The following is a 107,017-nucleotide window of genomic DNA, read 5'->3' on the forward strand; positions in this document are numbered from 1 at the left end:
AATGTATTACGGGGAAGCATTGTGCTCATTTGAGGAATTACAAAAGAAAATTGAAGAATATATCAATTATTATAATAACAAGCGTATAAAGCAAAAATTGGCAGGTATGAGTCCGGTTCAATATCGAAACCATACCAGCCAATTAGCCGCTTAATATAATACTCTAACTTTTAGTGGTCACCTCATATTTTCTTACTTAAGAGTAGGCTTTTTTGCATGTCCTATTATAAATTATTCATTATAAAGACGTTGAAAAGTACCAACTTTATAAAAATTGCTTTGATTTTATAATTAAAAGTTTACTTACAATTTGTTTATTTGTTATATTTTTGGGAGTTTTTTAAGTGCAGCTGCTTTACCACCGTTTAATGCGTGGTTAATAGACCAAGTGGGTTGGCAGATGTCTTGGTTAGTATGGGCAGTACTGTTAATTGCAATTTTTGTACCGCTAGCATTTATCTTTATTCGTAATAAACCAGAGGATGTTGGTTTATTCCCAGATAACTTAACGGAAAAAGAAATCTCTCAATATAGCTCTAAACATTCTACGATTTTTGAGGAAACCTGGACTGTTAAAGAAGCGATGAGAACGAAGGAATTTTATCTATTATTGTTTTGTGTTGCAACAGCATCAATGGTAAATACCGGCATCATTTTTCATTTCGTACCGATCCTATCCGAAAGTGGAATCGGACGTACTCAAGCTGCTTTTATTTTGAGTATTATGGCGATGGTCTCTTTTCCAATTACCTTTTTAGCAGGCTTTGTCGTTGAACGAATAAAAGTAAATTATGTTTTAGCCTTTGTTTTTTTGGGTCAAATAGGAATTATGATGATGTTGATTTTTACTGAGTCCTACGGTGCAGCCATTTTATTTGGTATAGCACGAGGCATTGTTGGTGGATTTGAAGTAATTAGCTTAGGGATTATATGGCCAAATTATTTCGGTCGTGCAAATATCGGAAGTATTAAAGGTGTTTCTGCAACGATTATGGTTATCGGATCAGCACTCGGACCATTACCATTTGCATTAGCTTATGATCGCTTCGCTAGTTATCATGAAATCCTTTATATCATGATGATATTCCCTTTACTTGCTATGTTTTTTGCAATCATCTCAAAAAAACCGGTAAAAGATAACAGTAAATTAAACGAACAGGCATCATAAACTCGATACAAAGATCGAGTTTAAGTAGAAAAACGAAAAAGAATATGCTTGTTGATAATTGTAGAACAACGTCCCAAATGATGGTGAATCACTTGGGACGTTGTTTGTCATGTAGTTGATTTTATTGGTTTTGATTAAATTGAGGTTCCTCTTGAAGAACTTGATCGTAACGGGTTTGTAATTGTTGTACAATATTTTTTTGTTGTTGAGCGAGTTGTTGAAACGTTTGTTTGGCCTGTTGGTTTTGAGTTTCAAGAGAAAATTGTGTTAAACTTGCTTCTACACTTTGTGCTGATGCTAATGCTTGTTGAAGTTGTGTTTGTACCGTCAAGAAAAATCCCCCTTTAATTTTAAGAACTACAGATTATAGTATGTAAAAAAAAATGGACTTTATTCTAGGTGAATTCTACAAAGTTCTGTTGGATTATTATAATTTTGTTTTTAATTTGGGGGTATCACTAATTATTGTCAGGTAATACTCCAATTCTTAATGTTGGATACGTTGGTATCGATCATCTTTTTTTGTGTATGCGAGGTGCAATTGTCCCTCATCGTTCAATGTACATAGAAATATACTGTTAATTCTTGAAACGCCTTCACTTTGTAATCGTTGATATAGAGATTCTGGAGTTAATTTAAGTTCTTTTAAAATTTCTTGCTGTATAACGCCTTCAATTATGACTGGATAGGATATTCCACTGCTTTTCTTATGAACCCCTAAATCTTCAAGACTCGGAGTTGATTTCTCTGCTTTTTTTTGCACACTAATCGCACCGTTCGCTTCAATAATAGCTAGCTGTACATCATTGATGTCAAATACGTTATTCTGTCGAAGTAACTGAAGAATATTATCGATAGTAAATTGAATTTTCTTTAGGTTGTCAATTAATAATTTCCCATCCTTGACAACAACTGTTGGCTCAAAAGTAATTAACTTACCAAATTTTCTTTTTTTTATTGCGATTTTTGCTACTAATTTTTGAAGAAGGCCGATTGTAATTATGGCAAAAGCTGTAGGAAGATGTTTAACTGAAGGATCAGCTAAATCAGCACCAGTGACACTTGCAAGCGTTACTATTATTAAAAAGTCAAAAATAGGGACTTGTCCAATCGATCTTTTACCCATCAGTAAAGTAATAGCAAGTAATAATGGGAAAATCGTTAGGATCCGACCTAATATATTTGCAAGTTCGTATACCATATCTGCATTCCTCTTTCTTACAAAATCGTACATTTATTTTTCGCATTTTATTTAATTTATATATTATGATTACTTATTCTTTGCCAGATGGAGTAAAATATAACAACAGAAATATCAAAAAAGTAAATAATAGACCATAAATAGCTAAGTAAGTTGAACAGCATATTATTAAATAAATTTGGAATTGTATACAAATATGACTGATTGTAAAGAAATAACAAAATACTTGTTACATTAATGTTTAAGTTACTATCAATTAATAACCAAATAAAATGAATACTTATATAAGCAAAAGTATGTATATAAAACAATTGCTTTTTGTAATAAATATAGTCATATAAATCATCATTAAAAATTTGCCTTTTCTTCTTTATTTTATGTTGAAGATATTGATCTAACCGTTGAATATCAGAACTTCCTAAAGTACTTGCATAAATGATAAAAAGGATAATAATGACTTGAAATAATGAAATTGTCCCAGTAAAGTAAAAATCTATACCTACCAATAAAGCTTGAAATAATGTACATAATATAATAATGGCTAAAAATAATTGACTCAACCTATCAACAGTAAACTTGTAACGAGTAATTAATAACATTATTATTGAAAACCACGTCAGAGCTTCTGAAAAGATAAATAGTATCCATTCGTTCTCATATAACATTGACACAGATTATCACCTCCCATTGGTACAAGTGTATGAGCGATGAATATACAATATGTTTAAGTTAAATACTCATAATATTATTCAAATATTACTGAATATAAAGGAGAGGTGGTAAGGGGATTATGACGGTAAACTCTCAAGTAAAGCAAGCATTGGCTACTGCTAAAAGTGTACAAGCTAATTTTGAAACATTTGCCTTGCAAACAAAGGATGAAACTGCAAGGCGAAAGTATGATCATGCTGCTCAGCAAATTCAAAGCTTAATCTCAGAATTAGAAATGAGGGTAGCGGAAATTGAACAAGAAGAACCAGAATTTCGTGGGTGAAAAATACAATGGACGTTACAAGTAATAAGAAAAGCGGAAGCGCCCGTTTAGCGGCGTATATCCTTGCACCCCTCCGTATGAGATAAAGGAAACACGGCGAGTGCTAGCGTGGCGATGTTGACTTATCGTAAGGAGAGGGAGCGAAGTCCACTAGACGCTGGGCGCTGCAACTAGACATCATCTGAAAAGTTATAATTTCTTACCTCTTCAAAAAGGAGAAGGGGGACTCAAATGCTAGGTATCCCCTTTTATAGATCATATATAAAAAGTATCCTATGCTTTAATTGCCGTAATCCTACCTTACTTTCTAATTTTTCGTTTTCTTTAATCGTTTCTTTCAATTTTTCTATTTCCAATTCAAGTTCCCTATAATCATCAAGTCCACCTAAAAATTGCATTTTCCACTTTCGATTTCTATAATCGATCTGGAAGTCATTGATAACGCTTAAGGCTTGTTCCCAATCTTCCTTTTCGACGTAATCTTGAAGTAATTCGATTTTGTTAAAAAGAATTTCATCTTTTTCCATTATCGTTAAATTACTACAACCCGTTATAAGTGAACCCAACATTATTAAAAAAACTACAAAGTTTATGTGTTTACTCACATTACCACTCCTCAAATAATATCTTTTTCCAAATCTCGTATGATAGTCCTTAGTTTGCCCAATAATGTTAAAAAAGTACGTTTTTTGGCTTAGGAGTGAACTCGATGAATGAATTGACTACCGTTTTGATCCGTGGAATCGTTGGATTCCTCTTGATGCTCATATTAGCTCGAATAATGGGTAAAAAACATATAACAGATATGACGTATTATGAATACATTGTAGGTATTTCAATTGGTAGTATAGCAGCGGAATTAACGTTTGGTACGCAAGTAAGGATATCTAATTTTATATTGGGAATGGTCATTTGGGCGCTGTTACCGATTGCTATTTCAAAATTAGAATTGAAATCATTTCGATTTCGAACAATCACGGAAGGAAAACCAACAATTTTAATTGAAAATGGACAAATCCTTGAAAAAAACTTAAAAAAGGAAAACCTAACAATCGATGAACTAATGATTCATCTTCGTCAACAAAATGCATTTAAACTATCAGAGATTGAAACAGCGATTATGGAAAAAAACGGACAAGTTAGCGTTATGAAAAAGAGTAATCTTCAACCGGTAACACCAAAGGATGTAGGCTTATTAATTGAACAGGAGAACCAGCCACGAATCGTTATTATCGATGGAAATGTTATGGAAAAAAGTTTAACCGATTACGGATATACAAAAGAGTGGTTATTAGGAGAAATCTTGAAACAAGGCGCAAAAGATTTTTCAGATGTTTTTTTAGCACAAATTGATTCAATGGGAAATGTTTATGTTGACTTATATAATGATCAAATTAAAATGCCACAAATTAAACAAAAGCTATTAGTGGCAGCTAACATAAAGCAGCTACAGTCAAATTTAGTGAACTTTTCTCTGCAAACAGACAATAAAGAAGCAAAGGAAATGTACAAAACGTATGCGAAGCAAATGGATCAATTGATGAATGATATGTCGGTATACTTAAAAGAGTGATGAAAGTACACCATTTACATTAAGAAAGGGTGTCCAAAAAGTGCTAATGGACATCCTTTCTAAAAGTGATCATAAATGATTTTTTAATAGTAAATTCGATTATCCTTTCACAATCATTTACGTTGTATATGATAAATGTAAATAATTACGTATAATTATGTAGAGCTTTAGAAGCCATTAATGTAGAAAATGGCTTATTGGATAAAATAAATTCATCAATATAATATTGATTAGTATTAGAGATGTGATCTTCATCTAGAATTTCAACGATAGTATAGACATCTACGTTTGCCTTTTTTGCTAAATGTTTTATAGTTGAAGCAACTAATAATATTTTTCCATCTTCAGCTGCTTTATCTAATACTTGATCAGGAGCAAAAATACAAATAGAAGCTGCAAATAAAGCATTTGCTTTTTGAAGGATGTCTAATTTTGTAGCATCTCCTTGAACATAATGAATATTTTTATGATTGATTGGCGAAGTATTGGCTTGGTCTATTAAAACGATATCAACCTTTTGATTTTCAGATAAAACCTCTTCAATGGTGATTTTAGTTTTTTGTGACCAATTAATCATTACAATATGGTTTGTTCCTGTATACCCCAATATTTCCTTCTCCTTAAGTTCTTCATAATTATTTAATAAATCAATCCATTTCGCTATCATAATTGCGAAAAAACCAATGCCAACAAAATACAAAAATATAGAATACAATTTTCCTATGATCGTTTTCGGAATATAATCACCAAACCCAACCTGTGAAATCGTAGTCATTACATACCAAAAGCCATTAAAAGGTGATTTAAATTCTTTTGGTTCTAATAAATACACGATAAAAGAACTAATAATAATAAATAAAACCCCACCTAAAATCAGTTTCCAATGCTCTATATTTATGGTTTTATCTATTACCTTTTTTATAAGGCTAAATATCATAGTTACGACTCCTAATAAATGTATCTCATTATTTAAAAATTAGTAAATTATGGCCTATTTTACATAACTATTATTTACTTAAACGTTGGATTCTATTCAATACGCTAAGGTGCATAAGAATAAAAAGCTTGGATATAGGAGCGATAATCGTCCTGGTCATTCTTCTACTTTTTTAGGAACTGCATATAATTTATATAAAACTATAAAAAAGGGAGAAGGCTTTTTATATGTTTTATCGGATTCAAAAAAGAGAAACCACCTATAAACTTTTTATTTTTTTATTGTTATATATAAATATTTGGCTAACCTTTACCTTCATATATTTCCTGCTAGACATGATAAACGTAGGACCCGTTGTTGACCATTACGCTTCACCAGCTCATCAAGCTAGTGGCCTTGACAGAATAACAAGGTCACTCTATTTGAGTTCAATTACATTATTATCCGTAGGTTATGGGGATGTTACTCCATTCGGGTGGTCAAGAGCAGTTGCAACTGTACAAGCACTCATTGGTTATTTATTACCAGTTGTTATTGTTATCCAATTTATTTCACCTAACCGAAATGTAATAAGGAGAAAAAATCTAGACAGAAGATAATAGCTCGTAAAATTTTTTTCTAAATGTATTTTTAAAATTTTGAAAAACGACTATTTATGTTGCATTTGGTTTGTGTTAAAATATTGAAAGAATATTCTGTTAATATATTCATTCAATATAATAATAAAAATAAGATTTGAGTGAGAAAGTAGGGGATGAGATGTTTCAACAAATACTTTTAGCAGCAGATGGTTCTAAACACTCCATTCGCGCTGCCGAAAAAGCTGTTCAATTAGTCAAAAATCAAGCCAATAGTTTAGTTGAAATTATCTACGTCATCAATGGGTCAACCTCTAAGGCAGATGTATTACGTAATATTAACTCACACCAAATTGAAGAAAGACGTCGTGAAAAGTTAAAAGAAATTATAAATATTTTCACAACTGAAGGCATAAAACATCAAATTAATTTTCTACGTGGTGAACCAGGTCCAACAGTCGTTGAGTATGCAAATGGGAAAAATTTTGATTGTTTAGTCATAGGTAGTAGAGGCCTAAATGCTCTACAAAGCATGGTGTTAGGAAGTGTAAGTCACAAAGTGGCAAAACGAGTAAAATGTCCAGTAATGATTGTTAAGTGAAACAAATTGTAAGCGCTTACCATAATACAAGTGAAAACTTTCCACTAAAAGTATATGTTGAAATAGAGGGGACTCAAAAGTAATATATCAGACACCTCAATCCCAAAATATAGTTGGTATTATCACTATATTTTGGGTTAAATCGAGAAGTGCAGATACTAATGAGTACCCATTACTTTCGACAAACAGCAACACCTAATGGGTAATATACATCCTTTCTTGGTGGTTCAATCGTAACCCCGCGCTGAAAGAAAATTTCCTTTTCTTTAAATTCATGAAATAATTTTTCAAACTCACTAGGTGTAAATTGATGAACGTGAAAAGGGTAATTACAAGGCATGCCTTTTCCTTCTCCAAAAGGAGTTGATAGAACGAGCGTGCCACCAGGGTTTAACAAATTATACATATTTCTCATGAACTGATCGTCGTCTTGAACATGTTCAATCGTTTCGAAGCTTAAGATCGTATCGAATGTCCCTAGTTTTTCTAGTAATTGTTTATCTATTACGTTTGCTTGTACAAATTTTATAAGTGGATGGTAATGATTTCCCTTCGCATAAGCTAGCGTATCTTCACAAATGTCAGCGGCAATGATTTCATCAATCTCTTTTTTTCTAACTTTAGCTACCATTTGACTTCCGTACCCAGTTCCGCAAGCAATATCTAAAACTCTTCCCCTAACATAAGGGGTTGAAAAATAATACCTTGCTGTGTGTTCCAATAACATCATATTCGTTGGCTTCATTAATTTAGGGATTACTCGTTCACCCGTATCTTTTAACATACTTTATTCACCGCTTTAATTAAATTCTTTCTCCATTTTTAAGCTTCTCTATTAGATCAGATAAATCCGATTTCTTTACTCGCCAATGGCGTCCTATTTTAAAAGCAGGAATTCTACCTTCTTGTACTAATTTATATGTTGTCATTTCACTGATTTGTAAATACTTAGCCACTTGGGAAACAGTCAAAATTTCAGGTTCCAATTCTCAAAACCACCTTCCAATAAAAATGAATATGTTATTTTATAATACAATATAAATAATTATTAATAAATGAAAATCAATTTAATTTGTTACAATTTTGTGTTATAGTACAATAGTAGAACCTCTAAATCCTCATTGTTTACCCACAAACAATATTCCCAGATCGTGCGAAAAAGAAAAACAAAATAAAGAAAGGTGGATAGAATGAAAAATGAAGATTATTTAAATTTAGAAGAACGAAGAAAAATTGAAGAACTAACTGACCGGATGGTAAGTAAAGCTACTGAAGGAGAAATAAAACGCTGTATCACCGAAATTACAATGATAAAAGAACGGGCAAGACTTCGTCAGCTTGATAGTTCAAAAAAAGTAAATAGAAGAGGCTGACGACAAATACGTCAGCCTCTTTCGATTCCCTTCCTACAAGGAATCTGCATATGAAACTAATTTAATTTTACATTTGATTTTCGATAGTGACAAGCAATTAGTACAAGATTAATTGACCAGTTAAAATAAAAAGCTGTTTTCGTAAACTTTGTTGCTATTGGACCGTTTTTTGAACATAAATCAGCCAGATGGACAAATTCATTTGTCCATCTGGCTGATTTATGTTCAAAGGCTTCACGCCAAAGCGTGAAGAACCAAGCTTTTGCTTGGTTAACGGTCCAATAGCTAAAAGCAACAATCTTTTTAGAAAAGAGCCAAATAAAAAGATCCTATTTATATTAAATATAATTAATTTATAAATGATTATAAATAAAATAGTTATCTTCAATTAAAAAATCATTGATAGCATTTAGTTATTAAATAATGTCGTTTTTGTGAAAACAATAATAATTAGATGATTTTAGGAGTATTTAAGAGAAAACAAGCTATGTTTTACGCTTACATAGGGATTTTCAATTTAAGTTAAACATGATATTATTTCTTTTGTTAACAACGGTCCTGATTTTCGTGAGAGTCGAAAATCAAACTACACAAAAAATTTAGGAAGAGGTGCTAGATTGAATTTACAAACAATTAAACAAGAATGGTTTAGTAATGTAAAAGGAGATACACTTGCAGGTATGGTTGTTGCCCTTGCATTAATACCAGAAGCAATCGCATTCTCAATTATTGCTGGGGTAGATCCAATGGTAGGCTTATATGCATCGTTCTGTATTGCAGTTGTTATTGCCTTTGTCGGTGGTAGACCAGGGATGATTTCAGCCGCGACAGGCGCGATGGCCTTGCTAATGATTACATTAGTTGCTGATCACGGGTTACAGTATTTATTAGCGGCAACAATTCTAACAGGTATTCTCCAAATTCTTTTCGGGGTATTTAAGCTTGCTAGATTCATGAAGTTTGTTCCTCGATCAGTAATGGTAGGCTTCGTTAATGCACTAGCTATTTTAATTTTCACATCTCAGCTGCAACATTTTGTCGGTGAGACATGGATTATGTATGCGTTAGTTGCTTTAACACTTGCAATTATTTATATTTTACCGAGATTTACAAATGCAGTTCCATCAACATTAGTAGCGATCATTGTCGTTACGGTAATCGCGATCTTTGCTAACTTTGGTGTTAGAACCGTTGGTGATATGGGAGCTTTGACACAATCTTTACCCGCGTTTATGATCCCGCAAATCCCATTAAACTTTGAAACTCTTATGATCATTTTCCCATATTCGTTGGCACTTGCTATTGTCGGTATTCTAGAGTCGTTATTAACAGCTTCAATCGTTGATGATATGACAGATACTGAAAGTGACAAGAATAAAGAAAGTCGCGGACAAGGAATTGCAAACATCGTAACTGGTTTCTTTGGTGGTATGGCTGGTTGTGCTATGATTGGTCAATCTGTTATTAATGTAAAATCTGGAGGGAGAGGGCGTCTGTCTGCCTTAATAGCTGGTGTTTTCCTTATGTTCTTAATTGTAATGTTAGGAAATCTTGTTGTTCAAATTCCAATGGCAGCCCTTGCTGGTGTTATGATTATGGTTTCGATCGGAACATTCGACTGGAATTCATTAAAAACACTGCACAAAATTCCAAGAACTGATGCAACAGTTATGGTTGTTACAGTGGTCACAGTTGTTGTTACTCATGACCTTGCTAAAGGAGTATTAGCTGGAGTTGTTTTAAGTGCAATTTTCTTTGCTGCAAAAATTTCAAAAGTTCATGTTACAAGTATGATGGCTACAGGTGGTAAAAAGCGAGTATACCGCGTTCGCGGTCAAATCTTTTTTGCTTCTGTCACTGACTTTATGACGAATTTTAATTTTAAAGAAGAAATTGATACAGTAGAAATTGATTTATCTGAAGCTCATTTGTGGGATGATTCTGCAATTGGTGCACTTGATAAAATCGAAATGAAATTTGAACAAAGTAATATTAAAGTAGAATTTACTGGCTTAAATAAAGAAAGTTCTCAATTAATGGATAAAATCGGTGGCGCATCAAAAGCTTCCGGCCATTAAAGTATTTGAAAGGCGAAAAGCTATATCCTGTATGATATAGCTTTTCATTATATAGAGATATAAATTTGAATTTTGGGGAGTCGTGATGAAATGTTTCAACGAATTCTTTTAGCAGCAGATGGATCAGAACATTCTTTAAGAGCAGCTGAAAAGGCCATTGCACTAGTAAAAGGAAAGAAAGATGCTATAATTGAAATTATTTATGTTGTGGACGGGGCAACATCGAAAGCAGATGTCCTTCATAATAGAGGTTCCATAGAGATTGCAAATAAAAGGAAAGAAAGACTCAAGGGGATCGTCGAGAAGATAGAAATAGCAAGAATCAAGTACGAAATAAAAACACTTCATGGTGATCCTGGTCCGACTGTTGTTGACTATGCAAATGAACATGAATTTGATTGCGTATTACTAGGAAGCAGAGGTTTAAACCGCCTGCAAAGTATGGTACTTGGAAGTGTAAGTCACAAAGTAGCAAAACGTGTTAAAAGTCCTGTAATGATTATTAAATAATTTGTAAAAAGGTTGCTTCCGTTTTACCGGTAGTAACCTTTTTCACTTGGCAAAATAAGTTGACCATACATAAGTACACCAATTATTGAAAAAACTGAAGATGAACAATAGTAAAGGGGGTTTTAGAATAATGGCACGTGGCAAAAGTTTAAATCATAAGAAAAAAAGTCATCCTGGTGAATTTCCGAAAAATAGTGAAATGAAAAAATCAAAAGTTGAATCGTCTGGAGATGATGGATACTTAGTAACAAAAGAAGCTTTTAAAAACCGTTTTCCGGAAGAATAACAGCTCAGGTACTTCATTAATTGGTAAACTTGAGTTTACAAACTTTAACTATTCCGGTAAGAGACTGACCGTTTGTCAGTCTCTTTGCTTTTTTGTAAAATGAACTGATGAATATAATTGATACAGAAAAGGTGTATAAAATGCAAAAATACGTTGTAATCGGTGGAGGAATTCTTGGCTCATCTACTGCTTATCATCTTGCAAAAACAGGTGGAAAGGTTACATTAGTCGATCGCAAAGATCTAGGACAGGCTACGGATGCTGCAGCAGGAATTGTGTGTCCATGGCTTACCCAGCGAAGAAATAAAGCATGGTATAAACTCGTTAAAGGAGGAGCGAAATTTTATCCTGCATTGATTCGCGAATTAGAAGAAATTGGGGAAACAAATACAGGGTATACAAAGGTTGGAGCACTCAGTTTACATACAGATGAACTAAAGCTAGACAAAATAGTTGAACGTGCACATAAAAGAAGAGAAGAAGCACCAGAGATCGGTGAAATTACAAAACTAACGCCGACAGAAGCTAAAGCGTTATTTCCGCCGCTAGCAGAAGAGTATGGTGCAGTTCATATTAGTGGAGGTGCGCGTGTAAACGGACGAGCACTACGGGATGCGATGATCAATGGCGCTAAAAAGCACGGAGGTGCTTTGTTATACGGCAATGCGACTTTAGTCTTCAATGGGAATCAGGTGACCGGCGTAAAGGTTGGTGGGAATTTTCTCGATGTTGATCAAGTAATCATAGTTGGAGGAGCATGGACAAAGGAATTGCTAGAACCACTCGGTATTAGATTCTTAGTTACACCACAAAAAGCGCAAATAGTTCACCTAGAAATACCAAATACAGATACAAGTGATTGGCCTGTCATTATGCCTCCTAATAATCAATATTTACTTGCATTTGAGGACGGCCGTGTTGTTGTAGGTGCGACGCATGAAGATAAAATGGGATTTGATACCCGTGTGACACCTGGAGGACTTCATGAAATTTTCGATAAAGCATTAACGGTAGCCCCCGGATTAGCAAATAGTACATTGCTTGAAACAAGAGTTGGGTTTCGGCCATTTACCCCAGGTTTTCTTCCTATCATTGGTCGCTTACCAAAGTTCAACGGAATTTTCGTTGCTAATGGTTTAGGGGCATCAGGTTTAACCGCTGGACCTTATTTAGGGGCAGAACTGGCAAAGCTTGTATTAGGACAACCGACCGAGATTGATATAAATCAGTATGATGTGGCTGGAGCAATAAATAATGATTGATTTTAATATGGATTAGATCAACTAGTTTATCATTAGACAATTGCTAGCATTTTGATATCAGATATCTATTATATAACTATCATTTCGTAAATAGAAAATATTATTGATTGAAATAACAGTGGAGAACTATTATTCCACTGTTATTTCGAATTTCTTTATTTTACAAATAAAATGAATATGCTGATTTCTTCTCTATTTTCGATCAACTTCAGTTGGTGAATAGCCTGGCCTTGCTTTTAAATCATAGCGGTCATCAAGTTCTTTTGCCAATTCCAAATCTTGGTCATCCGTTTTGATATCTTTTTTAGGTGTTTGCGGTAATCCAGCTTTGTTCTTATCTCTTGCTTTTTGATTTCTAGCTCGTCCCATTTTTTAATCGTCTCCTTCTTGTTAGCAATTTAATCTCATCTTAATATTCAATGTCTTCATAATCTTTCGGTTGGGGGACAGGTTGCTTGTCTTCTCTTTTTGAAACAACATCCAAGTTTTGCAATTGATCTTGTTGCTCATTTCTATGCTGAGTTTTTTGTTTTTTTTGTTTTTCCATCAGTAAAACCCCTTTCTCAAGTTCTACGTTTAATCTGTTCTAATCATTTGTTATCTATACTTTGAAAAAGCTTAGTTAACTGTAGAAGAATATGGAACAATATACTAAAATAGATAAAAGATAGAAGATAAAGAGTCGGAGGGTGAGAATGACAAATGACGCAAAGAAATGTCCAATTTGTAATCAGGAAAATCAATGTGGGAATGAACGAGAAGAGCATAACTGTTGGTGTAGTTAGAAAGTTATGAATCCATTCAACAAATCAACTTATGATTATACTTTACAGATCAATAATAATTTAGGAGGAGAACCAATGAATTCGAATCATCCTTGGTATATTTTAAGTTATGCTTTAAGTAATGAAGCTGCTATTTTAGAGGATTGCCTGGAGCAATTACAGAACGTCCCTGAAGATGGGATTGCCGTGTTACCTGAATACTTGGCAAACTCCGTTAAGTTTTCTGAAATCGCTTTTTCGAAACTAAAAAAATTTAGTATTGAACAAAAAATTAATATCATTACAACTTTAAACATTATTCCTCAGAATTTACCACATGCACAATTAGGTAGAAACTACAATACATTAACGATCTTCACAAAAGATGGCAAAGTACATACTCCGCAAGCTAAAATTACAGCTCAATCGTTTGAACGGATCCAGTATGATGAAAAGTTTCCTGCTATTAATGTAGGAGATTATGAGTATTTAAACAAAGTAGAAATGGTCATAAACGGGCAGCAAAAAACTGCATTATTTATCATTTGTTCTGATGTTTATACGTTATTGGCTGGAGTAAAAGATATTGAGGATTTAAAAGCTGACATATGGATAATTCCTGGAAACTTTGGCAACGGGGCAGAGCAAGCAGTTTATCGGTTAACAAAAAAATTCAAAGAAGCAGGCATGTTTGACACTTTGATTTTTTCAAACCCTTATCAAAACTTAAAAAAACCAACTCATAAACCATTAGTGCAAAAAGCAACGGACTACATCACACGTGATAAAACAGAAGAAATAAAAATACTAACTGATTGGGACCGAATTCAATTAATCAAAGAAAATGTTTGTATTTATCCTGATGAACAAATACCAAGCTTTGTTCATATGGCTAGCATGACTACCATGGACAAAGGTAGGTTAACGATAGGTATGAGCCGATTTGCTGTTGATGTTAAAGTAGAGAAGTATGCTGAAATTATATATTTATAATGATCTTTTTGCTTTGGTTTCTACAAAAGACGCTGATTATAACAGTGTCTTATTTTTTTCATACAATATTTTGCTTTAGCAATTGAACTGTGATTTAAATCACAGAATATTCATAGAAAGTATAGTTTAATTAAATAAAGTGTGGGTAATATACCGGAAATTAAAGTTCTCTAATAGTTTAATCTTCAATAATAAAGGAGTGAATCGAATTGTATGATTTTAGTCCATCCACCGAGCAAAAAGACCTCCTACGCAAAGCGACAGCATTTATGAATAATTATGTTTACCCTAATGAAAAGTATATGCTTCCTCATCGTGGAATTCCTGAAAACATACTAAAACCACTACAAGAAAAGGTAAAAGAGTTAGGAATGTGGGCAGCGCACCTCCCAAAAGAGGCTGGAGGAACAGACATGGGATTTGTTTCTCTTGGTCTCCTTTCTGAAATCATTGGCAGAAGTCCAATCGCTCCATATATTTTTGGCTCAATGGCGCCAGATTCAGGGAATTCGGAAATTTTATGGCACGCTGCAACACAAGAACAAAAAGAAAAGTACTTAAAACCATTAGTTAATGGAGATATTCGGTCATATTTTGCCATGACTGAACCTGAAGTTTCAGGCTCTGATCCGCGAATGCTTCGCGGAAAAGCGGAATTAGAAAATGGAGAATGGGTGATTAACGCATCTAAGTGGTTTTCAACAGGTGCATCTGGTGCTGCTTTTTCAATCGTAATGGTAGTCACAGATCCATCGGCACCACCACATAAAAGAATGAGCTTATTCCTTGTAGATTCGAATACACCGGGGTGTGAGATCATTAGAGAAGTTGATGTTATGGGGGATCATATGGTGGGAGGACATTGTGAGGTTCGCTTTACGAATTGCCGAATTCCACTCGAAAACATGTTAGGTAATCGAGGGGATGGCTTTAAGTTAGCACAATTACGGCTTGGACCTGGGAGAATTACTCATGCCATGCGGTGGTTAGGTGTGGCTAAACGTAGCCTTGAAATTTTGATTGAATATGCAAGTACATCAAAGAAAAACGGAACTCCCCTTAGTAAGGATCAAACTATTCAGAATTTCATCGCTGATTCAATGACTGAAATTCAAGCTGCACGTTTATTAACATTACAAGCCGCATGGAAGATGGATCAGTGTGATGAAGCAAGAACAGATATTTCTATGATCAAATTATACGGAGCACAAATGGTCAACAATGTATTGGATCGTGCGATTCAAGTACTTGGAATGTATGGTTTATCTAGAGATACACCGCTTGAGGGTTTATTTCGTGAAGCGCGGGCAGCAAGAATTTATGATGGACCTGACGAGATCCATCGAATGGTTATTGCTAAACAGGCTATCAAAGAGTACGAGGAAGACCAATTGCTTCCCTTTAATTAAAGGGAAGAACTTTCGTATATGAAGGGGGAAAACGATGAAAGAAGAAATATTAATAGAGGATGATTTACGATTACTACAGAAAAACATTCAATCATTTATCCAGAATGATGTAGTTCTTGAGGAACAAAAGGTAAAATCTAGTTTAGAAAAATTACCAGAAAATATAATAAATAAACTCCAAACGACTATGAAAGAAATAGGATTATGGTTTATGAACGCCAAAAGAGAATGGGGAGGAGCAGAATTATCCATTTATGATCAAGTCCATTTGAATGAAATAGCGGCTCAACATCATCGTGGAATTTATCATCCTGGCGGAGGTGCTTTTGGGAGTGATATCCCGAGCTTTTTAGAAAATTGTACAAAAAAACAACTTAACAATTATGTGATCCCATCTATTCAATCTGGGCGTGGTTGTTACGTTGCGATAAGTGGGAAACATGAAGGAGATCATCCTGAGTATTTAGATGTCCAAACTACTTCATTACAAAACGGGTGGCTAATAAATGGACATAAATCATATGTAAGTAACGTAGATCAAGCTTTTTTTGGGATCGTTTTAGCAAATGTTATAGAAAACGGAAATAAAAAACCTACTTTATTTATTATTGATCGTGAAGATTTTATACAAAAAGATCACAAAAAACTCCTCGATGTAAGAACCCTAAGTGATATTGCTTTTAATGACTTATTTATACACAAAGATCGTATAGTAGGAAAAGTGGGAGAGGGCGATACACTTTTACAATCTTGGGTTACAGAATCTCAGTTATTATTGGCAAGCCGTTGTATTGGAGTTGGTAAACTGGCCCTTCAGCTAATGTTAGAATACGGGCAAATGAGAATTACTAGAGGACAACCGCTCACACAATTTCCTTCAATCCGAACAATGATTGCAAGTTCAGCAACAGAACTTGAGGCAGCCAGATTATTAGTAAAGCAAGCTGCAAAATATGTTGCTACTAGTCTTGATGAAGGCTCATACTTTGCAAAAATGGCAAAGCTATATACTACAGAAGTCGTATTTAAAATTGTCGACCATGGATTACAAATTCATGGGGGAGCTGGCTTTACAAAAGATTTGCCATTTGAACGATGGTATAAAGAATTACGGATGGCGCGTGTCGACTTCATGAGTTCAGAAATTATTCACGATCATATCGCAAAGACGATGTTAGATAAGCAAAGCTAATGTATAGAAAAAATGTAAAATAGTGCACACCAGCTGCTGGAGTGCACTATTTTTTATCTTATGTGGCTAGAAATAGTGTTAAGAGGTCACAAAAGTGCACCTTATTAGTCAATACAGTTACTATTCTATCTTTGATAATCTCACTATAATGTGATTAAGAAAGCGGTTACAAAAATTTAATGATAGGGTGGTGAGAACATACATGAGTATGCCGGAATTAAAAACGACTTTAGAACCGGATAAAATGAAAGCGGTAACAAAAACTAAATTGAATTCATCTAAAAAGAAAACGAGGCTTAAAAGATTTTTAACGTATGCGGCATTTGTTGGACCGGCCCTTATCTTCTTTTTAGTCATACAACTCATTCCTTTTTACTTGGGAATCTATTATTCATTCACATCATGGAATGGGATAAGCTCAGCTACTGAGTGGGTAGGTATTGACAATTACAAACGTATTTTTACAAACGACCAAAGATTTTTTGACTCATTTCTATTTACAACAAAATTTATGCTTGCTGCCGTAATCATTAGTAATATTATAGGTTTTTCACTAGCTTTACTATTGAACGCAGCCTTAAAAACAAAAAATATTTTACGAACTGCCTTTTTCATCCCGAATGTCATTGGGGGATTATTACTAGGCTTTATCTGGCAGTTTATCTTTGTTCGAGGGTTCTCAGCAATTGGAGAACTGACAAACCTAGCTTTTTTTCAACAGCCATGGCTAGGTGATGAAAAAACAGCATTTTGGGGCATCGTCATCGTATTTGCATGGCAAATCAGTGGTTATATGATGGTCATTTACATTGCTGCTTTACAAAGCGTTGATAACTCTTTACTTGAAGCTGCAAGAATTGATGGAGCTAATTCTATTACTATCTTAACGAAAATTATCATCCCATTAATTTTACCAGCATTTACGATCTGCTTCTTCTTAACCATTTCAATGGCTTTTAAGATTTTTGACTTGAATATTTCATTAACAGGTGGAGGGCCATTTAACTCTACACAATCTGTTGCGATTAATATTTATCAAGAAGCTTTTACAAATAACAACTACGGTTTAGGAACAGCAAAATCTATTGTATTCTTTCTTGTCGTCGCACTATTCACAACAATCCAAGTTATGATTACGAAAAAAAGGGAGGTCGAGGCATAATGAATAATAAATATACGAAAAGGACGTTTGTTCTTGAAATATTTGCTCTTATATTAGGTCTCATCTTTCTTGTCCCTTTTTACTTCGTCATTGTTAACTCTTTAAAAGGTTTTTCTGAAATACTAATCGATGCTGCAGCATTGCCAAGAGAATGGTTGTTTTCCAATTACGTAAAGGTTTGGGACATCCTAAGCTTCCCAAAAGCCTTTTGGAACTCACTTGTTATAACGGTTCTAAGTAATATTGGTATTGTTATTATTAGTTCCATGGCCGCTTGGAAAATGGTACGAACACCAGGAAAGTTTAGTAAAATTTTATTTATCATCTTCGTTTCAGCGATGGTTATTCCCTTCCAAGCCGTTATGATCCCGCTAGTCAAACTAGGTGGAACGCTTGGCATTATGAATAGTATTCATGGAATTGTCATTATGTATTTAGGATTTGGTGTACCGTTATCTTTATTCCTTTATCATGGATTTATGAAAACGATACCAGTTGAAATTGAAGAAGCTGCTCGTATAGACGGATGTTCACCGTTCGGAGTATTTTGGAGAATTGTTTTTCCACTATTAAAACCGATCACTGTCACAGTTGTTATTTTAAATACACTTTGGATATGGAACGATTATTTACTACCACTTCTTGTTTTACAAGATGCATCATTACGTACCATTCCGCTTGCGACAAGTTCCTTCTTTGCTCAATATACAAAGCAATGGGATATGGGGCTAGCCGCACTTGTGATGGGTATTACGCCAGTAATCGCCTTTTTCCTTATTTTACAAAAACATATTATTAAAGGAATTGCGTCAGGATCAATTAAATAGTTTTCAAGTTTTGTAGTTTCTACTACAAAAATCTATTATATTAAAAAACAAGGGGTTTGAAGGAGGTCATTGCGAATGAAACGACTATTTTCAGTTTGTATGTCGTTAATGTTAATCGCTGGAGTTGCAGCAGGTTGTTCATCGAATGAGGAAAGCAATACGACTGAGGAGAACAACGAATCGACGACAGAAGAAGTAGTAACATTAAACATGTTCCAATTTAAAGTCGAAATTGCTGATCAATTGCAAGAAATGTTAAAGGAGTTTGAAGCTGAGCATCCAAATATTAAGGTAAAACTTGAAACGGTTGGTGGCGGTGCTGACTACGGTGCAGCTCTTAAAGCAAAATTTGCATCAGGAGAAGCTCCAGATATCTTTAACAATGGTGGATTTACAGAATTAGGACTTTGGAAGGAGCATTTAGAAGATCTAAGCGACCAACCTTGGGTAGAACATGTTCTACCAATTGGAAAAGTACCAATGACGGATGAAGATGGAAAGTTATATGGTATGCCAGTAAACTTAGAGGGTTATGGCTTTATTTATAACAAAGATCTATTCGAACAAGCAGGAATTACAGAACCGCCTTCTAAATTTTCTGAATTATTGGCTGCTGCTGAAAAATTAGAGGCAAATGGAATTACAGCATTTTCTGCCGGATATGCTGAGTGGTGGGTTATTGGACAACATTTGTTAAACATCGGCTTTGCTCAGCAAGAAGATCCTGTAGCTTTTATTGAAGGATTATCTGATGGCTCTGATTCGTTTATTGGAAACGAGCGATTTAAAGAATTCCAACAAGTTGTTGATATGGAACTAAAATATGGAAATGCTAATCCGCTAACAACAGATTACAATACACAAGTTACATTATTTGCAACGGGTGAAGCAGCAATGCTCCAACAAGGGAACTGGACTGAGAATATGATTTATGAGATTAATCCAGACATGAACATGGCATTCCTACCAATAGCAATTAATGATGATGCTAGTGTTGATCGTCTAGCTGTAGGTGTACCAAATAACTGGGCAATCAACAAAAATTCAGAGCACATAGAAGAAGCAAAACTTTTATTAGATTGGATGGTTTCTTCTGAAACAGGTCAACGTTACATGACAGAAGAATTTGCGTTCATCCCAGCATTTGATAACATTGAACCAGCAGGCTTAGGTGCATTAGGAGAATCTATTTTAGAATATTCTGTTGCAAATAAAACAATTCCTTGGACTTGGTTCAGGTGGCCAGATGGAGCAAATAAAGATTTCGCTGCAGCTATTCAAGAATATGCAGCAGGTCAAATTACGTATGATCAAGTGCTAGAAAAATTCCAAGCAACATGGGATAATTTAAAAAAATAACTAATTAACTTTTACTAGGATTATATTATTTCAAAAGCATGTCTATACGTAGATGTGCTTTTTCTCTATACTTTGATTATGGTATTGTTCAGTTCAAGTCAGGAGGAAAAGCATTGTTAAAAAGTAGCATTAGAAATAAACTGATTGTTTTATTATTATTAATTACAATCATTCCTTTTGGAACATCAATTATCGTTACGTTTTTCTACACGAAGGAATCTTTAAAAAATCAGTCGGTTCAAGAAAATGTTAATCTATTATTTCAAGGAAAAATTAATATCGAAACGTATATAAGGGAACTAAATAATTTCACACTTTCCTTTTATAATAACGCAGAGTTCTTGAACTATTTGAAAAAGCAAAATGATGTTAGTAATTATATGTCAACGGGTGTTGTTCATTATGTACTCAATTCATTATTATATAGTGATCAAAATATAAATAAAGTTTCCATTTTGATGGAAAAAGATCCAAAGCTAATCTCTGTTTCGAAACGATCTACCATTGTTTATTCCGAACATGTGGATGATAGATTAGTAAAAGCGTATTTAAAAGCACAAGAAGACCCAACTAACCTCTATATCGAATCGACGAATGGATCAAAGGAAGTTACACTTCACCGAGTATTTAGAGATGTACCAGCAGATGATATTTTAGCTTATATTTCAATCCAAATCAGAACCGATAAAGTTGATGAACTTAGTAAAAACCTATATCACCATGGATTGGAAGACTTTTATGTTCTTACTAGAGAAGGTCAATTTATCTACCAATCTCGTAAATTAGTGAATAAAGATGAAAATCAATGGATGCATGAAATTCTTGAATCTGGTACAGAAAGTGGAACGATTGAATGGAAGGATGAATCTTTTCACGGTGTAATGATATACGATACAACGTCTGATTCAACAGGGGGATTGATACTTGTTAAACGAATTCCATTTACATCACTTTATGAAAGTGCTTACGGGGTTGCTATAATTAATATAATCTTTGGGATTATTGGTTTAACACTCGTTATATTCGCTACATTTTTTGTTTCCTATAAAATTACTTCACCAATTACTGTCCTGATGCAAAATATACGTGAAATTGAAAAGGGAAATATGAAAGCACAGTTCCAATCACTCGGTAATGACGAAATTGGTATTTTAGGTGATCGTTTTAAGCAGATGATAAATAAAATTAATCAATTAATTAATCGAGAATATAAACTGCAATTAGAAAATAAAACAAATCAATTAAAGGTGTTGTATTCTCAAATCAACCCTCATTTCCTATATAACACGTTGCAATCGATCGGTACATTGGCACTAAAACGACAAGTGCCTGAGATCTATACATCTCTTACCGACCTCTCACAAATTATGAGATATAGCATGAATATGGATGAAGATATCGTACCACTCCATAAAGAGATCAATTATACGAAGTCTTATTTATTACTACAAAAACAACGTTTTGGAGAAGAGTTAGATTATTGTCTTGACATTGAGGAAAGTGCTCTTGATATTAGCGTACCAAAGATGCTTTTACAACCAATTATTGAAAATTATTTTAAACATGGCTTTGATGTTCGAGAAGGAATCGGACAAATAAGAATTAAGTGTAAAAAGATCGATTCAATGTTACTCATTCAAATAAGGGATAATGGGAAAGGTGTTACAGAGCAAAAGCTTCATGAGATCCTACAGCATTTAAATGCAGATCACAATAACGGGAAAGGTGAGTCAAGTATCGGCTTAAAAAATGTTTACACTCGTTTAAAACTCTATTATTCGGATAAATCAACGTTGGAGCTTAAAAATCTAGAACAAGGAGGCTTCCTTGTTATTATAAAAATACCAATAGAGATGGAGGTAAACCATGAAAGCAATTTTAGTTGATGATGAAATGCATGTTCGTGAAGGACTACGCCTTTTAGCCGATTGGGAAAGCTTTGGGATTACTACGATATTAGAAGCATCTGACGGGGCTGAAGCGATGCAATTAATAACGAAATATGAACCGGAGATTATATTTACTGACATGAATATGCCTAGATGCGATGGGATAGATTTGTTAAAATGGATAGCTTCAGTCGAGCTAAATTCAAAGACGATTGTTATTAGTGGATATGACGACTTCAAATACACAAAGAATGCTATTACCTACGGGAGTTTTGATTATTTATTAAAACCGATCAACCCGACAGATTTAAATGATACGTTGTCACGTGCAATGAAACAGTGGCATCAAGAAAATGACCAACGAATATCTCATAAAGAAAATGATCAAGTGATTTGGGATCACCTTTTATCTAGTTGTTTAAATCAACCAAGATTATCAAAGCGAGCGATTAAACAAATCGAAAAAGAATATCAAATTGATGTTTCCTTTGAAATGTTTACGTTTGCTTTACTACCTATGAATGGAATTATTAATAAAAAATATGAAGGAAATACTAATCATGCATTTTCTACATTAATTTCTATTTGTAACGATGTACTACAAACTCCTGGATGCCAAAAAGGGGTAGCTTTTCGCAACATTAACAAAGAGGATGAACTGACGATTCTTTTTTGGCATTGTGAAAATGAAAAAAAAGAACTCCAACTATTAACAAGGCAGCTGTTGGAAACAACCGGTTTTCAATGTATGATAGCAATGGGCCAATCTTCACATCAGTTTCTTCAAGCCTACGAATTTGCAACCACCGAACTCCTGAAGCAAAACCTTTTGCAAATGAATATGGGTCAATCTATATTGTCTAAAAAAGACCACTTAGATTGTTTAGTCCATCTATTTGATTATTCTGAGAGAATTAAATGGGCTATACAAAGTGGAAGTACTGAACAAATAGATCGTATGTTAGATGAAGTCTTTCAAACTTTTGAAAATAATAAATATTTCCCTTTCGAACAACTTCAACTTTGGGAGACACAATTTGAAATGTTAAAAGAACATTGGTTAAAAGAATATGAAATTAATAATAAAAGTAATCTATATAAAGGTATTCAATATTGGAATACACAAGGTTGTTTTTCGATAGAAGACTTCAAAAAAGAAAAGCAACGTGAATTTCACGAGCTAATTCATCTAGTCTACGAAGCTAAGTTTCAAAAGGAAAAAAATACTATGCAGATGATCGAGGATTATATTAAGAGTAACTACCAAAAAGATTTAAAGCTTCAAGATATTGCCGATCGTTTTTTCTTAAGCAGAGAATACATCTCAAGAAAGTTTAAACAAGAGAAGAAAGAAACGATTACTGACTTCATAACTACTACACGAATCAAAAGAGCAAAGGAATTATTAGAAAACCCGTACTTGAAAATTTATGAAGTGGCTGAAGCGGTAGGCTATCAAAATGACAAATATTTTGTTAAAGTTTTTAAGAAATTAGAGGGGTTAACACCAAGTGAATATCGAAATTCTAAAGTTAAACAAATTGGCCCTATAAATGGGGAATATTCTAATTAACATGTATAAGGGAGTATAACTAAATATCGAACAAAGACAAAAGCACCTCTACTTATCGTCATGATGTAGTAAGAGTGCTTTTGTCTTGCATTAACTATCTTTTATAGCTAAAGGAATGTTCAGTTTTACTTCTGTGCCTTGTCCAACGGTACTTTGAATTTTTATTTTCCCACCGTACGCTTCTACAATTCGTTTACAAACGACTAGTCCTAAACCTGTACCTGTTTCCTTCATTGTGAAAAATGGATTAAATACTTTCTTTAATACGTCTTGAGACATTCCTATACCATTATCAATAACTTTAATTATACATTCGTTTTGATGCTGTTCTAAGTAAATGATAACTTTTCCACCACTATTTACAGCCTCTAAAGCGTTTTTTAGTAAATTCAGAATGACCTGTTTAAGATGATCCTTGACACAAAGGATAGGTAGTTCTTCATTAGAATAATGGATACATAAATGAACACTTTTAAAATTGGCTTCGGACTTTATAATTGGTTCTATTTCTTTAATAATGTCATTTACACAGCACTTTTTTAATGTATGAGCTGTTGGTTTTCCTAATAACAATAGTTCACTCACAATCGAGTTAATACGTTTGACTTCTTCTTGTATGATCGTAAAATAAAGTTGATCTTTTTGATCAGTATATTTCTCACTTAGAAGTTGAATTAACCCTTTAATTCCAGTTAGGGGATTTCTAATTTCGTGTGCTGTACTTGCTGCTAGGTTTTCAACTAATTCTAGCTTTTGTAATTCATTTTGTTTTTTCTCCATTTTAACCTGTTTTTTAAGTAAAAAATATTGGATGACAAGAAATAAAATATGAGTAAGTATAAGTAAAAGACCAAAGTTTGTTAGAAACACTTGAAAGAAAAGGTTATTTTCTTGCGGTTGAACGTGAGCGTGAATGGACCAAGGTACACTTTCAATATCATACGAATAATGATACGAACTTTCATCAATAGGTGAAGAATGTGTTTGCATAATCGTTTGTCCAGTATCATCCATTACAATTATAGTTTCATCTTCGACCTGATTGAGTACAAATTCTTCTATTTTGTCTATTCTCAAACTAGCTAGTAATACTCCATTAACTTCACTACTTTTATTGACAGGAGTTGCTATTGTAACAATAAATCTCCCGGTAACCCGACCGATATGTGCTGGTGAAATCGTATAGCTTCCTGATTTTATCGCTTTTTGGAAGTAATCACGATCAAAGACATTTACTGGTGAGGTAAGTTCATTCGTACCTATTAATAAGTCACCTTGTGGATTGGCCCAATAAAAGCCAGAGAACCTTACATCTTTTTCATGTGTCCTCTTGAGAACTTCCTCTACACTACTTAAGTCATAAGGGTTAATTTCAATTAGTGTAGCTAACATATCGAGCCTACTAACGGTTTCACGGATAAATCCATCAATATGGTTTGCGTGATAATTTGCGTATGTTTGGGCCGTACTCATATATGTATTATCGTATTTTTCTATTTTCTCTATAGATAAGCTATAACTGATAACAATTGCTGGTAATAAAGTAACCATTAAATATAAGAGTACATTCTTTTTTGACTTGATCATCGAGTTCAACAAAGTATTTGTCCCCTTTAGAGCTTTTATTGATATTTTATCATTAATAAAATCGATATGATAGATAAACTCAGGTGAATGAATGATAAGCAACCATTACTATAATTATCAAAATTTGTTAAATTTTTTCTTTATACTATTTAAAAGAAGGGTATAATTAGGCTATTCATAATCAAATAGACGAAGTAAAACTATCGATCTTTTTTAGAGAGAAGAGGGGGATGATTTATTTAATGGGAGGAAAAAGATTCAAACGTAACGAAGCGTTTCGTTATGATTTTGGTAAACCGCTAGATTGTGAATATCGTGTAATTAAAAAGGAAAAGGGAATCGAAACAAAATCTGTAGTAATCGCTGGAAAGATTATCAATATTAGCCCAAACGGATTGCAACTAAGTGATGGAGCGTATACATATGAAATAAAAATCGGAGAAGCGTTAGAATTTACTTTTACACTAACATCTGATTTATTAATTTTAGTTGGAGAAGTGGTTTGGAAAAAAACAGAATTTCAAGGAAATTTATATGGGATACGGTTTTTATCATTAGGAATGGAACAAGTGATTATTGATGAATTAAAGAAATATGCTAAAGAGCGACTTTAAAAATGATATTGATGTGTGAAGTAATCTTGATAATATAATTTGTAAATTAGAGAAGTGGTTACTATGAAAGTATTCAATCTAGAATTGAACAAATTAAACTAACAGGAATCACAGCAGAAAAACTAGTATTGCTTTCAAATTATAAAACTACTCTTTTACCTATCATCTATGATAATATAAGGTAGAATCGTTCCATCAATATCAAAAGAGTTTGTCTTTTTTTGTCGAACATCTATAAAGAATATACTTCTTTTGACATAATAAATAAGGTCAACTAAAAATTAGGGGTGTTTTTTCAAAATGAACTCATATACAACAACTGGAATAGAAGGGCTAGACTTTATTTTATCTGGCGGCTTTCCTGTTGGCTCTTCTATATTATTAGATGGTGCACCAGGTACAGGTAAAACAATTTTAGGTATGCAATTTTTATATAATGGTGCAATAAATAACATCGAATCTGGAATTTATATTACCTTTGAAGAATTTCCAGATCAAATTTATAAAGAATTGACTACATTTGGCTGGGATTTGAAACAACTAGAGAAAGAAAATAAATTACGTGTCATTTGCATGTCACCCGAAGTACTTCTTGAACAAATGAAACAACCTAATGGACTATTTGAACAAATCATTAAAGAACTCAATTGTAAGCGAGTTGTGATCGATAGTTTGAATTTGTTGCATTTTGGTATTGAAGACCAAGTAGAAAAAAGAAAAGCAGTTTATACATTAAGAAATATTTTACGGAAATATTCATTAACTTCCTTGTTAATTCATGAACAAACATCTATCATTCGAGAAGAAATTCCTTTCGTTAGTTATGTTGTTGATGGTGTTATTAAACTTTCTCTTCAAGACCATCAAACAATTTATCGTAAAAGAACGTTAGAAGTTTTAAAAATGCGTGGGTGTAAAATAAAGGAAGGGGAACATATTTATCGAATTACTAATGAAGGGATACACTTAGTTCCTGCCCTTTCCATGTTTGAAGATACGGTCGTCACTGAAAATCAAACAAATATCTCAACAGGAATTTCATCCTTAGACCGATTATTATTAGGCGGCATTCCAAGCGGCACGGCATTTATTCTTGATACGAATAGTAAAGCTAATTATAAATATTTTGTTGCTTCTATCATAACCAGTCGAATTAAATCTGGTGAAAAAGTCGTTCTTATTTTATCAAATTTAATGAATCTCTTGGAACTAGAACATATATATCATTTATACGGTGTTGACCTTGAAAAAGTTGTAAAGCAAGAAAAGATATATTTTATTGAACATTATGATCGTCCCATACCCGAAGCATATGAATCTGCTGTAATAAAAGTGAACCAAATGGGTAATGAAGAATATAAACAAACGATACGTGAAAAAGTGGATGCCATTGTATTACGAGGTGCTGAGCGAGGGGAAAAATGGTTTGTTTTTCATGACCTAAATACGATTGTATCGCAAAGAGGAAAAGACTTTGTAAAAACGTATTTTACGGAAGAAGTTGCTTTTATCACATCCGCAGGAGCTAGTTTGCTTGCTTTAAGTAATTTTACAGAAATTGGGGCAGAAACAGCAAGTTTCCTTGAAAGAACTTGTAATGGTGTATTCCAAACATGGGTAGATGGTAACTATCAATATTTCCAATTGAAGAAGTCCCCGCAAGGAAATATGTCTCAACCTTTACTTGTGGAGAACATCCAATCGAACCCTTTCATTCGGTTAATATAGGAGGAGCGTTATTAAATGGAATCTATTCATTTTAGTCCATTGCAAGTGGAATTAACAATGTTCTTTCAAGAAAATCCGTATACATTTGAAACCGTTAATGGTCTCGCGATTCGACTCGGAAGAAATATTGAAGACTTAAATTCAGTTTTAAACCAATTAGTAGAAAATATGATCTTAGAAGTCATTGGTACAGGAGATCAAGCCATTTATCGTTATATTCAGCCAGAACTTATGGACTTACACGAGGAGGAAAAATGGAAGGAAATTTAACATTTCTTCAAGATGTACAAGATGCATATGCTACATTGTCTGAATTAACAATTGTCATCACAGATTTAGAAGGAAATGAAGTAACAAACCCATCTGGTATTACCCCTTTAACGAAAATCGCTTTCGAAAAATGGATCACAAAAGAATTGTACCAAAGTCGTATACAGCCTCTTGCTGCCATACGAAATCCGTCAGTTTATGTTAATCATATTGGGCTTAAGGTAATTGTTTCCCCAATTCAAGTAAATGGACAAACGACTTACTATGTCTTTGCAGGGGCATTAATTCGAGATTCAACAAGGACTCTTGTAAGACAATATATAAAGAATAACTATAAAAACGCAGATGAAATTTTTGAAGCGCTTGAATTAACACCTGAACTTTCAGAAACAGAAATAAAAGCTAAGATGGACATCATTCAAAAATTATCTCAAGTCGTTAGAACCTACTTAACACACCAAACCGAAAAGCAATACAATAATCAAAAAGCATCTTTTATACATCAAAGTTTAGAATCTGTTCGGACTGGTACAGCCACTACATGTTCATTTATAGAAGAATTATTTAAGTTACATCGTGATATCGATTTTATTGGATTAGCGATCGAAGATAAAAGTGACCAATATGTAATTGAAACGATTCACGGAGATCATACTGACAAATTAAAAGGGCATGCCTTCTTAATAGGAGAAGGCTTTCTCGGTCATACCATCGCGACCGAGCAATTTCAATTTTGGCAAAATGTCCAAAATGACCCACGTACACACTTTTTTAAAAGTAACGATCTTGACCCGAAAAGCTTATTTTGTGTACCGATATATGGAGGAGATCGTGTAACAGGGATATTATTCGGGGGAAGTTCGAACGTTGAAATTAAGAATGAAAACGTTTTAGAATCTTTTAAAGTTTATTCATCTATATTAAATACATTATTAACGTCTAATAATATAAAACATGATTTACAAAACCACTTAATGGAATTATCAACATTTAATGAGATTTTCCGTGTAATTACAACGGTCAAAGATATGAAAAGGGTACTTTACATCCTTGTTGATATTAGTATTAATATTACTAGAGGCCCATTTACTTGTATCGTTTTTAAACCTAATATTAATCAATCTAAAGTCGATATAGTGTCGAGAGGGCTAGTAAAAAATGAAATCAATGATTATTGTTATGATGTAGCCATTCGAGCATTTTCAAATTCGACTAATGAGACCAATTTAAAGCAGCCATTTCAAAATAAAACGAACTGGGGAACGGATGTGATGGAATTTCCGTTACTATATAAAAATCGTTTATATGGTATGTTATGTGTTGGTTTATATCCGAAAAATGACCCAGATAAATATAAAGCTTTCCTATCCACATTGTCAGTAGCAGGTAGTATCTCATTTCATCTTTGTCAAAATAATAACAAAGAAAATTCTGATGAAGATGCTATTCAGTTATTGCAAGATGTTATGAACCACCTTAATAAAGAAAAACATATGGAATCCATTAAAATTGAAAGCCTTGTTAAAGACTTTACAGGCTTCATAAATGAAGAGGAATATACATCGTTAAAGAAAGTATGCCGTTTAGTTTGTTATAATATTGAATTTATAGAAAAATATATAAATGATCAAGAAATGCTATCGATCTTAGTTGAATGTCAAAACGTCTTACAAAATCAAAAGGCAAATAGAAGAGATAGTGAAATTTTAGGACTGCTTTATCATTATGTAACTCAAAACGAAAATATAGATACTATAAAAGTAATGTCAAATGTGAATGAGGATCTAAGAACAAAATTTGTTTCCTATATCAACCAACATTCCATTGTCGAAACAGAAATATCATTCGATAATGGTCAATTAATAACGAGTCAAAAACAAAAAAATCAAAATAGTGAAGGTCTATTAAAAAAAGAACTGAATTTATCTTCTAGAGAAGTTGACGTATTAAACCATATCTTAAAAGGCTACAACAACCGCGAAATTGCCGCTAATTTATTTATTAGTGAGCATACAGTTAAAAATCACATCACTAAGATTTTGCAAAAGTTAGAAGTTTCTGACCGTGCTCAGGCAATTGCAAAAGTTTATCAACTCGGATATTCTCCTCCTAATTAATAAGACACATTTTTATATTAATAAATTATGACTTTAAATAGGAATACACTCCTATTATATTTAGATGACTAGTACCTGATCATTATTAATATAGACATTAAGTTAACCTTATTTTTTACACTATTTTTCCTATATTAACAGTGTTTAAGTGTTTATAAATTAATTCGAAGATACCTAAATCCTTAGGTATCTTTTTTTGTCGTTTTTCGTTGTAAGGAGTATTGTCCTATATCATTATTACTGTGCAAATAAAAATAAGAGCTCGTGGTGATATACGTAATTACCATATTATTAGAAAATACATATATCAAAACAACTAGAAAATATTTTTCAAAAAACAATACTAATTTTGAAATTAATAAATGGAAAGGTAATCAAAAAATGATGAACAATGAAAGTTTACATTATCTCCAACCTTATATCGTATTACTCTTAAGAAATACTGATCTGACTAAAGGCAGGTGGATCCTCCTTAATATAGAGGAAAAATGGAATCTTGAACTGGAAATGTTGATACAAGTAAACATAGTAGATAAACGTATGGTGAAAGGTGGCTTGACCTACCATTATATAAAACCAACTGAAACACAGATCTATTTAACTGGTCGCCACTAAGAACAACTACCGAAAGAATCCAATAATAGGAATTAATTCTAAATATAAGGCTGTTTTCGTAAACTTTGTTGCTTTTGGACCGTTTTTTGAAAATAAAATAGGCTTTTCAAGACAAATTCATTTGTCTGAACGGCTATTTTATTTTCAAAACCTTCACGCTATGCGTGAAGAGCCAAGCATCCGCTTGGCTTACGGTCCAAAAGCTAAAAGCAACAATCTTTGAGAAAAGAGTCAAATATAAAAAACATTAGGGGTGATCATATGAAAAGGTTATTATCCAAAAGAAAAAATAACAAATTAGAATACATGAATAAAAATGAACTGTACAAAGATTTATATGCAAACTTTCCAGATGGTCTCTTTCTTATAAATTTAAGTGGTGAATTTATGGATTGTAACGAAGGATTAGAAACATTAACGGGTATTTCAAAAGATCATCTTTTATATTCTCACTTTAGAAATTTTATACACTCAGAAGACCTATTTGATGTCAATAAGTATTTTCAGCATGCACTGAAAGGTAAAATCCAAGATAAAGAATTCCGTGTTTTACATAAAAGTGGAAATATTCGTTATGTTAATGCAACGTTCGTACCAGCAAATGTTAACGGAAAAATATTAGGGGTATATGGAGCAGCTAAGGATATCACAGATAAAAAACATCTTGAAATGGCCTTAAAAGATAGTGAGATCTGGTTTGAATCTCTAATCCAACATTCATCAGACGTTATTGGTGTATTAGACGATAAAGGAATCATTAAATATCAAAGTTCTTCCGTTAAGAAATTATTAGGGTATGAACCAAATACTTTAATGGGTACTAACGGTTTCGATATTGTATATAAAAACGACTTAAAAAAAGCCCAAGATATATTTGATAAAGTATTAAAATCTGGAAACCTGACAGAAAAAACAGAATTAAGAATTAAAAAAGCTGATGGAAATTTAATATTTTGCGAAGTCTATGTTACGAATTTATTAATGGATGACAGGGTTAATAGAATCGTTGTTAACTATCGTGATATTTCCGAAAGAAAATCTTATGAGCAAGAAATTTATCGCATGGCATATCATGATTACTTAACAGGATTACCGAACCGGTTCATGCTAGAAACTAGTTTGTCAGAAGAAATCGAAAAATCGATGGACTTAAATAACAATCTAGCAGTTCTCCTCATTGACCTTGACCGATTTAAAGTAGTTAATGACAGTATAGGACATCATGCAGGTGATCTTTTATTAAAAGCAGTATCGAATCGTTTGAAAGAGACTATTGATGGCAAAGGGACTTTATTTCGTCAAGGCGGAGATGAATTTATTATCATTCTAACCGATGCCAACAGAGAAGTCGCTTCCATCGTTTCTGAGCGTATATTATCTTCCTTAGCTCAACCATTTACGATGAATCATATTGAAATCTTTACTTCGCCTAGTATCGGAATTACGATGGTTCCTGAAGATGGAAACTCTGTAGATCAAATTTTACGTAATGCTGACTTTGCGATGTACCAAGCAAAGAGAAATGGAAAAAATAGATACCATTTTTACTCGCCATCAAAAAGCAGTAACCTCCTTAATCCATTAAAAATGGAAATGGAACTTCATCGTGCGGTGGAGCGGGATGAGTTAACATTACACTACCAACCAAAGATTAATTTACAAACAGGTGAAATCGTAGGTGTTGAAGCGTTAATTCGGTGGAACCACCCTGAATGGGGGATGGTTTCTCCTGGCAATTTTATACCTCTTGCTGAAGAAACAGGGTTAATCATTCCGATTGGAGTATGGGCCGTCAAAACGGCTTGTCAGCAAAATAAAATATGGCATTCAAAAGGGTTTACAACCGTAGTTTCAGTCAATTTATCAGCGAGGCAGTTTACTCAATTAAGTTTGGTTCAATCGATACAATCAGCTCTTGAAGAGTCAGGACTAAAGCCACAATTTTTAGAGTTAGAAATTACAGAAAGTATGACGGCCAATATAGAACAATCGATCAAAACATTAAATGATCTTAAAGAGCTTGGTGTAAAAATTAGTATTGACGACTTTGGAACAGGGTTTAGCTCTCTTAATTATTTAAAAGAATTCCCTGTAGATACATTAAAGATTGACCAATCTTTTGTACGAGAGCTTTCCAATAATTCCAGTGACAAAACGATTGTAAAAACAATTATATCTATGGCGCATAACTTAAATCTAAACGTCGTTGCAGAAGGAATAGAAACAAAAGAACAACTCGTATTTCTACAACAGCATCTTTGCAATGAAGGACAAGGCTTTCTTTTTAGTAAACCAGTACCAGCTAACGAGTTAGAAAAGTCAATACATGAAATTAAACAAACCGTAAAAACCATCGGGATATCACACGAAGTTAGTGAGCGTCTATGGGCGGATGAATTATTACTAATGGCAAGAAAAGAACTTGAAAATACGGTTCGTCTACAGCAAGGGCTGACACTTCAACATTCAGATGAACCAATAAATGAAATGGAAGACCATTTCCAATTAATTGCAAAAAACATGACTGAATTAATAAGAGTTTTAGATGTAAACGGAAATACAAGGTATGTATCGCCATCCCATACTAATGTTTTAGGACATAAACTTCGATACTTTGAGGAAAATAGTGTTTTCGAACATATTCACCCTGATGATCAACCTTTGATAAAAGAAACATTCAAGCTTGTCGTTCAAAACAAAAAAGCAAGCTCACTTGAGTTCCGTTATTTACATGAAAAAGGGCATTGGGTCCTACTTGAATGTTCATTATCACCTATAACGAGTAAGGATGGGGATATAAAAAGAATAGTCATTATCGGAAGAGATATTACAGAAAAAAGGCGAACTGATGAAATGATCAGAAAGGCAGAAAAGTTAGAAGTAGTAAGTGAATTAGCTGCAGGGATAGCTCATGAAATAAGAAATCCTATTACTTCGATTAAAGGGTATGTCCATCTGTTAGAACAAGGGATAATAAAACCAGAATATTTTGATGTAATTCATTCTTCTTGCAATGATATGGAAGGGATAATTAATGGGTTTCTCGACATTGCTAAACCACAAATTATTCAACAAAAACGAGTCAACATACCTAAATTATTAGAAAATGTGGTTACATTAATACAAACGAATCTATATTCAAAAAGTATAGAAATCCACCTAGAAGTTGATGAAGATATTCCACTAATTAATTGTGATCCTGTTCAAATGAAACAAGTTTTTATGAATTTACTTACGAATAGTATAGAAGCAATTTCAAATCAAGGAACTATAAAACTTTATGTGAATATAAAAGATTCCAACTTAAAAATAAAAGTTATTGATAATGGCATTGGTATGAGTGAAGATCGCTTAAAAAAACTAGGGGAACCTTTTTACTGTATAAAAGAAAAGGGGATTGGCTTAGGTTTAATGTTGAGTTACCGGATAATATGGCAACATAACGGGACGATTTGTGTGCAAAGTGCAGAAAACATAGGTACGACCGTTGAAGTGACTTTACCTATCGTAGTGAAACAAAACAGTTTGGATAATAGCGGTGTAGACTGCTCAAAATCGATGATGATATATTAAATATTTTCATAATACGAATTTTTATAAAAAATTCTATAATTATATAAATGGATTATGACCTTCGATAACGGCAAACCTTTGTAAAAGCTGGGGACGCAAAACCATTGGCCTAAGGAGTTTACTCTATGGTCGTCAGGTTACCGAAAAGGTTGGTATGACCAGGTTGATTTTGTTACAAAACCAAATGTCCACCAATCTTTTTGGTGGGCATTTTTGTATATATTAAAGTTTATACTATTACATTAAATTACGGGTGGTTATTATGAAGCGAAAAAATTGGACGGAAGAAGAAATTTATTTTTTGTTGGAAAATGTAGGAACAATTAAACTTACTACGATCGCTCAAAAGTTAAACAGAAGCGAACACTCCATTCTTTGTAAGATGAAAAGACTTGGAATATCTAATACGAAAGAGCAAACGGGGTTACTGACAACGTGTGAGTTAGAAGATTTGCTTCAAGTGGATCGATCAACCATTAGACGTTGGATTACTGAACACGGTCTAAAATCCATCAAAAAAACAACAAGATCTAAAAAGAAATTTCACCTTATAAACACTAGTGATTTCTGGAGTTGGGCGTATCAAAACCGTGAAAAAGTAGATTTTTCAAAAATAGAATATCAGTCGATTGTTCCTGAACCAGACTGGGTGATGGATGAAAGAAAAAATGTGAAAAAAATAAACTATAAACAGTGGAGTACAATTGAAGAAATTAAATTACAGAATTTGATTTCAAAAGGTATTTCAATGCATGAAATAGCAAAAAAGTTAGGTCGCTCCCTCACTAGTGTAAAAAGAAAGTATGACCGATTAAAGCTTAGACAAATCATTTAAACCATAAAATGATAGGGATAACTTACCACTTAATACTATAATGAAATTTACGATATAAAATTAAGAAAAAATTAACCTAACGATAATAGCAAACTTATTGAAAAATAAGGACGCAAAACTACGGGCCTAAAGTACTAACTATGGTAGCCGGGTTACCGAAAAGGATTGGATATTGAAAGGTATAGGAGCGAGCGATTCTGAATGCCATTCATTTATCACAAGAGAAAAAGTTTATACTTAAACTTCAAGGGATCAATGAGCTAACACACCAAGTTTTTGAAACGATTGGAATCTACCAGATTCTAGAGACGGTACAAGGGGAGGTAGTTTGATGTACTACGGTGGATTAACTGTTACTCATTTTAAAAAATTCTGAAAACATAGATAAAACATTACAGAGGGAAATCAATCTAGCAAAAAACATTCAATCAAAATTATTAAACGGCTCAACACCAAAAAGATACAGACTTTTCAAGAGGAGGATTAAAACCTTTAATTTCTATTTTGTTAGAGAAAAAGTTTAAAAATTTTCCACCTCTTGCAAAAAAGTATGTCATTGGTGTAAGAAAAAGTGAAGATTATCTAAATGACAATGATTGATAAGACATCAATTATTGGCATCCTATTAGGTATCACTTCTATTTTATTAGGTTTAATTTTTAAAGGACCAAGTTTACTAGTATTATTAAATCCTGCAGCATTATTTATTATATTTTTTGGTACAGTTGCTACGATCCTAATTGGTTTTACTGATGACGAAGAGACTTACTCCACGTTTAGTATTTCCATATTTACTTAAAATTTACGTACCAAATCGTTTACGGTACCCACACTTTCTACATAATTCTTCTACTGCTTCTCGTCTAGAAAAACCATCATATAATTGATTAGCACGTTCTCCTTCAATAATTTCTGAGAAAGGCTTGTCATTAATATTACCTAAATTTATAATCCCTTCACCATCAAGACAGCAAGGAATAACCGTTCCATTTGCTAATATCCCTGCTTGATTTCTGAGCCCGTGACAAAAACCTTTTCCGTCATCTTCTTCTTCATGCAAGCTCGGCCATTTAAACTCAATATCCTGGTTTAAGTAAATTCGCTCTGCAATTTTCACTCCGGTGCCAGGCACCACTTTTTCTTCGATCTTATAATCAAGGTTAAATTCTTGCTCTATGATTTGGAGCACTTCACGATTACGCATCTTTTGCAAATTAGAAAGATTGTCCTCGGTTAAATTCCACAGCCTAAGGGAGACGATTAGGCTCGATTGGCTCGTTGCTTCCTTAATAAAGTCTAAGATGGTTCCTACGTATCCTTCTTTATCAGTAGAGCCTTCGTGTCCATCAAAGCTATGCAGTGAAAAATTCATTTGCCTTAATGCAGGCTTGTTCATAATTTTATGCTTTGCTTTTCGAAGTAATGTCCCATTCGTTGTAATATTAACTTTAAAGCCTTTTTCATGACTGATGTCTAATAACTGGTCTATTTTAGGGTGAAGTAGCGGCTCTCCTTTTACATGTAAATATATATAGTCGGTATAAGGCTTAATTTGATCCAACCGTTTTGAAAAATCTTCTACTGAAATAAACTGTTTTTGTCTTTCAGTGGGAGGGCAAAAGCTGCATGCGAGGTTACAAACACTCGTAATTTCCAAATAAAATTTTTTGAACTTTTTCAATCGTATTTTCCTCTTTTCTTTACCAAATCAACAAGCAAATCTGTCATAAGGATTAGTCTAAATGACGATTTTGACCTCTTTTATTATAACAAATCCCTGCAAGAGAGGAATATTGTTTCCTAGTGGGAATTTTTAAATTACATCAAATTAAGGTAAAAATAAAAGGCTGTTTTCGTAAACTTTGTTGCTTTTGGACCGTTTTTTGAAAATAAAATAGCCTTTTCAAGACAAATTCATTTGTCTGAACGGCTATTTTATTTTCAAAACCTTCACGCTATGCGTGAAGAGCCAAGCATCCGCTTGGCTTACGGTCCAAAAGCTAAAAGCAACAATCTCTGAGAAAAGAGCCAAATAAAAAGAAACCAACTCGAATTAAAAGTTAGCTTCTATATGTAAGTAAATATATCATTTGTATAGAGGACTTTAATTTAGTGGAGTTGTTGTTGAATTCGATCGTGTGTTGTTTCAATTTTCAATGGTAGAATATATAAATATTCGATTAGTCCTTCCAATAGTTCGATTAACAATCTTGCCATATCTTCATCAAGGTCTCGTTCTAATTCAAGAATTTGATGAAATTGGCTTTCAGGATGGATGAGATTTGTTAAGGATAAAATCGGCTTATTTAGGTCAAGGTGCTTTGGTAAATGCTCTAGTTGTTCTGAAAGAGATTGACCTTTGACCTTTTCACCAAGAAAACTTTTCACAACACTTTCAAGAACTCGTTTCGATAATACAGCTGTTGCTGATGGATCTTTTGACTGATAAACATTTAACGCAGAACGATAGGCACGAATAAGATCTTCAGGAATGTTTGAGTGGTTTTCTACTTGAGCAAATGGAGTTTTCGGATCATAAATATAAACTTCAACTTCCTCATTCGTTTTCTCTAAGTAATCAGATAGCATAATCACGAAAGAAGACAGTGATTTACACTCTGGGCAATTTCCTTTAGAGAACAAACCTGTTCGGTTCGCTTGATAGTCCGCTTTCAATGAGAAACGTGCGGTTTTACTGCATTCTGGACATTTGCATTTCACCTCTTTAGGAATTTTCACATGACCATACTGACTATAAGACAATATTGAACCTGGCAATATCCTTCTCATAATAAAATCCTCCTAAATGAAAACACAGCAAATCATAACTGGTGAATGAGTAAACTGCCGTCTTTTTATTATCATACCCAAAGTTCTATAATTGCTTATACGAAACGTTGAAAGTAAATTATTCCAAAAAAATCTGTTAGAATAGAAATAAATCAAAATATGCTTGGAGATGATAGGATGGAAATGAAAAAACAAAATAAAAAAAACATTAAATTAATAGCGATTGACATGGATGGGACATTACTAAATGATCGTAATGAAATTTCAGCGGAAAATCGTAAAGCGATAAAAGAAGCGGAGGAACGAGGAATTCATGTTGTCATTAGTACTGGACGTACGAGAATGACTTGTGATGACCTTGTAAAATCTCTTTCCCTTCGATCTTATTTAATTACTGTAAATGGAAGTGAAATTTGGGATGAAAATGGAAATTTAATTGAAAGACAATTACTTGAAGTAGAGCATATTAAACAAATGTGGGGGTTAAAACAACAACATAATACGTTCTGTTGGGCTGCTTCAGTAGGGAATGTATGGAAAGAAGAGTTTCCGGATGATTTTTCTGCACATGAATGGATGAAATTCGGTTTTGATGTTAAAGATGATGAAGTGCGACAATTGATTTTAGATGAATTAACAGAGAACGAAGCACTTGAAATTAGTAATTCAAGTCCTACAAATATTGAAATCAATGCTTCAGGTGTAAATAAAGCAAGAGCGATTGAAAAAGTGTGCATTCGATTAGGAATTACGATGGACAATGTTTTAGCGATGGGAGACAGTCTAAATGATTTAGCGATGATCAAGGAAGCAGGAGTTGGCGTTGCGATGGGAAATGCCCAGAACCATGTAAAAGAATGCGCGGATTGGGTAACAACTTCAAATTTAGAGGACGGCGTAGCTGTTGCCATTCGAAAATGGGGATTAAATAATTAATAGTTAATAAGAAAAGTTTGATGGACCGAAGCGACCTCGAGCCGATGACACCTGAAACTAGACAAGAAAAGCGGAAGCGCCCGTTCAGCGGCGTATGGACTGGAGCCCTCCGTATGAGATAAAGGCAACACAGAGAGTGTAAGCGATCTGATGTTAACTTATCGTAATGAGGAGAGCGAAGTCCACTAGACGCTGGGCGCTGTAGCTAGACATCCTCGAAATTTATAAATCTTATCTTCAATTAAAACAAGCCGGACCTCTTAATACTTTGAGGTTCGGCTTAGATTTATTTGTTAGAATTATTGTCACATCAATTCTGCTCATATTAGGGTAAAACGACTCTTGAACAAGGAAACTAGTCATTAATTAAAAACATATATACACAATGTTTTATTGTTAAACTAAGGATTTTTTTAGAGAATACCTATATAATTAAACTATAAATGTTCTGTAAGATGTATGAACATTTTTAGGTAAGGATGGAGGAGTTATTCTTATGAATCATCTAGAAGTAGTGCATCACAATATAAAATACATTTGTAGTCAGAGTCCAATTCCTATGATTGCTTTATCTAAAGATGGGATAATTGTATATAGCAATGAAGTAATTAATAGCTTAATACATAAGGATGAGAGCTTAATAGGAGCTTCTTTTTTTGATATAGTTGACGATAATTATCAGGATTATCTATATAATTCTTTAAAGTATTTAAGACAATCCATTGATTCTACTACACTTATGCTTGAATTGATGACCGTACATAAACATTGGTTAAAATTGCATTGTCGATTATTTTCAGATAAAAATGATACGTATTTTTTAATTAGTGTAGAAGATATTACGAAGCAAATTCAACGGGATTCATTACTAAAGCTAAATCAAGAATTGCTTAATATGATTGTTAAGCCTAAATCTATACATAAAGTATTACACCGAATATCTAAAATGGTTGAAGACCATTTTGTTAGAGAAGCGTATTGCTCTATTTTCTTATTAGATAATAATAATAGAACCAAAAATATAATTGCCCCAAGTCTTCCTAAAGAATATTATCAACGTTATTATGGTGTTGAAATTACTGAAAAAGGGTCTTGTGGGGCAGCGATGTATCGTAAAGAACTAGTAATTGTTTCAGATATTTCTACTGACAGACTATGGGAGGACTTAGCAGAGCATACTTTATCATTCGGACTTCGTTCGTGTTGGTCTATCCCTATTTTAATAGATAATAAGGTTGTTGGATCTTTCGCTATTTATCATCCTTATCCATCAACGCCAACAACTCTTGAATTGGAAATGATTGAGACGTGCGCTAATTTGATAGGACTAGCCATCGAACGAAGAAATACTGAAAATAGGTTAATACGTGAAACAGAAGAGCGATTTAAATTTGTCATGGATTTAATACCAGACCTTATTGTATTTAAAGATGATCAAGGTCGCTGGATAGAAGGAAATCAAACCGCTAGAGAAAAAATTTCATATTTTAAAGACAATCATTTCAATGAAACAGATCCAATATATCAACAATATAATGATTTTCTTTTCCAAGTCGATGAAACTGATCAATTAGCGCTACAATTTGGTACACCTATCCGAAGAGAATTAATTCTTCCGCAACTAAACGGCGAAGAAGAAGTATTTGATATTATTAAAGTTCCTTTTTCGGATGATCATATATTGCCTAAGGGATTAGTAGTAATCGGGCGAGAGATAACCGAAAGAAAGAAAACAGAACAATTATTAGAGCGGAATGAACAAAAATTCAAATCTTTATTTGACCATAATCCAAACGGCATTTGCATTATGGGTTTGACAGGAAAGGTGACAAGCTGTAATCGTGCTCTTGAAAAGTTACTAGGTTATTCGTTCAGTGAGCTCGCACAAAAATGTCACCAATTTGTTGCACCAGAAGATATAGATCGTGTAAGAAATTACTTCGAGAAATCATTGAATGGTGACTCTCAAAGTTATGAAATTAATGTCAAACATAAAACAGGTAATAAAGTTTATTTAAAAGTTACAAATGTACCAATTATTGTACAAGGAAGTGTTATTGGAGTTTACGGAATTATCGAGGATATAACTGAAAAAACAAAATCAGAAGAAAAACTTAAACAGACAAAGGAATTTCTAGAATCTTTAATTCATAATAGTGCAGACTGTATTGGTACATTTTCATTAGAGGGAAAACTTCTACATGTGAACCCTGCGATTGAAAATATCTATGGTTGGAAAATAGAAGAAATAGTCGATAAAAAGTTCCCTGTCCTCCCAGAAGAATTAACTGAGGAAATGAAGCAGATTATTTCCGAAATAAAAGAAGGTAAAGATATTATCGGTCTTGAGACGAAAAGACAGAAAAAAGATGGGACGCTTATTGATGTTAGTATTACTTATTCACCTTTACAAGATGAAACAGGTCAAGTTATTGGATTTATATCTGTTTCTCGTGATATAAGCGATCGAAAACGAACAGACGAACTATTAAAAAGATCGGATAAACTGTCTGTTATTGGTCAGCTTTCTGCAGCAGTTGCCCATGAAATTCGTAACCCATTAACATCAATCAAAGGATTTATTCAATTATTTAGAGATCGGATCGAAAAAGAATACACCGATTTAATGTTATCTGAATTAGAGCGAATTGAAGTGATCGTAACAGAATTTTTATCCTTAGCTAAACCACAAGCAAATTATTTTTTAGAAAAAGACCCAACTCTTATATTAAAAAATACACTGGCAATCATTGAAACTGAAGCATTACTAAATCAAATAGAAATCAAAAGTACAATTGATGAAAACACACCTTCAATCTTCTGTAATGAGCATAAGATTAAACAGGTGTTAATCAATGTATTAAAAAATGCCATTGAGGCAATGCCCAATGGCGGAACACTTCAAATTAAAATGAAAAATGAAAATCCTTATGTCATTATTGAAATTAGTGACCAAGGTTACGGAATTCCTAAAAATAAAATCCAAAAATTAGGTGAACCTTTTTATTCTAGTAAAGAACATGGTACGGGTTTAGGACTAATGGTTTGTTTCAAAATTATTGAAGAGCATAAAGGTACTATTACGATTGATAGTGAAGAAGGCGCAGGGACAACAGTAAGTATTAGATTGCCTGTGTAAGGTGATAAAAATATATATACAAATATGAAATAAAGCTTAACCGTAATAGTAGATGCTCCTAAATATGATACGAAAACCGTAACAGTATGTTCGGTACATAATATTACACAGATAGAACGGAGAATTAGAATGACACAATCCCTTCCTTTTACAGTTTCAAAAACTGAACGATTTTTTGATCGTCTAGGAGATTATGTTGGTGATGTATTTTATGATATCTTACCTGGTCATGGGTATGAGTTACGTGATGAACAAATTTATATGGCCTTTCAAGTTGAACAAGCATTTAAGAACAAAAGTGTAAGTTTTGCTGAAGCGGGGGTAGGGACAGGGAAAACATTCGTCTATTTATTATATTCGATTTGCTACGCACGTTATATGAGAAAGCCAGCTATCATTTCTTGTGCAGATGAAACACTAATCGAACAGTTAGTTAAAAAGGGGGGCGATATAGAAAAGCTTGAAAAAGCTCTCGGCCTTACAGTCGATGTTCGTTTAGCTAAAGCACGTGAGCAGTACGTCTGTATAAAGAAATTAGATATTCTTGCAAATCAAACAGAAGATGAAGACTTATTGCGTGTCCATGAAGACATACCAAGCTTCGTTTATGATACGAGCTCTTCAATGACTGTATTTGAGCGTTACGGCGATCGCAAACAATATCCTTGGGTATCGAATCAAAAATGGGAACAGGTTGCATGGGATCCGTTACAACAATGTTCAACCTGTGAGTGGCGTCATCGTTGCGGTCAAACACTTCAACGTAATCATTATCGTGAAGCAACCGATTTAATTATTTGCTCACATGATTTTTACATGGAGCATGTATGGACAAAAGAATCTAGAAAGCGTGAAGGACAGCTTCCTTTATTACCTGAAGCAAGTTGTGTTGTTTTTGATGAGGGACACTTACTCGAATTCGCTGCTCAAAAAGCTTTAACTTACCGTTTCCACTCTGAAACTTTAACAACGGTATTAACGGCATACATGAATCAAAATGTTCGGGAAGAATCACTTGTTTTAATCGAAGAGATATTAGCATTACATGACGAATGGTTTGACATTTTAAGAGCTTCGGCTAATTTAGTTGAAGGATCTACCCGACTTGATGTCCCTCGTTCAAAAATGATGCTGGACTTAGCACGGAGAATAGATCATTATGTACAAGAATTATTAGAACAACTTGTGTTTGACTCTGAATTATTTACACTTGAAGATTATCACGTGAAAATAATTGAAGAATATTTAGAGTTTTTCTCATACGGACTAAATATATTATTAAAAGAAGACGAAGGTATATTCTGGCTAGAGGAAAATAAACTTGAAACATCATTTGTAATTATGCCTCGTCTAGTCGAAGATGTTTTGAAGAAAGATGTGTTTTCACAAGGTATCCCATTTATATTTTCATCAGCAACGTTGTCAAAGAATGGTGATTTTTCGTACATTACTAATAGTCTCGGTATAACGAACTATACTTCATTTACTGTTGCATCACCATTTGATTATGATGTACAAATGAAATTGAAAGGTCATATTGAACTCAATGAACACATGAAGTGGAAGCATATCGGGAATTCTTTAGAAAATAACGCCGGACACTCTCTTATACTGTTTACATCAGTGGAGGAAATGAATCGTTTTCGCAAATGGGCAGATCAACGAACATGGGATTTTGAGATCGTCTATGAAGGAGATCAAGAAATCAGTCTTTCAGTGCAACATTTCCAGCAAAATCAATCTACAGTGCTTTGTGCATATCACTTATGGGAAGGTCTGGATGTGCCAGGTGAGGCGCTAACACAAGTAATTATTTCATCTTTACCATTTCCACCTCATGATCCAGTATTTCAAGCGAAACGAAAACATGTCGTAAATCCATTAAAAGAAATTGATACCCCTTATATGCTCCTCCGTTTACGGCAAGGATTAGGTCGATTAATTCGAAGTCGTGAAGATCGTGGGATTGCCCATATTTGGATGACAGAAAACCAAAAAGTGGCATATTTTGAAGAAATCAAAAAAATCCTGCCAACTGACCTAAAGTGGGAATGATTTATAGTAGGCTGACTCATATTGAAGTGTCAGCCTACTATTTTTTTTATAAAATATTTCTAAATTAAATAATTAAATACCAAATAGGATGGTGCCTTTCATTGTAAGGGTTTTCAGATTTAGAGTTTTTTAATTTTTGTAGGATTTTTAGTTTTTAAAAATATTTATATAATTCATACTATACAAGTATTCATCCCTTATTGTATAATGTGTGTATACAAAAGTTTATGCTTTATACAATGAATTTTGTATAAAGGGAATTAAGGTGGAACACATAGTCATAGCTGTTCCACTAGACTTCAGAGAGGGGATTTTTTTATGAAAAAGTTTAAGAAAGTATCAATTATTGGAGTACCCATGGATTTAGGACAAAAACGTCGTGGGGTAGATATGGGACCAAGTGCAATGAGATATGCTGGACTAATTGAAGAAATTGAAGAGATTGGCTATGAAGTTAGAGATTATGGAGATCTGAAAATTGATCGTTCACAGGTAACTAATCAAGCACCTGAAAATTTAACAAATTTACATGAAGTCATTCGAGTTAGTGAAGAATTGCAAAGTGAAGTAGAAAAAATTCAAGAAGAAGGTAGTTTCCCTTTAGTTCTTGGTGGAGATCATAGTATGAGTATCGGATCGATTGCCGGATTAAGTAAGCGCTATCAAAACTTAGGTGTCATTTGGTATGATGCGCATGTAGACTTAAATACTGCAGAAACTTCTCCATCTGGAAATATACATGGGATGCCCCTAGCTGTGAATTTAGGAATTGGACATCCATCATTAGTAAATATTGGTGGATATTGTCCGAAAATTAAACCAGAAAATATTGTCATTATTGGGGCTAGATCGATAGATGAAGGAGAAAGAGAGTTAATTAAAGAGCAGGGAATCAAAGTATATACGATGCATGAAATTGATCGTCTTGGAATGACTAAAGTAATTGAAGAAACGATTGAATACTTAGCAGCTAGAACGGATGGCGTACACTTAAGTCTAGACCTAGATGGAATAGACCCAACAGATGCTCCTGGGGTAGGGACGCCTGTTATTGGTGGAATTTCCTATCGAGAAAGCCATCTTGCCCTCGAGATGTTAGCAGAATCGAACGTTATTACTTCTGCAGAATTCGTAGAGGTAAATCCAATCTTAGATATAAAAAATAAAACAGGGGATGTTGCAGTAGCATTAATAACTTCCCTTCTAGGAAAAAGACTATTATAATGATATATTGTTTGTATTTTAATTTTTTACATAAAGGGGGAGCTAGTATTGGCTTCAAATAATATTGAGAAGCAAAAACAAGTTGAAAATAACTCAGCTTTAAATAGTTATTTACTTTTCGTTATACCATCACTTCTCGGGATAATTTTATTTATGACTCCATTACAATTTGATGATGGCATTACGATTCCTGTTGCTTTTTTAGCAAAGCAGCTTGAAGGCCTATTAAGCGGTATTCTTCCATGGTTAGTTACAGTAATTTTATTCTTCGTATCTATTTTGACAGGATGGTTGTCGTTATTAAAGCCAAAAAAACTGTTAAAAAGTGAGGTTATTAAAGCCTTATTTTTAGTTCACCCTGCATGGTTTATAACTCGAGTATTTGGATTTATTTTTGCTGCGGTAACATTACTAGAGATAGGTCCAGAATGGATTTGGTCTGAATATACAGGTGGTTTACTACTCTATGAACTCATTCCATTGTTATTTACGATCTTTTTATTTGCTGGCTTATTCTTACCGCTATTATTAAATTTTGGTTTACTAGAATTATGTGGTGTTTTACTAAACAAAGTAATGAGACCTATTTTTACCCTTCCAGGACGATCTTCTATTGATTGTATGGCGTCATGGATGGGAGATGGGACAATCGGTGTATTATTAACAAATAAGCAATATGAAGAAGGATTTTATACAAAACGAGAGGCAGCTGTTATTGGTACGACATTTTCAGTTGTATCTATAACGTTTAGTATCGTAATTTTAACGTATATGAATTTAGAGCATATGTTTATTCCGTATTATTTAACGATCTTACTAGCTGGATTTGTCGCAGCTATCATTATGCCTCGTATCCCGCCGTTATCGCGTAAAGCTGATACGTATTTTGTTGAAAATCAACAGCGCTTTGACGAAAAAGAGTTGAAAGGGAAAGCATTATTTACACTTGGAATTGAAAAAGCTTTAGAGCGTGCCACGTCAAGCAATAATAGTTTTTCTGCTTCCTTTAAAGGTGGTATGAAAAATGTCTTCGATATGTGGTTTGGTGTTATTCCTGTCGTCATGGCTTTTGGAACAATTGCTTTAATAATTGCAGAACATACGTCTTTCTTCGCCATTTTAGGAGCGCCATTTGTCCCATTATTAAACATAATGCAAGTTCCAGAAGCGGCTCAAGCGGCTCAAACGATGGTGATAGGTTTTGCTGATATGTTCTTACCAGCTGTTATCGGAAGTGGAATCGAAAGTGAGTTTACACGCTTTGTCATTGCTTGTGTGTCAGTAACTCAACTAATCTACATGTCAGAGGTTGGTGGATTATTACTTGCTTCGAAATTACCTGTAAAGTTTAGTGATCTAGTTATCATTTTCTTTGAACGTACGTTAATTACACTTCCTGTTATTGTAGTCATCGCTCATTTTATTTTTTAATATGTGTAAAGTACCGATTATAAAATGAAATAACGGTCTTTTCATAAAACGAGGACCCCTTAATGGAGTCCTCGTTAACTTATTTTTGAACGTTAGCAGCTTGTGGTCCACGTGCGCCTTGTTCAATATCAAACGTTACAGTTTGACCTTCGTCAAGTGATTTAAATCCATCACCTTGAATTGCTGAAAAGTGTACGAATACATCTTCTCCACCTTCTACCTCAATGAATCCAAAACCTTTTTCTGAATTAAACCATTTTACTTTTCCTTGTGCCATGTTTAAGCCTCCAAAGTGGTTATCCCACGATAGTATTACTATTCTTGTCCAATCAACACTGTGAAAACTGAAATTACTTATTATGTAAGTATTTGTTCTTTATGTTATCGGAGCAAAAATAATTGTACTCATCATAGCAGTTTGTCGTAGATAAAAGCAAGTTTTTTCCAAAGGAAAATTATAACAAAATACCATTTAACATTTTTTTACATATTTTACAGAATGTCTTTTAGAAAATTGCATTTTTTATGTAAATCAGTTTATGCTAATTTATATATAATTTTACTAAAAGGTGGAATAAATGTGGCTTATTTACTACTTACCGTCGGTTTTACTCTTCTTATAATAGGTGCAAATTTATTTGTAGATGGTTCATCAAAAATTGCAGCGATACTCCGCGTCCCCCCGATTTTAATTGGATTGACGATCGTTGCATTTGGAACGAGTTCACCTGAGGCTACAGTAAGTATTATTGCAGCGATAGAAGATAATGCTGATGTAGCTTTAGGGAATGTTATTGGTAGTAATATTTTTAACATTACTCTTGTGGTCGGAATTACGGCATTATTAAACCCGTTAAAAGTTGAAAGTGAAACACTTCGCAAGGAGATTCCTTTTACATTTTTAGCGAGTATTGCTTTGTTAATTCTTATGAGTGATATTACACTTCAAACATTGAACAATAACTATATTAATCGCAGTGATGGGTTTATTTTTCTTTTATTCTTTAGTGTTTTCATTTATTACATCTTTGAAGTTGCAAGAAATAGTCGAGAAAAAATTACAGAAGAGAAAATACCGAAAAGTTCATTAGGCAAAAATGTATTAATAACATTAATTGGTTTAGCAGCAATCATTTTTGGTGGAGATCTTGTTGTTAAAAACAGTACAAACATAGCCTTTACTTTAGGGATGAGTGAAACGTTAGTCGGATTAACGATTGTTGGCGTTGGAACTTCTTTACCTGAGTTAGTCACTTCGATTACAGCTGCTATAAAAAAACAAAGTGAACTCGCATTAGGTAACATCGTAGGGAGCAATATATTTAATATATTATTTATTCTAGGATTATCTTCAGTAATAACACCGCTACCAGTAAACAGTAAAGTATTTACTGATGTCATTTTGATGATTGTATTAACAGTATTGTTATTTATATTTTCAAGGACCAAATATAAAGTTGCTAAATCAGAAGGGATAACCCTTGTATTAGCCTATATCCTCTATACAATTTATATCGTACTTAGAAATTAATATTTAACTTCTATTTTATTAAAAGTTGTGCAGTGTAGAAGAATGTTATGTTTTGTCGAAAATAAAATTTGCAAAATTCTTATTTTTGAATATAAAGTTTGATACACTTAAATAGAAAAATTATCTTTAATTATAAGAGGAGGAATACATATGGAAAATCAAAGTGTTGTATTATCCGTTGAAAACAATGTCGGCATCGTAACATTAAATCGGCTAGAAGTTGGAAATGCTATAGACTTACAAATGGCTAAAGCATTATTGGACGTTGCTATAAGCTGTTCAGAAAATGATGATATTCGAGCCGTTGTCATTACTGGAGCGGGAAATAAATTTTCAGTTGGTGGAGATTTAAAAAGCTTTGCCAAAGAAGGGGAAGAGATAGCTTCTCACTTGAAACATGTTACCGCTTACTTACATCAAGCGATTTCTTATTTTGCAAGAATGAATAAACCGTTCATCGGTGCTGTGAACGGCATTGCAGCAGGGGCAGGAATGAGCCTTGCGTGTGCATGTGACCTCGTTTATGCATCTGATCATGCTAAATTTGTCATGGCTTATAACAAAATTGGTTTAACACCTGATGGGTCAGGCAGTTACTTTTTACCTCGTATCGTTGGCATGAAAAGAGCATTGGAGCTAATGTATACGAATCGTATCTTAAATGCCCATGAAGCGAATGAATGGGGAATTGTTAACCATGTCATTGCTGAAGAACAGTTAATGAACGTTGTAATTGAATTGGCAGAATCGCTTGCAAAAGGTCCAATGAATGCATTTGGAGCAACGAAAAAATTATTCGCGCACTCCTTACAAGAAACACTTGAATCTCAAATGGCTATAGAATCAACGCAATTGGCCGAACGATCAATCAGTCAGGAAGGGCAAGAAGGAATTTCGGCATTTCTTGAAAAAAGAGAGCCTAATTATTTTAATAAATAGGGGGAGATAGAATGAATAAGGAATTCGTAATTAAACAAGCACAATATGCAGCAGAAAAAACTGAATTAGCTCCAGAAAAAGCTTTTCTATTTCAATTTTTTGATTTTCAATTTTCTTATGATGATGAAAAAAGGGAATGTACGATTGAATGTCCGGTGAGTGAAACAATGTTCAACCCAATCGGAACGGTTCATGGTGGAATTTATACATATCTTGCTGACACTGCAATTGGTCATTTGAATTTCCGCTTCAAAGAAGATCCTTATGTATCGTTAGAATTAAAAACGAATCATTTAAAAGCCATTACAAGTGGAAAACTAATTGCTAAAGCAAGATATACTAAAGATGGATATAATGTTCTTTTCACAGAATGTGACATTTATAATGAACTAGGAGACATTGTAAGCAAAACATCAGGCACATTTTACAGAGTCAAAAAACGCTAAAATTTATATGCGAATAAAAAGCTAGGGCGAGGCCCCAGCTTTCAAAAAGGGTGATTTCTCATTCATCCTCAAAATATTGACGAAATTCCTTAGAGTGTTTTTGACTTTTTTCAGTAAAATAAGGATTTTCTTCTGTTGAACTTTTTGGGTCTAAATTTGTTTTCATTACAATGGTTGGGCTATTTGTCGGTTCCGCTATTATTCGATCTGACAGTTTATCAAAGTCCGGTATGTTTTGGTTACCTAACTTATTTTTCTTCATTTCGTACACCTCCTTAATTTTTATGGTGCATACTTCTGTAAGAAAATATGTAGAAAAATAAATAGTGAATAGCTCAATTGTACAATAATCTCTCAGTTTTTATAAAAAAATGATTGCTAATTCTACAGCTTTTAATATATATTAGAAGTAATACGAATCGGGAGAGTGATGGAATTTTGGACAGTATACCCTATGACTCGATTATCTTATTAGGGGCATTGTTATTGTTATCAGGATATTTTTCTGCATCGGAAACTGCGATTACGAGTGTCAATAAAATAAGGCTCCGTAATCAAGCCGAGAACAATAATGTAAAAGCAAAACGTTCACTAGATATGGCGGAAAATTTCGACCAAAGCCTTTCAACCATTTTAATTGGTAACAACATTGTAAACATTGCGATGGCTACAATTGCTACTAAAATTGCGACTGATCTGTTTGGTAGCAATGGAAGCACTCTGCTTATTACAACATTTGTTATTACCTTGTTAGTTCTAGTCTTTGGTGAAATTCTACCGAAATCTTTAGCGAAACAATATGCAGAAAAATATTTACTTGCAATCTCTGCAACTTTAAAGACGGTCATGAATATCTTCTATCCAATAACATGGCTTTTTGTTAAACTCAAATTAGGAATCGATAAACTAATGGGAGCAAAAGATGAAGAGCCTAGTGTAACTGAGGAGGATGTTAAAGCCTTAGTGGAAATTGGAGAAGAGGAAGGGACATTTCACACTCAAGAACGGGAACTCCTTCATAATGCAATCGAATTTGACGACATTGTGGTTAAGGATATTTTAACTCCTCGACCAGATGTAATAGCGGTATCGGTTGATACACCTATTGAAGAAATAAAAGATGTGTTTATTAACGAAAAGTATTCACGCGTTCCTGTATATAATGGCTCAATCGATAACATTGTAGGAATTATTTCACACCGGGACTTTTTTACAATGTACGTGCAAGATAATAATTTTGTTTTAAACAACATTATTCGAAAACCACACTTTGTAATTGGCTCGGTTAAAATTTCTCACCTTTTAAAGGAGTTACAAAAAAACAAAGTCCACTTGGCAATTGTCCTAGATGAATATGGTGGTACTGCGGGTATCATTTCAATTGAAGATATACTCGAGGAAATTGTCGGTGAAATTTGGGATGAACATGATGAAAGTGAACAATTAATTGAAGTACTAGATAACGGAAAATTACGGTTAGATGGACGAATTTCAGTTGAAGAATTTTGTGAATCCATCAATGTTGCAATTCCAGAAACAAGCTCCAATACATTGGGGGGCTGGATTTCAGATACACTTGGTTACCTCCCCAAAAAAGGCGAGACCATGGTATATGAAAATATAAAAATATATATTGAAGAAGTTCGTAATCGTAGAATTCAAAAAGCAACTATTGAAATCAATACTGAAGTTCAAACTGCATAATCTCTAAGAATATAAAGAAAAGCAAAGGATCCTCCTTTGCTTTTCTTTTAAATTTAAATAGTCCTTCACTCTTATAGTCTGTTTTATTAAATGCTACTAGGTCTTTGAAGGTAAAATTATTTACTAGCCTACCTTTCTACCGAAGAGATACCTAATGCCAAATTAGCCCGAAGTATATCCTCCTCCGAATGTCTATCTGACCTTCATATTAATGGTACTATCATAACTTTATCAATTTTCGAATAAAATCTCTTAATCATCTTTTTTTATTACAAGCCTGCAAAAGGGGGTGTACTACATTTAAAATTATAGAGGCATTAGACTTTGTATTCGAACCTGCTGAGGTTATAAGGAAGCAGTATAAAATTTCTAAAAAGCATGTCATCCAAGCGTTATCAGGGATTCGAGCTACTATTGAATGGTTGGAAACTTCGATTTACCAATCCATCATTGCCGATGTTACGTTTTATATATCTGATGCACCGATTAATTATCCTGGACAACTAGAAATCGACGATGAAGGAGATTTTAAACCAGTTATTTATATGAATATTATGGCAATTGCAGAAGACTATAAAAATAAAGAATTTATCCTCGATATGAAAAAAAAGCAAGTGTGTTGTTATGAATATGCTGCATTTATTTGTTTACATGAAGTCGGACATCTTTGTCACGGATTGATTGGCGGAAAAGGCATGGATAAACGTGACCGTTTGTTTGATTATTTTAATCGAGGAGAATACTATTATGAGCGGTTTATTGCAGACATGAAGTATGGCCATACGTATGAAGAGAAGAAAAAATACAGAAATATACCTCACGAAAAAGCAGCAGACCAATTTGCATCCCACAACTTAAACCTGATGTTATCCAAGTTTCCCATAAAAAATGAGACATGTAATTTGCAGGACTATAAATAAGAAAAGCGGAAGGTGTCTGCTTATCGGCGACAAGCGCTGGAGGGCCAGCAATTAGTGTCTTGACTTTTAGACACGTTTGATGGACCGAAGCGACCTCGAGCCGATGACACCTGTAGCTAGACAAGAAAAGCGGAAGCGCCCGTACAGCGGCGTATGGACTGGAGCCCTCCGTATGAGATAAAGGCAACACAGAGAGCGTAAGCGATCTGATGTTAACTTATCGTAAAGAGGTGAGGGAAGTCTCGCTAGACGCTGGGTGCTGTAGCTAGACATCCTCGAAATTGAAACTGTCTTATTCTTTAAAAAATAAGCTGACCCATAGGTTATGATCCTATAAACCTCAATCATTTAATTACTCAATTCAAAAGCATTCCTACTTAGCAAATAGGGCATTAACTGTTGAGTCAGCTATGGTATTTTATTTTTAAATACATACTATTTAATTAAGTTTATGTCTTTAAGTCAAAGTGAACTGAAATATATCATTCCTTTGGTGGTGTCTCTGCGGCTAATTGTTTTAACGACTTAATTTTCCCATGAGGATTTTGCGCTTCTTTCCGCTTTCTAAATTGGCGGTCTGCTTGACCTTTGGATTGTGACATATAATTTCCCACCTTGTTTTAAAGTATTGTTCTATACAAGCTTTCTATCCTAGTTTACCAATACAAAATCGAGTTATACTGCTCATTAAGCAGAGATTTCTGGAAAACATTTAAAAGTCTCTATTCATTTTTTTTACAAGTATAATTTTGATGGAAATTTGGAATTTTACAATGTAAATTCCATGGTTTTAGTTAAGAAAAGCGCAAGCGCCCGTTCAGCGGCGTATGGACTGGAGCCCTCCGTATGAGATAAAGGCAACACAGAGAGCGAAGTCCACTAGACGCTGGGCGCTGTAGCTAGACAAGAAAGCGAAAGGTGTCTGCTTATCGGCGACAAGCGCTGGAGGGCCAGTAATTAGTGTCTTGACTTTTAGACACGTTTGATGGACCGAAGCGACCTCGAGCCGATGACACCTGCAGCTAGACATCCTCGAAATTGAAACTTTCTTATTCTTTTAAAAAAAACACCCAATGTTTTTACTTAAACAGTAAAGGGGAGCAGGACTTGCTTTATATATATAATTGTTTTGCTGGGACACATTCATCAGCATTAGCTGCAGCATATCATCTCGATAAATTGCCAAAAGATCGTGAACCGACAAAAGAGGAAATATTAGGAATTGATATTTTTAATAAATTAACGCCAAGAGATTTTGGAAGGATTATTTATCACGGAAAAGACGTGGACGGAAATAAGGTGTATACAGTAGGAAGAGGAAAATCAACAGCTGTAATACCCGCTCTTCTTTCTTTTATATCTTTGTTAGAGGAAGACGGGAAAGCAATTGAAAAAATCATTTTTTCCAATTGCTCACCAACAGTCCCGATTTCGATGACATTTGGTGGGTTATTTTCAAGACGATTTGGAATTGATTTTATCGGTGTTCCTCTATTAATAAGAGGGGCAAAACAAGCGCACCGTACAATCATCCAATTAGTTGAACATACGAAAGCAGTCGCATCCACTACACAGAAAAACATCGAAGTGCTCGAGAACGAAAAATACAAAGTAAGCGAAATCAAACCCGATGTAAAATAGGCTGATTTTCTATGTGAGCACTCGCAGAGAACTCTTTGATTTTACTAAAACAGTAATACATTTTTAGAAGTAGGGTACTTCGTTTTGTAAGTACTTTTTTTTGATAGGCAGGGGCCTACGTTTTTCAATTGCTAACTGGAGGCCCTAGTTCCTCAAAGTAATTGTTTACCTAACAATAGCTCGACTATGCTGTTTTGCCACTGAAATTTCATAATAAGTTTGGTCATCCTCGTAAATTCGGTCAATCATAATCAAAACATCCTCAAATGCTTTCGAATAGTTTTCTGTTCCGTTTTTACTCATATAATTAATCATGTTTTTAATTTCAATATTTATTTTCTTATCTAATTCCTCTTCTGATAATCGCTTACTACGATCACATTCATCGAAACCGTCTGGGTATTTTGGTATATTCATATTAAATCCTCCAATACTTTTATCGATAATATTTGTTTAGTTCAATTGATAATTATGTATTTTAATATTATCATAATTCTTTTTATGGTTATTGTTCAAGTTAAATGGATGTAAGAAAAGCGCAAGTGACCGTTTAGCGGTGTATGGACTGAAGTCCCTCCGTATGAGATAAAGGAAACACGGCGAGTGCTAGCGAGGCGATGTTGACTTTTCGTACGGAGGTAAAGGAAGTCTCGCTAGTCGGTGGGCGCTGCAGCTAGACATCCTCGAAATTTCTTATTTGTTGAAAAAAAAAACAGCCTACCGTAGATAGGCTGTTCTTTGGCGAGAGACTATTCACGAACTTGTCTCATGGCTCTACCGACAGTTTCCATCATATTGTTATTATTGATGTTATTGTTATTGTTACGACCTCGCATCATACCATAAGCAGCAGCCCCAACTCCTAGGCCTACTAAAGACAACATTAAGCCGTTACGATTATTGTTCCTTCTTCTTCCAAACAAATTGTTCATGATTTCAAATCCCTCCTCATTTTTGTTCGATGATTGTATCAAACATTAATTATGATCAGTCAATTTAGCTGTATGTATGCGAGGGTAACCTTACCATGATTATAAAATATTTGGTTATAATTTTGATGAGAACATTGGAGATAATATATATATGGATAAATAAGTGCTGTGGATAAACATTCGGTATCATATTTAAATTCAAATACATATGATATGTTATTTCTTCTAAGGATGGGTTTATAGAGGTTATTTAATCATTTATGTAGGAAGCAAGATGCTTAGCATCCTCGCTTCAGGGAAAGCTCGTTCATTGGTAGCACAATACTTTCCGGTAAAATCATTATTTTTGAGGCATGATTAGTATGTTCCTCATATGATAATTGGAGCTCATGAGAAAAATCAACTAACAGCCGAATGTCAGCCATTAAATTTTGATCAAACATACTTGAACGATTAATTAAAATATTTTCATACTTTTCAGCAAGTCTCCTTGCCCTTTTAGTTACTTTTGTTGCATCTTTTATTTTATAAATATCTCTAAGATCCATTATAAAAGAATGTACATCACTTATTAACTTTTCACGAAGCTTCTTATTTAATCCTTTTATATTGGTTGAAATGAATTCAACGTCATTAAAAATAAACTGGTTAAGCATAATAAAATCGCTTTTAACCGGATCATTTACAAAGCTTAAATAAACCCGAAGTGTATTATAGGCATCGTGCATAGGATTATGCTGCTGACCATGAAAAGATAGTCCATAAAAGCCAAGAGCTCGTTCCACAGAAACATTCTCTTTCGTTACACGTTTTGTAAAAATCGCCTGAAAATCGACATAACGTTGATCAATCTTTTTAATCGTTCTAGGTGAGATCTCATGTCTTTCTGCATCTAATTTCAAGCGAAAAATATCACTTGGTGACCAAGAGAAAAAACGTGAACGCTTTATTCCACCAACCCACATTAAAAAGTCATCAAAAACTGTCCTAAAACCATCTGCACCAACTAAGTCCTGATCGTGAATTCCAGTTAACTTTTTACAAAATGAAGAAAGTGGTCGAAGGTTTGTTGGACGAATATACCGATCAAAATAAGCAATTTCTTCAGTTTCTATATTATACTTTACAGCCCCTAAGCGAATACCTTCCATATCTTCAAATGGCATTCCGCGATTGGAACAAAGCATTTCAAAATCAAAGAAGACATATTGTTGTACAGTTGTCAAATGATTACCTCCTTCCCAACAAGTAATTATAAGCCAATTCTTCTAAATAAGATAGTGCCAGTTCTTTCCTAGTAGACAATATGGATGGCAAGTTCCAAGAGAATATTATGAAATGTATAATGTTTACGGACAATAAATGAGGTACAATAGATACACTAAATTTTTAAAGGAAGAGATGAATGACAAGTACATTAACTTATATAAAAGAATGGCAAAAAGCGATTCAAATCGAAATTCAGCATTTAAAAAGGTATGGCAGTAATAAATTTAGAGTGAAAAAAGGACATCTATTATCCAAGGATCATTCCTATATATATTATTTTGAAACAACATCTTCAATACGGATTCCTGTTGGCTCAATTGTTCGCTTAGAATGGGGCCCATTAAAACAGGATGGAAAGCTTTTATCCTCCGAAGGAAATAGCATACTTTTATCGGTTCAACAATCAATCGGTGACCTTATTTCTGAAGCAGTAATTTATCATGACCCTTGGGAATTACTTGATGAGTTATCGGAACGATTAGAAGAATTAAAAACAAGTAAGAAAAGACGGTCCCGTATCAAAAAACTGATGGATCCATCGATGGAAGTAAAACAGCCCACTGAAAAAGCAAAAAACCCTACTCATGAATTGTATTTACGATGCAAATCTAACCCTATCACATTTGTTTGGGGACCACCAGGAACAGGAAAGACATACGCTTTAGCACGTGTAGCTGCGAATATGTACTTTAACGGAAGAAGTGTCCTTATTATGTCGCATAGTAACCAAGCGGTCGATGTGTTAGTGAATGAAATTGCAGCTTTTATCACTAAGAAAAAACGATTTAAAGAAGGTGAACTACTACGATACGGAACACAAGTAGGAGAAAGGCTACGAGTGTATGAAGCAATAACGACAAGTCAACTTTTAGAAAAACGCGAGCCTCATTTAGCTGAAGAGCAAGAAACACTTCTAAAAGAGAGACGGCATTTAAAACAAGATTTAGCAAGGTCATTTAGTATGAGAGATACAGATCACCTAATCGAAATTGAAACGAAGATTTCGAAAGTACTTGAAAAAATACGCCAAAAAGAAATTCAATACGTGAAACAAGCGACCATCGTTTGTACGACATTAGCAAAGGCTGCTACTGATTCGGCAATTTATAAAAAAGACTTTGATGTGGTAATTGTAGATGAAGCGAGCATGGCTTATGTCCCTCAAGCTGCTTTTGCAGCATCTCTAGGAAAGCGAGCGATTATTTGTGGAGATTTTAAACAATTGCCGCCGATTGCAGTAGCTAGACACAAGTTAGTTGAAAAATGGTTAAAAGAAGACATATTTCACCGCGCAGGCATTGTAGATGTAGTCAATGAAGGAAAGCTTCATCCTCATTTATTCTTATTAAAAGAGCAAAGACGAATGCATCCTCAAATATCTGCTTTTTCAAATCGGTATATTTATCAAGGGCTTGTAGGTGATCATCCGAGTGTTCAAAAAAAGCAAAAGAAAATCGTGAGTCAACAGCCATTTCCCAACCGTGCTTCTATTTTAGTCGATACGAGTTATACTGGTGAGTATTGTGCAAAAGAGAGAAGCTCAAAGTCACGTTTTAATCTATGGCAGCTATTATTATCTTTTCAACTCATTCATGAAGCCTATATTGGTAACGCAAAGTCCATTGGGTATGTAACCCCATATCGAGCCCAAGCACAAATGATGGATATTTTACTAGATGATCTCTATAAACAAGAAAAACAAAAAGCGGATATAATAGCTGCCACAGTCCATCGATTCCAAGGCAGCGAACGAGACGTTATGATCTTTGATACGGTCGATAGCTTTCCTGAAGAACGTGCTGGAATGTTATTAACCGGGAAAGACAGTGAGCGACTCATTAATGTCGCAATAACGAGAACAAAAGGAAAATTTATTCACATAAGTAACACAGCATTTGTCAAACAAAATGTCTACCGTGGAAAAACGTTTCGGCAACTCGTAGAACATCAAATGATAAATAAACAAATCGTTCCCCCTAGAGAAATAGGTACATGGATTAAAAATCAGCATCAGCAATTACAATGGATACATGCCCTAAAATTAGAGCGTGTGTTTCAAGATATACAAGAAGCGAGCCATTCCATTATTTTATCCTTACCAAATCATTCAACCTTACCGAAAGTATGGTTGGAGCATTTACAAAACAGCAGAAAAAATACCAAGCTTACGATTATATCAACAAATCATCAAGACACAATAAAATGTGATCAATGGCTAAAAAATGAAGTGCCATTTCCATTTGCAATTATTGATCAGCGGTATTTATGGTTAGGTCTTCCGCTCGAAGCGATGAAACAAGTGCAACCTCCACATGTTGCCTTACGTCTTGATTCTGAACCATTTGTACAACATTTTTTATCTCAATTGCCAGTGATAGCAGGGGACATTTAATGAGTGTACTGAAGAAAGGATTATCTTGACTAACGGTCATGAGTACTCGTTTAGTAGTTAGTCCAAACTAGTAATGAAGTAAGAAATTAGCCATTGACAAAAATACCCTTGAGGAGTAAATTAACGATATTACATCTAACAGTTTTGACCCTTCTTTGATGTGGTCTTTTTAGTGTGTTTTAAGGGAGAGAAAAATGAAGAAACAATTTGCTGTTATTGGTTTAGGACGTTTTGGGGGATCGGTTTGTAAAGAATTATATCAAATGGGTCATGATGTTTTAGCAATTGACTCAAGCGAAGAAAAAGTGAATGAATTTATGAATTATTCCACACATACTGTTATCGCAAACGGGACAGAAGAGAGCATGCTACAAAGTTTAGGTATTCGAAATTTTGACTTTGTCATCGTTGCAATAGGCGAAAACATTCAATCTAGTATTCTATGTACGCTATTATTAAAAGAGATCGGCGTTAAGAACGTTTGGGTAAAAGCACAAAACAATTATCATCATAAAGTGTTAGAAAAAATTGGTGCAGACCGAATCGTTCATCCTGAACAAGATATGGGCATTCGTATAGCTCAACATCTCGTTTCTGAAAAAATCATTGACTATATTGAGTTATCTGATGAATATAGTATTGTGGAATTGTTAGCAACTGAGAAAGTCGCAAACAAATCCTTAATTCAACTAGACATTCGAGCAAAATATGGTTGTACAATTCTAGCATTTAAGAGAAATGAGCAAGTCATCGTTTCTCCATTACCTGATGACCTTATTCATCTAAATGATATACTTATCGTCATCGGTCATAAAAATGATTTAAAACGATTTGAGGAAGAAGGACTTTAATGGAAATGGACAAAGCTTCTACATTTTATTTCCAACTTAACGAAAATAATCATAAGCAAAGCTTCTAATACTTTCGTTTTAAAAGTTGTTATACAAATACGATGGATGCCACATACTAACAGCATATTGCAAAGAGGAGTGAAGCAATTGTTTAATAACAACACGAATTTAAACTTTCCTTTCTTTCAAACGGCGAATGCTGAAGCATCTGTAAAAAATGCGCATGACACATATGATATTTTTGTCAATCGTCATTTCGTTGGGCAAAAAGTGTTATTAACAGACAACGAAAGTCTCGACGACGTCCTTGACTTTCTTCAGAAACAAGGTGTTGATAACGTTACTGCTCACTTAGACGGTGACCATTATGTCATTCAATCTCAGTCAGAAAAAGACATTGAACATATTACAAATGTGTTATCTACATATTTAGATAATCACTAACACTAAAAAATCATTCTATAACATAAAGAACTATTGAAATGTAAAAGAATGATTGTATATAACAAATATAGATAGAGAACACAGTCTAGAGAAGGAGAAACAATGAAACTCATTTCTTGGAATGTAAATGGAATTAGAGCATGTGTGACAAAAGGTTTTTTTGATTATTTTAAAGAAGTAGATGCAGATATTTTTTGTCTTCAAGAAATAAAGTGTCAAGCAGGACAAATCAAACTTGAATTAGAAGGTTACGATCAGTATTGGAATTATGCACAAAAGAAAGGGTATGCAGGAACGGCAGTATTTACAAAGAAAAAACCAATATCGGTTTTATACGGGGTAGGAAACAATAGTGATGAAAGAGAAGGACGAATTATTACGTTAGAATTCGATTCTTTTTTTCTCGTAAATGTATATACTCCGAATTCAAAACGTGACCTTACGAGACTTGAAGAACGACTTAAATGGGAGGATGATCTCAAAGATCACCTAAAAGAGCTCAATGGGACAAAACCTATCATCTATTGTGGAGATTTAAATGTAGCCCATCAAGAAATTGATTTAAAAAATCCGAAACCGAACTATGGTAATTCTGGATTTACAGAAGAAGAGCGTCAGAAAATGACGGATTTATTAAAGAGTGGATTTATAGATACGTTCAGACACCTCTATCCTAATCAGCAAGGTGCCTACACGTGGTGGTCTTATATGAATAAAGTTCGTGAACGTAATATTGGTTGGAGAATTGATTATTTCATCATATCAGAACGATTGCAAAATAAAATAACGGACGCACAAATTCATAACCACATTTTAGGTAGTGATCACTGTCCTATATTGTTAGAATTAGATTCTACACTTTTAAATTAGTATCTTAAACGTATTAAAAATAATAAAACATGTTAACTCAAGTTAACATGTTTTATTATTTTAGTCCTATTTTTAAAATTACGAGAAGGTTTTTTAACATCTGTGTTGAATTGAAGTTATGGGAAATTAATAATTCAAAGCATTATCGCTGTAATTATCAGAATAGTTTTAATCCTTGAATGGTAATACAAACTTACACTTACCTTAAAACAAAAGTTAGCTTTAACGGGCAGGTATCTCCTAGCTGGACATAATAAGAAAACTATTAGTCTAAAAGCAGGAGTTGCACTGCCCCTTAGTCTGAAAAATAGAGCAAAAAAAGAAAGGAATCAAAATATGAACGAGGTTGAACTAAAAGCAAGGAGATTAGATACCTTTATTGATGATTTAAGTGACCCCTTTTTTATTTTAGATGATCATGGTATTTTTACCTACTTAAACAAAGAAACAGAACATCTTTTTTTGAAATCCAAACAAATATTGGAAGGAAAAGTGATTTGGGATGAAGTAGAAACGCTTAAAAATACATTATTATATAATCAATTTAAGGAAGTTGTAAACACAGATCGTAGCGCAAGCTTTGAACTTTTATTAAACAAAAGCTGGTATGATGTAAAAATATATTGTTCTAACAACCATTACGCTATTCAACTCCATAATATCACCTCACGAAAAAAAGCAATTGAAGAGACGAAACAAAATTATAAATCACTATTTGAATATCATCCTGATGCTGTTTATTTATTAGATTTAAAAGGAAATTTTATAACGACGAATAAAAGTTTTGAAACCATTTTTGAATTTTCAATAGATGAAGCTTTACAAATGAATTTTGATTTAATTGTACATCCTAATGATTTAAGACGTACAATATACCATTTTGAAAATGCTAAAACCGGTATATCGCAAAATTATGAAGTAACAGGAATAACGAAATATGGAAAGAATATTCGTGTAAATATTACAAATATCCCTGTCATTGTAAAAGATAACGTCACTGCGGTTTTCGCTATAGCAAAAGATATAAGTGATCAGGTAGAAGCCCAAAAACTACATATTAAAACCGAAAAATTATCATTAATTGGAGACCTTGCAGCAGGGATTGCTCATGAAATCAATAATCCATTAACTACAATCAAGGGTTTCCTTCAATTATGGAAAGAGGGAGCGCTCAATCACACAGACCATTATTCGATAATTGAAAGTGAAATTGATCGCATAACTCTCATCTCTAATGAACTATTAACATTAGGAAAGCCAATATCTCAAGAGGTTAAAGTTCATGATATTGCGACGTTTTTACATTCTATATCTACACTACTTCAAAAAGAAGCAACTAAGAAAAATATTAGAATAAGCTGTAATATAAAAGAAAAGACATGTTGGGTAAGTTGTAATGAAGCTCAAATTAAACAAGTATTTTTTAATTTAATTGAAAATGCCATTGATGCTATGGATAACGGTGGAAAAATGAACGTTAATGCATTAGCTACAAATGAGCACGTCTGGGTTGAAATTATTGATGAAGGAAAAGGTATACCTCCAGAATTATTAAATAAGATTGGAGAACCTTTCTACACAACAAAAGAGAAAGGTACAGGGCTTGGTTTAATGGTATGCTACGGGATTGTTGAACAATACAAAGGGGAAATTTTTGTGAACTCAAAACTTGATCATGGAACGACGTTTTCAATTAAATTACCGCTGGCAAAAGCATAAAAAGGCCAAACTATTTTATTATAAAAGTAAAATTATTTATCCCTTTTTAACTGGTGCTAAGACTCCCACTTCAACCTATAGATTTGATGCACCCGTATAAAATTACAAAATGAACAAAAGCTAAAATTGTATTGTACAAATAGTTATCAAGGGAGCATGAAGATGAACAAAAGAAAACAACGTGTCAATCGTATTGTAATCAGCATTACTCTAGTCATTACTTTTCTAACTATAGGGTTTCATCCAACAGGTACCGCCTTAGCTTATGAAAGGGTTCCTGAAGCTGGATTAGCTATTAACGGAACAATGGTTGATGGAATTCATCCTATTCGAATCAATGGGCACTATTACTTACCATTTATTCATATTTCAAAAATTTTAGGTTACAATTATATTATTTTTGTAGATGATACGATGACGTATGAAACAACTGATGGTTCGACTACCGTTCGAATGACAATAGGTGGGGCGATGGCGAAAAGAGGCGATGAATACATTAACATTGACGCCCCAAGGTGGATTAACGAAACAGCCTATATATCATTAGGTGCTGCTGGTGCTTTGTATAATGCATTTTTTTATTTCAAACCAGAGAACGGTTCCATACAAGTTGAAAAGCCTGCTACAAGATACCGAGTTCAAAAAGGAGACTCCTTATGGGAAATTGCAGAAGCACATCATACTACAGTTAGTGCGTTGAAATCTATAAATAATCTGCATACTAACATCATCTATAGAGGAGACATCTTAAAACTCACACCCAAAGAACAAGTAAAAGAGACGGAACCTATTCGAGAAAAGGAACCCATTAAAAAGCGACACACAACAACAGTAGCGCAAGTGAGAACCGGTATTATAGAACAGGCAAAAAAGTATATTGGAGCTGGTTACAAATTCGGTGCAACACTTGACGAAGCACCTAACTTATTCGATTGTTCTTCATACACTCAATTGGTTTTCCAAGAAAACGGGATCGATATACCTCGAACTTCTAGACAGCAAGCCAGTATGGGCGTAAGTGTCTTAAATTTTAAGGTTGGAGATTTAATTTTCTTTACAGATCAAGACCTATATTCAGACGGAAGAGTAGGTCACGTAGGAATTTATATGGGGAATGGGGATATGATCCATGCCTCTTCATCAAGAGGAGTTCATATCGCTGAAGATTTTATGAACATCGGATATTGGCAACAAAATTACTTATTTGCCAAACGAATAATTGAATAAATACGAGAATAATCGGCTGTTACAATCCCAATGTCAGCCGATTTTCTTATTTTAAAGAAATTACAAAAAATTATAAAAACACTGTTGACTTCTCGATTAACTGTTATATAATAATAATCAAATAAATAATTGTTGTAATACAGAAAGGGGAATTTACTATGAGTAGAAAAGAACGTGAAAATATGATCCGCTATATTGAAATGGTTAGAGGAATGGAAAAACATACGTTGTCACATATGACAGATCAAGATATTGAACATATTTATGAAACTACTTATATGTATCACGAAAACGAATAGAATACTTGGTTAACAAAGAGGCGACTCATAGCTGTATGTGCTCCTTATTCTTACACATGAAGCCACGCTTTGAGTCGACCTTTTTGAACCTATTTAATCACGTTTACGAAGCTGTTTTAATGAATAAAACGTTCCTCTCCAAACAATACCACCACGAATCGTTGTGAGGAGAGTTGCCCGAATGATACAGTAAATGAAAAGCATCGTTGATATTGGAAAAACAAAAAAATATCGTAATGCATTTTTAGACATCATATTAGCAGTTTGTTTATACACTAAATACAGTAGCAAAATAGAGAATATATACCAAATACGTGTTGGCCCTTCCAAAAGAATAATCGCTAGAAAGGGGAACAACTGAGAAATAAAGAGTCCAGAGACCGCAACCAAAACCATACTATAGCGAAAGTCCAAGCCCGCAAATGTATTTTTCTCAAGGCCAATCAATGCTTCTTTTAAAGTCGTGTACCATTCCACCTCTAAATACTCCAATGCAGAAACAAGCCGTTGTTTTTTTCCCGTATTTTTTATTTGAATACCGAGCATTAAATCATCATCAGGCCGTTCTCGGATTGTAGCATGTGTTCCAATCTCTTCATAAGCATTTCTTTTTAAGAAGTTAAAAGCTCCAATCCCAATTGCCACTTTACTTTTATCATCATTTGCTTTCCAAGGTCGTTTATAATACGAAAATCCGAAAAGAAAAAACGTCACAAAGGCTTTTGTCCAAAAACGCTTAACATTCATATTAGGGGCAAGTGTCAAATGGTCCACATTGTTTGTCCTCATATAAAAAAGCGCTTTTTCTACGGTGTCTTCTTTAAAGTAAACATCTGCATCCGTAAAAAGTATATATTCTCCTTTGGATGATAAATATCCCTTAAATAATGCATGGTTTTTGCCAAGCCAACCTTCATCTAATTCCTCGATATGAATTACACGAATACGCTCATCTTCATCTCTTATTTCATTTATTAAATCACCTGTTCTATCAGAAGATCGGTCATTTACAACAATCCATTCGATGTTCTTATAGGTTTGTTGAAGTTGACTACGAAGGCTTCCTCCAATATTTTTTTCTTCATTTCGAGCTGCAACGACAATAGAAACAAGCGGGGGATCATTCCAAAAATAGTGATCCATTTTTACATCTTCAAGTTTTTCAAGTCTCCGCATTCCAATGGTTGCATCGACTAGTACTACAAACCAAAAAAAGCAAGTGATTATAGCAAGAAAAAGCACCTTTCTTCACCACTTTTAATTTCATTTATTCTTTTATTATACGTAATAATGTTCTTATTGCCATTTTTTAAGCAACAAGCAATTAGAAAAAAACTTATAAATAAAAATTGCAGACTGAAAATTTCGGATACCGAGATAATCAATCGTAATAAAAAATTTGTAAATTAATTTCACAAAATCCCACTATGCAGGAAAACATTCTATATTTTATTATCTGAATATTCCATACTTATGTGGGGGTTGCCCCTAATATTTCATTAGGATGGTGAAGTGATAATGAGTAAATTGACATTAGAATTAGCTAAGCAAATCGTAGAAGGTGCGGAAAAAGAATCAAAGAACCTAGGGGTAGCAATGGTCATTTCTATCGTTGATGAAGGGGGAAATCTAATTCTTTCTCATCGAATGGACGATGCATGGATCGCTAGTATCGATATTGCATTTAACAAAGCATGGACGTCTGTTGCATTAAAAACAGCTACTGAAAACTTAGCTGCAGCAACTGTACCTAATGCCGAACTTCACGGTTTAACTACGACAAACAATGGAAAACTTGTCGTTTTTGGTGGAGGTATCCCTTTAGTAAAAGATAATAAAGTCATTGGAGCAGTCGGTGTTAGTGGAAGTTCAGTGTCTAACGATATTCAAGTCGCTCAAGCTGCCGTAAAGGTATTTGAAGAAGTGAATTCCGTGATAGCTTAATTGTCAGCTATATTACTTAAGGTAGGACCGAATTCAACCTCGGTTCTACTTTTTTATTTTAGAGTTTTCATTATTTTGTAAAGTTATCTCTCATAGAAAAACAAAAATTAAGGGTTTTTTCCCATATGATGGTATGTTGCAATATTTTTACGTTAAAGAATGTGTAATTATTAGTTTATCAAAGCTAACTAATATGGTTAGTGTTGAAATAAGAGAGAGGAGTGGTAGATTGAACCATGCGCTAGAATCACTGCATCAGAAAAAACAAAAAACAAAGGTGATTGACTTTACCCGTCCGCTTGAAGATGGAATGCCGATTTATCCAGGTGAACCTGAAGTTTCAATTGAGTATCAGCAAGTCGGACCATACGCTACGGTTGCTTTATCATTAAGCAGTCATTCTGGTACAAGCGCTGATACACCAAAGCATGTCTTTTCTGGTGGAGCAACGTTAGACTCTTATCCGATAGAAAAGTGGATTTCTCATGGAGGGATTATCTATTTCGATCAATTGACCTCTCAACAAGTGATTGACCAGACATTATTAGAAGGTTTACTGTCTGACATAACATTACACGGTAGTTTTTTATTCATTCGAACTGGGTGGGAACATTATTGGGGGACGAAAGAATATTTCTATCATCCTTCTTTAAGTGAAGATGCTGCGAGCTGGTTAGTTGAAAAAGGTGTTGCTCTCGTTGGGATCGACGCTCCTAATACAGATGCATCGTTAGGTGATGCCGATGAAGTTCATAAGATTTTACTAGAAAATAATGTTCTTGTTGTTGAGAACTTAGTCGGTTTTAACCAACTGCAACCCACGAATGATAGTGCTTATATTGCGTTAGATGAAATTTTCGTCATCCCCCTTTCCATAGCTGGAGGAGACGGTGCGCCCGTACGAGCGTTTGCAAGAATAAGAGATGCCGAATTTGACATGAACTAATTTTCTAGTATAAACACCAATAATGTAAAGGACGTGAGTGAATGAGTTTTACTAAAGAAATGGTTGACGAAGGTGTAATGAAAGTGCCCGAATGGTGGCTTTGCCCACCTGGGCTAGAAGAGTTTCGAAAAAAAGCCCACCAAGTAGGAAGAGATGTATTATTAATACATTCTATGACTGTCGATGAACAGAAAATGTTCCCAAAAGAAAGTTTAAAAGCGATGGCTGAGGCAGGCTTTGGTGCGTTACCACTTCCGAAAGAATATGGTGGACTCGGTGCAGGCTATAAAGGCTTTGCAGTTGCCGCAGAAACGTTCGCTCAATACTGTGCATCCGCTACGATGGTTTGGGTAATGCATACTGTTGCTGTTCAAGCAATGTTTACGATTGGTACTGAAGAACAACGAAATCGATTCATTCCTGGTGTACTAAAAGGTGATATTGGTGCACTGGCATTTAGTGAGCCAGCAACTGGAAGTCACTTCTGGAACGTTGTAAGTGAAGCTCCTAAATTAGATGGTGGATATTTATTAGATGCCCATAAATCGTGGGTCACGAGTGGCGGGGAGGCCGATTGGTATATCGTTTGTACAAATTATCCTGATCCAACACCTGATAAAGGTGATACGCTCATGTTTGTGATCGTACCAAAAGACGCTGAAGGTATAGAGTCATTTCCATTCTCTGCGATGGGTTTAAGAGGAAATTCAAGTGGTCCAATGAAGTTTAATCACATTTTTATTCCAACTGAAAATCGACTTGGAACTGAAGGAGGGATGAATCAATACAACGACCAAATTATTGATCCATTATTTTTACTAGGAACTTCTGGTTGTTGGATTGGTGTTGCACAAGGGGCTTTAAATGAAGCAATTGAAGGGGCGAAGATGAAAGTTCATAAAGATACAGGGAAATCGGTATCAGGCTACCAAGTTATTCGCCACGAAATTGCGAAAGCACAAATCATTATTGATAGTGCGAGAAGTATGCTGTTTCGGGTAGCTGAAGCGATGGATAAAGCAATTAGTGAAGGAAAAACATTAGATGAATGCTTATATACATTATGGCAATTGAAGACTTATGCCGCTGACATCGTGATCCAAGTGACGAATATGGCGTTACAAATTTCAGGTGGTAGGGGGTATTTGACAGGTCGAATCGAAAAATTTGTTCGCGATGGGCGTGCCGGTGCATTAATGGGACCAACCAACGAAATCTTACGAGAGTGGATTGGAAAATCGTTGATTGGTGTACCGTGGTTTGAGACTTGGGATTATCGCCAAGCGAAATAATTTGAGATCAGTGAGGTAAGTACGACAAATAATATCTGAATATTTAAAATATTAGGAGGGATGTAAGATGAGCGTAAAAAACAAAGTGGAGTATAATTTCATTAGTCAAAAACCAGGAATGCAACTAATTAAAAAAGGATCACCAGAAATGAAAGAATTAAATGGATTACTCGGAATTCCGGCATTAAAAAGTCAAATTATGGATGTTCCTGTCACCGATAAATTAGATGCACTTTCAATGGGCCGTTTTGCCATGCAACCATCAGAAGACTTCGAATTCGAATATACGTTTTTAGAAATCAAAATCGTTATCAGTGGAAAAATTATCGTTCGAGATGACCAGGGAGTAAAGTATGTAGCCGAACCTGGCGATGTATATATCTTCACTCCTACAACAACTGTTGTATTTGATGGAGAAAGTGACGGTGAAGCCGTCTATGTCGGCCATCGCTTCCCAGAACCAGCCTTTATGTAATTAGCGCGCAAAAAGCAAAGGTCAGGCACCTTTAATTCATTAAAGGTGCCTGACACCATCTACACTTTATAGGGGTGAAAGGTATGAAAACCATTTATTTAAGTCATTCTGAGTCATTCCATTATCCGTCTTTCTCACAGGTTATGGCTCTTGGCTTCTTTGATGGCGTCCATTTAGGTCATCAATGTGTCATCCAAACAGCAATAGAGAAGGCCCGTGAATATAACAAAAAAGTTTCGGTAATGACATTTGATGTTCATCCATCAGTAGTTTTAGGGCGATCAAACCAACGTACGTCGTTCATCACTCCATTGAAAGAAAAAGAGGAAGCTATCCGCCAGTTAGGCGTTGATTTTTTCTATATTCTAGAATTTGACCGAAATCTTGCTCAATTATCACCAGAAGATTTTGTGCATGACTTTTTACTAAAGTTAGGCGTTGATCATGTAGTAGCAGGATTCGATTATACTTATGGACATTATGGCAAAGGGACAATGGCAACGATCCGTCAACACTCTAGAGGAAAATTACGAGTAACGACGGTTAAGAAAGTTGAAAAACAGAAAGAAAAAATCAGTTCTACCCTTATTCGAGACTTAATTTCCAATGGTTACATGGCTAAAGTAACTTCTTATTTGGGGCGTTATTATAAAACAACAGCAATCATCGAACAACAGATTATCCATTTTCGTAGTTCACGTCCACGGACGTATATCATACGAAATATGCATGCGTATCTTCTCCCAAATCAAGGGGTGTATGAGGTGAAAATAAAAGTTGGTAAAACGTGGCATCGTGGTCTTTGCCGTATATCAAATCACTCTATATCTAGTGACCCAACTCTATTGATTGAGTTCTACGATGAACGAATTAAATTGAATCAAAATAAGATTACTATTCAATGGCTTTATGGAATACGAGAAATTAGGAAATTAAATGTAGCTACAAACTAAAGTATGATCTGACTAAAGCTAAAGGAGTGGGTTGATATGTTTAAAAAAATCGTTTTTCTAATACTTATAAGCTTTTTGGTAAGCACTGTAGGTTATGCCGCTGAAGAGACAGCAACACAACGTTCATTAGATGCTACTTGGGTAATGACAGCAACTATTATCGTTTTTCTCATGCATGCTGGATTTGTTGCACTTGAAATTGGATTTACTAGGTCAAAAAATGCCCTTAGTATATTAATGAAAAATGTGCTGACAATTTCAATTTTGCCTATATTATACCTATTTTTCGGATTTGCACTTATGTATGGAAGTTCAGCTTTTGGATTGATCGGAACTGACGGTTTCTTTCTACTTGGATACGATACAGATTTATCATTTTTCATCTTCCAAGCCGTTTTTGCAGCCACCTGTGCATCTATTTTATCTGGCGCTGTAGCTGAAAGGATCAAATTATCCAGTTACCTTATCGCTGCAATCGCAATGGGAATTTTTATTTACCCGGTGATTGGACACTGGACGTGGGGTGGTGGCTGGTTGGCTGAACTTGGATTTATAGACTTTGCTGGATCCTCGGTTCTCCATCTAGCAGCAGCAATTGGTGCCGCTATAATGGCAATGGCTTTAGGTGGTAGAATTGGCAAATATTCGAAAGGGAAAGTAAATGCAATCCCAGCTCATAATATTCCTCTTGGCGCTATTGGAGTATTCATTTTGTGGTGGGGCTGGTTTGGGTTTAATGGAGGAAGTGCTTTAGCTGCTGACCCTGACCTTGTCCCATTAATTATTACAAATACGTTTATGGCCTCTTGTGCAGGAGTCATCGCAGCAGCCCTTTATTGCATGTACCGTTTTAAACGAATTGATGCGACACTAACTTTAAACGGTGCATTAGGCGGTCTCGTCGGTATTACAGCTGGAGCTGATTCGTTTACAATGTTTGGTTCTTTATTTACAGGCTTTATTGCCGGAATCATTTTAGTAGAGTCCGTACAAATTATTGATCAACGCTTAAAAATTGATGATCCTGTTGGTGCGATTGCTGTTCACGGAGTGTGCGGTGTGTGGGGAACGATGGCCATCGCTTTTTTCTCTACAGACGTAGGGCTGTTACACGGTGGCGCACTTGCACAAGTATGGATTCAACTGCTAGGTGTCATCATCATTACACTTTGGGTAACGATCACTATGGGAGGCCTCGTAATTGCTATGAAAGCATTCGGGTCTATCCGCGTCCCTCGTGAAGTTGAAATTGAAGGCTTAGATATTGCTGAGCACGGAGGTATGGCGTACAACCTTCATGGAGATATAATGGAACCCACAGGACCTGTACAAATGGATATAAAAGGTTCTTTTAATTTAGCAGATCGCCTCAATTCTTTAGGAAAAACAGTACCAGGTGAACAAAGACAAACGTAATTAGTGATACATTATTTAACAAATCTCAATCCGAAATTCGGAAAAATGAGTATTATTAGAAATATAAATAACCAAATTAAAGATCGTCTATCACTAACGGTAAAAAGGAGGACAGGTCATGTCAGAGGTAATTCGTAAATCTATTACTCTTTTAATGACGATTAAGCCAAATGAACAAAAAGAAGAATGGAGTGCGACCGAAATAAGCCGACAACTTAACCTTCCAGTACAAACCGTGCACCGTCTACTAACTAGTTTATCTGAATATGGTTTTGTTCTTCAGAATAAAGAAACGAAAAAATTTAAATTAGGTTTAGCTTTAATGGAGCTGGGTTTATCAATTATCAATAATTTATCGGTCCGTAACATCGCTTTGCCCGTTATGGAAAGGCTAGCTACAAAAACGAAAGAAAGTGTATATTTAACAATCGCAGAAGGAACCGATGGCATTTTTATTGACTGTATTGATTCTCCACAATTATTAAAAATTGTAGAACCGATTGGTATGAGAATTCCTTTATGTGTAGGTGCCTCGAAAAAAGTTATATTAGCCAACTTAAATCCAAAAGAAAGTCAACAAGTTATGCGTGAATTAAGAGATTTGAAGAAAATTGATAATTTCAATCAGTTAGAAACGGACCTTAAAAGAATACGAGAACAGGGCTTTGCTGTATCATATGGAGAAACAACAGAAGGAACCGTCAGTGTAGCTGCTCCTATTTTTTCATGGGAAGATGAAGTTATTGCCTCGATTAGTGTCGCTGGTCCTGAAAGCCGCTTTAAAGAAACTCGCTTACGAGAGCTTGTCATGCTCACATACAAAGCAGCACTTGAAATATCAGAAGACTTAGGCTGGATCAACCAAAGGAAAGGTGCTGTTTCCTACTTAAAATAAAACTCTAGGAAAGAATAGTTTTAACGTTTTTCACTGGTTTAGTTACCAGTGATTTTTTTATTTAATAGAATAATATCTCCTCTAATCGTAAACTACATCTTCAATCTTCAATGTTGAACCGTACACCTTACAAATAATCCTATCACATTTAATAGGCAAGAGATTATCTAACGAATTATCTTCAATTTTCCCATTATGTGTGAAAACTAAGTAGGATTTTGATATATGATATGTGATTATAAAACTATCCTTTTATCAAGAAAAAGAGATTGTGTAAAAAAATCTAACAATAAGGAGGCAAATTAATTCGCTTAAACTTAATGAAATGACTTTCACCTAAAACAAAGGAGGAAAAGTACATGAAAAGTAGTGTTGGTGTATCTAGTAAGCAAAGTCTAATCAAAGCCACACCTTTAATCAATAGGTTCCCATTTCCTTTCAATGAGGATAGTTATCGCTATTCCAATAATTCACGATCTCTCGAGCCACCTGTGATCCTTGATATTACACCTGAATATTTTGATGAAATTCATTTGAAACGACAACTATTACAAAACCGACATGACCATGCATATCAAGCCTTTTCACATTCACTTGAAGCCCAGTGGGAAATTTTCGAGATGATTATTAATGAAATGGCAACTATATACCCTGATTTTTTTCATTTAATCAAAGAAGGCAATAGCTGGACCTTTATAAACCACTTACTCAATGAAAAACAAACCTTTACTTTCGGAGATCATGATAGTTTACCTTATGAACCGTTAGATTTTATTGGACGTCACATACAAGAAGACTTAATTTATATCAGCCAGCGAGATGGAGATTTGTACATGGATGCAGGTCAGCTTTGTTTTCCAGCGAACTGGTCAATTGCTTTTAATCTTGGAATGACCTATACAGAATTTCATTCACCCGTTCCGCAGTTTTCTGACAGTGGGTTAGCGGAAAGAGTAAGGAACTTTCTTATGCGAATGGAAGCTGGTAAACCGTGGACAAGATATAATTGGACGCTTACTGTCGAGCCAATCTTAGACACGTTCCCAGAAACGTATGATCAATGGGGGAAGAAAAAATATAACATCACCCAAGAAAATATCGGTCAGTTAGTACACCTTAGAGTCGAAGACCAACGCCTTTTCAGACTTCCTCGCAGTAATGGAATTTTGTTTAGTATTCATACACATCTCATTTCACTTGATGAATTAAATGCGAATGACGAGTGGGCCAACCGATTTGATAAAGTGATACAGGACTTACCTGATTACATGGCAGATTATAAAGGAATTCTTTCTTATAAAGACGAGATCACGGCTTATTATCAATCGAAAAAATAAAAGAAGGCGGGAGAAAGATGGCGCATATTCAATTTAACATCATTACTATCGCTAAGTTATTTCAAGAAATCATCGGAATAGATATTCAAGTTACGAACACTAATATCGAACAGCTTTACGGAAAGGTGGATCGATTATATTGTGATCACCAAACATTTAAAGTTGATGCCTCGTTTGTAAACTTAAGACCAGAAATTCAAGAGTTCCGTCTCTTTATAGACGTAAAAAAAGACGATGGAAAGATATTTATTGATTACATTTTAAAACACTCTGTTAAACAATTTTCATTTAATACTAAGGCAAGTAAAGGAGTTACTTTACCTGAAAATATGTCAAAAATCGTATTCTTTTTAGAAAAAGTATCGCTATTAGACAGTTTACCTGTTTTTGATTTAATTGTTACTAAAAATATAAAATGTCATTTAATTATGACCAAAACTTCACTACCAGAAGATGCTTTTTATTATATTCAAGCAAAATTACGTGACAAGATCTCACTTAAACGGTCTTTAACTGCGTATCAAATTAACGATATATTACGTCAACAACAGATTGGAACGATTGTTTTTATTTTTGGGAGTTGGGCATTTATTGACCGTGTAAAAGCTGCTGCAATGGAACAAGGCTTTTCAACAAATGAAATGTTTTATGAAGGAAACGGAAAAAAACTTGATACCGTATTTTGTGTAAAATGTTATAGAAAAATGAAATTACACAATAGTGAACAAACATGTGTACATTGCCACACTAAGTTGGTAGTTTCTAATCACTTCTCAAAAAGATTAGATGCTTACCTTGGATATATAGATTTATAAGTTAGGAGGTTTATAAATGGAGGTGAACACCCTCAATGTCGCCATTGATGAAATCAAACAAATCACTCCTGTTGTAAAAAGCTTTTCATTCGCTTCGCTTGATGGACTTCCATTACCAAAATTTAGTGGAGGATCACATATTACAACCTATGTACAAAATGAAAAGGATACGTATGTTAGACACTATTCTCTCATTAATTCCCCCGATAAGACAGGCCGATACCACATTGCGATTCGGCGAAATGATCAATCAAAAGGTGGATCGATGTATTGGCACGATCAAATGAAAATTGGTGACGAATTGCAAATTAGCTATCCAAAAAATCATTTTATGTTAAGTTTTTCTGCTAAACATCATGTTTTTTTTGCAGCGGGGATTGGAATTACTCCTTTTTTATCAATGATGTCGGACTTGAAGTCGAAGAGAAAGTCATTCGAATTACATTACGCCGCACCTTCAAAAGAGCTCTGTGCCTTTTATGAATATCTCAATCTACATTTTCTAGAAGAAACGAAATTCTATTTTTCTAAACATAATCAACGTTTAAATACTCAGTTCATGAAGTTTCAACAGGTCGGTACTCATGTTTATTTTTGCGGACCAGAACGGTTTATTCAACAGTTTGCTAACGATGCTAGACGGTACGGATATCCTGAACACAATATACACTATGAATTATTCTCAGAGCCTGATTTCGGGCCTAAACATTCATTCCGCGTTACATTAAACAAAAGTAAGAAAGAGCTTATCGTTCCTGAAGAAAAGAGTTTGCTAGATACTCTTTTAGATAACGGAATTAAAGCCCCTTACTCTTGTAGGATTGGAGGATGCGGTAGCTGTCTCTTAAACGTCGTTCGTGGAGAAATTGATCACCGCGATCTATTTTTAACAAAGAACGAAAAGAAAGAGCAAAATGTCATATTATCTTGCGTTTCGAGGGGAAAATCGAATGATCTTGTCTTGGACTTATAAATGAGTTCATAAAGCCGCCGTATACCTATTAACGGCGGCTTTAACCTTTTAAAGCTGACGTAACAAAACAAATGGAATCGAAATATATCCAATATATATGTTAGTTTACTTAACAAATTATTGTTAGTTTTCTCAACATATGGGAGAGTCGCCTTTTTTATGAGAAAAAATTATGCGAATATTAAGACAACAAAGATAAGGAGGTATTGTTATGTGTGGGATAGGTGGAATTATTTATAAAAATGACATTCACAAAAAGAAAACAGGAGAGGTCATCCTCAAGATGTTAGATAGTTTATACAGAAGGGGTCCAGATTCAACTGGAGTAGCATTACTTCATCCAAAGGAAGAAAACAAATTGTATGTTGACATAAATTACGAAAAGCCTGGAAACGGTCAAAAGATCATCGCCTATTTAGAAGAAGTAGCTGAAATCGAGAAGGTCACAGACCACAAAAATTACATTCGTGCAAAAATTAAATATGAAGGCAATGAAACGATTTTAGTAGCTTCTATTAATCAAATTGACAAAGATGTTTCTGTTGCTAACATCGGTGAGCATATTGAAGTTTTAAAGCACTTAGGAGGGGCTGGACATTTAGAAACAGAGTTTCAACTCTCAACGTACGATGGACAACTAGCCATAGGACATACGAGAATGGCGACTGAGAGTAAAGTAGATATATCCCATTCTCAACCTCTTTGTTCTCATGCAGGCAAAGATATTACGATCATCCATAACGGTCACGTAACGAACTATATTAAGTTGAGAAGCTACTTCGAGAAAAAAGGGTATTTATTCAATACTGGCAATGACTCTGAAGTAATTGCAGTTTATCTCGTAGATAAAATGAATTACGGCCTAACTTTAAAAGAAGCAATGGAGACTTCTCTACAAGAATTAGATGGGTCGTTCAGTTACATTGCTGTAACCCCCGAAGCCGTAGGACTTGCCAAGGAACCGTTTGGGATGAAGCCCATGGTTATCACTGAAACGGATGATTTTATTGCATTTGCATCAGAAAGTTTAGCCATTACAAGTGGATTAGAAGAAGATTTAAATGTATGGGAACCAGGTGCAGAGGAGGTCCTATTATGGAATCTATAAAAACAAATATGGTCATTGATTGCGCTGAAACACCTCTTACGCTCTTAAATCAGACAATCCGTAAAGCAGCAGATGAAAAAATAGAGAAAGTAACGATCAACAACCCAAAAGCAAAACATAATCTCGGTGTTCGAATCACACGACCTATTCATATTGAATATAACGGCGACGTTGGCTATTACGCCTTGAGCCTTTGCGATCATATCACTGCAAAGGTAAATGGAAATGCAGGCTGGGCCATTGGTGAAAATTTAATGAGTGGTGAAATTATCGTTGAAGGGAACACTGCCTCTGCCTGTGCAGCATCGATGCGTGGAGGAACAATTGTCGTTAAAGGAAGTGTAGGAGCTCGTGCTGGTATTGGATTAAAAGGAGGAACGCTCATTGTCGGTGGAGGCGTCGGGTATATGACTGGGTTTATGATGCAAAAAGGAACGATGATTATTTGTGGAGATGCTGGAAAGGCCCTGGGAGACTCGATGTATGACGGGGTGATCTATGTCGGTGGTGAAATTGCAGAGCTTGGTAATGGAACGGAAATCGTTGAGTTACCTCCACAAGAATATGAATCGATTAAACAGACGCTCGACTCTTATGGAATTACCTCACCACCTTCATTCAAGAAAATTGTTTGTAATGGCATGCTTCATAATTTTAATAAAAAGGAGTTTGGCGTATGGAAAGAAATCTTATAAGAAAAAGCAAAGTATGGAGTCCAGAGAAGATTGAAGATATTCAAGAAAAAGCCGAATTAGGCCGCTACCGAATTCGGGGGCAAGCGACGAAACGCTTTGATTTACCATCGTTCGATGACCTCGTATTTACACCCGCCGGATTATCACGGGTTGCACTCGAAGGATATCGTGAAAAGTGCGAGACAAAGGTCGTCATCGGAGAAGGCCGTGTCAAACGACCATTAGTACTCGATACCCCCATTATGGTAGCTGGAATGAGCTTTGGAGCGATTAATGCAAATGCGAAACAGGCTCTCGGGATTGCTGCTACACGTTGTGGAATTAGTACCTGTACAGGTGACGGTGGAATGCACCCGATCGAACGGGAGTCTTCAGAAAAACTAGTCTATCAACTCTTGCCAAGCCGTTATGGATTAAATCCATACGATTTAAAGAAAGCCGATGCGATTGAAATCGTCGTAAGTCAAGGAGCAAAACCAGGTACAGGTGGAACATTACTAGGCCAAAAAGTTTCTGAAGAAGTAGCAAATATGCGAGATCTTCCAGTCGGTGTTGACCAAAGAAGTCCTTGTCGTCATCCCGATTGGATGGGACCTGATGATCTCGGTGTCAAGATCGAACAAATTCGTGAAGCGACGGATTATGAAGTACCAATTTTTATCAAAGTTGGAGCAGGTCGTGTCTATGACGATACGAAACTAGCAGCAAAAGCAGGTGCTGATGCAATCGTTATTGACGGGATGGAAGGTGGGACGGCGGCCTCACCTGAAATTCAATTAGACCATACGGGGATCCCTACCGTTGCCGCAGTTGTTGAAGCGACAGATGCTCTCTATGAAATTGGAATGAAAGATGAAATCAAACTAATCATTGGTGGCGGTATTAGTAACGGTGCCGATGCGGCAAAAGCAATTGCACTTGGTGCTGACGTCGTCTATATTGGTTCAGCCTTTTTAATTGCTCTCAACTGTAACAAAGCCATTTATGTAGAAGATTATCAAGCCCTTGGGACTGAACCATCAGCATGTCACCACTGTCATACTGGAAAATGTCCAGTCGGGATCGCTACACAAGATCCCGAATTAATGAAACGACTCGATCCATTAGAAGCTGCTGACCGAGTAATGAATTATATTAATTCGATTACGATGGAAATCCAAATTTTCGCCCGTTCATGTGGAAAGAGTAAAGTCCATGACCTCGACCCTACAGATTTACGTTCATTAACTCTCAATTCATCTCTAATTACTGGTGTTCCTCTCGTAGGAATGGGTGGACGTCGTTCCTACTATTCAAAATATGACCATGCGACCGACTTAAAAGAAATTCTTTCTAAAATTTAAACGAAGAGACTACACATCCATTGTAAACAAACATCCCTTGCTCTTTTTAAGTAGTAAAAATTTTAAAGATGGAAGGTGAATTCATTGATAGGAATAGCTGAGAGTAATTCTGGAGTAATGGAGAAAACGATCGAGAAATTTAATACGAAACAGATTGAGTTTCTGTTAGCTTCTTTTTCAGATTTAAATGGTACGCTTCGAGCCAAATTAGTACCAGCAAATCGGTTGGCATCCGTTTGCGAAAGTGGTGCAGGCTTTGCTGGGTTTGCTGTCGGCAGTTTAGGACACGGACCTAGTGACCCTGATATATTATGCATTCCTGATTTACGGTCAATGACCGTTTTACCGTGGCAAAACAATATCGCTTGGTTTGCCGGTACATTAACGGAAGACGGTAGCGCTTGGTCATATTGTCCACGAACGATCCTCTTAAATGTAATGGAGAAAGCGAAAAAACTAGGGTACGAGATGTACACAGGGGTTGAACCTGAATTCTTCTTATTAAAAGAAGACGAGCGTGGAAATATATCAATCTCTGATGATAAAGATGTATGTGCAAAGCCTTGCTATCAACAACAAGCACTGATGCGAAATATTGATTTTTTAAGCACTTTGATTAACTACATGAATGAGTTAGGCTGGTCCGTAACTCAAGCCGATCACGAGGATGCGAATGGACAATTTGAGATTAATTTCGATTTTGCGGATGTTCTAAGTTCCGCGGACCGTCACAGTTTCTTTAAGTATATGGTACGCAGTATGGCTGAAGAACGCAACTTAGTTGCAACGTTTATGCCAAAACCTTTTTCTCATCTAACAGGGAATGGCTGTCATATGCACTTAAGTTTATGGGGAGGCGGGACGAACCTGTTTGAAAATCCTTTTGATCAAAAAGGGAACGGATTATCTCAGCTTGGCTATTATTTTATCGGTGGACTTCTGCGTCATGCAAAAGCAATATCAGCGATCGTTTGTCCGACCGTCAACTCTTATAAGCGAATTACAGCAACAGCAACATCTTCAGGAGCAACATGGGCTCCGAATGACATTGCCTATGGTGGAAATAACCGGACAAAATTAATCCGAATTCCAGATAGTGGAAGAATCGAATTTCGGGCTATGGATGGGGCTTGTAATCCGTACTTAGCAGCAGCTGTTATCTTAGCAGCAGGGTTAGATGGGATTGAAAAAGAAATCGACCCAGAAAATCCATCTGGAGGAATGACAAGCTCCTCAAACAACAATGATTATAAATTACCTACAACACTAAAGGAAGCAATAACAGCTTTAGAAGAGGATGAAGTTATCATATCTGCTTTAGGTGAAAGCTTTATGAATACTTATATCATCCGAAAAAAAGAAGAATGGGCAGAGTACCATGACTACATCAGTCAATGGGAAATCGATAAGTATTTAAAAGGAAATTAATAAGCTCGAACTGCCACTCTGCAGTTCGACTCACACATTTTACATTAATTAATAGAAGAAACAAACGATGTACAAAAATCAAAATAAACTTATGGGGGTATAAGAAGGGGGTCTAATATGATAATCGAAAAGGATTATGATGTGATCGTTGTTGGCGGAGGTTCGATGGGAACAGCAGCGAGTTATTTTTTAGCCAAACAGAATTTACGCGTTCTTTTAATCGATCAACATACCATTCCAAATGAATATAGTAGTCATCATGGTCAAACTAGGATGCTTCGATTTGGTTACGGTCAAGGCGAGAAGTATGTTTCGTTAGTCAAAAGTGCGTATCAATTATGGAAGGAGTTAGAAGAGAAAACAAATAAAAAACTATATTATCAGACAGGTGCCTTAATGGTGGGGAAACCAAATTCAACGTTCGTTGAAGAAACGCTCAAAAGCTCGATAAATAACGATTTACCGTACGAGAGCTTATCAGCCAAAGAAATTATGGAACGCTGGCCTGGCATTACGATCCCAACTGATTACATCGGTTCGTTTGATCCATTGGCTGGTTTCCTATTAAGTAAAGAATGTATCGCCACATATAAAGAACAAGCCGTTCTGCTAGGTGTAACTGTTCTTGAAGAAGAAGAAGTGACGTCTATTGATATGGCAGAGGAACAAATTACGATTCTTACAGCAAACGGAAACTATGTATCTCCAAAACTAGTCGTCACAGCAGGGGTCTGGATCCCTAAATTACTTGTTAATACTCCACTATCGATAGATGTTTTACGAAAGCCTGTTGGATGGTTTACACCAACGATAGAAGGTCTTTATGATATGGGGCAATTTCCAGCAGTAGTCTTTGACTCTGACATTGGACATTACTATGGCTTTCCAAATTTCGAAGGTACTGGGTATAAAGTAGGCAGGCACGATACAGGACAACCATGCGATCCAAACTTAGTCGATCGAACATTTGGCGCTTATAAGGAAGACGAAGGTGACCTCCGTTCTTTTCTTGAAATGTACTTACCTCAAGCTGCAGGGGAATTAGCGCATGGAGGAGTTTGTATGTATTCACTTACTCCAGACAGCGATTTTATTATTGATTTTCATCCACAATTCGCAAATGTCGTAATTGCTGGAGGCTTTTCAGGGCATGGTTTCAAGTTTGCTAGTGTCGTAGGGTCAATATTGTCCGATTTAATGGTGTATGGCGAAACACCACATGATATTTCCTCTTTCAATATACAACGTTTTAAAAAGATCGGGGTAAAGAGCTAATAAACTAGCTAAAATTTTAAAAGTAGGAGTGAATCAGGTGAAGAAAATTGAAGCCATCATCCGTCCGGAAAACTTTCAAAAATTAAGAGAAGAGATCGAAAAATTTGGAGTGAAAGGTCTAACCGTATCTGAAGTAGGGGGGTGTGGTGTTCAAAAAGGAAAACAGGGACTATTTCGGGGGAATACTTTTGAAATTACATTATTACCGAAAGTAAAAGTTGAAATTGTGACTGATGTTGAAAGTGTCGATTCTCTAGTGACTATTATTAAGAAGACATGTACGACAGGCGAAGTAGGAGATGGAAAAATATTCATTTATCCGATTGAAGAAGTAATTCGCATTCGTACTGGCCAACGAGGAACCGAAGCGATTGTATAAGGAAAAATAAATAAAACGAGGCACATCAGAAAATCAGGAGAGATTCCTTAAAAAAATTTGGATAGGAGATGATCAAATGAAAACGAAAATTGGTATGCTACTTTTCCTGTTTATGATGGTGGGGTCTGTCGTATTTGCAGAAGACGGTTCAGGTGGAGTATCACTCGACACAACATGGATTATCGTTGCGACGATTATTGTCTTTTTAATGCACGGTGGCTTTGCAATGTTAGAAATCGGCTTTACGAGGTCCAAGAATGCCCTTAGTATTTTAATGAAAAATTTCTTAACGATTTCGTTAGGAACGATTCTTTATTTAATTGCAGGATATGCGATAATGTTTGGGACATCTGCAGGAGGGTTTATCGGTACTGATGGTTTTTTCTTATATGGCTATGATAGCGATATGGCCTTCTTCGTCTTCCAAGCAGTGTTTGCTGCAACATGTGCAACGATTATTTCTGGGGCAGTAGCAGAAAGAATTCGGCTTTCTAGTTATTTAATTATTACTACAGCAATGGTGATTTTCATTTATCCGGTCGTCGGTCATTGGACATGGGGTGGGGGCTGGCTCACAGAATTAGGGTTTATCGACTTTGCAGGCTCAACCGTTCTACACTTAACCGGAGCGATTGGGGCATTAGTAGCCGCAGCATTTCTCGGTGGTCGAATTGGTAAATATACGAAAGGTAAAGTGAATGCTATTCCAGCTCATAACATTCCACTCGGGGCACTTGGTGTGTTCATTCTTTGGTGGGGCTGGTTCGGGTTTAACGGTGGTAGTGTACTCGCAGCTGATCCTGAACTAGTTCCAATCGTCATTACAAATACGTTACTTGCTGCATCTGCAGGTGTTCTTGGTGCTGGCTGGTATTCAATGATGCGCTATAAGCGAGTTGATGCAACATTAACCTTAAATGGTGCGTTAGCAGGGTTAGTCGGTATTACTGCTGGAGCTGACTCGATGTCACTCATCAGCGCAATTATCGTCGGGTTTTTCTCAGGCATTATTTTAATTGAAGGTGTTAACTTTATCGATCGGTTTCTTAAGGTGGATGATCCTGTTGGTGCTGTTGCGGTCCATGGTATTTGCGGAATTTGGGGAACATTAGCGATTGGTTTATTCTCTTATGACGTTGGATTATTTAATGGTGGTGGGGTCACTCAATTATCCATTCAATCCATTGGTGTTATCGCAGTACTACTTTGGGTCGGTGTCACAAGTGCCGCTGTTGTCGGTATCATCAAGCTATTTGGACCAATCCGTGTACCACGTGAAGTTGAAATTGAAGGTCTTGATATTACAGAGCACGGCGGAAAAGCCTACGACTTCCATGGTGAACTCGGAAACAGTAGTGTTTCCACTTCTAGTGAGGATGTCGGCTCTGCCTTTGGATTGGCCAATCGATTAAACAATTTAGGAAAAAGTAAAACGGATAGTGCTTAATCATTAAAAATAATAAACAAGAAGCTGGTTCATAATCATGAATCAGCTTCTTATGTTAATACGAAATGTATTGTAGATTCAGTAGCTAATCTTAAGCCTCTACAAAACCCGGTATTGGATCCTTAAACGTAGTCCAATCCATCTCCATTTCTTTATCGGTTAATAAACATTCATCAAGAGAAGCTTCAACCTCAGTATGGTTCATGTCAATACCAATTAAAACAAGTTCTGTCATTCGATCTCCGAAGACAGGGTCCCATCTTTCAAGTAATTCAGGTTCTTCTTGAAGAGTTTTCTGTTTCTCATCCTCAGCATATGCGGCTACCCATTCACCAGCGCCTTGTATCGTTACAGCTGAACCTGCTTGTGAGACAAGACCTGCCATGTCATTTCTTGAAGCTAGCCAGAAAAACCCTTTGGCTCTTACAACATCTACAGGCCAATTTTCAAGCCAATTCATTAATCGTTCTGGGTGAAATGGTCGCCGTCTTCGATAAACGAACGAAGTTACCCCGTACTCCTCAGTCTCAGGAGTATGCTCCTCGTTCAATTCTTTAATCCACCCAGGAGATTGACTTGATTTTTCGAAATCAAACAGTTTTGTATTTAAAATTTCGGAAAGCGCTACCTTTGAATGTGAAGTAGGAATAATCTTTGCATCTGCATTCATTTTTCGTAAGAATGCCATTAACTCTTGCGTATCACTTTCTTCTAATAAATCTGTTTTATTTAATATGATCACATTAGCAAATTCCATCTGATCAATGAGTAAATCAGCAATGTCACGAGTATCCGTTTCGTCTGTACCTTGTTTACGGTCTAGTAATGTTTCGCCTGAAGCATAATCCTCCCAAAAACGGTTTGCATCGACAACAGTAACCATCGTATCAAGTCGACATTTTGATGTTAAGTCAATGTCCATTTCTTCATCTAAGTAAGTGAATGTTTGTGCAACAGGGATCGGTTCACTAATTCCTGAAGACTCAATAACGATGTAGTCGATTCCACCTGCATCTACTAATTGTTCGACTTCTTTCATCAAATCTTCACGCAACGTACAGCAAATACAGCCATTTTGCATCTCGACCAGCTTTTCTTCTGTACGAACGAATCCACCGTCATTAACTAGTTTCGCATCCACATTTACGTCACTCATATCATTGACGATCACAGCGACCTTCAAGCCTTCACGATTTGAAAGAATATGATTTAATAATGTTGTCTTTCCCGCTCCTAAATAACCACTTAATACTGTTACAGGTATTCTCATTTATAATAATCCTCCTATAAGCTATCGATGATGTAGGGATGTAGCTCCGCTTTTTAAACGTAATAATTACGTTTTATAGTCTACCGCAACGAACTATTATTGTAAATAGTATTTATTACGTTTTATAATCAGTCGGATCTAGTTTGATGAAAATGTAATCATAATCGTAGCAAACGACTTATGATATCAATCGAGGGAAAATGTATAATTGATATAGAATAAGTTGAAAGAATGCATGTAAGGAGTAAAGAAAATGGATAAAGAAATTGTTTTAATTACAGGTACGAACAGTGGCTTTGGCTACTTAGCGACGATAGAGCTCGCCTCAAAAGGGTATTTTGTTATCGCAACAATGCGCGATGTGTCAAAAAAGCAAGATCTATTAAAGGAGGCAAAGCAAAGAAAGCTAACCGAATTGATTGAGGTATTTCCATTAGACGTAACGAACGAGCAACAAATAGAAGATGTTAAACAACATATGAAAGAACGCTATGGCAGAATTGACATCCTAATTAATAATGCTGGATATAGTGTTGGTGGGATGACCGAGCTGCTAGAAGTTGAAGAGTGGAAGAAGCAGTTTGAAACGAATCTTTTTGGTGTAATCGCTGTTACAAAAGCATTCCTACCGATGATGCGAGAAAAACGGAAAGGAAAGATTATAAATATCGGAAGTATTAGCGGGCGCGTTGGCTTCCCTGGTTTGGGTCCATATGTGTCTTCAAAATTCGCACTTGCTGGCTATAGTGAGTCACTGCGACTAGAATTACTTCCTTTTAATATATCTGTCAGTTTGTTAGAACCAGGCTCTTATAAGACCGACATTTGGGAGAAAGCACTAGGAAAAATGAACCTAGCAACAGTAAGCGAATATGACATATACATGAAAAAAATTTACGCAGAAGCGAAACGCTCAGGCGAACAAGCCGCCGATCCAAATGAAGTCGTCCAAGTCATTTTAAACATATGTAAGTCGAACAAACCAAAATTTCGTTATCCGATTGGAAAAGGGATCCGCTCGATTATTTTTATAAAAAATATCCTCCCTTGGTCATTCATTGAATCGCTCGTTCAGCGGAAAATGAGCACCTAACTAAGAAACACATCTAATAAGAAGACGACAATCATAACGAGTTGAAAAAGTGATTTTGCAAACGTTCCGCTTAAAAAGGCGATTAACGTGCCAAGAGCTACTTTCAAAGCGTCCCCAAACGTTTTTCGTTGGGCGAGTTCAGTAACGAGAACAAGGATAAACGGCACGATCAATATTCCGAACGGAGGGAATATAAAACAACCGACGATAACTCCTACTGTAGCCGCACGGATACCCCATTTTGACCCGCCAGAGCGTTGAACGAAGTAAAGGTTGGCCAAATAATCGGTTAAAAATAACACGAGGGTTAATACGATAAATGTACCCCAAGTCCACCATGAAACAGCTGCAGCAGATACGAAAAAATAATATAAAATGGCACCTAACCAAATCAATACAACAGATGGAATGATTGGATAAATAAGACCTACAAAGCTCATAACAAAACACGCAATTATGATTATCCATAATAAAATATCCAAGAGATCACCTCAGATTGATTTTATCTAAAACAAGCTTGATTTACAATTCTGGTTATTTTAAACGTAACAACAACCACAAAGAATAAAACCAAAAATAGCTTTTTAGCCATTCCTGGTTTTATTCCCTTAATCGATATCTTGGATCCATCTATGTTTAGTATTCAACAACGATTGAATACAACGATGCGACTTTTCCCTGTTTTGAAAATACTCCAGTAATTGCTCTTGAAGTACAGGAACAACCGACATCGATTGAGAAGACAAGGCTTCTCGCATATCTTCATACATCGTCTGATAAAAATCAATATCCGATTTCTGATCGCCGCAAGCGCATTTGCCAGCACAAAGGTGTTCTTTAAGATGAACATAAGATGCCTCGAGCTCATTCTTAACTTTAGTCATCAACTCATTTGTCCAATATTCATGTGTTAACAATTCTAAAACGTGTAACGCATGATCGTGAGCCAACTTACCAGTATTTATAACGGCCATTGCTGTACCTCCTTTTTTATAAATTGATATCGAAACTGTATAAATAATCATTCCGATAACTAATTATAATTATATGAATTTTCTGATTAATTTTCAAGTCCTTTAAGTAATTTGTTATATTCTGTTAAGCAATATTGATGAATGTTACGAACTGACTTCTCCTTGACACATTCAAAGTGTAAACTTAATAAAAAGCGTATTTTTGACCTGTTGAAAATAGATGAAAGGAAGAAGCACATTGGAAACGATCCTAGTCGTTGAGGATGAACTTGCGATAAGTCAAGTTCTAAAAGTATATTTAATGAAAGAAGAATATCATGTTGTACAAGCATACGATGGGGTCGAGGCCGTAAATCTTTTTAATGTGTCACAACCATCCCTTGTCATCTTGGATGTGATGCTTCCTGGCCAAGATGGTTGGAACGTCTTAGAGAAGATTCGTAAAAAAAGTGATTGCCCTGTCATTATGTTAACAGCACTCGATGATGTAAACTATCGTTTAAATGGCTTTAACAGTGGGGCAGACGATTATATAACAAAACCATTTATAGCAGATGAAGTCGTTGCCCGAGTAAAAGCTGTCCTAAAAAGGACAGGAAAAAGGGAACAAAATGATTTTAAAGTGTTTGGTCATTTGAAAGTGGACATAAAAGCTCACAGAATTAGTGTTAATGGTCAAGAAATTTTACTAACTCCACGTGACTTATCTTTATTGTTATTTTTAATTGAGCATCCGAATCAAACTTTTACAAGAGAACAATTAATCGAAAGGGTTTGGGGATTGGATTACGATGGAAGTGACCGTGCCGTCGACTTAGCCATAAAAAGATTGAGAAAATCGCTTAGTGAATGGCCAAAGTCAGAAGGAGAAATTAAAACACTTCGAGGATTGGGGTATCAATTTAGTGTTTACATACAGAAATAAACGGATGACTTTACTCAGGTATTGGACAACACGTTATGTGATTACGCTATGTATTGGATTGTTAATTATTGCGATAGTTTCCGTTTGGTGGATTAGACAAACTACGATTGAACACCGCTTAAATTTAACGATTTTTATGGCTGAAGAGCTAGCTGACAGAATTGTTAGTATAACGGAAGGAAGGCCTATCACGAGAGAAAAAGCTCCTGGTCTACTGCAAGAAAGGAGGATGGAGCACCGAATATTAATCGTTGATACGAATGGTGTTGTTTTATCTGACAACCGTCTAGTACTGATAAGAGGGAGAGCAACTATACCACTTGAGCTTTTAGAAAGCAATAAACAAGTCGAGCGAATTCAATTAGACACAGAAAATCCCGTTCGTTACTACATGGTCAAAGCACCGATTGAAACGAGTGATTTACAATTAGGGTGGGTCGTAATCCTCCAACCTGAACAGGAAGTTGTACAAATTGACCAAGAATACAGACTGCTTGCAATCATGCTTGTTAGTCTTGCTTTACTCGGGTGGGTTGCGGTTTATTTTGTTTCACGTAAGCTTTCACACCCTATTCAACATGTTGCTCAAGCCGCCCAGCAAGTTCAACAAGGAAATTACGATATTGATCTGCCTGAAAATATAAAAGAACAAGAAGTATTCGAGCTCGTTCATTCATTTAAGGAAATGGCAGAACGGCTCCAACAGTTAGAAGCGATGCGGACTGAGCTGTTAGCTGGCGTCACTCACGAACTTAAAACACCTGTCACATCGATAAGCGGCTTACTTCAAGCAGTAAAAGATGACGTTGTAAAAGGAGAAGAAGCAAAGGAGTTTCTCGAAATCTCTTTAAAAGAAACGTCGAGATTACAAAAAATGGTCGCTGATTTATTAGCATTTAATTCTTTTGCAGCTAATAAAGTTCCAATGACAAAAGAAGACCATTCCATAAATGAACTTATTTCTGAAATCATCCATGCGTGGAGTGCGATACAAAATGACCAGTCCATTTCTTTACAATTAACATTACTTGAAAAAGACCGGATCGTGTCTGTTGATCCGATGCGGTTACAACAAATCATTGAAAACGTCTTAAATAATGCCAAGCAATCAATTGAAGACAAAGGAACGATCGCTGTTTCTTTATTTTATCGTCTAGAAACCAAGCAAATTGAAATTACTTTAAAAGATAGTGGTATTGGAATTCCAAAAGAGGAACAATATCTTATTTTCGAACGATTTTATCGCGGTGAAAATAAAAAATATAAAGTTCGCGGGTTAGGACTCGGCTTACCTTTTAGTAAAATGATAGCGAATGCTCTTGGTGGAGATTTAACACTCATCGAAAGTTCTACGAAAGGAACGACATTTCGCATAGTTCTACCTGTGAAAAGTAATTAAATCGTTGTCTAAAGTAAGAACGTGTTATTTAGCTCCTTAACCATGCATGTTTAGGAATATAATGCTATAGTATAATTAACTATCTATTCCATTTAGAAAGCTGATTCTGTCTGAATCTTTTTCTTCTAGATAGAGTCTTAGTAGAAAGCATGAATATTTAAAAAAACATCCAGATTATCGACTAAAGGATGTGGATGATTCTCTAATGTTATTCTTCCAACGATTGTATGAAGGTACGATGATTATGTTAGTTGTGCTAACGATAATGACAATATGGACAAACAACCCTTTTAACCAAGTCGTCAATTGGGCTGTATGGGGTATATTTGTTGTTGATTTTTCGTTCCGCTTTACAAAGGCCGAACGAAAATGGGAATTCATCAAACAAAATCCTTTTCTATTGATTGCTGTTATACCGTTAGATCAATTTTTTCAAATGGCTAGGATAGTTCGGGTCGTCTACTTATTCCGAATTAAAACTGTTACAAAATATTACATTCAACCGATTATAGACAAAGCAACCTACCAATCTAAAGTCGTAATTTTAGGATTACTTCTGCTTTTGCTAATTATTAAATCGTTATTTTTGTGGGGAGTAGAAGATAAGGTTATTACTCTTCAAGAAGCATTTATTTTTATCATAAAACACTTAATGTTTTTTGGGCATCGTAGTATCGAAGTGACGCAATTCGGTTCAATCATTATTTTTGTATTAACGACAATCTTAGGTGTAGTGCTTCATGGTATTGCTTTACAGTGGTTTTTTACAAGAGCCGAAGAAATATACAAACATTATAAACACCGTAAAAGCAATGAAAGGCAGGAACATATTTGATCCTCCGTTATCCGACGTTTATTCACTATCTTTGTCTTTTTCTACGCTTCCCCTGGAAATGAGGAAAAGATATAATATGACCTCACCTATTCCAACAACATTTTTATGCATAACGTGTTTACACTTAACCATCTACTTTTAACACTTTCACCGTCCCTATCATATACATGTAAAAATATTTTTGGGCTTAGCAATCCATCGGGGGAGTTCATTAAATGGAATTATTTGAAGCAATTAAAAACGAGAAGAAGTATAGGGATTGTCAAACAAGATCCGATCCCTAAAGAATATATTGAAAAAATTCTCGAAGCTGGAACATTTGCACCCAATCACTTTAGAACAGAACCGTGGCGTTTTTTTGTTCTAACAGGAGAGAGCCGTGAAAAATTAGGTCCATTGTTTGCAGAGATTACAAAAACTAAAACACATGATCCATCAACTCCAGAAATGGCTTATCAAAACTATACAACGTGGATGACGTAATCGTTTTCTTTCCTTTAAGGTGCGACTTTAAGCTAAGGTCACACCTTTTTGTTTGACATTCACCGTTGATGTAATCGGTTTTATGGATCACTTATCAGTTGGATCAATTTCGAATTATAATAAATACAAGGTATAGAATATACGCTGCTGTCATCATTAATCCTTCCGTTTTACCGACTCTATATTCTGTTCTAGAAAAGATGAATAATTCAATCGTAATAATGATCATAACAGTGACATCAAAATAGATTTTCGGGTCTACCGGTAGTGGAGTAATAATCGAAGCTATCCCTAGTACAAATAAAATATTAAAAATAGAACTTCCTACAATATTACCTAATGCTATTTCACTCTGTTTTTTTATGGCTGCTGTTACTGAAATGACGAGTTCAGGCAATGAAGAACCAATCGCTACAATCGTTAAACCAACTAATGTTTCACTCATTCCAAATTGATATGCAATGACTGTGCTATTTTCAACGACTAAGTACCCTCCATATATAATTGCCGCTAGTCCACCGAGAGTCAGTAGAATGTTTTTACCCCAAGAGCGATTCTTATCAGAAAGATCTTCCTCTATCAAATCCTCTCGACTATTTCTAGCCGCCTCAACGACATAATACAAAAAAATAGAAAAAAACAAGAGAAAAATAATTCCATCACTACGAGTAATTACATCAGTATCTGCTCCTTGCAAAAATTGATCACTAATTAGAACGAGTAATGCAATACTGGCTAAAAAAGCTAACGGAATTTCTTTTTTAATAGTTGCACTTTCGACTTTTAGTGGGTAAATAAATGCAGTGACCCCAACTATTAAGGCCATATTTATAATATTACTTCCTACGACATTCCCTGTTGTTACATCTGTGTTACCTTCTAACGCAGCAATAATACTAACCGTTGCTTCTGGTGCACCGGTACCAAACGCAACGATTGTAAGTCCAACTAAAAGGGGGGAAACGCGTAATAAACTTGCGATCGCTGCAGAACCATCTACAAAATAGTCAGCACCTTTAATTAATAGAACAAATCCTACAAGTAATAACAAATAAACCATGAGCTTCTCTCATTCCTTTTATTATCAATAATTGTATAAGTGTTACTGTATAAGGTCTCCATTTCACTGAAATGTATCCACTTTAAGATTAAATTCCAGTCAATTAACAGGATGAATTAGATCAAGGAAAAAATTTATCGCACCTTGTTGACTCTATACCCCTAAAGGTATATTATATATACACACAGATACTTAATGGTGTATAAAAACACAAATGATAGTGAGGTCACATATGAAACAGAAAACGACGTTAACCATTTTATCATTGGTAATCGGAATAGGAGTGTTATTTTTGTTTTTTGGGACAGCGAATGACCAAATTCAAGAAATTACAACGAGTGAACTTGAAACTAAAATGAAAACAGATAAAAATTCGGTATTCATTGATGTCCGCGAAATAGATGAATACGAAGAAGCTCATGTACAGGGGATGACAAATATTCCATTAAGTCGTTTTGAAAATGAATATACACAACTACCAAAAGATCAAGAAATTGTTCTCTTTTGCCGAAGTGGTAATCGAAGTATGCAAGCAGCTAGTTTTCTTTCAGAGCAAGGATATAAGCAGATCACAAATGTAACTGGCGGCATTCTATCTTGGGATGGCCCACTTGTGACAAAGTAAAAAAGAATTCAAATGATCAAAGTGAAGAGGCTTGGTTTTAGAAAAGCTTACAAATGTTAAAGGCGGTATGTCTTCTTAGTCATAGAACTATAGAGGATGACTCAAAAGTAAAGTGTAAGGGCAATGAGCACATACAACCATGAGTCATCCTCTTTTGGTTATAAATACTTAAATTCCTAAATACTGGCATTCTTCAGATGTAAAGACACGGGACCTCGTTAAAAAGCGCTTTCCTTCAGGGCCTTCTATAGAGAACATTCCGCCTCGACCGTCGACTACATCTATAATTAATTGAGTGTGTTTCCAGTACTCATATTGGTCATTAGCGATGTAGAAAGGGCACTCACCAATATAACCTAGTAAAACATCAGAGTTTCCAACTCGAAGTTCGCCGTCAGGATAGCACATCGGCGAGCTTCCATCGCAGCAACCACCAGATTGGTGAAACATAAGGTTACCGTGACGTTTTTTTAATTTTTCAATCAATTCGAGAGTTGCTTGAGTAGCCGTAACACGTTCTACCATAGAAAAACCTCCAAATTTTAAAAGAATCCTAAAGCGTCTTCGCTGTAGCTGACGAGCATATTTTTCGTTTGTTGATAATGACTCAACATCATTTTATGCGTTTCGCGGCCAATTCCAGATTTTTTATACCCTCCAAATGCTGCATGAGCAGGGTAGGCATGATAGCAATTCGTCCACACACGGCCCGCCTGAATATTTCGACCGAAACGATAGGCTGTATTGATGTTACGCGACCATACCCCAGCACCTAATCCATATAGTGTATCATTTGCAATCGCTAACGCTTCGTTAGAATCTTTAAATGTTGTAACTGACACAACAGGTCCGAAGATTTCCTCTTGGAAAATGCGCATCTTGTTATCACCTTTAAAAACAGTTGGTTTAACATAATATCCATTTTTAAGATCACCTTCTAGAATATTACGTTCACCACCAATTAAGCACTCAGCACCTTCTTGCTTTCCTATATCTAAGTAGGAGAGAATCTTCTCTAGCTGTTCTTGGGAAGCTTGTGCACCCATCATTGTTTGAGGATCAAGAGGATTTCCTGTCTTAATCGCTTCAACTCGTTGGAGGACACGTTCCATGAACGGCTCATAAATCGACTCATGAATAAGAGCACGTGAAGGGCATGTACACACTTCACCTTGATTAAGAGCAAACATGACAAAGCCTTCGACTGCTTTATTTAAGAATGCATCATCTTTTTCCATCACATCTGGAAAGAAGATGTTCGGTGATTTACCACCTAATTCGAGAGTAACTGGAATAATATTCTCTGATGCGTATTGCATAATAAGACGACCTGTCGTTGTTTCCCCAGTAAAAGCAATTTTTGCAATGCGCTCACTTGAAGCAAGCGGCTTTCCAGCTTCTACACCAAATCCATTTACAATATTAACGACTCCTTTTGGAAGGAGGTCTGCAATTAATTCCATAAGTACCATGATAGAAACAGGAGTTTGCTCGGCAGGTTTTAAAACAACACAATTTCCAGCTGCAAGAGCAGGAGCGAGCTTCCAAACCGCCATCAAAATCGGGAAGTTCCACGGAATAATTTGGCCAACTACACCTAATGGCTCATGAAAATGATACGCAACCGTGTCGTTATCGACTTGAGAGAGGCTTCCTTCTTGACTACGAATAACCCCTGCAAAATAACGGAAGTGATCAATCGCTAGTGGAAGATCAGCATTCAGCGTTTCACGAACAGCTTTTCCGTTTTCCCACGTTTCAGCTACAGCTAACATTTCTAGAGTTTCTTCCATGCGATCAGCAATTTTATTTAAAATATTAGCTCGTTCTGCAGGTGAAGTAGAACCCCAGCTTGTTTTAGCAGCATGTGCTGCATCAAGAGCTAATTCAATATCTTCAGCTGATGACCGTGCGACTTCACAAAACGCTTCACCCGTAACAGGCGTGATATTCTCAAAATACTCACCATGAACTGGAGCCGTCCATTTACCGTTAATATAATTGTCATAACGCTTTTTAAATGTTACTAGCGAACCTTCTGTGTTTGGTCTTTGATATACCATAGAAGAACCTCCTAAAAAATTGATTTTCCTTCCCTTTAAAGAAGAATACGAGACTATTATTTCTACAAAATGTAAACGCTTCCTTCTAGTAACTATATAATCTTCCAACTTTTCATATTTTCACATAATTTTGTTTATATTTAGAATGAAGTTGACTCTAAAGCAAAGTGAAAGACACCTAACTTCTTAATAAAGATTTCTATTCATAACTAATAGCGAGCCTTTTGGGGTAAAAGTAAGGAAAACAAACTCTTATACGTCACCATCATAAAAAAATGTCGAGGAAAGCTCTCCCGACATTTTCACAATTTATTTTTCATCTTCATCTAATAATTCTTCGTCTGTTTCATATACTAGCTTTTGTTGGCAGGAGATACAGTCATTAAAACATTGGTTAAACTGGAATGGAAAAAGCGTTTGACATACGTTTGTACAGAAATTTGAGCAAATTCCCGTTGTTTGTCCTTTTTCGACTTTATAACGTCCAAGAAATTGTAGATGGATAAACGCGGTTAAGATTCTTTCTAGTTTACCTTTTTTACTTAACATAGTACCACCTCCTTGTGGTAACTTATGATTGTCTTATATACTTTGCCAAGACTTTTATCCTATTAGATCGAATACGGGTATATCCAATTCAGTAGATTTCACTCTAAAATACTATTCCATACCATTTTTCATCAATCGTGCTATAATGGAGCGTAGGTTTTAAGTCATATACCATAACCTATTCCAACCAAGATTATATTTAACTTAATTACGAGAGAGAGGCAGATATATTCATGAAGAACAGTATTTTTATAGCAAAAAAAGTCCTTCCATTTCTTATTGCACTTACACTTGGCATTGCAGCAGGTTGTGGGACAAGTACAAATGAACCTTCACCAGAAGGAGAAGGGGCGGGAAACTCAGAAATAATTGAACAAGCAAGCTCTCAAGATAATCCGATTGTGACGATTACGATGGAAAATAATGATCAAATTATCATCGAACTTTTTCCAACGATTGCACCTAATACTGTAAAGAACTTTGTTTCTTTAATCAAAGAAGGGTTTTATAATGGGGTCATATTTCACCGCGTAATTCCGGGATTTATGGTCCAAGGCGGAGATCCTGAAGGTACAGGAATAGGCGGACCAGGATATTCGATTGCAGGGGAGTTTAATGCAAATGATTTTGACAATCCGCTAAAACATGAGCGCGGAATTATTTCAATGGCTAGAACAAATGATCCTAATTCTGCAGGATCTCAATTTTTCATTATGGTTGAAGAGGCTCCTCATTTGGATGGTCAATATGCAGCATTCGGTAAAGTGATAGAAGGTATGGAAACCGTTGATCAAATTGTTCAAGTAGATAGAAATGCTCAAGATAAACCAAACGAAGATCAAAAAATGATAACAGTCTCAGTAGAAACTCATGGTGTTAAATACGGATCACCTGAAATTATAGAGTAGTATGTAAGAGGGTGACTTCTAAAAATAACACAACTTCTATACAGCAATTAATAGATCATGAACCAAAACTTTTAAAGTGATAGAAGTCGAATCATTTAGAGTCATCCTCAAATCATTTTAAGAAACTACTTTATGTTTTCCTGTTCCTTTACAAAATGGGCAGGAAATTTTTTTCTTAAAAAATAACACCCACCTTTTTTTAATATATCCAGCACCGTGACAACGCTTACATATAATGTAGATTGCCAATATCTCCTCCTCATTTACTCATATTGATCGTAATTTTTTGCTAGCGGAATTTTGGTTTGCAGTAAGGCTGAGACCTCCTGTGCTGTAGCATCATCTTGAATACGAAACACTTTTTTCAGAAGCGACACATCACTCACATCCTGGAAATCAAGCAAAGAGGAATTACCACTTTGAAGGCAAGTCACTAACGTCTTTCCAAAGAAGTGATCTGAAAATACGAGTGTAAAATCATACATCCTGCTTTCGGATGCGTACCCAATGTGTTGAACCATAGACAAGTCGTCCATACCGTAAATAGATTCAAACAAGCTCATCACTCCTTTATTTAATTGTGTTCAAACGCTTTTAACAGGTGTAAATCAAGAAAATGAAGGGGAAAACATCAAGAGGGCAATATAATCCTAATTTACTCAAAAACTAACTAAACGCTTTAAAGAACAAAGGGGCATTATGATTTCCCTGCTTATATCCTCTAAAACAGCTCCTAAAAAATAGATCATATTTATCTATATTCTTAATCTCCTTCAATCATTCGCAATCTGAACAATTTTATTGTTCCAAAAATAAAATTTCTCATACCTATTTTTCCTTCATACCCTTTAATTCCCATAAAATGATAAAAAAAAAAGAGATCGTCCTTAAAAAGCAACAACCTCTTTAATAATAATTGAGTTTTACTTCTCGTTCGGAAGAGAAGGGGTGGAAATACTTGAAAGAGCTTCCCCAGCTTCATTCTGAAATATATTTTCTACTGCAAGATCTCCAATTGCGACCATGCCAACCAATTGACCATTTTCAACGACCGGAAGCCTTCTAATTTGTTGCTGGGCCATTAACTCAGCTGCTTCATGAACATCCATCATTGAATTGGCAGTTACAACATGGTCTGTCATACATTGTGATACAGGAGTATGACTATCAATTCCTGATGCAGTCGTACGAAGTGTAATGTCTCGGTCAGTAATAATACCCTTAACTTGACCATTTTCAACAACTGGAATTGAACCAACATTAAGCTCCTTCATTAAAGCCGCCGCTTCTTGCACGGATTGTTGCGGTGATACTGAAGCAACATTTGTTGTCATTATGTTCTGAAGTGTTTGTGTCATATTCATTCCTCCCCTTTCACATTTAGTATTACCGAGTAAAACAATGCTATGTATGAAAGCTTTATAGGAAATTCATTATCCGACTTAATTCCTTTAGCTGAAATCAAGTTTCTTTTAATTCATCTGATTTATGATGTTCATTAAGGATAGTAATTTAAGATATGGGGATACTATATCAATGTTAAAAAAGGACTGGGTTGTTCATACAAATAATTAAATTATTATAAGGAGTCAAACGATACATGAAGTTGTGTTCATTATTACAATCGATTGAAGTTCATGAAATACAGAATCATATACCAAATATCAAGGTTAGTGGTTTGCACTTTCATTCTAAAAAAATTAAAGAAGGGGATATATTTGTAGCTATCTCTGGATATGAAACCGATGGACATCAATATATTGAAGATGCGATTAAAGCTGGTGCTGTCGCCATAATTGGTGAAAAAAACTTGAATGACATAGCGATACCATACATTCGTGTTAAAAATAGCCGAATTGCCCTTTCCAAATTAGCCCAATGTTTTTTTGGAACAAAAGCAAAAAAACATACTTTTATCGGTATTACTGGAACAAATGGAAAAACCACAACCTCTTATATGCTTCGTCATATTTTAGAAAAAGCAGGTATACGTTGTTCTTTGATCGGTACCGTTGCAAATATCATCAATGGAGAGCACTACCCACCATCAAATACAACACCAGACCCTGTAACACTACATGAACTAATACAAAAAAGTAAGGATTCTGTTATTATTCTTGAAGTTTCTTCTCATGGAATCAACCAAGGGCGAGTTGACGGGCTTTTATTTGACTATGCCCTGTTCACTAATTTATCTCATGATCACCTTGATTATCATGGAAACATTTATAATTACTTTGAAGTTAAAGCTCAGCTCTTTAATCAATTAAAACATGAAGGGGAAGCTATTATTAGCAACTATTGTGATTGGAGCAGGCGGCTAATTGATCGTTTAACAACTGAAAGAAAAAATGTATTTTCTGTCGGACACCATGAATTTGATCATGTGAATTTAGCAAATGTGAATGTGGAATTCTCAACAGACTTTCAGCTTAAGGTAGAAGAACAACAATATAAAGTTACCTTACCTTTAAGTGGATTACATAATGCCCAAAATGCATCTCTTTCATTTATGACGGCTCGTCGGCTTGGTATATCAGCTAACCATGCGATTCATGCTCTTAATACCTTTCCAGGTGTTCCAGGAAGGTTTGAAACCTATACTCACCATAATGGAGCAACGTGTGTAATCGACTATGCTCACACGCCAGATGCATTAAAACATAGTTTACAAACATTAAAGAAACAAGGGGCAAAACATATCATACACATATTTGGATTTAGGGGAAATGGAGATCCATCTAAGCGAGAAGAAATGGTAAGAATTTCATCAAATTACAGTGATCATTTCATATTAACACTAGATGACCTTAACGGAACAGATCCCAAACAAATGATAATAGAGCTGGAACATTTGCAGAAAATGTATGGAAAAGAAAAGGGTGCTGTTGTACAAGATCGTACCATTGCTATTCAAGCTACACTTAAACAAGCTAAAGAAGGGGACTGGATTTTAATTACCGGAAAAGGTCCAGAATCTTACAAGCAGCCTTTTCATTATCCAACCATCTCCGATAAAGACACGATTCTTTTTAATACCGAAGCCTATGGAGCATAATGTCCCATAGGTTTTTTTCTGTATACGTACATCTTGTACTATTAAAAAATTTTTATCACACCATAAGAGCTCGGTAAGAAATTAGGTATGAACCTATTTTTTTCGATCCCCATATACTATTTAAACTACAATTTAGGGAGTAATGCTTCATGCGAGAAGATCGGAATTCTATTGATCTCGTCCGTCACTTTTTGCCAAAGTCAACTACAACAAAAGTGCCACAGCTTGAGCCCACGAAACGTAAAAAAAGATGTCACCTATACCCTGCCTCGATCAATACAGTTAAAGGAATGAAGTGGGGTTTTATCAACCAACTAGGAAATCTTGTCATCTCTACACAATATGACAGTGCTGATGACTTTCAAAATAATGGACTTGCAATCGTAGCTATTGACAACAAAGTAGGATTAATACAATGTTCGGGGCAATATCTTATTCGACCGAAATATGAATCCATTCTCCCTTATACGGAAGGGCGCGCTATAGTCATAGACAACAAAAGTTTTAAAGTAATAGATGAACATGGAAAAGTACTCACACCAAAAGCTTATCGTTTTATCGCTCCTTATGAAAACTGTCGTGCTGTTTTTGCTGATATCTCTCTTGAAGGCCAATATTTATATGGTTATTTAGATCGGAACGGGCATGAGATCATCCCACTTCAATACGAATACGCTACTGATTTTAAAGACGGAAAAGCACTTGTTCAATTACAAGATAGTAATTATGCTTTGATTGATCAAGTAGGAGATGTCCTTCAATCTTATTCTTTTCAATCGATGACTGGCTTTAGTGAGGGACTTAGTGCTTTTAAAAAAACATATAATGAGCCGTTTGGCTATGTGGATGAACAAGGGAATATTGTCATTCAACCTCGTTTTTCCACTGCTCAACCTTTTCAGGATGGGAAAGCAGTCGTCAATTTATCGGATAACATGTACAATCAATACGGTTTAATTAATAAACAAGGAAAGATCGTGATTCCTGCTGAATATAACGATATTATAGAGATTAGAGAAGGTTTAGTCGCATTAGGGAAAGCAATTAAGGTAGACCAACCCTACATTGGCTCTATTTATGCTATCGCAAGAACGGATGGTCGACAACTCACCAATTTTATCTATAATTCGGTTTCCACTTTTAAAAATGGACTAAGCTCAGTAACAAAAGGGCAATCAACGTTTTTTATTAATAAAACAGGAACACCTGCTAAAAATTATCCGATCGTTCAAGGTACTGGCATACTGAGTTTAGAAAACGATCTCATTAAAGCATATGTTGATCTCCGAGTTATGTATTATGATCGAACAGGAAAAATAGTGTGGAAACCGAATACAATTATCCCACTAAATAATAGTTATCAATTACGAGAGGTTAAGTTTAATCCGAATAAAGATTATCTCGTCTATTATCCGCAAATCGAAGGAATGAAAAACAAAGGCAAACAAAAGCATGTTAATCAAATTTTAAAAAGTAAATCGAACGTTAAGGAAGTTCCAAGTATTGTTCAATTAGATTATAGTTACACTGGTGACTTTTCGATCGAGTTTTATAAAAATAACTTACTCGTTTTAAAGTTATCTGCCTATGACTATCCGTTTGGTGCTGCTCATGGGATGCCAAGTCAAAAATACGTTCATCTTAATTTAGAAACGGGGGAAATATATGAACTAAAAGATTTATTTAAGGCTAATGTAAATTATGTAAAAGTATTAAGTGAAATGATTGGAAAGCAAATTGGAAAAGACCAAAATGAGTTTTCTTACTTTTTCCCAGAAGCGTATAAAGGAATAAAAGCTGACCAACCTTTTTACATTACAGAAGATGCTCTTTCCATCTATTTTTTACCGTACGAGATAGCCGCTTTTGCTGCAGGATTTCCGACATTTAAAATCCCTTATAAATACATCAGTGACATAATTAATGTTGACAGTTCATTTTGGGTGTCATTTCATTAATAAACTGTTTTAAGTTGAACTTAATTATTTGAAGCATTAGCTATAACCTGAACCTTTTTCACTCTTAAAACGAAAAATCTTGGATAATTCAAGTTGGAATTAAAATAATAATGATACATGCTTTTACGTTATAAAGGAGGTCGAACATATATGGGCAGTCAAACTGGAAAAATCGTTCAAAGCTCATTACAAGCATTACTTAAAGACATAAAATTTTTACCGAACTTGCAAGGGGAGGTGAGAGAGCAGGCTTTTACATCTCTTGCAGCAATCCTATCGACACCAAACCACGTACACAAATCATTTTTACGAATCCCGCTTGAGAATGGAAAAGTCGTTCGAATTCCGGCTTATCGTATTCAACATAACAATACACTAGGTCCATATAAAGGTGGGATCCGATTTCATGAACTAGTAAACGAGCACGAAGTAACAAATTTAGCAGCATTAATGACATTGAAAAACGCCTTACATGAAGTACCATTTGGTGGAGGAAAAGGGGGTGTAATCATTAACCCAAGGGATTTTACGGAAAAAGAACTACTGCTTATTTGTAAAAAATATGTTCAGTATTTTAGTGATATATTAGGGCCCGATAAAGATATACCTGCACCCGACGTAGGAACCGGTGACCGTGAAATGGACTGGATGACAGCAGAATACAAAACCATTCGCCCCGGTCAACCATACCGTGGTAGTTTTACTGGGAAAAGCGTCGTAAATGGTGGGTCGCTAGGACGTAGAGAAGCGACAGGAAAAGGCGTTTATTTCACGTTTCGCTATTTACTTGCGGATTTTATAAAAGAACAGAAGTCGTGGTTAGCTACTCATGGGAATCAATATGCACAAACCGCTTTAACTTATGCTGACCGTCCTCTTAATATAGCTGTCCAAGGTTTTGGAAATGTTGGATCCGTAGCAGCACTTGAAGCGTATCGTTGTACACATTTACATAGTAATATTGTTGCAGTTAGTGATCGGAATGTGACTTTATATAATTCAGAAGGATTAAATATTCCTGCCCTAATCGATGCGACTATAAAAAATAATAATGACCTTCCGAAAACTCAAGAACAATTAGCTCAGTTTGATATTAAAGCGAATATTTTAGAAAGAGAGGACGTCCTTTATCTAGATATCGATGTACTCATTTTAGCTGCACTTGAAGAGCAAATTCGCAAAGACAATGTCAAAAAAGTAAAAGCCAAAATAATTGTGGAAGGGGCAAATGCACCTGTTACAGGGGATGCTGACCGTGAACTAAACGAACAAGGAGTGATTATCATTCCTGATATTTTAGCTAATGCTGGAGGAGTTATTGTTTCTTATTTTGAATGGCTCCAAGGACGAGAAACTCAATTTTACAGCGAGGAAGCAGTATTCAAGCTTCTTTACGATAAAATGACTGGAACTATGAATACTATTCTTCCGCAATACTTTGGAGATCCATTCTCATTAAGAGAGAACTGTTATATTCATGCTGTTATGAAATTATCTACAATTCTTTATCGACAAGGAAAATTATAAACGTGTTCAAAAATAGAATAATACGATACCTACTAAAAGACAAAACATGAAATAATAAAAATAATTATAGGAAATGATCAACGTATGAAAAAATTACTGTTCTTTTTTCTATTCACCGTTAGTTTACTACTATTTGTTAATCCAGAACCTATTGAAGCGAAAGATGACCAAAATCAAGTCTCTTTTATCGTAAAAGCATCCAGTCAATCGCTATATCAGTCAATTACAACTGTACAGTCAGATCCACTATTTCACGAAATTCTTAAAGCAAAATCAACACCTGTAACTGATATTCCTTACTCTACAAAATATATATTATTTGTTGAAAATGGATTAGTACGTATTTTAATGGTTGATGACCATGGACACCTTTTTGATATTCAACAAAAAAGAAAGATAAATGTTAACAGAGAAACTTTACAATTGATTGCAGACCATTTTAAAACCTTACAATCAGATCATTTTGGTGTATTACTTTCATGGGAAGAAGCATCAAAGCATATACCAAAATACACGTCTTTTAAAATTACTGATCTTGAGACAGGATTGAGCTTTAATGCTCAAAGAAGAGCAGGAAGTAAGCATGCGGATGTTCAACCATTAACTCATCAGGATACAAAAATAATGAAAATGATTTATGGGGGAAAATGGAGTTGGAACAGAAGAGCCATTTTAGTCCATGTTAATAATCAAGTTCTTGCTGCTTCGATGCATGGTATGCCTCACGGAAGAGGTGCATTATCCAATGGGTTCCCAGGTCATTTTTGTATTCACTTTCAAGGAAGTACAACGCACAGGACGCAAAATACCGACTTATCTCATCAAGTAATGGCATACAAAGCAGCAGGGCTGCTAGACTCTTTTGTGAAACAATTATCAGCTGAAGAAGTCATTGATCTATTTTTTATCGCGATCAATCAAAAAGACAAGGACATGTTAAGTATCATTTATCAAGGAAATACAAATGAAGTTCCAATCGATAACATCGTAGCTATAAGAAAAATGGAGAAAAAGCATCAACCCGTAAAAGAAAAGCCATTCATTTATCAAATTCCAGTGACTTATAAATACAAAACAAAAAATGGTCCTGTAATTGAAGAAACATTTTTATTTACTGTCATGCGTAAATCACCTACCGACGAATGGAACCTAGTCCATGTCCCATTTAATTAATTTATACTTCAATAAATTAAGCCTTCACAAAATGAAATAATCTCAACCTAAATAGCATAAAATGAAAAGCCTATAGAACAAAATGTTCTATAGGCTTTTCATGGGGTGTCAAACTCCATATTGAAATAGTGAGCATGTGTGAAATAGAAGAAGTAATCCCTTTATTTTTATGCTAATATAACGAAATTTCTAAAAATACTGTAAGTAATTCATTAGATATTTACTTCGAAACCCGATATATTAGTACTATTACCATTTTTTATATTTAGATTTCCATCGTTCATACAAATGCAGCTTATTAATGGAAACGAAGGTATAAACGCTAAAAGGGGGCAGTCCATGAATACATTTCAAAGATTAAAAGAGTTTTATTGGCCATATAAGAAGCACTTTATTGGCTCGATGTTATTTTTAATTGTCATAACGGCAATTACCGTGATATACCCAATTATTTTAAAAGTAACGATCGATGATGTGATTTTAAGTGGTAACTCTACTTATGTACCATTTATCGCATTTGGATTTATTTTACTGATGGTCTTAAAAGGAATAGCCACATATTATCACCAATTTTTAGGAGACTTATTTGGCGTTCGTGCCGTGTATGAATTACGAAATGCCCTATACAAAAAGCTCCAATACTTACCGTTTCGCTACTATGATAATGCAAAAACAGGAGATCTCATGTCAAGGCTAACTGCTGATGTTGAGGGTTTCCGTTTCTTTTTATCATTTGGTTTTGCTCAACTTTTAAACTTAGTATTAATCGTCAGTTTTAGTTTTGGCATCATGCTTTATTTTAGTGTTCCACTAGCATTAGTAACTCTTGCATCGATGCCGTTTTTAATTTTGACTGTATACCGTTTTGATAAAAAAGTACACCCGGCTTTTAAGCAAATACGAGAATCATTTGGACGTTTAACAACCAAAGTACAAGAAAATATTAGTGGAATGAACACGGTAAAATCTCTTTCTAGAGAAGACTTTGAGATTGATAACTTCGTAGACAAAAATAGCGACTACAAAGATAAGTTCATCGATACATCCAATGTTTGGGCAAAGTATTTCCCCATTATGGAGTTAATTGGACAGCTATGCGTTGTTTTTCTCTTGGGGTACGGAGGTTGGTTAGTTATTCAAGACTCTCTTCAACCAGGAGAGTTAGTCGCATTTTTCTCATTAGTATGGTATATCATCGGTCCATTAATGAACCTTGGATTTATCATCAATACATTCTCACAATCAAAAGCATCTGGCGAACGTCTACTAGAAGTCTTAAACGAAAACGAAGACATTCGCGACTTAGAACAAATCATTGAAACCCCAATTAAAGGTCACGTTCAGTTTAGTAATGTCAGTCACCAATACAACAGTGAAGAGGAGCATGCCCTTAAAAACATCTCATTTGATGCACCACCTGGGAAAATAATTGGGTTAATTGGTGCAACTGGTGCCGGAAAAACAAGCTTAACTCAACTAATTTCACGGTTTTACGAGCCCAATGAAGGGCAAATATTAATCGATGGCCGAGATATTAAAGAGTACTCACTAAAATGTTTACGTCATCATATCGGTGTTGTCCTACAGGAATCGTTCCTATTTTCATCTTCCATTCGCGATAATATTGCTTACGGAAATCTAGAAGCATCACTTGATCAAATTACAGAAGCAGCGAAACGTGCTGAAGCGCATGACTTTATTACGGAGCTCCCAGATGGTTACGATACCGTTTTAGGTGAAAGGGGTATGGGATTATCTGGTGGACAAAAACAACGCATCGCAATTGCACGTTCGATTTTAATTAATCCTAGTATTCTTATTTTAGATGACGCGACAAGTGCGGTCGACATGAAAACAGAAGGAAAAATTCAAGCTGCGTTTCGAGAAGTCATGGCGGAAAGAACGACATTTATTATCGCACACAGGATTTCATCACTTAAACATGCCGATGAGATTCTCGTGTTAGATCGTGGTGAAATCATCGAAAGAGGGACTCATGAACAGTTAATTTCAAATGAGATAGGCAAATACCGTAAAATTTATGATATTCAATATCAAGACCAGCATGCCTTTCAAAAAAATCATATGGAGGTGAGTTCATGAACAAGAATTCAAACCGATCAAACAAATATCGATTTCATTATTCGCTTGATTCAGCAATTGAGAAGCCCTTCAATTGGCCACAAATGATTCGTTTATTTAGTTATATGAAGCCATACTCTACAAAGCTTTTACCGTTAGCCATTATAGCTATGATTATTTCCACGGCCGTTCGACTGACGACTCCCGTTTTAATCGGGGTCTATGCGTTAAACAACGTCATCTATCAACGAGATATGAATGCACTCATTCACGTGGTGGCGCTTATTGCCGGACTTTACATGCTATCTTGGCTAGCAAACACCTTAAGAATTCGTTGGATGAATATGCTCGGTCAAAATGTCATTTATGATCTGAGGCAAAACTTGTTTAAACATATCCAACGCCTGTCACATCGCTTTTTCGATCAACGTTCTGCGGGGTCAATTCTTGTTCGAATTACAAATGATGTGAACTCACTTCAAGATTTATTTACAAACGGGGTTATTAACTTATTAATGGACGTTCTTTTACTCATCGGGATCTTTGTCATTTTATTTGTATATAGTCCTGAACTGACACTAGCTATTATGGTAATTTTACCGATCATGTTTATGATCTCTACAAGCCTTAGAAGAAAAATCCGTCGTTCATGGCAGGATGTCCGTCTTAAACAATCGCAAATTAACTCTCATCTGAATGAGAGCATTCAAGGGATTCGTGTCACTCAGTCCTACACACAAGAACGTGAAAACATGGCGTTTTTTAATGATATGAACGAGGATAACTATCATGCTTGGCGCAATGCCACTCAACAAAATGCGATGTTTCGCCCGTTCGTAGAAATGTCAAACGCCATCGGTACCGCTATTCTCATTTGGTACGGTGTTGTATTAATTCAATCCGGCAGTATCGATATTGGAACATTTGTCATGTTTGCCTTTTTCTTAGGAATGTTCTGGGAACCCATTTCCCGTCTCGGCCAAGTGTACAATCAATTACTCATGGGAATGGCATCATCAGAACGTATATTTGAATTTTTGGACGAAAAGCCCTCAGTACCTGAAAATAGTGGAGCCTACGAGCTTGACCAAATGACCGGACATATAACATTTGAAAATGTTGAATTCGCTTATGATACAAAGCGAAAAGCGCTAGATCACATTAACCTTGAGATGAAAGCAGGCGAAACCGTAGCTTTAGTCGGTCATACGGGATCGGGAAAAACAACAATCGTCAATCTCATTACTCGGTTTTATGATCCAACAAGTGGTTCGGTCAAAATTGATGGACATGATTTACGAGATTTAAAACTGGATAGCATTCGTCAACAAGTAAGTATTGTTCTGCAAGATACGTTCATTTTCTCAGGAACAATTATGGAAAACATTCGGTTCGGTCGTCCTGATGCAACAGATGAAGAAGTTAAACATGCTGCTACAATGGTTGGAGCTAATTCATTTATTGAACAATTGAAAAATGGCTATGACACTGAAGTAGAGGAACGAGGAAACATTCTCTCAGTTGGAGAACGACAACTATTATCGTTTGCCAGAGCATTACTAGCCAATCCGCAAATTTTAATCCTTGATGAAGCTACTGCCAGTATTGATACAGAAACCGAACAAAAAATCCAAACAGCATTACAAACACTTTTAAAAGGTAGAACAGCGATTATTATCGCACATCGATTATCAACCATTCGTGAATCCGATAACATCATTGTCTTAGATCATGGCCAAATCGTCGAACAAGGCAATCACGATGCCCTTATGAACCACAAAGGTCATTACTACAACCTTGTTCGTGCTCAGTTTCAAGCAATAGAAGCCAGTTAACCTCTAAAAAGCGGGAGACTACAATAATCATTGTCTATCGCTTTTATTTTAGATCTTTTTTATATGAAATGAAGTACTATTGTCGTGATCTCTAATTTTTTGGTCTGTTACGTTTAAATTGGAATATATTAATTGTGGTGATACAGAAGGAGGTTTGACAACATGGCAAAGCTAATAATTATGTACGAACAACCAAGGGACCAAGATGGATTCGAAGCGTATTACTTTCATGTCCATCTACCGTTAGCAAAAAAAATTCCAAACATTAAACAAGAAACAACACAACGTGTCATTCAAACACAAAATACAGACCTCAATCTTTATTTATTTGTTGAACTCCAATTTGAAACCTTAGAAAGTTTGCAACAATCACTAGCAACTCCGGAAGCACAAGCAACAGTAGCAGATCTTGATAATTTGATGAAGTATTTACATCACCGTCCGATCATTTCAATTGTTGAATAAAACATTCTTTGAGTTTCAATTAAAATTAAGTTGTGATAGAAAGAGCCCACTTCTAAATCGTGAGGTGACCCCTAAAAGTTAGAGTATTATATTAAGCGGCTAATTGGCTGGTATGGTCTCGATATTGAACCGGACTCATACCTGCCAATTTTTGCTTTATACGCTTGTTATTATAATAATTGATATA

General features: G+C 35.2%; 104 protein-coding genes and 2 riboswitches. Of the genes, 75 read left to right on the forward strand and 29 right to left on the reverse strand.

Features of this window, described 5'->3' with window-relative positions:
* Nucleotides 1-154: IS3 family transposase (locus J0N78_RS19880; RefSeq protein WP_209124967.1), on the forward strand; the 154-nt coding region annotated here is incomplete at its 5' end.
* A 156-nt stretch (nucleotides 155-310) separates the two neighbouring features.
* The gene (locus J0N78_RS19885) at nucleotides 311-1,168 is read left to right on the forward strand and encodes an MFS transporter (RefSeq protein ID WP_209124873.1); all 858 of its coding nucleotides are present in this window, start codon (nucleotides 311-313) and stop codon (nucleotides 1,166-1,168) included.
* 121 nt (nucleotides 1,169-1,289) lie between these two features.
* Here J0N78_RS19885 and J0N78_RS19890 read toward each other — a convergent pair whose 3' ends face one another.
* The 3 genes from J0N78_RS19890 to J0N78_RS19900 form a co-directional block, all read right to left on the reverse strand.
* Nucleotides 1,290-1,499, reverse strand: a complete 210-nt coding sequence (locus tag J0N78_RS19890) for a DUF1657 domain-containing protein (RefSeq protein WP_209124874.1) — start codon at nucleotides 1,497-1,499, stop codon at nucleotides 1,290-1,292.
* 156 nt (nucleotides 1,500-1,655) lie between these two features.
* On the reverse strand, nucleotides 1,656-2,369 hold the full coding sequence (locus tag J0N78_RS19895) for a DUF421 domain-containing protein (RefSeq protein ID WP_209124875.1): 714 nt from the start codon (nucleotides 2,367-2,369) through the stop codon (nucleotides 1,656-1,658).
* A 56-nt stretch (nucleotides 2,370-2,425) separates the two neighbouring features.
* Entirely contained in the window at nucleotides 2,426-3,040 is a 615-nt protein-coding gene (locus J0N78_RS19900) for a hypothetical protein (RefSeq protein WP_209124876.1), read from the reverse strand.
* 119 nt (nucleotides 3,041-3,159) lie between these two features.
* On the opposite strand from J0N78_RS19900, the gene J0N78_RS19905 reads away from it, so the two are divergent.
* On the forward strand, nucleotides 3,160-3,363 hold the full coding sequence (locus J0N78_RS19905; RefSeq protein WP_209124877.1) for a DUF1657 domain-containing protein: 204 nt from the start codon (nucleotides 3,160-3,162) through the stop codon (nucleotides 3,361-3,363).
* Between the two features lie 248 nt (nucleotides 3,364-3,611).
* Here the strand turns inward: J0N78_RS19905 and J0N78_RS19910 are convergent, their stop codons facing one another.
* A complete protein-coding gene (locus J0N78_RS19910; RefSeq protein WP_209124878.1) occupies nucleotides 3,612-3,968 on the reverse strand; it encodes a DUF4363 family protein in 357 nt (118 codons plus the stop codon).
* 104 nt (nucleotides 3,969-4,072) lie between these two features.
* Here J0N78_RS19910 and J0N78_RS19915 point away from each other — a divergent pair, with 104 nt between their 5' ends.
* Complete coding sequence (locus J0N78_RS19915) at nucleotides 4,073-4,936, forward strand: DUF421 domain-containing protein (protein WP_209124879.1); 864 nt, start codon at nucleotides 4,073-4,075, stop codon at nucleotides 4,934-4,936.
* Nucleotides 4,937-5,081: 145 nt separating this feature from the next.
* Here the strand turns inward: J0N78_RS19915 and J0N78_RS19920 are convergent, their stop codons facing one another.
* On the reverse strand, nucleotides 5,082-5,873 hold the full coding sequence (locus J0N78_RS19920) for a potassium channel family protein (protein ID WP_209124880.1): 792 nt from the start codon (nucleotides 5,871-5,873) through the stop codon (nucleotides 5,082-5,084).
* 227 nt (nucleotides 5,874-6,100) lie between these two features.
* Between J0N78_RS19920 and J0N78_RS19925 the strand changes: the two genes are divergently transcribed.
* The gene (locus tag J0N78_RS19925; protein WP_209124881.1) at nucleotides 6,101-6,472 is read left to right on the forward strand and encodes an ion channel; all 372 of its coding nucleotides are present in this window, start codon (nucleotides 6,101-6,103) and stop codon (nucleotides 6,470-6,472) included.
* Nucleotides 6,473-6,632: 160 nt separating this feature from the next.
* Complete coding sequence (locus J0N78_RS19930) at nucleotides 6,633-7,052, forward strand: universal stress protein (RefSeq protein ID WP_209124882.1); 420 nt, start codon at nucleotides 6,633-6,635, stop codon at nucleotides 7,050-7,052.
* A gap of 172 nt (nucleotides 7,053-7,224) precedes the next feature.
* Here the strand turns inward: J0N78_RS19930 and J0N78_RS19935 are convergent, their stop codons facing one another.
* Complete coding sequence (locus J0N78_RS19935) at nucleotides 7,225-7,836, reverse strand: class I SAM-dependent methyltransferase (RefSeq protein ID WP_209124883.1); 612 nt, start codon at nucleotides 7,834-7,836, stop codon at nucleotides 7,225-7,227.
* Between the two features lie 19 nt (nucleotides 7,837-7,855).
* Entirely contained in the window at nucleotides 7,856-8,038 is a 183-nt protein-coding gene (locus J0N78_RS19940; RefSeq protein ID WP_209124884.1) for a helix-turn-helix domain-containing protein, read from the reverse strand.
* Between the two features lie 204 nt (nucleotides 8,039-8,242).
* Between J0N78_RS19940 and J0N78_RS19945 the strand changes: the two genes are divergently transcribed.
* From J0N78_RS19945 to J0N78_RS19965, 5 genes are all read left to right on the forward strand, one after another.
* A complete protein-coding gene (locus J0N78_RS19945) occupies nucleotides 8,243-8,425 on the forward strand; it encodes a hypothetical protein (RefSeq protein WP_209124885.1) in 183 nt (60 codons plus the stop codon).
* Nucleotides 8,426-9,042: 617 nt separating this feature from the next.
* A complete protein-coding gene (locus J0N78_RS19950) occupies nucleotides 9,043-10,503 on the forward strand; it encodes a SulP family inorganic anion transporter (protein ID WP_209124886.1) in 1,461 nt (486 codons plus the stop codon).
* Between the two features lie 90 nt (nucleotides 10,504-10,593).
* Nucleotides 10,594-11,013: a universal stress protein gene (locus J0N78_RS19955; protein WP_209124887.1), complete on the forward strand. Its 420-nt coding sequence runs from the start codon at nucleotides 10,594-10,596 to the stop codon at nucleotides 11,011-11,013.
* Nucleotides 11,014-11,143: 130 nt separating this feature from the next.
* Nucleotides 11,144-11,299 carry a hypothetical protein gene (locus J0N78_RS19960; RefSeq protein WP_209124888.1) on the forward strand — a complete coding sequence of 52 codons (156 nt, stop codon included), beginning with the start codon at nucleotides 11,144-11,146 and terminating at the stop codon, nucleotides 11,297-11,299.
* A gap of 140 nt (nucleotides 11,300-11,439) precedes the next feature.
* Nucleotides 11,440-12,561, forward strand: coding sequence for an NAD(P)/FAD-dependent oxidoreductase (locus tag J0N78_RS19965; protein WP_209124889.1), 1,122 nt, complete (start codon nucleotides 11,440-11,442; stop codon nucleotides 12,559-12,561).
* A gap of 192 nt (nucleotides 12,562-12,753) precedes the next feature.
* On the opposite strand, the gene J0N78_RS19970 is transcribed toward J0N78_RS19965, so the two are convergent.
* On the reverse strand, nucleotides 12,754-12,930 hold the full coding sequence (locus J0N78_RS19970; RefSeq protein ID WP_209124890.1) for a YfhD family protein: 177 nt from the start codon (nucleotides 12,928-12,930) through the stop codon (nucleotides 12,754-12,756).
* 40 nt (nucleotides 12,931-12,970) lie between these two features.
* Nucleotides 12,971-13,108: a hypothetical protein gene (locus J0N78_RS19975; protein ID WP_209124891.1), complete on the reverse strand. Its 138-nt coding sequence runs from the start codon at nucleotides 13,106-13,108 to the stop codon at nucleotides 12,971-12,973.
* A 313-nt stretch (nucleotides 13,109-13,421) separates the two neighbouring features.
* Between J0N78_RS19975 and J0N78_RS19980 the strand changes: the two genes are divergently transcribed.
* From J0N78_RS19980 to J0N78_RS20015, 8 genes are all read left to right on the forward strand, one after another.
* Entirely contained in the window at nucleotides 13,422-14,318 is an 897-nt protein-coding gene (locus J0N78_RS19980) for a hypothetical protein (RefSeq protein WP_209124892.1), read from the forward strand.
* Nucleotides 14,319-14,527: 209 nt separating this feature from the next.
* Complete coding sequence (locus J0N78_RS19985) at nucleotides 14,528-15,727, forward strand: acyl-CoA dehydrogenase family protein (RefSeq protein ID WP_209124893.1); 1,200 nt, start codon at nucleotides 14,528-14,530, stop codon at nucleotides 15,725-15,727.
* A 34-nt stretch (nucleotides 15,728-15,761) separates the two neighbouring features.
* Nucleotides 15,762-16,919: an acyl-CoA dehydrogenase family protein gene (locus J0N78_RS19990; protein WP_209124894.1), complete on the forward strand. Its 1,158-nt coding sequence runs from the start codon at nucleotides 15,762-15,764 to the stop codon at nucleotides 16,917-16,919.
* A gap of 244 nt (nucleotides 16,920-17,163) precedes the next feature.
* The gene (locus J0N78_RS19995) at nucleotides 17,164-18,081 is read left to right on the forward strand and encodes a carbohydrate ABC transporter permease (protein WP_209124968.1); all 918 of its coding nucleotides are present in this window, start codon (nucleotides 17,164-17,166) and stop codon (nucleotides 18,079-18,081) included.
* Nucleotides 18,081-18,908 (forward strand): carbohydrate ABC transporter permease, encoded by an 828-nt coding sequence (locus J0N78_RS20000; protein WP_209124895.1) that lies wholly within the window; start codon nucleotides 18,081-18,083, stop codon nucleotides 18,906-18,908. The genes J0N78_RS19995 and J0N78_RS20000 overlap by 1 nt, the downstream gene beginning before the upstream one ends.
* A gap of 75 nt (nucleotides 18,909-18,983) precedes the next feature.
* On the forward strand, nucleotides 18,984-20,267 hold the full coding sequence (locus tag J0N78_RS20005; RefSeq protein WP_209124896.1) for an ABC transporter substrate-binding protein: 1,284 nt from the start codon (nucleotides 18,984-18,986) through the stop codon (nucleotides 20,265-20,267).
* A 113-nt stretch (nucleotides 20,268-20,380) separates the two neighbouring features.
* Nucleotides 20,381-22,153, forward strand: coding sequence for a sensor histidine kinase (locus J0N78_RS20010; protein WP_209124897.1), 1,773 nt, complete (start codon nucleotides 20,381-20,383; stop codon nucleotides 22,151-22,153).
* Nucleotides 22,134-23,729, forward strand: a complete 1,596-nt coding sequence (locus tag J0N78_RS20015) for a response regulator transcription factor (RefSeq protein ID WP_209124898.1) — start codon at nucleotides 22,134-22,136, stop codon at nucleotides 23,727-23,729. Before J0N78_RS20010 ends, J0N78_RS20015 begins: the two co-directional genes overlap by 20 nt.
* A 90-nt stretch (nucleotides 23,730-23,819) precedes the next feature.
* On the opposite strand, the gene J0N78_RS20020 is transcribed toward J0N78_RS20015, so the two are convergent.
* Nucleotides 23,820-25,328 carry an ATP-binding protein gene (locus J0N78_RS20020; protein WP_209124899.1) on the reverse strand — a complete coding sequence of 503 codons (1,509 nt, stop codon included), beginning with the start codon at nucleotides 25,326-25,328 and terminating at the stop codon, nucleotides 23,820-23,822.
* Nucleotides 25,329-25,558: 230 nt separating this feature from the next.
* Between J0N78_RS20020 and J0N78_RS20025 the strand changes: the two genes are divergently transcribed.
* The 7 genes from J0N78_RS20025 (at nucleotide 25,559) to J0N78_RS20055 (ending at nucleotide 35,867) form a co-directional block, all read left to right on the forward strand.
* On the forward strand, nucleotides 25,559-25,930 hold the full coding sequence (locus tag J0N78_RS20025) for a PilZ domain-containing protein (RefSeq protein WP_209124900.1): 372 nt from the start codon (nucleotides 25,559-25,561) through the stop codon (nucleotides 25,928-25,930).
* Nucleotides 25,931-26,230: 300 nt separating this feature from the next.
* Entirely contained in the window at nucleotides 26,231-27,658 is a 1,428-nt protein-coding gene (locus J0N78_RS20030; protein WP_209124901.1) for an ATPase domain-containing protein, read from the forward strand.
* A 15-nt stretch (nucleotides 27,659-27,673) separates the two neighbouring features.
* Nucleotides 27,674-27,928 carry a hypothetical protein gene (locus J0N78_RS20035; RefSeq protein ID WP_209124902.1) on the forward strand — a complete coding sequence of 85 codons (255 nt, stop codon included), beginning with the start codon at nucleotides 27,674-27,676 and terminating at the stop codon, nucleotides 27,926-27,928.
* Nucleotides 27,913-30,045, forward strand: coding sequence for a LuxR C-terminal-related transcriptional regulator (locus J0N78_RS20040; RefSeq protein ID WP_209124903.1), 2,133 nt, complete (start codon nucleotides 27,913-27,915; stop codon nucleotides 30,043-30,045). The genes J0N78_RS20035 and J0N78_RS20040 overlap by 16 nt, the downstream gene beginning before the upstream one ends.
* Before the next feature lie 876 nt (nucleotides 30,046-30,921).
* Nucleotides 30,922-34,233, forward strand: a complete 3,312-nt coding sequence (locus J0N78_RS20045) for an EAL domain-containing protein (RefSeq protein WP_209124904.1) — start codon at nucleotides 30,922-30,924, stop codon at nucleotides 34,231-34,233.
* A gap of 59 nt (nucleotides 34,234-34,292) precedes the next feature.
* Nucleotides 34,293-34,378, forward strand: a riboswitch (cyclic di-GMP riboswitch).
* Between the two features lie 117 nt (nucleotides 34,379-34,495).
* Nucleotides 34,496-35,068 (forward strand): helix-turn-helix domain-containing protein, encoded by a 573-nt coding sequence (locus J0N78_RS20050; RefSeq protein ID WP_209124905.1) that lies wholly within the window; start codon nucleotides 34,496-34,498, stop codon nucleotides 35,066-35,068.
* 77 nt (nucleotides 35,069-35,145) lie between these two features.
* A riboswitch (cyclic di-GMP riboswitch) is annotated at nucleotides 35,146-35,228 on the forward strand.
* A 426-nt stretch (nucleotides 35,229-35,654) separates the two neighbouring features.
* Nucleotides 35,655-35,867, forward strand: a complete 213-nt coding sequence (locus J0N78_RS20055; RefSeq protein ID WP_209124906.1) for a MotA/TolQ/ExbB proton channel family protein — start codon at nucleotides 35,655-35,657, stop codon at nucleotides 35,865-35,867.
* 3 nt (nucleotides 35,868-35,870) lie between these two features.
* Here the strand turns inward: J0N78_RS20055 and J0N78_RS20060 are convergent, their stop codons facing one another.
* Nucleotides 35,871-36,749, reverse strand: a complete 879-nt coding sequence (locus J0N78_RS20060; protein ID WP_209124907.1) for a radical SAM/SPASM domain-containing protein — start codon at nucleotides 36,747-36,749, stop codon at nucleotides 35,871-35,873.
* A gap of 428 nt (nucleotides 36,750-37,177) precedes the next feature.
* Nucleotides 37,178-37,858, reverse strand: coding sequence for a hypothetical protein (locus J0N78_RS20065; protein ID WP_209124908.1), 681 nt, complete (start codon nucleotides 37,856-37,858; stop codon nucleotides 37,178-37,180).
* 183 nt (nucleotides 37,859-38,041) lie between these two features.
* Between J0N78_RS20065 and J0N78_RS20070 the strand changes: the two genes are divergently transcribed.
* From J0N78_RS20070 to J0N78_RS20090, 5 genes are all read left to right on the forward strand, one after another.
* Nucleotides 38,042-38,794: a Cof-type HAD-IIB family hydrolase gene (locus tag J0N78_RS20070; RefSeq protein WP_374193944.1), complete on the forward strand. Its 753-nt coding sequence runs from the start codon at nucleotides 38,042-38,044 to the stop codon at nucleotides 38,792-38,794.
* 496 nt (nucleotides 38,795-39,290) lie between these two features.
* Nucleotides 39,291-41,933, forward strand: coding sequence for a PAS domain S-box protein (locus J0N78_RS20075; protein ID WP_209124909.1), 2,643 nt, complete (start codon nucleotides 39,291-39,293; stop codon nucleotides 41,931-41,933).
* 129 nt (nucleotides 41,934-42,062) lie between these two features.
* The gene (locus tag J0N78_RS20080; RefSeq protein ID WP_209124910.1) at nucleotides 42,063-43,988 is read left to right on the forward strand and encodes an ATP-dependent DNA helicase; all 1,926 of its coding nucleotides are present in this window, start codon (nucleotides 42,063-42,065) and stop codon (nucleotides 43,986-43,988) included.
* A 318-nt stretch (nucleotides 43,989-44,306) separates the two neighbouring features.
* Nucleotides 44,307-45,212 carry an arginase gene (gene rocF, locus J0N78_RS20085; RefSeq protein WP_209124911.1) on the forward strand — a complete coding sequence of 302 codons (906 nt, stop codon included), beginning with the start codon at nucleotides 44,307-44,309 and terminating at the stop codon, nucleotides 45,210-45,212.
* 48 nt (nucleotides 45,213-45,260) lie between these two features.
* Nucleotides 45,261-46,643: a YjiH family protein gene (locus tag J0N78_RS20090; protein WP_247747448.1), complete on the forward strand. Its 1,383-nt coding sequence runs from the start codon at nucleotides 45,261-45,263 to the stop codon at nucleotides 46,641-46,643.
* A gap of 79 nt (nucleotides 46,644-46,722) precedes the next feature.
* Here the strand turns inward: J0N78_RS20090 and J0N78_RS20095 are convergent, their stop codons facing one another.
* On the reverse strand, nucleotides 46,723-46,920 hold the full coding sequence (locus J0N78_RS20095; RefSeq protein ID WP_209124912.1) for a cold-shock protein: 198 nt from the start codon (nucleotides 46,918-46,920) through the stop codon (nucleotides 46,723-46,725).
* Nucleotides 46,921-47,223: 303 nt separating this feature from the next.
* Between J0N78_RS20095 and J0N78_RS20100 the strand changes: the two genes are divergently transcribed.
* From J0N78_RS20100 to J0N78_RS20110, 3 genes are all read left to right on the forward strand, one after another.
* Nucleotides 47,224-48,174 carry a calcium/sodium antiporter gene (locus tag J0N78_RS20100; protein ID WP_209124913.1) on the forward strand — a complete coding sequence of 317 codons (951 nt, stop codon included), beginning with the start codon at nucleotides 47,224-47,226 and terminating at the stop codon, nucleotides 48,172-48,174.
* A gap of 150 nt (nucleotides 48,175-48,324) precedes the next feature.
* The gene (locus tag J0N78_RS20105; protein WP_209124914.1) at nucleotides 48,325-49,113 is read left to right on the forward strand and encodes an enoyl-CoA hydratase/isomerase family protein; all 789 of its coding nucleotides are present in this window, start codon (nucleotides 48,325-48,327) and stop codon (nucleotides 49,111-49,113) included.
* Between the two features lie 11 nt (nucleotides 49,114-49,124).
* Nucleotides 49,125-49,559 carry a PaaI family thioesterase gene (locus J0N78_RS20110; RefSeq protein WP_209124915.1) on the forward strand — a complete coding sequence of 145 codons (435 nt, stop codon included), beginning with the start codon at nucleotides 49,125-49,127 and terminating at the stop codon, nucleotides 49,557-49,559.
* Nucleotides 49,560-49,617: 58 nt separating this feature from the next.
* Here J0N78_RS20110 and J0N78_RS20115 read toward each other — a convergent pair whose 3' ends face one another.
* On the reverse strand, nucleotides 49,618-49,821 hold the full coding sequence (locus J0N78_RS20115; RefSeq protein ID WP_209124916.1) for a hypothetical protein: 204 nt from the start codon (nucleotides 49,819-49,821) through the stop codon (nucleotides 49,618-49,620).
* A gap of 176 nt (nucleotides 49,822-49,997) precedes the next feature.
* On the opposite strand from J0N78_RS20115, the gene J0N78_RS20120 reads away from it, so the two are divergent.
* Both J0N78_RS20120 and J0N78_RS20125 read left to right on the forward strand, forming a co-directional pair.
* Nucleotides 49,998-51,263 carry a hemolysin family protein gene (locus J0N78_RS20120; RefSeq protein WP_209124917.1) on the forward strand — a complete coding sequence of 422 codons (1,266 nt, stop codon included), beginning with the start codon at nucleotides 49,998-50,000 and terminating at the stop codon, nucleotides 51,261-51,263.
* Nucleotides 51,264-51,685: 422 nt separating this feature from the next.
* On the forward strand, nucleotides 51,686-52,183 hold the full coding sequence (locus tag J0N78_RS20125) for a hypothetical protein (protein ID WP_209124918.1): 498 nt from the start codon (nucleotides 51,686-51,688) through the stop codon (nucleotides 52,181-52,183).
* A gap of 482 nt (nucleotides 52,184-52,665) precedes the next feature.
* Here the strand turns inward: J0N78_RS20125 and J0N78_RS25960 are convergent, their stop codons facing one another.
* Entirely contained in the window at nucleotides 52,666-52,785 is a 120-nt protein-coding gene (locus J0N78_RS25960; RefSeq protein WP_247747449.1) for a DUF6254 family protein, read from the reverse strand.
* 505 nt (nucleotides 52,786-53,290) lie between these two features.
* Between J0N78_RS25960 and J0N78_RS20130 the strand changes: the two genes are divergently transcribed.
* Nucleotides 53,291-53,824 carry a DUF3189 family protein gene (locus J0N78_RS20130; protein ID WP_209124919.1) on the forward strand — a complete coding sequence of 178 codons (534 nt, stop codon included), beginning with the start codon at nucleotides 53,291-53,293 and terminating at the stop codon, nucleotides 53,822-53,824.
* A gap of 165 nt (nucleotides 53,825-53,989) precedes the next feature.
* Here the strand turns inward: J0N78_RS20130 and J0N78_RS20135 are convergent, their stop codons facing one another.
* The 3 genes from J0N78_RS20135 to J0N78_RS20145 form a co-directional block, all read right to left on the reverse strand.
* Nucleotides 53,990-54,241 carry a hypothetical protein gene (locus tag J0N78_RS20135; protein ID WP_209124920.1) on the reverse strand — a complete coding sequence of 84 codons (252 nt, stop codon included), beginning with the start codon at nucleotides 54,239-54,241 and terminating at the stop codon, nucleotides 53,990-53,992.
* A gap of 332 nt (nucleotides 54,242-54,573) precedes the next feature.
* The gene (locus J0N78_RS20140) at nucleotides 54,574-54,756 is read right to left on the reverse strand and encodes a hypothetical protein (RefSeq protein ID WP_209124975.1); all 183 of its coding nucleotides are present in this window, start codon (nucleotides 54,754-54,756) and stop codon (nucleotides 54,574-54,576) included.
* A 278-nt stretch (nucleotides 54,757-55,034) separates the two neighbouring features.
* Nucleotides 55,035-55,982 (reverse strand): 3'-5' exonuclease, encoded by a 948-nt coding sequence (locus J0N78_RS20145; protein WP_209124921.1) that lies wholly within the window; start codon nucleotides 55,980-55,982, stop codon nucleotides 55,035-55,037.
* 179 nt (nucleotides 55,983-56,161) lie between these two features.
* Between J0N78_RS20145 and J0N78_RS20150 the strand changes: the two genes are divergently transcribed.
* The 7 genes from J0N78_RS20150 (at nucleotide 56,162) to J0N78_RS20180 (ending at nucleotide 63,827) form a co-directional block, all read left to right on the forward strand.
* A complete protein-coding gene (locus J0N78_RS20150) occupies nucleotides 56,162-58,417 on the forward strand; it encodes an AAA domain-containing protein (RefSeq protein WP_209124922.1) in 2,256 nt (751 codons plus the stop codon).
* A gap of 194 nt (nucleotides 58,418-58,611) precedes the next feature.
* On the forward strand, nucleotides 58,612-59,268 hold the full coding sequence (locus tag J0N78_RS20155; protein ID WP_209124923.1) for a potassium channel family protein: 657 nt from the start codon (nucleotides 58,612-58,614) through the stop codon (nucleotides 59,266-59,268).
* A 147-nt stretch (nucleotides 59,269-59,415) separates the two neighbouring features.
* A complete protein-coding gene (locus J0N78_RS20160) occupies nucleotides 59,416-59,712 on the forward strand; it encodes a hypothetical protein (RefSeq protein WP_209124924.1) in 297 nt (98 codons plus the stop codon).
* A 102-nt stretch (nucleotides 59,713-59,814) separates the two neighbouring features.
* Nucleotides 59,815-60,582 carry an exodeoxyribonuclease III gene (locus J0N78_RS20165; protein ID WP_209124925.1) on the forward strand — a complete coding sequence of 256 codons (768 nt, stop codon included), beginning with the start codon at nucleotides 59,815-59,817 and terminating at the stop codon, nucleotides 60,580-60,582.
* A gap of 336 nt (nucleotides 60,583-60,918) precedes the next feature.
* Nucleotides 60,919-62,301, forward strand: coding sequence for an ATP-binding protein (locus J0N78_RS20170; protein ID WP_209124926.1), 1,383 nt, complete (start codon nucleotides 60,919-60,921; stop codon nucleotides 62,299-62,301).
* A gap of 162 nt (nucleotides 62,302-62,463) precedes the next feature.
* Nucleotides 62,464-63,528 (forward strand): C40 family peptidase, encoded by a 1,065-nt coding sequence (locus tag J0N78_RS20175; RefSeq protein WP_209124927.1) that lies wholly within the window; start codon nucleotides 62,464-62,466, stop codon nucleotides 63,526-63,528.
* A 158-nt stretch (nucleotides 63,529-63,686) separates the two neighbouring features.
* Complete coding sequence (locus tag J0N78_RS20180; protein ID WP_209124928.1) at nucleotides 63,687-63,827, forward strand: BH0509 family protein; 141 nt, start codon at nucleotides 63,687-63,689, stop codon at nucleotides 63,825-63,827.
* A gap of 93 nt (nucleotides 63,828-63,920) precedes the next feature.
* Here the strand turns inward: J0N78_RS20180 and J0N78_RS20185 are convergent, their stop codons facing one another.
* A complete protein-coding gene (locus J0N78_RS20185) occupies nucleotides 63,921-65,069 on the reverse strand; it encodes a glycosyltransferase family 2 protein (protein ID WP_307794984.1) in 1,149 nt (382 codons plus the stop codon).
* Nucleotides 65,070-65,345: 276 nt separating this feature from the next.
* Between J0N78_RS20185 and J0N78_RS20190 the strand changes: the two genes are divergently transcribed.
* The 17 genes from J0N78_RS20190 to J0N78_RS20270 all read left to right on the forward strand — a co-directional run bounded on the left by J0N78_RS20190 (nucleotide 65,346) and on the right by J0N78_RS20270 (nucleotide 82,548).
* A complete protein-coding gene (locus J0N78_RS20190) occupies nucleotides 65,346-65,771 on the forward strand; it encodes a GlcG/HbpS family heme-binding protein (protein WP_209124929.1) in 426 nt (141 codons plus the stop codon).
* A 229-nt stretch (nucleotides 65,772-66,000) separates the two neighbouring features.
* The gene (locus J0N78_RS20195; protein WP_209124930.1) at nucleotides 66,001-66,717 is read left to right on the forward strand and encodes a cyclase family protein; all 717 of its coding nucleotides are present in this window, start codon (nucleotides 66,001-66,003) and stop codon (nucleotides 66,715-66,717) included.
* A gap of 41 nt (nucleotides 66,718-66,758) precedes the next feature.
* Nucleotides 66,759-68,009: an acyl-CoA dehydrogenase family protein gene (locus J0N78_RS20200; protein ID WP_209124931.1), complete on the forward strand. Its 1,251-nt coding sequence runs from the start codon at nucleotides 66,759-66,761 to the stop codon at nucleotides 68,007-68,009.
* A 67-nt stretch (nucleotides 68,010-68,076) separates the two neighbouring features.
* Complete coding sequence (locus tag J0N78_RS20205) at nucleotides 68,077-68,484, forward strand: cupin domain-containing protein (RefSeq protein WP_209124932.1); 408 nt, start codon at nucleotides 68,077-68,079, stop codon at nucleotides 68,482-68,484.
* Nucleotides 68,485-68,567: 83 nt separating this feature from the next.
* Complete coding sequence (locus J0N78_RS20210) at nucleotides 68,568-69,437, forward strand: FAD synthetase family protein (RefSeq protein WP_209124933.1); 870 nt, start codon at nucleotides 68,568-68,570, stop codon at nucleotides 69,435-69,437.
* Between the two features lie 36 nt (nucleotides 69,438-69,473).
* Nucleotides 69,474-70,853, forward strand: coding sequence for an ammonium transporter (locus J0N78_RS20215; protein ID WP_209124934.1), 1,380 nt, complete (start codon nucleotides 69,474-69,476; stop codon nucleotides 70,851-70,853).
* Between the two features lie 118 nt (nucleotides 70,854-70,971).
* The gene (locus J0N78_RS20220) at nucleotides 70,972-71,748 is read left to right on the forward strand and encodes an IclR family transcriptional regulator (RefSeq protein WP_209124935.1); all 777 of its coding nucleotides are present in this window, start codon (nucleotides 70,972-70,974) and stop codon (nucleotides 71,746-71,748) included.
* Between the two features lie 359 nt (nucleotides 71,749-72,107).
* Nucleotides 72,108-73,085, forward strand: a complete 978-nt coding sequence (locus J0N78_RS20225) for a heme-dependent oxidative N-demethylase family protein (protein WP_209124936.1) — start codon at nucleotides 72,108-72,110, stop codon at nucleotides 73,083-73,085.
* Between the two features lie 17 nt (nucleotides 73,086-73,102).
* A complete protein-coding gene (locus J0N78_RS20230) occupies nucleotides 73,103-73,900 on the forward strand; it encodes a dimethylamine monooxygenase subunit DmmA family protein (RefSeq protein ID WP_209124937.1) in 798 nt (265 codons plus the stop codon).
* Between the two features lie 16 nt (nucleotides 73,901-73,916).
* Complete coding sequence (locus J0N78_RS20235; RefSeq protein ID WP_209124938.1) at nucleotides 73,917-74,873, forward strand: PDR/VanB family oxidoreductase; 957 nt, start codon at nucleotides 73,917-73,919, stop codon at nucleotides 74,871-74,873.
* A 211-nt stretch (nucleotides 74,874-75,084) separates the two neighbouring features.
* Nucleotides 75,085-75,981 carry a class II glutamine amidotransferase domain-containing protein gene (locus J0N78_RS20240; protein WP_209124939.1) on the forward strand — a complete coding sequence of 299 codons (897 nt, stop codon included), beginning with the start codon at nucleotides 75,085-75,087 and terminating at the stop codon, nucleotides 75,979-75,981.
* Nucleotides 75,969-76,676: a GltB/FmdC/FwdC-like GXGXG domain-containing protein gene (locus J0N78_RS20245; protein ID WP_209124940.1), complete on the forward strand. Its 708-nt coding sequence runs from the start codon at nucleotides 75,969-75,971 to the stop codon at nucleotides 76,674-76,676. The genes J0N78_RS20240 and J0N78_RS20245 overlap by 13 nt, the downstream gene beginning before the upstream one ends.
* Nucleotides 76,658-78,019 carry an FMN-binding glutamate synthase family protein gene (locus J0N78_RS20250; protein WP_209124941.1) on the forward strand — a complete coding sequence of 454 codons (1,362 nt, stop codon included), beginning with the start codon at nucleotides 76,658-76,660 and terminating at the stop codon, nucleotides 78,017-78,019. The genes J0N78_RS20245 and J0N78_RS20250 overlap by 19 nt, the downstream gene beginning before the upstream one ends.
* A gap of 84 nt (nucleotides 78,020-78,103) precedes the next feature.
* Nucleotides 78,104-79,447 carry a type III glutamate--ammonia ligase gene (gene glnT, locus J0N78_RS20255; RefSeq protein WP_209124942.1) on the forward strand — a complete coding sequence of 448 codons (1,344 nt, stop codon included), beginning with the start codon at nucleotides 78,104-78,106 and terminating at the stop codon, nucleotides 79,445-79,447.
* Nucleotides 79,448-79,564: 117 nt separating this feature from the next.
* Nucleotides 79,565-80,722 (forward strand): N-methyl-L-tryptophan oxidase, encoded by a 1,158-nt coding sequence (solA, locus tag J0N78_RS20260; RefSeq protein ID WP_209124943.1) that lies wholly within the window; start codon nucleotides 79,565-79,567, stop codon nucleotides 80,720-80,722.
* A 37-nt stretch (nucleotides 80,723-80,759) separates the two neighbouring features.
* Complete coding sequence (locus J0N78_RS20265; protein WP_209124944.1) at nucleotides 80,760-81,101, forward strand: P-II family nitrogen regulator; 342 nt, start codon at nucleotides 80,760-80,762, stop codon at nucleotides 81,099-81,101.
* 76 nt (nucleotides 81,102-81,177) lie between these two features.
* Nucleotides 81,178-82,548: an ammonium transporter gene (locus J0N78_RS20270; protein ID WP_209124945.1), complete on the forward strand. Its 1,371-nt coding sequence runs from the start codon at nucleotides 81,178-81,180 to the stop codon at nucleotides 82,546-82,548.
* A gap of 91 nt (nucleotides 82,549-82,639) precedes the next feature.
* On the opposite strand, the gene J0N78_RS20275 is transcribed toward J0N78_RS20270, so the two are convergent.
* Nucleotides 82,640-83,818 (reverse strand): GTP-binding protein, encoded by a 1,179-nt coding sequence (locus J0N78_RS20275; protein WP_209124946.1) that lies wholly within the window; start codon nucleotides 83,816-83,818, stop codon nucleotides 82,640-82,642.
* 253 nt (nucleotides 83,819-84,071) lie between these two features.
* Between J0N78_RS20275 and J0N78_RS20280 the strand changes: the two genes are divergently transcribed.
* Nucleotides 84,072-84,911, forward strand: a complete 840-nt coding sequence (locus tag J0N78_RS20280) for an SDR family oxidoreductase (protein WP_209124947.1) — start codon at nucleotides 84,072-84,074, stop codon at nucleotides 84,909-84,911.
* On the opposite strand, the gene J0N78_RS20285 is transcribed toward J0N78_RS20280, so the two are convergent.
* On the reverse strand, nucleotides 84,908-85,393 hold the full coding sequence (locus J0N78_RS20285) for a DUF456 domain-containing protein (protein WP_247747450.1): 486 nt from the start codon (nucleotides 85,391-85,393) through the stop codon (nucleotides 84,908-84,910). The genes J0N78_RS20280 and J0N78_RS20285 overlap by 4 nt on opposite strands.
* Nucleotides 85,394-85,519: 126 nt before the next feature.
* Complete coding sequence (locus J0N78_RS20290) at nucleotides 85,520-85,885, reverse strand: hypothetical protein (protein WP_209124948.1); 366 nt, start codon at nucleotides 85,883-85,885, stop codon at nucleotides 85,520-85,522.
* Nucleotides 85,886-86,123: 238 nt separating this feature from the next.
* On the opposite strand from J0N78_RS20290, the gene J0N78_RS20295 reads away from it, so the two are divergent.
* From J0N78_RS20295 to J0N78_RS20310, 4 genes are all read left to right on the forward strand, one after another.
* Complete coding sequence (locus J0N78_RS20295) at nucleotides 86,124-86,810, forward strand: response regulator transcription factor (protein WP_209124949.1); 687 nt, start codon at nucleotides 86,124-86,126, stop codon at nucleotides 86,808-86,810.
* Entirely contained in the window at nucleotides 86,791-88,209 is a 1,419-nt protein-coding gene (locus J0N78_RS20300) for a sensor histidine kinase (RefSeq protein ID WP_307794985.1), read from the forward strand. The genes J0N78_RS20295 and J0N78_RS20300 overlap by 20 nt, the downstream gene beginning before the upstream one ends.
* Nucleotides 88,210-88,414: 205 nt before the next feature.
* Nucleotides 88,415-89,044, forward strand: coding sequence for a transporter (locus J0N78_RS20305; protein ID WP_209124950.1), 630 nt, complete (start codon nucleotides 88,415-88,417; stop codon nucleotides 89,042-89,044).
* Between the two features lie 225 nt (nucleotides 89,045-89,269).
* Nucleotides 89,270-89,527, forward strand: a complete 258-nt coding sequence (locus tag J0N78_RS20310; protein ID WP_247747451.1) for a nitroreductase family protein — start codon at nucleotides 89,270-89,272, stop codon at nucleotides 89,525-89,527.
* Between the two features lie 103 nt (nucleotides 89,528-89,630).
* Here the strand turns inward: J0N78_RS20310 and J0N78_RS20315 are convergent, their stop codons facing one another.
* The gene (locus J0N78_RS20315) at nucleotides 89,631-90,587 is read right to left on the reverse strand and encodes a calcium/sodium antiporter (protein ID WP_209124952.1); all 957 of its coding nucleotides are present in this window, start codon (nucleotides 90,585-90,587) and stop codon (nucleotides 89,631-89,633) included.
* Between the two features lie 232 nt (nucleotides 90,588-90,819).
* Here J0N78_RS20315 and J0N78_RS20320 point away from each other — a divergent pair, with 232 nt between their 5' ends.
* Entirely contained in the window at nucleotides 90,820-91,212 is a 393-nt protein-coding gene (locus J0N78_RS20320; RefSeq protein ID WP_209124953.1) for a rhodanese-like domain-containing protein, read from the forward strand.
* A gap of 168 nt (nucleotides 91,213-91,380) precedes the next feature.
* On the opposite strand, the gene J0N78_RS20325 is transcribed toward J0N78_RS20320, so the two are convergent.
* From J0N78_RS20325 to J0N78_RS20335, 3 genes are all read right to left on the reverse strand, one after another.
* Complete coding sequence (locus J0N78_RS20325; protein WP_209124954.1) at nucleotides 91,381-91,737, reverse strand: DUF779 domain-containing protein; 357 nt, start codon at nucleotides 91,735-91,737, stop codon at nucleotides 91,381-91,383.
* 17 nt (nucleotides 91,738-91,754) lie between these two features.
* Nucleotides 91,755-93,275, reverse strand: a complete 1,521-nt coding sequence (gene adh / locus J0N78_RS20330) for an aldehyde dehydrogenase (RefSeq protein ID WP_209124955.1) — start codon at nucleotides 93,273-93,275, stop codon at nucleotides 91,755-91,757.
* Between the two features lie 309 nt (nucleotides 93,276-93,584).
* Nucleotides 93,585-93,824: a hypothetical protein gene (locus J0N78_RS20335; protein WP_209124956.1), complete on the reverse strand. Its 240-nt coding sequence runs from the start codon at nucleotides 93,822-93,824 to the stop codon at nucleotides 93,585-93,587.
* A 233-nt stretch (nucleotides 93,825-94,057) separates the two neighbouring features.
* Between J0N78_RS20335 and J0N78_RS20340 the strand changes: the two genes are divergently transcribed.
* The gene (locus J0N78_RS20340; protein WP_209124957.1) at nucleotides 94,058-94,732 is read left to right on the forward strand and encodes a peptidylprolyl isomerase; all 675 of its coding nucleotides are present in this window, start codon (nucleotides 94,058-94,060) and stop codon (nucleotides 94,730-94,732) included.
* A gap of 263 nt (nucleotides 94,733-94,995) precedes the next feature.
* Here J0N78_RS20340 and J0N78_RS20345 read toward each other — a convergent pair whose 3' ends face one another.
* Nucleotides 94,996-95,289: an SAV0927 family protein gene (locus tag J0N78_RS20345; RefSeq protein ID WP_209124958.1), complete on the reverse strand. Its 294-nt coding sequence runs from the start codon at nucleotides 95,287-95,289 to the stop codon at nucleotides 94,996-94,998.
* A gap of 366 nt (nucleotides 95,290-95,655) precedes the next feature.
* The gene (locus J0N78_RS20350) at nucleotides 95,656-96,090 is read right to left on the reverse strand and encodes a CBS domain-containing protein (RefSeq protein WP_209124959.1); all 435 of its coding nucleotides are present in this window, start codon (nucleotides 96,088-96,090) and stop codon (nucleotides 95,656-95,658) included.
* Between the two features lie 242 nt (nucleotides 96,091-96,332).
* On the opposite strand from J0N78_RS20350, the gene J0N78_RS20355 reads away from it, so the two are divergent.
* From J0N78_RS20355 to J0N78_RS20385, 7 genes are all read left to right on the forward strand, one after another.
* Entirely contained in the window at nucleotides 96,333-97,790 is a 1,458-nt protein-coding gene (locus tag J0N78_RS20355) for a UDP-N-acetylmuramoyl-L-alanyl-D-glutamate--2,6-diaminopimelate ligase (protein WP_209124960.1), read from the forward strand.
* Between the two features lie 149 nt (nucleotides 97,791-97,939).
* Nucleotides 97,940-99,748, forward strand: coding sequence for a WG repeat-containing protein (locus J0N78_RS20360; protein WP_209124961.1), 1,809 nt, complete (start codon nucleotides 97,940-97,942; stop codon nucleotides 99,746-99,748).
* A gap of 150 nt (nucleotides 99,749-99,898) precedes the next feature.
* Nucleotides 99,899-101,275: a Glu/Leu/Phe/Val family dehydrogenase gene (locus J0N78_RS20365; RefSeq protein WP_209124962.1), complete on the forward strand. Its 1,377-nt coding sequence runs from the start codon at nucleotides 99,899-99,901 to the stop codon at nucleotides 101,273-101,275.
* Nucleotides 101,276-101,359: 84 nt separating this feature from the next.
* Entirely contained in the window at nucleotides 101,360-102,448 is a 1,089-nt protein-coding gene (locus tag J0N78_RS20370; protein WP_209124963.1) for a hypothetical protein, read from the forward strand.
* A 339-nt stretch (nucleotides 102,449-102,787) separates the two neighbouring features.
* On the forward strand, nucleotides 102,788-104,551 hold the full coding sequence (locus tag J0N78_RS20375) for an ABC transporter ATP-binding protein (protein WP_209124964.1): 1,764 nt from the start codon (nucleotides 102,788-102,790) through the stop codon (nucleotides 104,549-104,551).
* Nucleotides 104,548-106,365: an ABC transporter ATP-binding protein gene (locus J0N78_RS20380; RefSeq protein WP_209124965.1), complete on the forward strand. Its 1,818-nt coding sequence runs from the start codon at nucleotides 104,548-104,550 to the stop codon at nucleotides 106,363-106,365. The genes J0N78_RS20375 and J0N78_RS20380 overlap by 4 nt, the downstream gene beginning before the upstream one ends.
* 162 nt (nucleotides 106,366-106,527) lie before the next feature.
* On the forward strand, nucleotides 106,528-106,830 hold the full coding sequence (locus J0N78_RS20385; RefSeq protein WP_209124966.1) for an EthD family reductase: 303 nt from the start codon (nucleotides 106,528-106,530) through the stop codon (nucleotides 106,828-106,830).
* 91 nt (nucleotides 106,831-106,921) lie between these two features.
* Here the strand turns inward: J0N78_RS20385 and J0N78_RS20390 are convergent.
* A partial coding sequence (locus tag J0N78_RS20390; RefSeq protein WP_209124974.1) for an IS3 family transposase occupies nucleotides 106,922-107,017 on the reverse strand: 96 nt, incomplete at its 5' end.

The sequence above is a fragment of the Alkalihalobacillus sp. BA299 genome (assembly GCF_017745675.1).
GTDB lineage: Bacteria > Bacillota > Bacilli > Bacillales > Bacillaceae_F > Alkalihalobacterium.

Coding starts and splice junctions, on each gene's coding strand:
- J0N78_RS20050 (WP_209124905.1), top strand. CDS start 34,496: ATGAAGCGAAAAAATTGGACGGAAGAAGAAATTTATTTTTTGTTGGAA.
- J0N78_RS20230 (WP_209124937.1), top strand. CDS start 73,103: ATGGCGCATATTCAATTTAACATCATTACTATCGCTAAGTTATTTCAA.
- J0N78_RS20165 (WP_209124925.1), top strand. CDS start 59,815: ATGAAACTCATTTCTTGGAATGTAAATGGAATTAGAGCATGTGTGACA.
- J0N78_RS20045 (WP_209124904.1), top strand. CDS start 30,922: ATGAAAAGGTTATTATCCAAAAGAAAAAATAACAAATTAGAATACATG.
- J0N78_RS19965 (WP_209124889.1), top strand. CDS start 11,440: ATGCAAAAATACGTTGTAATCGGTGGAGGAATTCTTGGCTCATCTACT.
- J0N78_RS19945 (WP_209124885.1), top strand. CDS start 8,243: ATGAAAAATGAAGATTATTTAAATTTAGAAGAACGAAGAAAAATTGAA.
- J0N78_RS20075 (WP_209124909.1), top strand. CDS start 39,291: ATGAATCATCTAGAAGTAGTGCATCACAATATAAAATACATTTGTAGT.
- J0N78_RS19915 (WP_209124879.1), top strand. CDS start 4,073: ATGAATGAATTGACTACCGTTTTGATCCGTGGAATCGTTGGATTCCTC.
- J0N78_RS19930 (WP_209124882.1), top strand. CDS start 6,633: ATGTTTCAACAAATACTTTTAGCAGCAGATGGTTCTAAACACTCCATT.
- J0N78_RS20180 (WP_209124928.1), top strand. CDS start 63,687: ATGAGTAGAAAAGAACGTGAAAATATGATCCGCTATATTGAAATGGTT.
- J0N78_RS20270 (WP_209124945.1), top strand. CDS start 81,178: ATGAAAACGAAAATTGGTATGCTACTTTTCCTGTTTATGATGGTGGGG.
- J0N78_RS20355 (WP_209124960.1), top strand. CDS start 96,333: ATGAAGTTGTGTTCATTATTACAATCGATTGAAGTTCATGAAATACAG.
- J0N78_RS20155 (WP_209124923.1), top strand. CDS start 58,612: ATGAAGAAACAATTTGCTGTTATTGGTTTAGGACGTTTTGGGGGATCG.
- J0N78_RS19990 (WP_209124894.1), top strand. CDS start 15,762: ATGAAAGAAGAAATATTAATAGAGGATGATTTACGATTACTACAGAAA.
- J0N78_RS20080 (WP_209124910.1), top strand. CDS start 42,063: ATGACACAATCCCTTCCTTTTACAGTTTCAAAAACTGAACGATTTTTT.
- J0N78_RS20250 (WP_209124941.1), top strand. CDS start 76,658: ATGGAAAGAAATCTTATAAGAAAAAGCAAAGTATGGAGTCCAGAGAAG.
- J0N78_RS20135 (WP_209124920.1), bottom strand. CDS start 54,241: ATGAATATACCAAAATACCCAGACGGTTTCGATGAATGTGATCGTAGT.
- J0N78_RS19970 (WP_209124890.1), bottom strand. CDS start 12,930: ATGGGACGAGCTAGAAATCAAAAAGCAAGAGATAAGAACAAAGCTGGA.
- J0N78_RS20215 (WP_209124934.1), top strand. CDS start 69,474: ATGTTTAAAAAAATCGTTTTTCTAATACTTATAAGCTTTTTGGTAAGC.
- J0N78_RS19980 (WP_209124892.1), top strand. CDS start 13,422: ATGAATTCGAATCATCCTTGGTATATTTTAAGTTATGCTTTAAGTAAT.
- J0N78_RS20115 (WP_209124916.1), bottom strand. CDS start 49,821: ATGAAGAAAAATAAGTTAGGTAACCAAAACATACCGGACTTTGATAAA.
- J0N78_RS20030 (WP_209124901.1), top strand. CDS start 26,231: ATGAACTCATATACAACAACTGGAATAGAAGGGCTAGACTTTATTTTA.
- J0N78_RS20370 (WP_209124963.1), top strand. CDS start 101,360: ATGAAAAAATTACTGTTCTTTTTTCTATTCACCGTTAGTTTACTACTA.
- J0N78_RS20380 (WP_209124965.1), top strand. CDS start 104,548: ATGAACAAGAATTCAAACCGATCAAACAAATATCGATTTCATTATTCG.
- J0N78_RS19995 (WP_209124968.1), top strand. CDS start 17,164: ATGAAAGCGGTAACAAAAACTAAATTGAATTCATCTAAAAAGAAAACG.
- J0N78_RS20200 (WP_209124931.1), top strand. CDS start 66,759: ATGAGTTTTACTAAAGAAATGGTTGACGAAGGTGTAATGAAAGTGCCC.
- J0N78_RS20220 (WP_209124935.1), top strand. CDS start 70,972: ATGTCAGAGGTAATTCGTAAATCTATTACTCTTTTAATGACGATTAAG.
- J0N78_RS19955 (WP_209124887.1), top strand. CDS start 10,594: ATGTTTCAACGAATTCTTTTAGCAGCAGATGGATCAGAACATTCTTTA.
- J0N78_RS20140 (WP_209124975.1), bottom strand. CDS start 54,756: ATGAACAATTTGTTTGGAAGAAGAAGGAACAATAATCGTAACGGCTTA.
- J0N78_RS20290 (WP_209124948.1), bottom strand. CDS start 85,885: ATGGCCGTTATAAATACTGGTAAGTTGGCTCACGATCATGCGTTACAC.
- J0N78_RS20175 (WP_209124927.1), top strand. CDS start 62,464: ATGAACAAAAGAAAACAACGTGTCAATCGTATTGTAATCAGCATTACT.
- J0N78_RS19925 (WP_209124881.1), top strand. CDS start 6,101: ATGTTTTATCGGATTCAAAAAAGAGAAACCACCTATAAACTTTTTATT.
- J0N78_RS20225 (WP_209124936.1), top strand. CDS start 72,108: ATGAAAAGTAGTGTTGGTGTATCTAGTAAGCAAAGTCTAATCAAAGCC.
- J0N78_RS20170 (WP_209124926.1), top strand. CDS start 60,919: ATGAACGAGGTTGAACTAAAAGCAAGGAGATTAGATACCTTTATTGAT.
- J0N78_RS20040 (WP_209124903.1), top strand. CDS start 27,913: ATGGAAGGAAATTTAACATTTCTTCAAGATGTACAAGATGCATATGCT.
- solA (WP_209124943.1), top strand. CDS start 79,565: ATGATAATCGAAAAGGATTATGATGTGATCGTTGTTGGCGGAGGTTCG.
- J0N78_RS20335 (WP_209124956.1), bottom strand. CDS start 93,824: ATGTTAAGTAAAAAAGGTAAACTAGAAAGAATCTTAACCGCGTTTATC.
- J0N78_RS20025 (WP_209124900.1), top strand. CDS start 25,559: ATGGGAGGAAAAAGATTCAAACGTAACGAAGCGTTTCGTTATGATTTT.
- J0N78_RS20275 (WP_209124946.1), bottom strand. CDS start 83,818: ATGAGAATACCTGTAACAGTATTAAGTGGTTATTTAGGAGCGGGAAAG.
- J0N78_RS19960 (WP_209124888.1), top strand. CDS start 11,144: ATGGCACGTGGCAAAAGTTTAAATCATAAGAAAAAAAGTCATCCTGGT.
- J0N78_RS20340 (WP_209124957.1), top strand. CDS start 94,058: ATGAAGAACAGTATTTTTATAGCAAAAAAAGTCCTTCCATTTCTTATT.
- J0N78_RS19905 (WP_209124877.1), top strand. CDS start 3,160: ATGACGGTAAACTCTCAAGTAAAGCAAGCATTGGCTACTGCTAAAAGT.
- J0N78_RS20110 (WP_209124915.1), top strand. CDS start 49,125: ATGAATAAGGAATTCGTAATTAAACAAGCACAATATGCAGCAGAAAAA.
- J0N78_RS20280 (WP_209124947.1), top strand. CDS start 84,072: ATGGATAAAGAAATTGTTTTAATTACAGGTACGAACAGTGGCTTTGGC.
- J0N78_RS19895 (WP_209124875.1), bottom strand. CDS start 2,369: ATGGTATACGAACTTGCAAATATATTAGGTCGGATCCTAACGATTTTC.
- J0N78_RS20320 (WP_209124953.1), top strand. CDS start 90,820: ATGAAACAGAAAACGACGTTAACCATTTTATCATTGGTAATCGGAATA.
- J0N78_RS20055 (WP_209124906.1), top strand. CDS start 35,655: ATGACAATGATTGATAAGACATCAATTATTGGCATCCTATTAGGTATC.
- J0N78_RS20385 (WP_209124966.1), top strand. CDS start 106,528: ATGGCAAAGCTAATAATTATGTACGAACAACCAAGGGACCAAGATGGA.
- J0N78_RS20360 (WP_209124961.1), top strand. CDS start 97,940: ATGCGAGAAGATCGGAATTCTATTGATCTCGTCCGTCACTTTTTGCCA.
- J0N78_RS20305 (WP_209124950.1), top strand. CDS start 88,415: ATGTTATTCTTCCAACGATTGTATGAAGGTACGATGATTATGTTAGTT.
- J0N78_RS20035 (WP_209124902.1), top strand. CDS start 27,674: ATGGAATCTATTCATTTTAGTCCATTGCAAGTGGAATTAACAATGTTC.
- J0N78_RS20245 (WP_209124940.1), top strand. CDS start 75,969: ATGGAATCTATAAAAACAAATATGGTCATTGATTGCGCTGAAACACCT.
- J0N78_RS20015 (WP_209124898.1), top strand. CDS start 22,134: ATGAAAGCAATTTTAGTTGATGATGAAATGCATGTTCGTGAAGGACTA.
- J0N78_RS20150 (WP_209124922.1), top strand. CDS start 56,162: ATGACAAGTACATTAACTTATATAAAAGAATGGCAAAAAGCGATTCAA.
- J0N78_RS20375 (WP_209124964.1), top strand. CDS start 102,788: ATGAATACATTTCAAAGATTAAAAGAGTTTTATTGGCCATATAAGAAG.
- J0N78_RS19920 (WP_209124880.1), bottom strand. CDS start 5,873: ATGATATTTAGCCTTATAAAAAAGGTAATAGATAAAACCATAAATATA.
- J0N78_RS20235 (WP_209124938.1), top strand. CDS start 73,917: ATGGAGGTGAACACCCTCAATGTCGCCATTGATGAAATCAAACAAATC.
- J0N78_RS20240 (WP_209124939.1), top strand. CDS start 75,085: ATGTGTGGGATAGGTGGAATTATTTATAAAAATGACATTCACAAAAAG.
- J0N78_RS20095 (WP_209124912.1), bottom strand. CDS start 46,920: ATGGCACAAGGAAAAGTAAAATGGTTTAATTCAGAAAAAGGTTTTGGA.
- J0N78_RS20190 (WP_209124929.1), top strand. CDS start 65,346: ATGAGTAAATTGACATTAGAATTAGCTAAGCAAATCGTAGAAGGTGCG.
- J0N78_RS19975 (WP_209124891.1), bottom strand. CDS start 13,108: ATGGAAAAACAAAAAAAACAAAAAACTCAGCATAGAAATGAGCAACAA.
- J0N78_RS20000 (WP_209124895.1), top strand. CDS start 18,081: ATGAATAATAAATATACGAAAAGGACGTTTGTTCTTGAAATATTTGCT.
- J0N78_RS20325 (WP_209124954.1), bottom strand. CDS start 91,737: ATGGTAGAACGTGTTACGGCTACTCAAGCAACTCTCGAATTGATTGAA.
- J0N78_RS20315 (WP_209124952.1), bottom strand. CDS start 90,587: ATGGTTTATTTGTTATTACTTGTAGGATTTGTTCTATTAATTAAAGGT.
- J0N78_RS20205 (WP_209124932.1), top strand. CDS start 68,077: ATGAGCGTAAAAAACAAAGTGGAGTATAATTTCATTAGTCAAAAACCA.
- J0N78_RS20070 (WP_374193944.1), top strand. CDS start 38,042: ATGAAAAAACAAAATAAAAAAAACATTAAATTAATAGCGATTGACATG.
- J0N78_RS20350 (WP_209124959.1), bottom strand. CDS start 96,090: ATGACACAAACACTTCAGAACATAATGACAACAAATGTTGCTTCAGTA.
- J0N78_RS19935 (WP_209124883.1), bottom strand. CDS start 7,836: ATGTTAAAAGATACGGGTGAACGAGTAATCCCTAAATTAATGAAGCCA.
- rocF (WP_209124911.1), top strand. CDS start 44,307: ATGAAAAAGTTTAAGAAAGTATCAATTATTGGAGTACCCATGGATTTA.
- J0N78_RS20210 (WP_209124933.1), top strand. CDS start 68,568: ATGAAAACCATTTATTTAAGTCATTCTGAGTCATTCCATTATCCGTCT.
- J0N78_RS20065 (WP_209124908.1), bottom strand. CDS start 37,858: ATGAGAAGGATATTGCCAGGTTCAATATTGTCTTATAGTCAGTATGGT.
- J0N78_RS25960 (WP_247747449.1), bottom strand. CDS start 52,785: ATGTCACAATCCAAAGGTCAAGCAGACCGCCAATTTAGAAAGCGGAAA.
- adh (WP_209124955.1), bottom strand. CDS start 93,275: ATGGTATATCAAAGACCAAACACAGAAGGTTCGCTAGTAACATTTAAA.
- J0N78_RS20005 (WP_209124896.1), top strand. CDS start 18,984: ATGAAACGACTATTTTCAGTTTGTATGTCGTTAATGTTAATCGCTGGA.
- J0N78_RS20365 (WP_209124962.1), top strand. CDS start 99,899: ATGGGCAGTCAAACTGGAAAAATCGTTCAAAGCTCATTACAAGCATTA.
- J0N78_RS20105 (WP_209124914.1), top strand. CDS start 48,325: ATGGAAAATCAAAGTGTTGTATTATCCGTTGAAAACAATGTCGGCATC.